Consider the following 115,343-nt stretch of genomic DNA (forward strand, 5'->3'; position numbering starts at 1 on the left):
ACATTAAAAGTGTTGTGCTCTACCAGCTGAGCTAAGGAATCGTGCTGATTTTATTTGTAAGACTTTTGCTTGTCTTAGAGTGATCCCTCTGGGGTTCGAACCCAGGACCCCAACATTAAAAGTGTTGTGCTCTACCAGCTGAGCTAAGGAATCAGTACTAGCCTTTGTTTTCAAAAGCGTTGCAAATATAGATTCTTTAAATTAAATACGCAAACACTAAATCGGAGAAATTTCCAGTTTTTGTAGGAGGAAGTGAGATGGTTTTGCTTTATTGTATTGGCTCGTAAATTGATAGTGAATTGAAAAAAAAATGAAAAAAAATGTAATTCTTTACTTTTGCCCGAAAATCCTTATGATAATGGGCATTTTTTTCAATAGATACTGGATTAAAATGAAACAAAAAATGAAAGAAAGTACCGCAAGTTTTCTTTAGAAAATTCCAATTTGAAGATCGAATTAATTATAAACGATGAAAATAATTCTATTTTTGTGGGCGATTAAATGATCAAAGCATCATTTTTATGTCACTTATTAGAAATAAATATCATTTTTCATGAACCAAAAAATTGTAGTAATAACGGGAGCTTCTTCAGGAATTGGAAAAGCATTGGCTTTTGACTTTGCGTCACGAGGATCAAAAATTGTTCTAGCAGCAAGAAATCTTGACAAATTAAAAGAAGTTGAAGAACAGATTTTGGCAATGGGGAATGAGGTATTGAGCGTTAAAACAGATGTAAGTGTCGAAAGTGATTGTCAAAATTTGATTTCAGAGGCTGTAGCAAAATTTGGTCGCATAGATATCTTAATAAACAATGCGGGTATTTCGATGCGTGCGATGTTTAAGGATTGTGAATTATCTGTTCTTAAAAATTTGATGGATGTGAATTTTTGGGGAACAGTTTACTGTACCAAATATGCGATGCCTTATATTACACAATCTAAGGGATCGGTTGTTGGTGTTATATCGATAGCTGGTTATGTAGGCTTACCTGGAAGAACGGGTTATTCTGCATCTAAATATGCCATTCGGGGATTTTTAGATACACTTCGGGTAGAGAACTTGAAAACTGGGGTGCATGTTTTAGTTGCTGCTCCTGGTTTTACAGCTTCTAATGTTAGAAATGTAGCTTTAACAGCTGATGGTAGTTCGCAGGGAGAAACGCCTCGTGACGAAGCTAAAATGATGACTGCCGAAGTTTGTGCGGCTCATATCGCAAAAGCTGTGGTGAAACGTAAGCGAGAGTTAATTTTAACTTTTGTGGAAGGAAAATTTACAGTTTGGTTGAAGAAATGGTTTCCAAGTTTGTTGGAAAAGCTGACTTACAATCATATGGCTAAAGAACCAGATTCTCCTCTAAAGCAATAAAGAATTAATAAATGGAGATTTTGAGTAAATCTCCATTTATACTGATGTATCGTAACTTTTACTGGCGGTATCAGTATACAATTCTTAATTGTACAAAAAGACCACTACACACACCTAATGGACAAAGCACACTTTAATACATTTATCTTTTCTAATGCAGATAAGATATACTACTATTTATATTGCATTCTGAGAAACTCTGACGACACGGTTGAAGTGTTAACCAATACTATTGAAGAATGCTGGTATGAGCGAAAGAATTATGAGCATACAGATCTTACCTATGTATTCAAAACAGCTAGGAAATTAGCCAAAGCACAAATCTTTAAATCTGATGATTTAAAAACAACTAATTCTATTGAGGGATGTCCTGTGAATTCTAATCCTGCAATGGTTCGTTTTTGTAATTTGACAGAAAAATTATCACCAATACAGGCTGAAATTATGTGCTTACGTTCAATGGTACGTTTGAAGTTGGACGAAATAGCTATAGTTGTGGAGTTAGGTATTAATAATGTTCAATCTATGCTTGCTAATGTTCGTAAAGAAATTAGAGCACAAATTGATCCTAATGATATTCTGAATGATTTAACTGCTCATGAAATAATTCCTAAATACTATTCAGGACTTACCACAATTGAGGAAGAGGAGCAATTACGCTTGTTTTTTTTACGTAGGGATCTTGCAGGTATACCTGATATGGATAGAGAACTCTTTCAAGTATTCTTAAAAATGGGTAATGAAGAGATGCCAAAAATATGCTCAGAGCAACTGCTTTTAAGAATTAAAGAAATTCAAAAGCCTAAAAAGACTTCTCTGTATTCAAGATTATTCAGAAAATAATTGATGCTAGATATGTGCTTATTCCACTTTATCTAAAGATTTAAACCCCTTTCCAAGTATTTCATTGGTTTCCATAACAGCAACAAAAGCAATAGGATCTATTGAGTGAATATAGTCTTGAAGCATAGATAGTTCTCGGCGGTTTACAACGATGAAGATGATCTTTTTTTCTTTGAGATCTAATGTTCTGTTCCCCTTTATTATCGTTCCATTTAGCTTGTAATCATTGGTAATTTTGTTTCTGATTTCTTCGTGTTTTTCAGAAATAATAAAAAGGGCTTTTTCGTAGGTCGATCCTTGTAATGTGATATCCGTAACTTTTCCAATAATGAAAAGAACAATCCAGGAATACAATGGAATTTGCCAATCCATTACAATGTATAAGCTACTCAATACGATTAGAGAGTCTACATAAATCACTAGCTGACCAAGAGGTAGTCCTGTGAATTTTGCTCCAATCATCGCAAGAATATCTGAACCAGCAGAGGTCGCTCTAGCCTTTAGTATTAAGCCTAAGCCAAAGCCAATAAAAATACCACCAAAAATACAGGAAAGTAAAACATCATCTACCAGTGGAATAAATCCCCACCAAGCACTTACAACATCAATAAATAAAGCACATAATATAAAAGATAGAAAGGTTTTAATTCCAAATCGAGGTCCCAAAACTTTAATTCCAATTAGACTCAAAGGTATATTAATAGCTAAACTTGCAATTCCAACAGGTATTCCACCGCCATATTTCCGAAACAAATCATTAGAGTAATCCATGAATTGATACAAAAGTCCGGAGAAAAAGCCATCGTAATCTGCAGGATTTAAAATTCCAAAAAGACCTTGAGGAAAGGTTCCTAAGGTTAATTTGTTGATAATAATTCCAATTCCATAGATACTACCAGGAACAATTCCATGGGGAATGATAAAAAAAACAAATCCTGCAGCCATAATTAAAGCCCCAGAAATAAGGATGGCATAGTTGTAAAACCATTTGCCAGAGAATATTGCGTCTTTTTGTATGAAAGCCAAGATGTTTATGATTTTAAGTCGTTGGTAGTAATTTCAATGCATTATTTAGATTTTTACAAAATAATAGTTTTTATTGAGAACTTTTACTCTAAATGCGATATTTTCCAATAAATATATCGGTTTGGTGTTGTTTTGTAAATAAAGAATTGATTGTTTTGCAGAACGATCAACAAAACAAGAGTATGAGAGCTAAAATTAGTAGGGTAATAATGAAGATGTGTGGGTGGAAGTATATTGGTGCTATTCCTGAAGTGAAAAAGGCGGTAGTTATAGCTGTTCCGCATACTTCTAATTGGGATTTTGTTTGGGGGAAATTAGCTTTTTTATCCCATAATATTCCAACAACAGTTTTGATGAAAAAGGAAATGTTTGTATTCCCATTTAATTATATTCTTAAATCTTGGGGCGTGATGCCAGTAGATCGAAGTAAAAAGGGAAATATGACTGATCAGTTAGCCAAGGAGTTCGCTAGTCGAGACTCTTTGTACTTATCTTTAGCTCCTGAAGCAAGTCGAAGCTTAAGACCAGAATGGAAGCGTGGGTTTTATTTTATCGCCTTAAAGGCTAATGTGCCCATTTATTTGGCAGAAATTGACTACGAAGAAAAAACATTATCTTGTGGTGAAGCTTTTTACCCAACAGGAAATGTTGACGAGGATATGCTTAAAATTAAAAGCAAATACCTTAATTGTAAGCCTAAATATCCTGAAAATTTTTCTACTGGATTATAAAACTGATTGCAATGTCTGATATGCTTAGAGTAAGTTTGGTTCAATTGGATTTGAAATGGGGCAATGTAGAGGAGAATCTGCAAAGCATAACACGTTTAATTTCCGGCTTAAAGAATGCAACTGATTTAATTGTGTTGCCCGAAATGTTTTCATCTGGTTTTATGATGGAAAATAAAGATCAGATTGCTCCAAAAGCAGAAATGACCATTAATTGGATGATGAATCAAGCCAAAGAGTTAAAATCAACAATTCTAGGGAGTATAATTGTTGAGGAGGATGGTGTTTATTATAATCGATTGTATTGTGTTGATGGTGAAAAGATCATTTGTTCTTACGATAAAAGGCATTTGTTTCGCATGGGAGAGGAGCAAGAGCATTTTAAAGGTGGAGATGAAAGAGTTATTTTCACGATTGGAAAGTGGAGAATTCGACCTTTGGTATGCTATGATCTTCGATTTCCGGTTTGGAGTAGAAATCAGAATAATTACGATCTTCTTTTGTACGTTGCCAATTGGCCTGAAGCTCGACAAGATGTATGGAGTATTTTATTAAAAGCAAGAGCGATTGAAAACCAGTCCTTTGTTTTGGGTGTAAATAGAATTGGACAAGATGGAATGGGACTGTCTTATGCTGGAGGTTCTGTTGTATACGACTCAAAAGGGAAAGAGCTTATTAAATGTGTTGATAATCAGGAAGCTATTTTAAATGCAAGCCTAAGCTTAGATGAATTAAATGGTTTTAGAGCTAAGTTTCCTGTTCATCTTGACGCAGATTCATTTCAAATAAACAAATAAGGTATTTAGTTTTGTGTTGAAATTCAGATAATTACTCTTTTGTTATTACTTGAGTTTTGTTAATTGTTGTAAAACTAAATTTATAGTTATATATTTAAGACAATAAACAATCCTAAAAAATAATAAATGAAAGAGCTAACTCGTGCAGAAGAGCAAGTCATGCAAATCCTTTGGGAGCTTGAAAATGCATTTGTAAAGGAGATTATAGAAAAAATTGATGAGCCAAAACCTGCTTATAATACAGTTTCTACAATTGTTCGTATTCTTGAAAAGAAAGGCTTTGTAAGTCATATTGCTTACGGTAAAAGCCACCAATACTTTCCTTTAATGGGGAAAAAAGAATATACTCGAAGATTTATGAAGGGCTTTGTTCGTAACTATTTCTCGAACTCTTATCGTGATATGGTTTCTTTTTTCGCAAAAGAAGAACAAGTAAGCCTATCAGAACTAGAAGAGGTAAAAAGAATGGTTGAAGAGCAAATTAAAAAGCAAAGTAGCTAATCTAAGAGATTGGAATGATTACAGGCATCATCTTATATTTTATGCAATCGGCGATATGCATGGCATTTTTTTATGCCTTGTATTGGTTATTTCTAAAAAAGGATACTTTTTTTAGAGTTAACCGCATTTTCTTGTTGCTTACAATTCTTGCCTCAATATTAATTCCAACATTAGAAATCCCTTTTCAGCCTGAACCAGAAAGTACAATTGAAACTCCATATCATGTTTTAGATGCGGTGGTAAAGACTTCACAAGAGTATTTGAGTGGAAATATGCTTGAAGAGGTTGTTGTAACTGCTTCTATAAAAAAAGTAATTAGCTGGTATCAATATGCAGGGCTAATTTATTTTATAGGCATTTTAATTTTTTCACTGCGGTTTTTAAAGAATCTATTTCAATTATCAAGCTGGAGTAGGAAAGGAGAGATTCGTAAGGAAAATGGAATTCGTTTGGTTATTTTAACTGATGATTACCCGCCATTTTCATTTTTAAACACCGTTTTTATTAGTCAGGAAGATTATCAGAAACCTAATTTTAAATCGATTATAGAGCACGAAAAAGTGCATGTAGATCAATTTCATACATTCGATTTAATACTGATAGAAATTCTTACCGTAGCATTCTGGCTCAATCCATTTGTTTGGTTCTACAAGTCATCAATTCAAGAAGTACATGAATATTTAGCAGATGATAAGGTTGTGAATGGCGCAGTTAATGCTCATGAGTATAAAATGCACATCGTAAATCAATTTGCAGGTGGTGATTTATTTCGACTAGCAAATAATTTTGGACAATCTACATTAAAGAAAAGAATATCGATGTTGGGTAAAATTAAATCTCCCAAAATCGCATTGGTGAAATTACTTTTGTTGATTCCAATTTTGACCGTATTGTTTTCGGCTTTTGCATTTACCATTGTAGAAAAAGAAAAATTGGATACTGATTTTTCGTTTCGAGAACTGTTACCATCAGAATTGAATCCGTTTAGTTCGTATGAGAATAATCAAGTCAATTTTTTCGGAAATGATGTGGATCACATTACTGGAAATTGGTCTACTAAAGGAATCAAAAATCTGGAATATAAAAAGGTTGATCATCCTAATGAGATAAAAGTTGTTATCGATGAAATGCCAGAGTATCCAGGTGGTGACAATGCGCTTCAAAAATACATAGCTAAACACGTTTCTTATCCTAAGGAGGCACAAGTTAATGGAATTGAAGGTCGCGTATTTGTTTCGTTTGTAGTTAATAAAAAGGGCAATGTGGTAAATGCTCGTTTGATTAAGAAGTTTGATCCTTTTCTAGATAAGGAAGCATTGAGAGTTGTTAGTTCCCTGCCCAAGTGGAAACCAGGTCGACAAAATGGTAAGTTAACGAACATTGCTTATACTGTGCCGGTAAATTTCTTATTGACTAATCAGGTTGAAGAACCAGTAAGTTCTCCTGACCCTCTTTACGCACGTATTAAGAATGCTTCAGATTATCATTTAGAGAATGAAATTAAGATAAAAGGAAGTAAAGAGTATACTATTGTTGAAAGAATGCCTCAATTTACAGGTGCTAATGGTGACTTAAGACGTTATGTTGCTAGACAAATTCAATATCCAGTATTAGCTGCTGAACAAGGCTATGAAGGAAAAGTTTTTGTCCAATTTGTAGTTGGTCGTGATGGCCGTGTGAAAAAAGCAAAAGTTATAAAAGGCGCTAATATTGAGCTGAATAAAGAAGCGCTTCGAGTGATTAATAATATGCCAAATTGGATACCAGGAGAGCAAGAAGGTGAAAAAGTTGAAGTGAATTATACAATTCCTATTCGTTTTTCTTTGAACTAATAAAATTTTTTACGTATATTAACTAAGAAATTAGTTACAAAACTAATTTCTTAGGAATACCAGAAACCAATTTTTAATGTTTAACCAAAACCCAATATTATGGAAGTTAAAAAAAACCCCAACTATGATTTGGAAAAAAAACGAGGTTTATTTTTGCAAATCGGATTTCTAGTAAGTTTACTTGTTGTGTTAATGGCTTTTGAGTATGAAACCCCAGTAGAGAAGATTGCCGATTTAGAGTTTGAAATACTGGATGAAATGGATGAGGTGATTCCAATTACTGTCCAAGACAAGCCAAAGCCTAAAGAGTTACCTAAATTTAAACCAATTGAGCTTACGACCATTATACTTGCAGATGATGAAGAAGATGTAGTTGATTTAGATTTAACTGATTCTGATGCTTTTGAGGATGATTCTTATGATATTGCAGATGTTACAGAGGAGATAGAAGAAGTAGAGGATGTTCCATTTGTAAGAGTAGAGCAGATGCCAATTTTTAATCCGAAAAAAAATAAGACTTATGACGAAGGTGTAAGAGACTTATTTGTAACCATGCAGAAAATGACAAAATACCCTGTTGTTGCAATGGAAAATGGCATTGAAGGAAAAGTATTTGTAAGATTTGTTGTTACGAAGACAGGTAAAGTTGACAATGTAGAAGTAATGCGAAAAGGAGATCCAGCTTTGGATAATGAAGCAATTCGTGTAGTTCGAAATTTACCGAACTTTAAGCCGGGAATGCAACGGAATAAACCCGTAAGTGTTTGGTTTAGTGGATACATTTCATTTGTTCTACAGTAAAATATTGACACTTTTTTTTTGACTCACTATAACTAAATAGTTAGTTTCAAATATTGTTTTTATTGATTTGATTGTTTAACGAAAATACAATCCTATGGAAGTTAAAAAGAACCCTAAATATAACTTAGAGAAAAAGAGAATCCTTTTTTTACAATTCGGATTTCTAATTAGTTTTTTATTTGTTTTGATGGCTTTTGAGTACAAGGTTCCTATTGAAGAGCCAGAAGTGATAAATTTTACAGATTTAGCAGATGTTGAAGATGTTATAATGGTCACTTTTACAGAACCTGAGAAGTTGGAAGCTCCAAAGGTTAAAAAAATAGAATTAATTGATTTGATTATTATTGATGATGACCCTGAGGTGGATGATTACGATCCAGTAGATTCTTTCGGAAATCTAGAAGATGAAGTAATCTACAATCCTGTAAATGTGGAGGATGAAGTCATTGATGAAACCACGCCATTTGTAATGGTTAAGGAAATGCCAATTTTTAATCCTAAGAAGAATACTTCTTATCAAGAAGGATGTAAGGATTTGTTTTTAACAATGCAAAGAATGGTACGATATCCAATTGTGGCACAGGAATCAAGTATTCAAGGACGAGTATATGTTCGATTTGTAGTTACAAAAACGGGTGAGATTTCTAATGTTGAAGTGACAAGAAAGGTTGATCCCTTATTGGATGAAGAGGTTGTTAGGGTCGTTAGAAACTTACCAAAATTTAAACCTGGTAGACAACAAAATAAAAATGTTGCAGTTTGGTTCTCCGGATACGTTAATTTTGTATTGCAATAGTGTTGAAGAGGTTAAAAATGAGGCTTTTATTTGCAACAATAGCCAATTAAAAAACGTATATATTATACACAAGTTCTTTGAACTCATCCTCTCACGAGGACTTAAGTTAAACATTATTAGTTGTTTTAGCAGTGTTTGGCTTTTGTCACTGCTTTCACATTGCATTTATTTTGTAAAATGTTTAGCTATGTTTCCTAAAAAGAACCCAAATGCTGATTTAGAAAAACGAAAAACCCTGTTTTTTGAAATTGGTTTGGTTGTTGCTTTAGCATTAACCTTGATTTCTTTTGAATGGCCATCAAAGGTAAGAGATGTCGTAGAAATTAGAGATTTTGTAGATTTGAGCCTGGATGAAGAAATGATACCAATTACAAGACAGGAAGACCTTATTGAGAAGCCTAAATTGCCACCAAAAATCCTCTTAACAGATGTAATTACTATTGTTGAGAACAATACCGAAATAGAGGTGGAATTAGATATTGTTGACGGAACCATAAGTGAAGAAACCGAAGTTGAAATTCAGCCTGTTGAAGTATTTGAAGAGGAGGAAGTTGATGATGAAGTGAAGGTTTTTGTAATTGTGGAAGAAATGCCAATCTTCAGACCAGATATTTGTAATAATAGGAAAGAAGGAGATTTAGAATTGTATAAATACATTAGTGCGAGTATCCGCTATCCGGTTATTGCTCAGGAAAATGGAATTACAGGAAGGGTATTTGTAAGCTTTGTTGTCGGACGAGATGGAGGAATTTCTAATATTAAATTGCTACGAGGAGTGGATCCTTCTTTAGATAAAGAGGCAATGCGGGTGATTGAAACATTACCGAAATTTAAGCCTGGTATGCAGAGAGGAAAGCCTGTAAAAGTTTCTTATTCGGCGGTAATTAATTTTGTACTGCAGTAATTTGTTGAATTGAAAAAAATAAAGCCTAAGATTTATTCTTAGGCTTTATTTTATTAAATAATTTTAGTTTCTATTTCTTGGGCATCCGCATGATATAGAAGTAATTCACTTGCCAGATCCATAGCTTCTGTTAATCCTTTTTCTTCCTGAAAACTGATGATGATCATTAAAAAATCCTCACAATTCGTATCGATTTGTGTTCGCAGAGAATCACTGGTTGGACTCCCGAAAGCTCCTTTTTCATCTCTAAATATAGGAAGTCCTTCAATGTTTAATTTACCTCTTCCAATTCCTTCGTACGCTTCTTCATTTTTTCCAATTCCAAAGCGAATTATTCCATCTACTTTAGCTGCATTATAACCGCCAATGGAAAATGCAGTTTTGATGGAAACCAAGTTGAGCAGATCCACAACATTGTTGATTTGATATAAACCTTTCCTATTTACAATTCGGCGTAAAAGAGAATCGGCAGATAAACGATACCTACTTGGATCTTTACCTGCAGCTTTATAGCCTTTTTTAGAACTATCAATAGCCGGAAGATCTTTGATGGCACTTATGGCCAGTTCCTCTTGCAATTTTTTAGTTGTTTCATTTATAATTCCCCAAAGTTCGGGACATTCTTCTTGCGTTTTTACTTTGCACTGAATAACTCCCAAACGTAGTTTCGGGCATGCTGATTTTAATTGTGGTTCAATTTCTATTCTGGTCATAGCTATGCAATGTTTTTTAGATTGTAAGATAGAATTAGAGGTAAAACAAAACACCTCTCAAGGTGCATTAAAACTAAATACAATCCCTAAAATTAATGAGAATTCTGAATCAAAAAATAATTTATTATAAACTTTTAATCAGTAAAGATATTGATTAACTTTAATGTAAAACATAGCTTACATGACAAATAGAAGACAAACAGTACTTATTACTGGAGCCGCAAAGCGAATTGGAAGAATGATGTCTCTGCATTTGGCTAAAAGAGGATGCGATATTGCGATCCACTATAACAAATCAAAAAAAGCAGCTATCGATCTGCAGAAAAGTTTACAAGAGCAGTTTGTTAGTCAGAATTTTAAAATATTTCAAGCAGATTTGAGCAATGCACAAGATTGTGATGAATTAATTGATAAGGTTTTGAAGCAATTCGAAAATCTGGATATTTTAATTAATAATGCTTCTGTTTTTGAACCAAGTGTTATTCGAGAGACTTCAATTAAATTGTTTCAAAATCAGATCAATGTAAATCTATTAGCTCCGTTTATTCTGTCAAGGAATTATGCAATGAACAGTCACCAAGGGGTAATAGTGAATTTTTTGGATACACGAATAACAACAAATTCGAATTCACATGCAGCCTACAGTATTTCAAAGGTAGCTTTTGCACACTTAACAAAAATGGCGGCCTTGGAATTTGCACCACAAATTAGAGTTAATGGAATTGCTCCAGGAGCAACTCTTCCACCTGAAAATCAAGGAGAAGAATATTTAGTAAACCTAGCTAGAAATACACCGATGAAAGAGCCGGGAGGCATTGTTCCTGTTTTGCAATCATTGGATTATATTATAGATAATAAGAATTTAACGGGGCAGATTTTGTACTGTGACGGAGGCGAACAACTTTTATAAAATTTAGCATATGGCAATAATTCGTGTAAAGAATTTACTCATTAGAACTTATATCGGGTTTAACCCTGAAGAATTACAAAACAAACAAGACGTTCTTATCAATATGACAATTAGAGCAAATGTGAATGAGGCGATTCGTAATGACGATGTTGAAAATTCTTATAATTATAAAACGATCACTAAAAAGGTGATAAAATTAGTTCAAGAGGGGCAATTTAAAATGTTGGAAAATCTAACCCAACAAATTTTAGATTTGATCTTATTGAATCCGCAGGTAGAATGGGCTAAAGTAGAGGTTGATAAACCACATGCATTACGCTTTGCGGAATCGGTCTCTATAGAATTAGAGGCTAATAGGGATAAATAGTTTTAGGTATGAATGAATGTATTTTAAGTATAGGATCAAACATCAATCCGGAAGAAAATATCCGTAAAATGCTTTGTTTTTTGGCAAAAGATCATTGGGTTGGGAAGCATTCATCTTGGCTTAAGACAGCTCCAATTGGAATAACTGATCAAGATGATTTTGTGAATGGGGCTGTTCATGTAAAAACTCAGCATGGCATTGAAGAATTTACGAAATACTTAAAAAAGTTAGAAGACAAAATGGGACGAGATAGAACTTTACCAAAGTTTGGTCCTCGTGTAATCGATTTGGATATTGTTGTGTGGAATGGGGATATTAAGGATGATGATTATTATTCGCGAGATTTTGTTCGAAATTCGGTTGATCAGTTACTTTAATTTATGATGTTTTACAAGTTGATTAACCAATTCAATATCAGCGGGAGCCCAATCTAAGGTTTTTAATTCTGTAATTTTTATCCAGCGAATGTTTTGGTGGACTCTAAGTTGATATACACCTTGAATGTGTTCCACAAAAAAGGCTTTTAACAAGATGATTTTATTATCGTAATCATATTTGCTTTCTCCTAAATATCCTACAACTTTAGTTTTGATTCCAAACTCTTCTTCCAATTCGCGAACGATGCATTCTTCGGCAGATTCATTCTGCTCAATTTTCCCTCCTGGAAATTCCCACTTGTAACCAAGTTCATCATCATGACTTCTCTGGGCGGCTAATACTTCATCCTGTTTTTGAATGATGGCAGCAGTCACTTCAATTATTTTCATTTATTCTCCTGCTTTGGTGCAATCTCCTCAAGTAAATTTACTGCAAGCTTAACAAGGTTTTTACAGGACATACTGTAATTAAAACGAATATCGAAGCAGCTTAAATATTCAGATTTTTCTTGAAAGCGTTTGCTAAATTCTTCAGACAGTTCGGGTTTGTCTTTGATTAATTCCAAAGCAGCATAATAAGCACCGCAATGGCCATCTTTTGCTTTGCCATTACCGTACTTGGAAAATTCAGTAATATCATCATTTGTGATTTGATATTCCTCTTGGAATGCTTTTAAAACTGCCTGCGCACAATTATAGTACCCAGGTGGTTTATGGAAATATTTTAAGGCAATATCAGCCTTTGTCTTTTTGAATATAAAGCTCATTTTAAAAATATTGCTTTGGTATCAAACAAATTTAAGTTATTCTCAAGATTTAGCATCAAAACAAATATGCTGTTGAACATGCTTGATGTTTATATCGTAAATCATGTCCTTAATTTAATCCTTTCCTATTGGGTGCAATTTTAGATATTAGAAGAACTTAAATTTCCCTACTCTTAATTTCAACCTTAATTACGATAGCCTTTTTAGAAAATAAATAAAGAATAGGAGATAAGATGAATGGAGCAATACTTAAGGAAAGCAATTCTGAATTGTTTATAATTAGGTAAATTCCTATGCAAACGAGCACCATCAATAATAGGCCAAATGATATGGACATTTCTTTAATCGTTTTTACCTCTTGTAGAATTTGCTCAGTACTTATTCCTTTTAGATCTTGATTTTAATGTTAAATCTCAGGTTTATTGTATTGATATTCTGATTTTCTCTTTTAATAAACTAATTTTTGATTGGTTGCTTAAAGAAAAGGAATTAGAATTTTGTTCTGTAAATTCTAATAGTATTAAAGACTTTTCGTAATAACTTAAACCATTCTCTTTATCGCCTTTTACAATGTTTAATTCACCTTCGGCAAAGAAAAGTTCCGATAATATTTTTAAATGATCATTCGTGTAGTTGTGTTCGGTCAGTAATTCTTTAGTTAATTTATCCTTGGATAGGCTTCTGAAAAAAGAAGCATCCTTTTTTAGAAATTCACGATAGGCATTGTCCAAAAGTTTAGTTGCTTGTGGTAAATTACCTTTTTTAATCAATCCTAAAATGAGAGCAATTAAATCAGCTATCATTTCGATCATTCGCATTATAAAATCTTTTTGGTACATAAAATTAAATTAGCGTGATTGGCTTACAATTGCAAAAATAATCATAAAAAAATGAGAAGTATATATGATTTTGTTTTTTTGTTAATTAGTAGTGTTTTTGTAAATTCGAATTTTGTAAGTTAAATCAAATGGATTAGGTTCAGTAGTCAAGAATAAGATCATTAAATTTTATTATTATGTCATATATAGATCGTTGTCAGAATTTGAAATTGGCTTTCGATAGTGGAGCTTCAGATATTGATAATATGGAATTTTTGGAGTATCAATTTCATTCTTTAGCTCATGATATTTTACCTGGTAAAACCAATTATTATTGTGAAAGTCATAAATTGGATCTTATTGAGAACATGCTATCGGATAATGAAATAGGTGAAATACAAAATGATGTTCATATTGAGGATGTTATTGTTGAAGAAAACCAGAATTTCACCTATAAGATACTAAAGCCGAAGGGGAATGATAGTGTGAAAAAAGTTACGTTTATACTTCATGGCTTTAATGAAAAGACATGGGATAAATATTTGCCTTGGGGACAAGCCATTTGTGAGAAAACACAATGTGCAGTTGTCTTTTTTCCCATTGCATTTCATATGCAACGTGCACCAAAGCATTGGAGTGATAAAAAGGCAATGTTTGAATTAAGTAAAAAGCGCAAAGATCAATTTCCAAATATCATAGGTTCATCCTTATCGAACGTAGCTATTAGCATGCGTCTCCATTCTAAGCCACAAAGATTTATTTGGTCGGGTTTGCAATCCTATTACGATATTATTCAATTTATTGAGGAGTGTAAAAGTGGTAAGCATGAGTTAATTGATAAGGATTTTAGCTTTGATATTTTTGCTTATTCTATTGGCGGTTTTTTAGCTGAAATTTTAAAGTTAACGAACTACAGAAATTATTTTAATGAAACCAAATTGTGTTTGTTTTGCAGTGGTGCAGTTTTTAATCGTTTATCTCCTGTTTCTAAATTTATTTTAGATAGTGAGGTTAACGTTGCTTTGTACTCTTATTTGGTTGAACATTTTAATAGCTTTTTAAAGAAAGATAATCTTTTGCATCATTACATTGAAGAGGATCATTTGGAAGGAAAAGTATTGCATACCATGTTAGAGTACAAAAATAGGAGGCATTTTAGAGAGGCTTTATTTAAAAAAGTAGAAAATCAGATTTACGCCATTGCATTAAAAGGAGATTCTGTTTTTCCGACTTATGAAATTGAAAATACCTTAAAAGGAGCTTCCAGAGATATTAATATTAAGGTTGAAGAGCTTGACTTTCCCTATTCGTATTCACATGAAAATCCATTCCCAATGAATAAGCAGGAGTCGCAAAATGTTGAGGAAAGCTTAAATATTGTTTTTAATAAAGTTTGTGATTTTTTTAAGCAATAGTTATTTCAACTATTTGCATTATGAAGTCTTTTTAATGTGTAATTAAATTTTCTTGTAAAACAGGTGTAGATAGCTGAAGTATATGTCATAATAGCTGATAAAACGATGAATCATCTAAAGGGCTTTCTTTTTAATAAGCGGATTGTTTTTTGATTAATAGAATAACAATTCTTAGCTTTATTATAAAATCTTAAATAAACTTTAACTCATGAGAATATTTTTAAGTCTATTCGTTTTTGTACTAATTTCAGTTAGTGTATTTGGACAAGAAAAATGTGACGATAATTATTTAAAGGAGTGGGAGGTTTTTAAAAAAGAAAATGCACCATTTAATTTTGTAAAACGAGAGAATTTTAATTTGTCGGCATCAAATGAAAGTACTGAACCAAGCTTAGGTGATTTGAGCTATAAAAGAGAGAGGTATACGACAGGTCAAGAGTTGATTGGAGTTGTTTTGCATGTGTCAGCAGCAATTAAGGATCATTTAGATGATAAGAATGAAATTTGGAAAGATCCGGCTAAATATTTTATTGAAGGATATTATTAGGTGAGGGGTCAAGAGTTGGTTAGATGATTTTTAATAGGTTAATTATTGAAGCTATGGATATTAAACAGAATTGTGCGTTGTTGTTAATTGATCTTCAAAAGGGATTCGAAGATATTAAATATTGGGGTGGTGGCAGAAACAATCTAAAGGCAGAAGAGTATGCTGCAAAGATTTTACATGTATGGCGTGAGAATAATTTGCCATTGTTTCATATTAAGCATTGTTCTACAAATTCAAAATCACCTTTGGCTGAGGGAAATACCGGAAATGATTTTCTCAAACTTGTAACGCCTCTAAAAGGAGAAGTTGTAATTAAAAAGTACGTAAATTCGGCTTTTATAGGCACCACTTTAAAAGAGCAATTAGCTGCAAAAGGAATAAGCAAGTTGGTGATTGTTGGCTTAACTACAGATCATTGTATTTCTACAACAACTCGAATGGCTGGTAATTATGGCTATGAAACATACTTAATTGAAGATGCTACGGCCACATTCGATAAAATTGGTGTCAAAGGTGAAAAATATAAAGCGCAAATAATTCATGATACTGCCTTGGCCAGTTTGCATGAAGAATTTGCGACAGTTATTAATACAGCCGATCTCTTAAAACTAGTTAGGTAAGAATAGTTCTTTATCTTAAACTAATGCCTCAAACAAAATTTCTACAGGATGTGAAGCTTCTCGCTCTGTTTCATCTTTAATTTGATGACGGCATGATGTTCCAGACGCTGCAATTAATACAGATTGTGGCGTTTTTCGTACTTCAGGAAGTAAAACCAGTTCTCCAACTTTTTTACTTAAATCGTAATGCTCTTTTTCGTATCCAAATGATCCTGCCATTCCACAACAACCCGATTTAATTTCAATTGCAGTATAATTTTCTGGGAAACTTAGAATTTTCTTTGTTGGAGCAGAAGAAGCCAATGCTTTCTGATAGCAATGTGCATGGAACTTGATTTCTTTTTTCTCTTTCGTAAATTGATCGATGGAAATGTTACCTTTTTGCATTTCTTGATACAGAAATTCTTCGATCATAAATGTATTTGATGCTAGTGTTTTAGCTTCAAGCTTCATTGTTTCTGGCACTAAATCAAGATACTCATCACGAAAAGTAAGAATAGCAGAAGGTTCAATACCTATTAACGGATTGTTTTCATCAACTATACCTTTCAATAGATTGATATTTTTGATTGCTAAAAACTTGGCTTTTTTAACCAATCCCTTTGACAAAAAGGTTCTTCCACTTTCTACATGTTTTGGAATAATAACTTGGTAGTCTAGCTTTTGTAACAATTGGATCGTTTTAATCCCAATTGGCGTATCGTTGTAATCGGTAAATTCATCAGCAAAAAGATAAACCCGCTTTTTTGTTGTTCCATTTGTAGTTGACGAATGCCATTTTTTAAGCGTGGTATTATGCAATTTCGGAATGCTTCTTTCTTTGGCAAAACCCAAATTGCTTTTTACAATATTCCCAATTGTAGGATGTTGATTTACGTAATTAAATAAGGAAGGAGCATAACTACCCAACTTATTTATTTTACTGATGTTTGCAATTAATTTACTCCGAAGCGGAATAGGATTGGAATCGTAATACTGTTGCAGAAATTCGGCTTTAAGCTTTGCCATATCCACATTCGATGGACATTCAGATTTACATGCTTTGCACGATAAGCAAAAGTCTAAAATATCATATAAGTCTTTTTGATCGAATGGATTTTTTTTATCAGAGTTGGTAAGAAATTCTCTGAATAGATTCGCTCTTGCTCGTGTGCTTAATTTTTCATCTAAACTTGCTTGATAACTAGGACACAATGCCTTTCCTGTTACATGAGTATTTCTGCAATCGCCAGAGCCATTGCATCGTTCTGTAGCTCTTACAATTCCCATATCACTAGAAAAATCAAAATAAGTTTCAATTTCTTTCGTTTGCTGATTTGGTTCATAACGCAAATGCGTATTCATTTTTGGCGTATCAACAATTTTACCTGGATTAAAAATATTTTTAGGATCCCAAGTTTGCTTAATCTGACGCAACAATTGATAGTTTTCTTCTCCTATCATGATCGGAATAAATTCCCCACGCAGTCTTCCATCTCCATGTTCACCGCTTAGCGAACCATTGTATTTTTTGACGAGTTTTGCAGAATCTAACCCAATTGCATGAAATTTTTCTTGGTCATCAGCATTTTTTAAGTCTAGAACAGGACGCATATGAATCTCTCCAGTACCAATATGAGCATGGAATACACATTGTATCTCATGTTTCTTCATTAATTCCTTAAATTCTGCAATGTAATCGTATAATACTTCAGGATTTACTGATGTATCTTCAATTAAGGAAACAGGTTTGGCGTCACCAATCATATTGGAAAGCACACCTAAGGCTGATTTTCGTAGATCCCAAACCTTCGTAATGTTTTCTGCTCCAGTAACAACAGGGAAGTGATATCCTAAATTATTTTCACGAAATTCAGCTTCCATTTTGCATGCAATTTGCTCAATTTCAGCTTTTGACTCTCTTGCAAATTCAATAATTAGCAGAGCACCTGGACTACCTTGTAAAAAAAATCGATTTTTGGCTTGTGTACGATTTCCTTCAGTCAATTTCAATATCTGATCGTCCATTAACTCAACTGCACCAGGTTGATATTTTAAGGCAATTAAGTTTCCTTTAATTGCATCTTCCAAACTTTTAAAATGGGCACAAACCAGAGCCTTTTCTTTTGGTGGGGACGGCACTAAATTTAATTTTATTTCAGTAGTAAAGGCTAGAGTCCCTTCTGAGCCTGCTAATAGATTACAGAAATTAAATTGAATATCATTTTTACTAAAAGGAGAGGAGTTGGATAGGATATCTATAGCATAACCAGTATTTCTTCTTTTAATTTTTAGATCAGGAAATTCCTTGTCTATTGAGGCTCGTATTTCTTCTGATGATAGAATTTGATTTATTTGCTGGTAAAGTTTAGATTCTAATCCGTTATTTGCTTCACATTTTTGTTTGAATTCATCGTCAGTTACATTTTTGAAGGTAGCTTTACTTCCATCGCTAAGGATACAATTTGTTTCAAGTGTATGATCTCTTGTACTACCATATATAATGGAATGCGATCCACAAGAGTTATTTCCTAGCATTCCACCAAGCATGCACCTGCTACTCGTTGAGGTTTCAGGACCAAAAAACAAACCATATGAATGAAGGTAAAGATTTAATTCATCGAGAATAACACCTGGTTGAACTCGAACCCATTTTTCTTCTTGATTAAGCTCCAGAATTTTAGTGAAGTGTTTTGAGATATCCACAACGAGACCGTCACCAACTACTTGTCCTGCTAGTGAAGTTCCAGCAGCTCTTGGTATCAATGATAAATCTTGATCAGATGCAAATTTGATTAAATGTTGTAAGTCACTTTCATTCTTAGGGTAAGCAACAGCTAATGGAAGTACCTTGTAGGCTGAGGCATCTGTAGCGTAAAGTAAACGAGTACTCATATCTCTATGGATTTCGCCCTCTAGTTTTTCTTGAAGTTCCTCAAATATAGTTGATTGAACAGTAGGTTTCATATTTGTTAGGTGCTTTTAATCTCATTAAATCTCTAGAAATGAAATTACGTTATTATTTTTTAATGCAAGCTTATTGAGAATGAATATTTATTAAAATTTTCAAATAAAAAGCATCAAAAATTATTGATTTAGGAATCTAAAGTTTACGTTTTATATCTAATTTCGCAATGTCGAGATTACAAAAATACATAAATTACTGATTCACAATGAACTTACTGCAAAAGATTAAGGAGAATGCAAAGCTGCATAACAAAAAAATTGTTCTTCCAGAGGGAACTGAAGAGAGAACATTGCAAGCTGCAGACATCCTTTTGAATGAAAAAATTGCACAAATTATTTTGATTGGAAATCCTGAGACAATCAAATCAGAAGCTAACAGGTTGAATTTAGAGCATATCTCTAAAGCAATTATCATCGATCCGGAAAATCATGATAAAATGGAAGCTTATGCAGAGATTTTGGTTGAACTTCGTAAGAAGAAAGGGATGACCATGGAGAAAGCTATGGGACTTGTTAAAGATCCTCTTTATTTGGCTACCTTAATGATTAAAGCGGGTGATGCTGATGGAGAAGTTGCCGGAGCATTGAATGCTACAGGAGACGTATTGCGTCCAGCTTTCCAGATTGTGAAAACAATGCCTGGTTGCTCAGTTGTTTCTGGTGCTTTTATCTTGATTTTGAAGGATAAAACATTTGGCGATAATGGTATGTTGGTTGTTGCTGACTGTGCTGTTCATCCAAACCCAACTGCTAGTGAGTTAGCTGAGATTGCAGTTGCTACTGCAAAAACAACAAAGGCTATTGCTAATATGGAACCACGTGTTGCTATGTTGAGTTTTTCTACTATGGGATCGGCTAAGCACGAAATGGTTGATAAGGTTGTTGAGGCTACTCGTTTGGCTAAAGAAGCGGCTCCGGAATTCCTAATTGACGGTGAGATGCAAGCTGATGCTGCTATTGTTGAAGCAATTGGTGCTAGCAAGGCTCCAAATTCAGAAGTTGCAGGTAGAGCAAACGTATTGGTATTCCCAACTCTTGAAGTAGGAAATATTGCTTACAAATTAGTACAGCGTTTAGCTGGTGCTGAAGCTGTAGGACCGGTATTACAGGGTATGGCTGCTCCAATCAACGACCTATCCAGAGGTTGTTCAGTTAGCGATATTGTGAACTTAGTAGCTATTACAGCAAATCAGACTGCAGGAATGTAAGCTGAGAAATCAGAAATAGAATCTTAATCAAACAAATAATAACAAAATCTAATGAACGTTTTAGTTTTAAATTGCGGAAGTTCTTCATTGAAGTATCAAATTTTGAACATGGGCGAAGAGGCGACTCTTTTAGCTTCTGGTCTTGTTGAGCGTATTGGTCTTGAAAATGGTGTTTTAACTCACAAACCTGAGGGAAAAGATAAGTTCAAAACGATTCAGGATATTCCTAATCATTCTGTAGGTATTAATTTAGTTCTTGCAGCATTGGTTAACGCTGATCATGGTGTAATCTCTGACATCAAAGAAATTAACGCAGCGGGTCATCGTGTGGCTCATGGTGGCGAATATTTCCAGGATAGTGCTTTTGTTACTGAAGAAGCGAAAGCGAATATCAAAGCATGTTGCGAATTGGCTCCACTTCACAACCCGGCTAACCTTGAAGGTATCTTAGCAATTGAGAAATTGTTACCAGGTTTACCTCAAGTTGCTGTGTTTGATACATCTTTCCACCAAACACTTCCAAAGGAAGCTTTCATGTATGGTTTACCTTACGATTGCTACGAAACTTTGAAAGTTCGTAAATATGGTTTCCACGGAACTTCTCACAAATTTGTTGCTAACAAAGCGTGTGAAATACTAGGATGGAATATCGAAGATAAGAAAATCGTTTCTTGTCATCTTGGTAATGGTGCTTCTGTATGTGCTATCGATGGTGGTAAGTCTATCGAAACTTCAATGGGATTTACGCCTAACGAAGGTCTTTTGATGGGTACTCGTACAGGTAACCTTGACCTGGGTGCTTTACTATATATTGCTGAAAAGAAAGATCTTTCTATTCAGGAAACTAATAACTTGATTAATAAAGAATCAGGATTAGCAGGTATTTCTGGTATCTCTTCTGATATGAGAGATCTTGAAGATGCTGCAGCTGAAGGAAACGAAAGAGCTCAATTGGCTTTAGATATGTTCGCATATCGTGTAAAACGTTTTGTTGGTTCATATACTGCTTCTATGGGTGGTGTTGATTTAGTAATATTCACTGGAGGAATTGGAGAGAACGATTCTGTTTCTCGTGAGAAAATTGCGAAAGATTTTGGATACCTTGGACTTGACTTTGATAAGGATGTGAACGCAGGTTTACGTGGAAAAGATATGGTTATTTCTAAAGAAGGATCTAAAGTGAAAGCAATGGTCGTAACGACTAATGAGGAGTTGGTTATTGCTTCTGATACACAGCGTATTGTTGGTGCTTTGTAACTATCAAACTTATGATATTAAAAAGCTCTGTTGTTAACAGGGCTTTTTTTTATGCCAAAATATAAGATGATAATTTATTTTTTATCCGTATTTTACTTTTTATAATTTTAATTTAATGGATATGTTAAGCCAATAGATTGTTAGTAAAGTGTTAAATTTTGAAACAAATTTGTTTGCTTAACGTTTAGACGTATAGTATTTACTGGAAATACATGATATTTCATAGCAAATTGCAATGACTTTATGTTCGTATCAAACACATATTCTATAAAAACATTTTTTATTTTATTGTTGATTTCGTTTTCGATTTCTACTCTTGGACAGAGAACGAATTTTCGTTTCTATCAATACAATAAGGACAATAAATTAAATGAAGAGCTGGTGAAATCTATTCATCAGGATTCTCTTGGTGTTTATTATTTTGCTACTGATAAAGGATTAATTTCTCTCGTAAAAGATCATTTTATTCCAGTAGAGGTTCAAGAGGGAAAAAATCAATTTTATAAATCGTTATTTAAAAGGAAAAATGGTGATTTACTTGCACTTTCAGATGATGGAATCTATAAGATAACTCAAACATCGATAGGAAATAAAGCCGATTTGTTGTTTTTATGCAATACCGATTCCTTATTGCCAAAGTATCCTAAAGAATTTTTCGAAGATCAAAATGATGAATTGTGGCTAACGGATTTTAATCATATCTACAGGTTAAAAGGAAGTGATTTCGAACAGTACCAAATGGATAAAAAAAATCAAACTACATCCTATGCTAGGTCATTTCAATTTTTGGAATGTGATAATGGAAAATTAATGGTGGTTTCACAGTCTGGGTGGTTTTATCAGTTTGATCGCAAGAATAATCAGTTTAAAGAATCTGGTTTTAATTTGGACTTGGTAGTGAATTCCTCTTTTAAAATAGGGTCCAATGAATTTCTCTTAGGAACTTCCTTAGGAATATACAGATTAATATTAGATTTCAATGGGCAAGTGGTACATCATGAATTGATTAATGAAAGTATTATGGCCTCATGTTTTCAGGAATTATCTGAAAATAAGTTGTTAGTTGGAACCTGGTTTCAAGGAATACTAGAGATTGATTTATCAGAAGATTTTAAAGTTTATCCGATTGGTGGCTTTCCTTGTTTCACTGTTAACAATATTTTCTTAGATGATTTCGGAAAGTTTTGGATTGCTACTAATTCAGGAACTGTGGTGATGGAAAAGAAATTCTTTTCTTATCAATTTCGTTCTACTAATTCAGAGTACATTTCTTCTATTAATTTAAATGAAGATGGGAATGTTAATTTTTCAGGAAGAAAGCATATTTATAAAATCTCGAATGATGAGCAAATACAAAATATAAATCTTGAATTTGAAGGATCTATAAACGTATTTAAGAAAAGGAATAATATATCGCTTTTAGGAACAGAACAAGGATACTTGTATGTTTATAAAAATGATGAATTACACTTGAAGTTAGCCATTGCAAATAAGCCTATTACAAGTATTGAAATTGTTTCAGAACGTGAAGCATGGCTTGTATCAGATAAGGAATTATTCCATATTAATTTAAATTCTGGCCTAATAAAGAGTTATTTGCAATCCTTTAGAGGTCAGCGTATTGTTCAGGATATTTTATTAGATAAAGAAACTAATTTATTCATTGGAGCTGAATACAAAAATTCTTATCTATTTAAGTTTGATGTAGTAAGCAAAAAGGTTGAGAACATTAGTACTTCAATCGATTTTGATATTAATGAAGATTTTTGGGTTATTGATTTGGAATTTGACGAGGATACCTTGTATATGGGAACCTCTTCTGGTTTGTTAAAATATTGGGGCGAAGGTATTGAAAGGGTTGATTTGAGAGATATGACAAATAGTGAAGTCAATTCTGTAGCAATCGATCGCCATCATTCTTTTTGGATGACAACTAGTAAAGGTGTAATTCGAAAGAGGGAAAAGGATTTGTCGTTGTTTACACCGGAGCAAGGTTTGCCATCCAAAACATTTACCAACCGAAATTTAAAATTTGATTCGAATGATCATTTATGGGTCGGAACTTCCAACGGTATTGCTTATGCTTCCATTTGTGATTCAATACCCAAAACGCCAAAACCTGAGGTTAGTCGAACAGATGGAGGTAGTCAATTTGACTTGAAAAATGGTAAGGTTAAAATTAATGCCAATTCAATGTTGCTTTTGGACGTAACGGCTACTATATATCCGCAAAAACAGAATCAATTTCAATATTGCACAGTAAAAGGAAATGAGAAAATTATTGATTGGAAAGAGCTTTCTGATAAAAATCAAATTGTTATTCCAGGTTTAAAAACAGGAAAATATAAAATTTGTATAAGAGGTAAACATGAAGGGAACTACCGTTGGAGTGAACATCGCATTGTTGAATTAAATGTTGCGCAAGTTTGGTATTTGAGATGGTATGTTCTATTGGTAGATTTTTTATTGATTTTGGTTCTCATATTTTTAACTAATAAATACAGTCAAAAAAGAGCTCAACAGAATTTAATTGAATTGGAAAAGCAAGTTTCAGAGCGAACTGTTCAGCTTCAAGATTTGAACAAACATTTGGTAAGTGCGAATGTTGCAAAAGATAAATTCTTATCCATTATTGCTCATGATTTGAGAAATCCGTTTAATGCGATTAGGGGATTTTCAAAAATATTATTGAAAGATTCGGATATTTTGTCCGAAGAGGACAGAACAGAGTTAATTGAAACAATTTACAGAAGTTCTGATGATACCTTTAAGCTTTTAGAAAGTTTACTTGAGTGGGCAAATGTGCAAAAGGGAAATTTCAAATTGAATTCTGAAAATTTTGATTTGAAGACTATTTTGGAGAAAAACCTAGGACTTCATAAGAGTTTGGGATCTCTGAAAGGTCTAACATTAATAGGTGATTTTAATCGAGCAATCGTAAAAGCAGATAAGGCTATGATTGATACCGTGATCAGAAATCTATTATCTAATGCGATAAAGTATTCTAAGCCAAATCAGATTATCAAGCTACAAAGCATAGAAGCAAACGGTTTTATCGTTGTCCAAGTTACCGACCAAGGTGTTGGGATGACAGAGAAACAGCTTAAAAATTTATTTAAAATAGATACCGTTACGACTAGCGAAGGAACAGCCAATGAAACTGGAACAGGTTTTGGGTTAATGCTTAGTAAAGAGTTTGTTGAGCTTAATGGTGGTAAAATTTGGGTCGAGAGCGAGAAAAATAAAGGAACAAGCTTCTTTTTCTCCATTCCTAGAAAGTAATTTTATTCTTCACAAAAAGGTGTTATTGGGTTTTTGCATTAATTGCGAATCGTAAGTTGGTGTGGTTAATAATAGTCAATTAGTTGTTTTTATTCTTAATTAAGATACAATTCATTAATATTTTCTATTTTTGCCTTACACTTGAGAAAAGTGATAAAACACAAATGCAAACACAACACTAAAAATAAACAGAAGATGATTACACGTTTAGATCAAGTCATTGAGACGCTTAAAAACAATGAAAAAAAGAGATTGGTAGCCGCATATGCTAACGATTCTCATACAATTGGAGCTGTAAACGATGCAGTTCAGCATGGAATCATTGATGCTACCTTAGTAGGAGACCAGAAAACGATTGAAAAAACTTGTGCTGATCACAATTTCGATATCAATAAATTTACCGTAGTACATGAAGCAGATGAGTTAAAAGCAGCACAAAAAGCTGTTGAGTTGATTAATAGTGGTGAAGGTGATATGATTATGAAAGGTCTTGTAAGTACAGATAAGTATATGAAGGCTATTCTTAATAAAGAAAAAGGTTTGATGCCTCCTAAAGCTGTTTTGAGTCACGTAACTGTGATGGAGAATCCAAATTATCACAAACTATTAGTTGTAAGCGATGTTGCTGTTATTCCTCAGCCTGATTTGAATCAGAAAATTGCTATTACAAACTATGTAGTTAAGGTTGCACAATCATTGGGAATTGAAAAGCCAAAAGTTGCTATGATCGCTGCTTCAGAACAAGTTCTTCCTAAGATGGATGCTTGTGTTGATGCTGCTATTATTTCTAAAATGGCTGATCGTGGTCAGATTAAGGGTGCTTATGTTGATGGACCTTTAGCGATTGATGTTGCTATTGACAAAGAATCTGCTGAGATAAAGAAATTGGATTCAATGGTTGCTGGTGATGCTGACTGTATGGTATTCCCAAATATCGAAAGTGGTAATGTTTTTTACAAAGTAAATACGAAATTGTCAAAAGCTGAACTAGGTGCAATGGTGATGGGAGCGAAGGTTCCTGCAATTCTTTCTTCACGCGGTGATAGTGTAAAGACTAAATTATACTCTATTGCGATGGCTGCTTTAGTGGCTTCTAAATAAGTTTTGATAGATTAAAAGACGCATGTGCATGCGTCTTTACTTAAAATATAATTTCTAAGAATTATGTCCCCAATACGTTCTCTAGACCAAATGGTCCAACATCTTCGCGAAAGCGGACGAAAGAAAAAAATTGCTGTTGCTTATGCACAAGATCCAAATACCATTGGCGCAATTGCTAAGGCTATTGATGAGGGATTTGTTGATGCGGTAATGATTGGCGATGAGCAAGAAATTCGTTCTAAAGCTCAATTAGAAGATATCAATCCTGATATTTTTACAATCGTTCATATTCCTAATGATGTTGCAGCAACTACAGAAGCGGTTCGAATGGCTCGAGCCGATGAGGTAGATGTTGTAATGAAGGGATTAGTTGGGACAGATAAATTTTTGAAAGCCGTTTTGAACAAACAAAAAGGTCTGTTGCCTCCAAAGGCTTGCATGACCTATGTTTGTGCACTCGATCTTCCAAAATACGATAAGCTTCTATTCGTTTCTGATACGGCAGTATTGCCTTTTCCTGATTTGAATCAGAAGATAGCTATGGTGAATTACGGTGTGGCGATGGCAAAGCGCTTTGGTGTTGAGAAACCAAAAGTTGCTTTAATCAGTGCAACTGAAAAACCAAACCCAGCATTTCCATCGTCTATCGATGATACGATTATCTGCAAGATGGCCGATCGTGGTCAAATTAAAGATTGTATTATTGATGGTCCTTTGGATGTTTTCTAGCTTGCGATCCTGCATCTGTTGAAATCAAAGGTATTCCAACTCCAATTAATGGAGAGGCAGATTGCTTGGTATTTCCATCTTTAGAATCGTGTAATTCTTTTTATAAAGGCTTAATGCTATTTGGTGGTGGCGAACTGGCTGGACTAATTCAAGGTACCATAAAACCTGTTGTTGTTATGTCACGAAGCGAGAGTCAGCAATCAAAATTCTATTGTATTGCATTATCCGTATTAATGGCAGATTAAATAATTGGTAGTTATCAATTTATAATGAATAATTGAAGAGGCGCGAACTATCGTGTCTCTTTTTTATTGCAGCTTAATAGTGGTTTGCGTTTTGGTGCCTTAAATTATAATTTCTGTGCACTTCGAATCTATTTAATTAATAATTCATCATTCAATTCTTATCTTTGCCAAATGACAAATCCAAAACCATATTGTTTGATGCCATGGATACACTACCATGTTGGAAATGCGGGTCGGGTAAAAGCATGCTGTGTAGCAAATATCCCATTTGGGGATAGCAATACACAAACATTTTCTGAAATATGGAATGGAGCAGCAATAGATGAGTTAAGAGTGAAATTTGCAAAAGGAGAAAAGGATTCTCGTTGCAAAGTTTGTCATCGATTAGAGGAAGCAGGAGGGAAGAGTATACGACAAGAAACCCATGAGAAATTTGGAGAGAATTTCGCTAAGCATAAAAGTAATCTTCCAATCTATTTTGACATCCGCTTTTCAAATGCCTGCAATTTTGCTTGTCGTACTTGTTGGCACGGTGCTAGTTCAGCTTGGTTTCCCGAGGCCAAACAAATGGGTCGTAACCTGGGTGAAAAAGCCTTATTGCAAAACATCAACGATTTTGATGCATTTATAGAACAGACGGGAGAAGCATTGTTAAACGCTAAAGAAATCTACTTTGCTGGCGGTGAGCCCTTAGCCACAAAAGAGCATTACCTCTTGTTAGACTGGCTAGTAAAGAACAAGGCGACACAAATTCATTTGCGTTACAATACGAACTTCTCACAATTGAAAATGGGAGGCTATAATGTGCTGGATTATTGGAAACATTTTTCAGCAGTGGAAATATTATCGAGTATTGATGCGCATGGAGAACTGGGAGAATATATCCGAAAAGGCTTTAATTGGGAGCAATTTAGGGCGAACAGAAAGCAAATTCAATCCCATAAACACATTCGCTTCTTAATAGCGCCAACAATTTCTGTTTTTTCTATTTTAAATTTGCCTAAGCTTTACAAAACTTGCTTGCAAGAAGGAATTATCGATCTTGATGGATTGTACATTAATATGCTCGACAGACCTTTGCATTACAATACAAAAGCATTGCCAGAGAAATACAAGCAAAAGGTGGTAGAGGAATACTTAAGTTTTTACAATTGGGCGGAGAAGGAGAAGATTCCACAGACAATACTTAATCAGTTTAAAGAGTGTGAGACTTACATGCTTAGCGAAGATCTTTCGAAGCAATGGAAAAACTTTCAAAAGGAAACCGCTCTTTTAGATGAGATGAGAAATGAAAGTGTAAATGAGGCTTTGAATTTTTAAATAACTTCAAGTAAATTTCATTTGCTGCGGATAAATAGAGAGCGCTTAGTTTTAGAAACGACTAGCTATTAACTCTAATAATTTGTTCTTGTTAATTGGTTTTGTAATGAAGTCATTGCAGCCAGCGGCTATACATTTTTCACGATCTCCTATTTGAGCAAAAGCAGTTTGCGCCAGGATATATACTTCTTTATTGAATTCACGAATTCTACGAGTAGCTTCATGTCCATCAATTTCCGGAATTCTTATGTCCATTAATATCAAATCGAGATTCGTATTGTTGCGGCATATATCAACAGCATCGGTTCCGTTAGTAGCAACTAAGATGTCTTTTTCATATTTTTTCAAAATAATTTTTAAATAGGCTATAACTGCTTCCTCATCTTCGACAATTAGAATCTGTAATTTCTTTTCGGATAATTCTACAATGCCAGAAGGTTCAATTGTTTTGCTTAATTTTTTAAACTTATTTTCTTTTATTGGTATTGTAAAAGAAAAATGAGAGCCAACACCAACTTCACTTTCTAATTGCATTTTACCTCCAAGTTTTTCAACATATGCACTCGCAATAGACAGACCTAATCCTGATCCTTCTTGGACCATTCGATCCTCGGTGTCTGCTTGTATAAATCTTTGGAATACAGTCTCTTGTTTTTCTTTCGGTATTCCTATGCCGGTATCCTTAATCGAAAAATGGAATAATGAGGGAGTCGATTTGGTGTCTAATTCATAGCTCAAATTTATACTGCCAGATTGAGTGTATTTAATTGCATTTTTAATAAGATTGGTTAAAATGGAATTCAACTTATCTTCATCCGTTTTTATCAGGACAGATTCATTAGGTAAATTCTTTTTTATTGAAAATTGAATGTTCTTTTTTTCAGCTTCAAGAGTGAAAAATTCATACAATTCATCTATTTGTTTGTTCAAATCTACATCTGTTAATGAAATTTGGATCTGCTCCGATTCAATAATAGATATGTCAATAATATTATGAATTGTTGTAAGCATTCGAGCGCCACTTTTTTCAATGATATCAATGTATTTCTGTTGTTTTTCTCCAGAAAGATCAGGCGACTTTAGCAGATCTGTAAAGCCAAGAATTCCATTCATTGGGGTGCGAATTTCATGACTCATATTTGCTAGAAATGCAGATTTTAATCGATCCGATTCTTCTGCTTTTTCTTTGGCTTTGATTAAAGCATTTTCTGCTTTTTTGATTTTAGTTATGTCTTGAAATGTACCCGTAAGTTTAGATGGAAGACCACCAATAAAACTGACCTCACATGTTGTTCGAACATCTATTTTTCTCCCCTTAGTAGTGTATGTTTCCAATACTAAATCATAGCCTTTTCCTTCTTCTATTGCTGATTTTAATGCCTCAGAGATCATACGACGCGATTCTGGAAGGAAATAATTAACACCTGCGTCCACGGTCGGATCAAATTCTTCAGGTGATGTTTCGTGAATGCGATAAGTTTCAGCAGTCCAGAATAAATTATTGGTAGCGATATCCAATTCCCATCCTCCAACTTTGGCGATAGACTGAGAAGCTTCTAATAATTTATAGCTCTGGCGTAACAGATGCTCCGTTTGTTTTATTTTTGTAATGTCTCTTCCAATAACACAAATCAATTGTTTCTCTTCTCCTCTGTTAATAAGGGAAAGGTTGTAGTCTATTGGAATATAGCCTTTGTTTTTTACAAAAGCATCTACCTGAACATTACTTTGTCCAGATTCAATACAATTATTAATTGCTTTTACAATTTTAGGAAGGTCTTCGGTTCTATGAAACGAAGCAGAACCTGCTAAACCTTCTTTTACTTCATTGTAACTAAGGTTCATGATATCCATGATAGCCTGATTCCAGTAAATCGCATTGTTTGTTTCAGGGTCGAATAAGTAAATGATGTCATTTGCAGCATTCATAACCGATTCACTAAAAGACTTTTCATTTTTCAATTCTTCTTCTGCCTGTTTCCGCTCTGATATATCTCTTCCAATTACACAAATGAATCGCTCGTTTACGCCTCTTTCCACTAAAGAAAGATTATATTCAAATGGGATATAAGAATTATCTTTTGCACGAGCATCTACTTGAATTTGACTTCTCCCATTAGCTAAACATTTTTTAATTGTTAATTCAAGACGGGTTAAGTCCTCCTGTTTATAGAAGGATTCTGAACCAGCCAATCTTGATTTCATTTCATCATTTGTGTAACCAAGGATATCCATATTTGCCTGATTCCAATAGATCGGCTTTCCTGTAGCAGGATCAAAGATGTATATTGTATCTGCAGCAGCATTCATTATGGCCTCACTAAATGCTTTTTCAATTTTCAGTGCTTCTTTGGCTTCAGTTCGATCTGTAACGTCCGAAGCCATGCTCATTACAATTCTGTTTCCTTCCGGAGAAATGCCAATGGGACTTGAGCTAAAATCCCAAATTCGTGTATTACCACACTTGGTTTTAACTTCCCATTCTCCATCGTGAACTCTTGATTTTATGGAGTAAAGGCTTTCAACGAACGCTTTACTGGGAACAGCATTTTCGCCATATGCTTTTTTCGACCATTCTTCGATTGTTGGAATATCTTTTAGGGTATAACCAGTTAATTCAGTCCATGCACTGGTCAATTGAAGTATTTTACCTTCACAGTGAATCATTGCAGGAAAAGGAGCGAAAGTAATGGCGTTATTAAGGTGCTGTTCACTTAATTTTAGTTCGTCTTCAGCTTTTTTACGAAGGGTAATATCAATAATTACAGCTAAAGTTCTTCTTATTTTCCCATCTTCACCATATTCAGCAATAGCTGAAAGTAAGGTGTTGATTATTTCACCTTGTTTTGTAATAAAATCGTATCGTACATCAGTAATTTTACCATTTTCTAAAAATTTCGGTAGTGCGATATTTTTTGCATATTCCTGCGATTCAGGAGTAAGAAACTCAATTGATTTTTTGCCAATAATTTCTTCTCGTTTGTAGCCCATGTTTTTGAGCCATAAATCGCTTGCACTTAAAAGACAACCATCCGGACCAATAGAATGTACCATTGCTGGCGTTTGGTTGTACAAATTTCGATATATATTTGCACTTTTCTGACATTGCTTTTCTGTTGCTTTTTGAACGGTAATGTCTTTACCAATAAAGTAGATGATTTTTTCTTTTGGCTTTGAATCTGATGACCATTGAATGTTTTTTAAGCATCCATTTTTACATATCAGTGTACTTTCAAAAAAGGATGGAAGTTTTCCATCCTGCAAATTGAAATTCTCCTTTTCGATTGTATTATTACCGTTTCCAAATATTAAATCGAGGAAGGTTTGTGATCGGATTTCTTCCTTTGAATAACCAAGCAATTTCTCCCAGCAAGGGTTTACGTACTGAATATTTCCATTGAAGGCTACGATGCACATTAAATCGGGAGATAAGTCGAGAAAATGATTTTGAACTTGGGTTGAGGCAGCGTTCTTCATATGGAAAGTTTGATGGCTTATTTTGTGATATGCAAAATTTTAAAGTTTATATCTATGTAGTATTAACGTGTATAAGACTAAAAAGTTTTCCTTATTTTTTGTAGGGAATAGAGAATGAAAATTTGGAGCCAGAATTAACTTCACTTTCCACCCATATTTTTCCGCCCAACATTTCCACGTAAGCCTTAGTAATAGCCAATCCTAAACCCGAACCTTCATAAACCTTTTCGTCTTCAATATCTGCTTGTATAAAGCGTTCAAATATTGCAGTTTGCCTTTTTTTAGGGATTCCAATTCCAGTATCTTTTATATGGAATTCAAGCTTTGTTTTTTTTGTGTCTTTTTTAATGGAGTAAGCAAATTCAATTTTACCAGAATGTGTGTATTTTATTGCATTTTTAATTAGGTTGGTGACGATTGAATTTAGTTTTTCAAGATCAGATTTTACCACACAATATTCATTAGGAAGCTTATTTGGAATGCTAAGTTGTATGCCTTTACGATTCGCTTCGGGTAAAAAGAATTCGAGAAAATCATCAGCATGTTGATTTAAATCAATAGACGATAGGCTTACATCTGCTTGTCCCGATTCAATTGTCGAAATATCAATAATATCATGTATGGTGGATAACATACGTGCACCACTATTTTCGATTATTTTGATGTATTTCTGTTGCTTTTCTCCAGTAAGTCCAGGGGTTTTTAAGAGATCGGTGAAGCCCAGAATTCCATTCATTGGCGTTCGTATTTCATGGCTCATATTTGCTAGAAAGGCAGATTTTAATCGATCCGATTCTTCTGCTTTTTCTTTGGCTTTTATGAGCTCATTTTCAGCTTCTTTACTTTTTGTAACATCTCTTCCAATAACACAAATGTATTTTTCCTTTTGGCCTCTGTCTATTCTTGAAAGATTAAAGTCGAATGGGATGTAAGAATTGTCTTTTGCTCGAGCTTCTACCTGAATCGAACTTCTCCCATATTCTAAACAGTCATTAGTACATTTTTCAAGTCGATCCAAATCCTCGTCTTTATGAAAAGATGCTGAACCTGCTAATCTTGATTTCATTTCTTCATTTGTGTAACCTAATATATCCAGATTGGCCTGGTTCCAATAAATGGGTTCGCCAGTTTCTGGATTGAATATGTATATCACATCTGTGGCTGCATTCATTACAGATTCACTAAAGGCTTTTTCACGTTTAACTTCTTCTGCTGCTAGTTTACGCTCTGTAATATCTCTAAAAGCAGTAACTCTAAGTTTTTGATTGTCTTTATCGAAATATGTTTTTCCTTCTATTTCAACGGGAAATTCTGTCCCGTCTTTTCTAAGCATAATAATTTCATAAGGGAGTGTACGCTCATTTTGAATATTGTTGTAAACAATTTGTTGGTGCTCTTTTCTTACAAGCATTTTTACTAAATCAGCACTGTCTATCTCATCTTGTGTGTAGCCAAATAGTTTAACAAAAGATTCATTCATACTAATTGGAACTCCTTTGTCATGAATTAAAATTCCTTCGAATGTTGCATTAGAAAGAATTTCAAATTTTGTTTTATGCTCTACTGCAATATTTTTAATCTGTTTTAATTCGTTTTCTTGTTCAATTCTTTTGGTTACATCAACAGAGGCACAGTCAAGAATACCACTTTTGCTAAGTTTAAACGATGCTTCATTCCAAATAAGAGTGCCATCCACTTTTTTAGTGTGCATTAACACATTGTCTATTCTTCCTTTGCTATTAATTTCAGATAAAATGTGGTCTCTATCTTCTATATTTGCATAATGATTTACGCTTTCAAACTTTTCTTTGAATTCGTCAATTGTAGTGTAACCGAATAGCTTTGCAGCAGCATAATTTGCATGGATTACTTTTCCTATATTCAAATCATGTTGGAATAATGCTACAAGTGCGCTCTTATATAGGTTTTTATAGTTCTTATCCTTTTCCTGAAGTTTTGTTTCCATTTCTTTTTTAGCAGAAATGTCAACAATGTCAGATACAGAATAATACTCTCCTTCAATTTCGATTAAAGTAACATTCACATCTGCTAAAATTGTTTTTCCAGATTTATGGAGTAATGAAAGTTCTTTAACTTCCAATTTACCTTCATTTAAAAGAACAGAAAGTAATCGTTCTCTATCTTCATCAATTTTCCAGAATTTTTCAGTGGTTTTTCCTAATATTTCATCTCGTGTGTATCCAAAAGTAGTTTCAAAGCTTGTATTGCACTCAATAATTTTTCTGGTTTCAATATTGTTGATTGCAATTGCATTTGGCGAGTTCTCAAATATTCGGCGAAATTTATCTTCTGTAATTCTCTTTTTAGTAATATCTTTCCCAATGCAGTAAATTACATTTTCTTCAAGAATTGGCCTGAATGTCCAGTGAATATATTTTATCTCACCATTTTTACAGACGTATCGGTTCTCAAAATCTTGAATGATATTGCCTTTCGATAAATTAAACATTTCCTCATCATTCTTGGGATGATCATGAGGATGTATAAAATCTAAAAATGGTTTTGAAAGTAATTCTTTTTCGGTATATCCAAGCAGTTTTTCCCATGTAGGATTTATATATTTTAAAAAACCATCAAAACCTGCAATGCAAATTAAATCTGGAGATAATTCAAGAAAATGAGATTGCAGTTTTGGTGAGATATTGTTCTTCATTTAATAGAATTAAGAGGGTTCTATCAAATATAACAAAAAAATGAGTTTTCGTTCAATAAAACGAAGTGATGATTAGGTAATAGAAACTGATTTTAATAAGGTTAAATCTCACTGGTTATGGTAATAAGTGCACTTTTGTATTTTGCTTGTACAATACAAGCTTGTGGATGGTGCTGGGTACTATAAAATATACAAATATGTTCCAATTACAATAAGAACGCATAACGTACTGATTGCATAGAATATACAATTGCACTTTAAATTTATTTTCAATATTTTACTGGCTCTCCAAACCATTAATAACAGGATCAGAACAACAAAAATAGCCACTGTATACTTTCCTATTTCAAGACTTGCAGATATTACAGCTTCATCTTGATTTTCAAAACCACCAAAAACCAATGAAAAGAACCTTGTGAAAAATGCAAAAAACACAAATGGATAAACATAAACTGTTTTGTACTTTTCTATGATCAAAAGAAATATAAACGATTGTAGAATCGTAAATAGAGGCCCTCCAATGCTAGAAAGCAATTTGTGATTTTCCCCTATATAATGCCCATTTTTTACATTAACATTGTTTAAACTATAACTCATGTCATTTCCTAATAACTCTCCAACAATCCAATGACCAAATTCATGAAAAAGATAAGTTAAATAAGCGATCGGAATGAATAGTAAAAAAAGCCTTATAAGTATTTTCTTATCCATCTTGATTTACATTTAAGATATAAATATACTAAAATTTAATCTTGCTGTTCTGTAAGTGTTTCATCCTTTATTCGTTTAGGCTCATTTGATATTGTAAAACTTGGGATCATTACATTGATGCCAATAATTATAGGCATATCACGCAGTTATAAAATAAAGAGTGTACGTTCATTTTTGTCTTTGTAAGCTAAAACGAACTTTTTGAGTTTCTTGTGCGAAATAATTTGCAGTTACAAGAGCCTAAGTTGGTTCCGCCACCAAACGATACAATCGTTCGGTAGCGGTATATTTTAAAAACTAATCTTGCACATTACTAAGGATGCACTGTCCACCTTCAAGTACAGCTTTCGCATATTTGTTTTTCTTTCCTTTTAAAATAATGTCCAAGTATTCACCATTTGTATCAGGATATCGGAAGGCTAGCATCTTATATTTAGCCAACTTGCTTAGCTCATCTTTGGTTAAGCAAAATATAAACGTATAAGCCGTAAATACCGATGCAGCATATTGACTGGCCCTAATTTGTGTTTCAGGATTAGCATCCACACAAGTAAGTAACTCCATGGTTTCGTTGTTGTCCAGTTTAAAAAATGCTTTTTGTCCTTTTTCCATAACTACATTTTTTTCACCATTGTAATTGCATCTAATTCCAAACTTGATTTCATCGCCTTTGTACTCGTAAAAAACGATGCCATGTTTCCAATTAAAGGATACTACTTTCTCATTGGTAAAAGGATCTTCTTTTACTTGGCATTTTTGTGCGTTTCCATCAAAAGAAAAAAGACTGAATAGAACCAAAAAAGTAAAAATGATTTTCATGTTTAAATAATTTATGAGTTAGTGAGAATTGTGTTGTTTATTGTTGTGTGTGGTCGTAAAGACATTCTTGATAGCAATTTGGGGGCAGCATTTTACATGCCATTACTTTTGCAAAATGTTATTCATCCTTATTTAACCTCAAATTTTACTGGGGCTAGTTTAATATTCTTTGGTAAATCTTTAAAAAAGCTTCTGTTAATTTCAAATATCCCTTTTCTCTTTAGCGTAAGGGTATATTCAATTTGGGTAGAATATTTTCCATTTGATACTTGTGTATTACTAGATTGACCATTGATTATAAATATTTCGTTTTCTTTAAATTGAGCTTTAAATGATCGATTTGATTTACCTGTTATTTTGACTTTAATCTTTTCGCCTAGGCTAGCTTCCTTGGGTATTTCAAGCTTAATTTGTTGTACAGGTGGCTTTACAACTTGTACACTTACGCTATTTGATATATACACCTTTCCTAGCATGTTAATTTGGTATGGACCAATAATGTTTTCACCCAATGTTTCAGGATTAGCATAAACAAGTGTGCTAAAATTATTGTTGCCTTCAGAACCTTCAAAAAAACCACCCAAAATACCTTTGTCTTGGTTCTTATCATTGAAAATATCACTCTGAATACCTTCTAATGATAAACGTATGCTAAGGCTTTCACCTGTATAAATGGTATCACGTAAGGCACTTGCTTTTAACTTTACTTCTTCTTGTGCGCAAGCCATAAAAGCAAGGCAAAATATGCTTAGTACTAATGGTTTGAATTTATTCATAGTTGTAAATCAGTCTTTTTTAGTTTGTAAATTAAGCACTACGCTACCACATGTATCCTGTGTGTGACTGTAGCAGCGGCATCGGGGGACTATATTTTTTCTTTGTTTCCCATATCATCTACCTTGAACCTATTGTCCAATTCAATTAATAACCCTTTTCCTCTGCTAGCATCTGTGTCTTTATGTGGAAAATGAACATCAACATTAATTAATGAGTTGTCATACTCTTGTTTGATATCCTTTCTGGTAGAGTGACCAATAACTAATAATGAAACATCAAAATATTGCTTTGCATTATTGATTTCGAGAGGTGTCTGTTCATTGCTATAGGTTGCAAATCCTCGATACCATAAAGGACCTGTTTTACTATGGATTTTCTTACTTATAGAATCTGTGAAAGTATTCGTGCCAATACTATTTCTTACAATCTGATTTATTTCTTTTATCGATAATTTTAGATTGAGTAAGTCCTGGCTTATACCTCCATGAACAAATAGAATATCTCCTATTTTTTCAATTGTGTTTTTAGTCCGAAGCCATCTTCCTATCTCACTATTTGGTCCATAAAAATCGGTTGAATAATCTAAATTTAGTTTGCTTGCTAAATTCGTATACTTAGACCTTACATGAGGATTACATCCATACAGATTATTTCGTTCGTGATTGCCTAAAATAAAATGCACACAACCACCATAATTAGAAGCTTGCTGTTCTAGTTTATAGATTAACCACAAGCATTGAGTCACATTAAGGCCTCTGTCTACAAAATCGCCTACAAGTACTAAATGCCCATTGCCAAAACTCCAATCGGAATTAGCATCTATTATTCCATTTGCTCTTAATAGTTTATGGAAAGCATACATGTTACCTTCTATATCGGATATTGTGAATATTTTGTCTGGTTTTGAGTATGTGGATTGGGGAATAGACAATGAATCCTTCAAATCAACTTTAAATGATATGGCGGTAGGATCGTCGTAGTTGTATACATTTACCGTAAATTCCTTACCAAATTCAAGTATAGAGAATCGCTCATCTTGAATCTCGAAATCACCCGATTTTTCTACTACGCTTATTAATCTTAAAGAGTCCTTTTCGTAAAGGATATAAGCACCATCGGTAGAAATGCTTTGTCGGTGTTCCAAATAAGTAATGTGCTTTAATTTCTGATGTTCGCTAACAAAAAAACGCAGCCATATTGCGAATGATCCAATAATTACGAACAAGGTAATTCCTGTAATTTTTAAAATTCGTTTAAACATTGGTCTTTGTTTTAATGAGCTAAAGGCCCATGATAAGTAAGTTTTTGTTAGTTGCTGGTTCTTATTCGTCCAAATTCCACCAGAGATACAAAATGTTTTCTTCGTTTTGATCTGAAATTGCAAAATCACCACTCCTTTTTGGAATTTCATTTATTGCGTTTTGAAATTCAATCAGTTTTGCTTTTCCAAACTGAATTTCAATACCCTTATTCAACTCTATAATCTTCCAATAATCTGTTGATTCAGATGTTTTGCAACTCAGAATTAAATTAGTTTTCGATTTCCAACTTTCAGTTCCATTTTTATTGTTTGGAACTCTGACTTGTGATTCAGTTGGCAATTTGATCGAAATAGTCTTTTTACTCGACCATTCACAGTTATTCATTAAATTCAATAATGCTGAAATACTTTCACATGCTTTTAAATCAACAGTAAAGTTCCAAGCAGGATAATTCCGCGGGTTGTTTTTATAAGTCCAAGTGTAAACTTTTCCTTCTATTTTATATTTCTGAATTTGGGCTTTCATTAGATTTTTTTAGATGGTTCCAATAAAAGATATAGAAGTCAAGCCAAGAGTTATTAATAATGAAATCAGGATCACTTTTGAAGAAAGCTGATCGATTGAATTAAGGTCATTAACCAGAGAGTCAATCTCACGTGTTTCTGTCTCAATAACTTCGGTCTTAGCAATAAAATCTCCGATTCTACGCTTCGGATTTATTAAAGCCATTAATACCTCTAAAGGCCAAAGCATCATTGTTACGTTTCGCAGCATGCATTGCAATTGCGATGCTTTCTGTTTTGTTTGACTGTCAACTATTTTAAAGCCAAAAGTTCTTTTTCCTGCACTCATTCCACATGCAATGTCTTTGTTTAGAATTATAAATAGAATTGCCATCCATATAATTGGGAATACTAATAGATTCAGAATGGAATAATTTAATTCTAATTTGATGAATGTTTGTGTAGTAAATAGTGCAATCATGCTAATCAGGATGAATGGCATAGCAACAGCTAAACAAAACCATAAATCAGCAATCATCGATCTTAATCTAAAATTGAAGATGGTCATTGGGAAGCTATCTGCTTGTTTCAGATAACTTTTTGTAAATAAGTTTACAAAGAGGATTTTCGGTAATTTCATTAAAAAGGTTTTTTCTTTTTGCAGTTAGGGGTAAGTTTTATGTAATGGCAGTGATGGGGCTAATTTAGCCTTCCGTAGTCACTGCCAATCTATTCCAGTCCTTTTTTATTTTCTCTAACCTAAATAGAAAAGGAAAAAGAAGAAGAAGTTCGAGTCGGAAGCTAACGTGAAAGCCAGGATTGCCATCTATAAATGGATAAATTAGGGTAACAAATACACATATGCCTATTCCAAATAATGCATCGGCATAGCCTAGAAAAATAGCCCAGTCTTTTTCGGTCCATAAGCCAAATGCAGTTACTCCTTTAAAGAAAAAGATGCCTGTTAATAGAAAGGCCAGATAAGAAGTTGGATCGTTAGTTTCAAGACCATAAAGATCTAATTGGAGCTGAAATCCAAACAAGCCAAGAATAAGGCAAATAGGAGCTAGAACGCCAAATACTAAAAATATCCACACAAATGTTTTAATCCACCAAGGAAGTAAATTTCTTCTTCTTTCCTGAATTGGTATCGGTTCTGTCTCTGTAATTTCAATTTGCTGATTTTCCATTTGGTTTATTTACTTGGGTAAGATTTTAGGAATACTATTTTCGCTGTACGTTTTTTTCGATTAGCCACACGATAGAATCGTGCGGGAGCGGGTCGGGAGTGGGGTGATATTTAATATTTATAGTGTCTTGAAAGTAATATTTCTATAGTAGGAAAAATTAAACCAATCAAAAATATGATAATCATTGATTTGTATACTTTATAGAAAAATGAATCGATTACCATTGTTAATATTTCTACTAATTCTCCATTTTCAAATAAATCATGAAAGCTTGTTTTATAAATAGCTTTTCCTGTTTTTTTATTAATCCCAACTAAGCTTGTTGCCTCTTTTATAACTCTTGATTCTAGTACTTTACTTAAATATGAAAATTCTATTTTCTTCTTAATTTTGTATAGAAATTTCCTCCCAAATCCTTTTGTTGATTGATTATCAATTGAATCCGAATAAACAGTTTTGTTTAGGTAGTTGGCTACCGTTTGTTGTACTGAAAGTTCTCCTTGCAAAACACTATCGGAAATCGCTGAGTTTAAAAAATCAAAAGCAAAATCTGTAACAGCTACTTTATTGTCTTCAATGACCTTATTTATCTGAGTGTGAGAATTCCTTATTGGCGCTAACTTTACGGCGAAAATTATAAAGTAAATAGGAATGAATATATAGTAAAGTTTAACCAAGATTCTTGATATTTTCTTCTGTCTTTTAAACAATCCCAATCGCGATGAAGAAATCAGAACGATTATACTAAGAACCAGAAAGAGTAAAATCCATTTAATAAAAGCTCCTATGTAAGATAAATAGTTAATTTCTGCTAAGATATCTATGTAATCCATTTAGCGTTTTTTGTGATAATTTTAGATTGCGAATATAATTTAACCCCTGCTAGCCAAACGATACAATTGTGCGGCAGTGGGGGAGTTATGCATGCTTAATTTCCTTATTCACCGTTAATAAAAACATCGTAACGCCAATCAATGAGAACAATACCGTCATTACTACAATTAAACTGTTTTTTATTTCCATTGTTTTTAAATCTTTTGAGACTAAAACCGCAGCAATAATATTTACAATCAGTTGAATGATCCATGCCGAAGAAGAGAGAATTTGAATTAGTTCAGAATCGCCTAAAGCAAATTTAGGAAGCACATGTTGTATGGCTATTGAGATTAGATATGTTAATGCATATCCTATAAAAATTAGAATAGCATATTTGTTAATTAAGGCTTTGTATTGGCTATTTGTCATTGCTATTGATTTGACTGTGGATGATGAATAGAAAAAATAGGACTCCTGCGAGGTGTGAAATTACTGTGAGCAGAACAATTGGGATTCCTTTGATCTTATTTATCGTTAAGTCTTTTAAAATGACCAAGGCTAAAACGATATTTATCAAGAAAGGAATTGCAGAAAGAATAGTGTTTGTTATACTGCTTAGTTTTTCAAATTCTACGCCCATATCTAATAGGATGATTTGTAGTTGGCTCAATACAAGCATTTGTAACAAGCTTTGAAATGCAATTAAAACAATTAAGAGTATTGAATATTTTTTAATGTATTTGTTCATGTTTTATGCTTGGCTGTGTGATGTTGATCATTATAAACCTTCGCTACCACACGATACAATCGTGCGGCAGCGAGCGTCGTTTTTTTTTTCTAGTTCAGTCTATTTATATGACCTACAAACTCAACTAGTTCGTCTTCTTTATCCCAATTGGTTTTTATTTCCCCGATATTTTCAATTGCAAATCCAGTAACAATAGCATCACTAATCTCATCACCTTTTTTCCTGTCTGTTAATGTAGAGATTAGTGCAATAGGTGTTCTAAAAAGGCCAAATGGAATTCCCCACCAACCAAGGAGAGCGGTTGAAATCATTGCATTTTTTCTTTTCTTGTCAGCACAAGATTTGCAAGTAATAACGGGCGTTTTTTTGTAGGACGTTATAACAATAAAACTTTTTACTGTTCTTATCACAGTACCTATTAATGGTGTGTTGCTTTGACCACATTGTGGACAATGCAAATTAATTATCTTATTTTTTAATTCACTTAGCTCTTCTTCTGTAATTACTTTTGTTTGTGCCTCAATTCCTGTTATTAAAGCTGGATCTAAGCCTCGCTTGTTTATTTCATCAATTAGAATTGGGATAACGCCAGGTTCTAAGCCACCTGCTTCATTTTTTGCAAGATCTTCAATTCTATAATCGTCAAATTCGATATAGTTCTGTTTAATCTGGTTTAAGTCAATTGTCATATTGTTAAGATTTTATCTGTCAGTTTTTCCACTAGTCACACGATACCATCGTGTAGGAGCGGTGTGCATTTTTTCTTTAGCTCTCCACCTCAACAGAAGTAGCAGGATTAAAATACCCTTCCAATTCACCTAGCGTATTACTAGAAGCTAAGAGGTCTTTAACTACTTGGCCTTTTTCTAAAACTACAATGCGCTGGCTTACTTCGGCAATGTGGTTTAAGTCATGGCTAGAGATTAGCATCGTTAGGTTGTTCTTTTTGTGTAATTCGTTTAGTATGGTCTTAAGTCGTATCTGAGAGGAAGGATCTAAGTTGGCAAAGGGCTCATCTAAGATTAAGACTTCAGGTTGGCTAATAATAGCGCCAAAGATGCCAATCTTCTTCTGATTGCCTTTCGAGAAATCGCGAATGTATTTGTTCTTGTTCAGAATTTCATCGCCAAAGAAATCGCTAAAATCATTATAATAGACTTTTAATTCTTCTTTGGTAACGCCGTTTATATCAGCAATAAACTTGAAGTATTCTTCGGGTTTTAAAAAGTCAATTAAAAAGCCTTCGTCTAAAAACGAGCCAGTGTATTTTTTCCATTGACTGTCTTTGTTTACAGCAATGTCCTTACTCAATACTTGGCCACGGTCTGCTTCAATCAAATCTAAAATAAGTCTGAATAGAGTGGTTTTTCCAGCGCCATTGTTTCCAACCAAACCAAACGATTGGCCTTGTGGAATCTCTAATTGCTCGATATCTAAAACTTTAACTGCGTTATATGATTTGCCTAAATTATCTATATTAATCATGATGTTATTTTCTTTTGTTATTACTTATTTCTAAAACCTTCCGACATGGTGTGTCGCTTACTAATAAAACGTTGGGTAATCAGATCCAGCATCTTTTCTCGGAACAATAAACCTAAAATACCCAGGCCGCCGATAAGAGCAAAGCCAGCATTTGTTTGATCCATTAAACTAAATGGTAGATAGATTAATATTGGAAGAACCAACAGAGGAATCATTAAAACAAAATGTCTTCCGCTTACACCTTGGTAATTGAATGCCGAACCTTTAGATAGATCCATGTGTTTGTTGTTGTTCGTTGCAAAGTAGAGTAACAATAGGCTATTAACGCCAATGTTAAACAAAAAGCAAACACTATTAATGATCAGAATCTCTATGCCAAAAAAGACGTAGAATGTAGATAAAAGGAAAATAATGGTGCTGGTTGATAGCATCAGGAAGTATTTGGCTTTTATGTAATCCTTATACGTGTTGTTTGCGGTTAGCATTAAATCGAAATGCCCCGATTCCCAAGCAAAGAAGTACAAGCCAAAACTCATCATAAAGCCTCCTGATATAAATAGTCCTATGAAAATTAGAAAACCATTCATTTCAAGATAAGTAGGGTTGGAGTAGAAGAACAAGCCATACAATAAGAATAGAGGTGTCATAAATAGCATGGTTCTGGTTCGCTTATTTCGAACACACATTTTTAGTTCGAGCAAGGCAAAGGTTCCAATTTTTCCGAAACGGTCTAAATAGTTAAGGTTTTCGAGGCTGCTCCTTTGATTAGAATCGCCCTTACCAAAGTCTTCTAAAGAAAAGTGTTTGTATAACAATAGGAAATTGAGGTAGTATGCTATAGCAAATAGTAAAATTCCTGCCAATAGCCACAGAGGATTCTGTATTACTTGCATAAATAGATCCGAAGAAATGGCTTGAAAATTAACGACATTAAACTGATCTAATAAAAGAAAACTTGCGAAAGAAGCTAAGAAGATGTAAAATACATATTCGTGCTTTATCTGTACTCGTTTAATGTAAATGGATAAATAATTAACAAATAAATCGCCAATAATTACACAAGAAAATATCATCCAAAAGGTATAAGCATCTAAGTGTTTGTGCAAGCCAAAAGTTATGGCTAATGCAAAACTAAGTGGGAGCACATTAAGGCTGTTAAACAAAGGCTTGGTAAGGATGAAGTTAACGAGCTTACTTTTCTTAATGGGTAAATTAAGATAGGGTGTTACCATAAAGGTTGGCAGCTTCTGTAACATGTATCGGCTCATAAGAATGGCCAAAAAGAAATACAATCCATAGCGCGTTAAATCGGCAATTGGGTTTTGTGAATTTTCGGCAAGTGTAGAGCCGAGGTAAAAGCCTCCTCCAAGCAACTCTAGGAACAAAATAAAAAAGATAAATCCCATTAGGATTTTAATCCCAACACTTTTGGAGGCCGCCGCCGATCGAGTAGCAGCTTTCCATTGATGGGACAGTAATGTGAAATTTTTCATAAATGTATAGTTAAGGTTTTTTTTCTATTTGATTTTTATTGCGTAGCGATTATTTATTGATCTCTATTTTTTCTGAATCAATAATTTTATCCATAATATAGGGCATAACAATTGAAATCACTCCAATTAATAGCATATAGCTTCTTATTTTTGGCGGAAAATGTAGATCGCTATTAACAAATTCTATCAATAGAATAAGTGCGAATGTTCCAAAGCCAACGGTTGCTCCAAGATCAGAATAACGGGTAAAATTCTTTTTCTTATTAGTTTTATACCAGTCAATAAAATTATCATTAGTTGGGTGTTTTTCTAATAATTTTGCAAATTCAATATTAGATTCTTTATACCTTTTTAGTCTACCTAAACATAAACCTCGCTGAAATATGCATGCTTCAACATAAAGCTTGTATAATTTTGAATGAGTTCTTATTTTTTCTAAATAGTTTTCGATTCCTTCTAGTTCTGTCAATGCTTCTGTGTAAAAACCTTCATTACTTAAAGGACTGATATAGTGAGATATTTTAATTTCGAGAACAAATTCAATATCTTCTCGCCTTCCATTTTGTAAAAGGTCATTAAAGAAAATCTTGTTCTTTTTATATTCTTCTATGTATTCAAAATCTTTTCTCTTAGAGTTAAAGAATGTCCTTATTTTGCTCCTACTTGTCATAGATTTGTATTTATGCAACTGCTACACAACTTCCTTATATGTGCTTCAATACACCAATTTTAATTTGATTACTGGTCCGATTCGTCGGGATTAATTAAATTATCCCAAATGCTTTAGGGATCAAGCCAAGCGCCACCGCCCATGAAATTTAGCTTTGTTACAAGTCGTTATTTTCCAATCTGAGTCCCTATATTAATTGAAAATGTATTTGTTTGTATGCTTTGTAATAGTCCAAATCCTCTTTTATATCTAAAATCTAAAAATAATTCTTTGTCTTTAAGATAAATACTTTTTAAGCCTGCCCCAATATTTATCCCATAATCAAACTTTGAAAAAGGATTATCATGTATCTGTTCTGTGAAATATGTATCTCCCCAAGAGTAAATTACTTCAAGATTACGAGAGTAATCTGACTTAAAGAAGTAATTGATAAATCCCCCAATTTGAAATGTTGGTCTAAATTTACCTTTTGGAAATTCGTACTTTAAAATACCCAAATTGTTAAATGAATTTTGAGTTAAGGCAATATCATCTATATAGTTCATTTCATAGACTGGCTCAATATATGAAGTGGTAGTTTTTAGGCTAATACGAGAGTATGTGCCTTCATATTGAAAATATAAATTTTCATTTACAAAGGGTATATTTACTTTGTAATAAAAACCAATGGAAGGGGAGATTTCAAAGCCAAATTGGCTATTCTTCATGAAATAAAGTTCATCTGAGAATTCGCCTGTTGGGATTATTGATTGCCCACTTAACCCAATTGTAAATCCAAATGAACTTTTTATTTTAGGGGATTTCTTTTGATAAATAATGCATTCTTCATCTGAGCAAATCTCGTTGTGATATTCATTTGCAATGTTTATTAGTGATTTATGGCTTAAATTTACGGTTCCAATTTTTTTTAAAATCGCAGGGCTTTCTCTAAAAGTATATGCTAATACACCTATATACTCCTTTTTCTGTTTTTGGTATTTAATATCGCCTTTTATTATTTCTTTTTCTTCATTTTTAAGTTCATGCAGGTTACCACTCTCATCATCTACGAAATAATGACCTCCATTAATGTCGCGATAATAGTAAATATCAACAATTCCGTCAATTAAATATTCTAGGAAAAATTTTTCCCTCCCTTTATTTGTGACAATAGGTTTTGATTCATAATATTTGCTATCAATGAATTTATAGGCTTTTATGTCTTCTGGAGTGTAAATTTGAGTCTTATCATAAGAATTAGTTTTGCAAATGCATTTCTTATGGCTGCTAACAAGTCCATTGTAATCAATTAATAGATTGATTGTATCATTATTATTGTTGATTATATAACCTTCTCTAAAGTCAGATTGGGCTTTTGATTCAAGAATACTGAAAATAATAAATGTTACTATAAAAAGATATTTCATTATGGATTTTTTATGCTGCATAAGGGTTGTACTAAGTTACATTGGCGATTAAAACTGTTGTCTTATCAAATCCTCTGCTATCATATGATTGTATTAAATTTATAATTACCACTCATCTTACAATTCTAATTTATCCTAGCTAATTTGTTTATCCAACCTGTTTTTTTCGACTAGCCACACGATATAATCGTGCGGGAGCGGGGGCATTAAAAAAGGATCACTCCTTTATTTTTTTTCTGTCAGATTTTGAATTTTATTATTGATAAAACTCAATATTCTTTCTCCACTTTTCATAAAGCTAATTATCTCAGGTTTAGAAATATTTGTTTCCATATTATGAATAATGATATTTCTAATTTTCCAGAATCTTCTAAAGGTTAACACAAAATCATTTTCGAAATATTTTTCGGCAACAAATTTATCGACAATTCTATAGGGAGGGATTTTTAAATTGGAATCATCAAGGAAGACATTTCCATATAAAAGATTCAATTTATTTTCTATATCATTAGACAATTTTATAACGTCTTCGATTGAGTTTCCGAATTTGATATTATTATTATTATTATTATTATTATCTGGAACTCTGAAACGAACTTCATTTTTATTAAAAGACTGTTTGTTGGTTAATAAATCTGCAATAGGTGGAATTTTCTTATTTACTGTTCTTAATTTATAGGTGTCATCATTTAGTTTTTTCAATTCTTTGTTAAGCTTTATTTTGACTCCAAAGGCACTCAATTCCGACAATTGAGAAATGTCGCTAATGGAAATAATAATAATAGATATAAATACAAATAATCCAATAGATGAAATATCAATTTCAACACCTAGCGCTCTTAAGGTAATTATTACTAATCCGAGTATAAAAATAAGATACTTCATATTGTTAAGTTAATTGTTGTCAATCATCTATTCAGGTAGTTGTGAGTTTAAATCCACTGTAATAAAGGGTTACCGCACGATTCCATCGTGTGGGATTGCAGTAAAAAGGATTACTTAATTCTGGTAATATTTATAATTGCCACTCATTTTAGTATTCTAATTTATCCTAGTTAATTTGTTTATCCAACCTGTTTTTTTCGGCTAGCCACACGATACAATCGTGCGGGAGCGGTGAGGGTAATCAGGTTTTATTCTTTCTAATTAATTGAATTCCAAAACTTGGAAAAGCAACAGCCATAAAAACTAAAAGACCTAATAAATAATGATGGTCAATTTCACATGAAAAGATGCCTTTTGCTAACAATAGTAACATTGATATGATCCCCAATACAATAAGTAAAATGCCTAATGGTTTATAAATTTTTTTCATAGTTAAATCGTTTAGTTTCTTCAAAAAATAGATGATAGTTTGCCTCCCCACCTTTGTATTCTGTTGTCTCTATTTAGTTCGTTTTTTATTGAAACGTTTTACAACAAAAAAAATAATAACAGGAATTGAAATTGCTAACAAAGCACCAAGTACAACCATTGTTCTGTTCGAGAAAATAATTTCTAATAATGTCATGTCTTTAAATTTTAAGTTAATCTTTTGCTCTTCTATTTGTATTTAATTGCCATCTAAATCGTTTCTTCTAGCCACACGATACAATCGTGCGGGAGCAGGGGTAACTTAAGAGAGCAGACCTTCGAACTTAAACTGATTCGGCTATTATTTTTATGCATTGTTGGGCACAGTTATTCTTCTGTTTCTAATAATTCATAATCTTCTAATTCAGAATAAACACTAGACAATTCCGTATTTAACTGTCTAATATATTCCTGACTGATATGAAAGTATAAATCTTGTTTTTCATCCTCTAACTCGAAGTTAAACTCCTCTTTCTTTAACTTCTGAATCAATTGATTAAACACGTTTTTAACTGCATTAGGATTGTCTTCTGTCAGAATAATTTCAAGGTTGCTCTCCCTGAAGTTTAAGACAAGTGAAGTTTTCTCTGCAGACCTTACAATAGTAGCTTTTTTAGTTTCCATAAATTTTACCTCTTTCTCCGAAGGCTTCTTTTCCACCTTCTAATGTTTTCATACTTATTTCTTTCCAGTCTAAATCATCTTTTGTATCATTTTTACAAACTAAATTATTTGAAAAAGGATTTCCAGAAAATGTATAGTAGCCATTAATATCATGCTCTCTGTACACAGAATTATATGGAAGTGTCCGAACTGCAATATTTGCATCGTGTGTTGCAATAATAATTCGACGCCCCATTAGAGCTTTTTCTTTAAGCATCGGAACAATTACATCGCTTATGTAATCATTACCTAAACTCTTTTCTGGCTCATCAATAATGTATATTTCTTTATCTTCTAATAATTCATTATGCAAAAGAACCATTGAAGATTCTCCACTTGAAGGAGTGTATGAATTATTGTCAACCGTAAAATGCCTATTGAATTGAAGTAAATCACTTATGTTTTTAATTGTTTCTGAACTTTCAATTTCTTTTAACTCTGTGATTTTCTCAAAAAGAGAATTGGAATATAAATGTCGGAATATTGATGTAAGTTTAGCAGCAACGTATTTCTGAGGATTCTTTGTTACATTTTTAACAGGAGTATAGGAACCATCTACGAAACTTCCATTTTGAATCACCAAGTTAGTTTTACAATAGAGTTTTCCTTTTTCTCCTAAATCCCCTACGTATTCACTTTGAAACGGTATTGGTTTGGAAATATTTTGTAATACTTTCTTTAAATCTCTCTCTATTTTAATTCTGTTACTCGCATATTCGGCAAATCCTGTATTAATAGGTTTCTGAGGTTGTCCTGTCTTTTTAGATATTTCTTCTACAAATACTTCTATGAATTGATTGAATAAAGTAATACTGCGATAATCAATAATTCTTTTTTCAGATTCCTTTTTTAATTTATCCAATATCTTGTCCAATACTGAAGTTAATTCCTCTAGTAATTCTTGACCTATAGTTTCTTTTAAAAGTTGGTCAGATTCTATTTGAGTAATAAAATCACTAACCTTTGTTAAGCTAGAAACGATTTCATTAAAGTTTCTTTCTGATGAAGATTCGTCTAAAGGAGTAAAATCTTTTATTTTAAGCTTTCTAGAAATCCTATTTGTTTGTTCATCTGAAAAATAACGCACGTATGAACTAACACTCGTGATGTTCTTTTCGTTTGAATTCCAAATCGATTCAATTTCTTCCGTACAATCATCAATGTCAAAATCTTCAACATCAGTATTAAAATGATGTCCTTTTAAGTCAAATATTTCTTTTAAGTTAAGAGTATTTGATTCGTAAACTGTGTTGCTAATTCCTTTATCGTTATAGTACCTAGATAATGCTTTTAGGATTTCAGTTTTTCCTGTACCTTTTGACCCAAAAATTATATTTATATCGTTGTAGATATCGATATCAATTAACTCAGCTGCATTAAAAGGGTTTAATTGAATAGATTCTTTAGTTTTTTTATTTAAAAGAGTATCTATCGTTGCTATATCTTTCTCTAGTAATAAACAAAATTGCTCGAAACTTTCAACAGGTAACCTAAGGTCTGGCAATGTTTTAGAGATTTCTTCATATTCATCCCAGTTCTGGATGTCAGAACCATAAATGGAACTATGACCATGACTTATATAAATACCTGTTGAAATTGAATTTGTTGCTTCTTTTAAAACTCTTTTAGGATTTTTTACTGAGCTCGAAATTTTGTCTATATCTGAGTCTAAAAGATTTGGAGTCTTTGCGTGGTAATGGGCAATATATATCGGTTCTAAGTTGTCAAAATATTTAACGGTATTTTCAATTGAAATGTTAAAATCATCTGCTGTTGTATCCTTTAACAAATCGACTAGAATGTCGTTCAATTCTTGCGATTTTTCAGGACTCACAATTACTATTAAATGACCTCTTCGACCTTCCTCTATAATATCTAACTCTACACCAGGCCATATTTGACAAATATCATTTACCTTTTCCGATATTTGTTGGTATTGCTCAATATCAAAGTGATTATGGTTAGTAATTGCTAGTATCCTAACTTCTGTCTCCCTTATAATTTCATTAAACCTTTCAGCATTAATATTCCTGTTCTCTGAGTCTCCTCTTTTTGTTTTTTTTGTATGAACGTGGATATCAATTTTCATCTATTTGGTTTTATATGGTATTAGGTTCTTTTTCTTAATTGTGCCTAACGTGTTAGTATGTGCACTGTTATTGCATATATATTTAATATCTCGTGATTAAAAGTGCACAATACACATAATATGCGTTAGTATTGCACAGCTTTTTAAGAATAGCCTCCCAAATTTATCAAAATAGAGCGAAAGTAAAGTGTATTCATAATAAAAATTTAACACTATAGGTAAAAACTTTCATCACTGGTTATTTGTGTATTGTTTAGAATGTAATTGTGTGAACATATCATTAGAATAAAAACGGCTATGAGCTATTTGAAAAGTATGAACGAGAGAGTAGGCATGAGGCGCAGGTCTGTTCGAGTGAAGTTCATAGCTGAATGGGGGCAGAACGCATGTGGGGAGTGGAAATCAGGTCTGATTTTGGAGCATTACAAGCATGCAAACTGCAAAACAAGGGTTGACTTTGCCTAAAACAGGCATGCGCTAGGTACACTCATGCTTGTATTTGTGTTTAACAGGTGTGCGGATGGGTCATTGAAGCTTAGTTGTCTTGAAATCAGTTGTGTTTTTAGATATGTAAGCGCTTGTTTTGTGAAAAAACACTTGTGGGATGGTCCGTTTACGTGTGAGTGATGGGTGCGCAGACCTGTTTTTCTACTTTACCACGGTGTTTGTGCTGCCTTCGCATTTGTTTTTGTTATCACCGAAAGGGAAAAGAGCGAGTTGAAGTGCGTTTTATTGATCAGTAATAAGAGAAATGGAGTGCGAAGCTTTGTTTTTGTTATGGTGCAAGCTGCAATGGGTTAAAATAATCTTGTTTTACATCACGCAAAAAGAAAAACCAATGAAGATATACATAAAAAATGAATAAAAGAATTGTCAAATGTGTCAAGTTGTTGTTTTAAAATAAATCATAAAAAGTTAAATAGAAGTTATTATTGTTTGATAGAGATTTTTTAACTTAGGTATGATAATGTTAAACAAGTAATTTGAAAATTAAGAAGTATGACAGAAAAAATCTATCATTACTGTACTACCAACGAGGTGAGTACCATTGTAACCAACCTTCTGATTGCCTTCGACAAGGAGGATTGGAGTAGCGATGCGGCATTAACCAGTTTACTGAATATCCTGCGAAAGGAAAACGAGGTGTTGACCAAAGGTTTGAAACTGGTTAAGGGGAGTGTGAGCTCGAAAGATTTGCAAGAAATGGATGAGTTTGCCGATAAGAGTTTTGTGTGTGTAAAGCAATTTTTATGGGCCAATACCTACGAGTTGGATGATAAAAAAGCTGAAGATGCTCGTGAGGTATGGAATGTGTTCGACAAGCACGATTTAAACATGCACCGCAAGAGTTACGAATATCAAATGGCCATGTCGAAGGCCCTAATTGAGAATTTAGCTGAGCCAGAGCTGAAGCGTAAAATGGGAAGCTTAACGGGTGTTGAAAATCGCTTTAACAAATTTGTTAGTGCTAGTGAAGCGCTTCGACTTAGCTTTTTAGAGGCGCAAAAGAATGCGGCAGAGGTAGAGAAGGTTGTTGCGCCATCGGTTCAGAAACGCATGGTGCGTAAAATTGTAAACGAACAATTGCTAACGTATTTAGATGGGGTGGTTATTGCATTGCCCGAGAAATATGCTCCTATTTTGGAGATTTGCGCAGAACATATCGAGGGGGCAAATACCAAAGCTCGTTCTCGTAAAACGCGAAATAAAAATGAGTTTGTTGAGCTGGAAACGGAATAAATCGTTCGCCATCGAATAAAAGAAAGGATAGCTGGGAGGCTATCCTTTTTTGTGTCTTGTAATGGCTATAAATGGTAAATTGGGCTAAGGTTTTGAGGTCTTTGTGCGTAAATTATTTGAGGTGTTGCTCCAAAAAATCAAGAGGATCGTAAAAATACTTTTCCAAGTCCTCTTTTGTGTAGCACACTAAAGTATAAGACGCATATAATCGCTCAGGCTTCGAACGATCTGGCTTTATTTTAAGGGGTTGTGCTTTTAAAATTTCAAAATGAAAATGATCGAATTGCCATCCGTACCTGTTGAGTTCAGTTTTATTCATGAATCGGGCAATTGGTGTTTTTGGATTTACATCGTCGTATAGGTTCACCGATATTCCTGCAATGTGCTCATAAACAGTCCAGAATTTCTGCTCGTTGCCATGTTCAATAATCAGCTGTGCATAGGGTCCATCTCTACGCTTGCTGATGACAACTCCTTCGAAGATTGGAAATATTGGTTCCGATTGGTAATTATTTGTTGGTCGTTTAATATCTATTCCAGTATGAAGATGTGCAGGAACTTTGGGTCTTTCCTTCCTGACTAACCCAAATTCGCCAATTTTAGACAGTTCCATTAGGCTAATCGAATTTCGATCGGAGGTATTAACCGGTAGACTATATTCCAATCCATAATCAGAGAAAATGAGCAATATAAATACTAAGAATCCTGTTTTAATCATTTGTGAAGGGGGTGTTTTCTATGATGGTTTAATTTGTTGTTGGGGATGTGAGCTTAGTGCTTTTGGATTTTCATCAATTCCATATTCAGAACTACATGATTTAATAAAGTAGTTCCTCCAATAAAATTTAGATAACCATTCTTGCTTATGCTCGAAATTGATCTCAAATCAAATTGTGTATTAAAAATAACCTGAGGTTTTGGAAATAGGTCTATAATGGTCATTAATCCTGGTTCGCTAGCATAGGAATATCCAAAGATTACCAATTGCTTTCCCGTCTTATTTTCAATTAATAAGGCAATTTCAGATTTGTCTAAGTTTACTGATTTTATGGTTTCCGGTAGGTCGTAATTTCCAATACATTTCATCCAACCGTCAAGATTATTTAATCTGAATGTCTCATTATTTTTAGAATCTACTATTTGTATATTTAAAAAGTCTCCCGGATCATTCCATCCTGTCATTGTATTAAAAATTATTTTACAAGAGTCTAAGTTTTCGCGAACATTAATTTCACCAATCTTTTTAACGCCGTTATTTACTAATAAACTATCAAGATATTTTACAGAATGAAATTCTTTAATCAAGTCAGGATTTAAAATTGGATCTACTGTTTTGTCGAATTTATTTTTTTCTGAATTGCACGACATGAATGCTGAGCTTAGTATAATAAAAGCGAAAAGTAATTTCATGGTTTATATATTTTGTATAATGATCTTCTTCATTTTTCTTTTAGAATTACACACTATAAGTCTTACCAAATATCTAGATTCATGATAACTATTAGGAGCTTTTTAACGACCATTAAAATTTGGGTGTTGTTAGCGTGTTTTTATAAAAAAAACAGGTTAAGACTATAAAAATAAACTATTGCGATAAGTATAATTCCAATAAAATTCAGCTTCAACCTTGTAGATTTTATATCTTTAATAATTAATTTAAATTTTTGTTTTTCAGTCTGAATAACCATGGTATTTGCAAAGAAATCTCCTATTCTTCTTTGTGGGCTAAATAAACTAATTATTACTTCTAAAGGCCAAGCGATACAAATAGTCAGGTTCCGAACAAAGCATTGAAACTCATTTGCGGAAACACATCTTTTTCGGTCAACTATTTGATATCCTAGTATTCTTTTTGCTATGCTCTTTCCTTGGAAAAAATCCTTATTTAGATAAATAAAGATGAATGAAAAGAATATATACTCCCCATATGGACTTACTAAACTTTCTGTCTTGCCTTCTCCAATTATTGCAATTGTTATCAATGGAGGTACAATTATCATGCACATTATAAAATGATCTAATAGCATACTAATAATTCTACGGATTCTTAAATTTTCAATCACTTGTCTTGATATTTAGTATTTATCAATTTGATATGTTTGCTAACTTATAAATACAATGGCGTTTATAATTAATAATAAAGAGTATTTATCACCCCATACCGGGCAGTAATCAACACCTATTATATTTCGTTCCTGAATCTACGAAACAATAATTTATTAACAAAAGATTAAATACTGAAAGCAATTGCTAAAACGCTTACAGGTCTTCGACTCTGTCAGGATTTAGTAGAAAAAAGCCCAAGTTGGAGGCTTGGGCTGTTGGGTTTTAAAGAGTTTATATGTGTCAAGTTGCGCAATGGAAACCGCAACTTAGTTGTTTTTTAATTCTCTTTGTTGGTAATCAATAATTCTGAAGGCTTGCTCTTTTTGGTTTGAATGCTTTCTTCAGGTGTTTTTTTATGCCAATAAGAGGCTAAAATAGAACCGGTAATGTTCATAAGTGGCCCAAATACAGCAGGAGCTAAACCCATGGTGGCAATTTTACCAAGAGAATTGGCAATGCCAGAAGCTAAGCCGCCATTTTGCATGCCTACTTCAATCGCTATGGTACGAGCATCTCTTTCACTTAATTTTAACAAGCGAGCATACCAGTAACCAAGCGTATAACCTGATAGATTATGAATAAAAACAAGCAGTAATAAAAAACCGCCAATATCTAAAAGGTTATCTCTACCTTTCGAAACGATAATGGCTATTATTACCCCTATACCTACCATAGAAACAACAGGCATTACTTTATTTAATAATTTCGTTTTACTGCCAAGTAACTGGTTGAAAAGTAAGCCAGCACCAATTGGTAAAATAATCATTTTAACAATGGTCCACATCATGCTTAATACATCAATCTCAATAAATTCTCCGGCCAATAAATCCATTAGCAATGGTGTTACAAAAGGAGAAATTAAGGTTGCTATGGAGGTAATCGTTATGGATAAAGCTACGTTAGCTCTTGCTAAATAGGCTATTACATTTGAGGCAACTCCACTTGGCGAAGCACCTATTAATACGATTCCAGCAGCAATTTCTGGGGTAAAACCACTCGTTTTGGCCAGTAAAAAACCGATAATCGGCATAACGCCTAATTGGGCAGATACACCTACGAATACAGCTTTTGGAGATTTAATAACAGTGGCAAAATCTTTTACACTCATAGATATTCCCATTCCAAACATGATTATTTGAATGAGTGGTACAATAAGGTTTGTTAATTTATATCCCTTCACTTCTATAAAGTATTGTGGGTAATAAAAAGCCAATACAATACCTGCAAACAGCAAAGCAGTAAATACATAACCATTTAAGCTTTCGTAACCTTTACAGCCTACAGCAAGAAAACAAAATAAGGCCAACATGGGCATTCCTGCATGTTCTATGTTTCCGATACTAATTAAAACGATGCTGATAATAAATAATAGCAATGCTATACTTAGAGATATGGAGTGAATATTAAATTTTTTCATGACGAACGATCTATTAATTGAAATGGGAAAATGTCAGGTTGTATTACTGCCTGTTTTTTTCATTTATCACCAAATATAATAATTTTTCACCATCATAATATGTTAAGATGTTTGGTTTAAAAACAACCAATTTTCTATGTAAAATACTGACTTGGTTTTTTTTATTTAAAAAGGGAGTTGCCGCTCTATGTATCGCTGTAATAGGTGTTTATTGTAAATCAAGATTTGTAATAAGCTATGCGCAAATTAATCAACAAAGAAGCAAATCAGCAATAAAAAAAGATGTTGTTAGCTGATGTAATACTTGCGTAGCGAATCAACTTGAAAATATCAATGGAAGAAGTCTGCTAGTGTAAGCAAAGTCGGATTTCGGTATTTAATGAGTATGATGAAAATAGGCCAAGCGAGGAGCTTGGCCTGTGGGTTTTTAAATGAGCCAACATCTTTTTATAGAAATCAAGATCTAATTAAAACAATTGCTGTACCCATTCAGAAATTCCAAAATCGGTGTCTAAAAATATCAGCGTTATTCCTATTGAATCATACAACCCATGAATCAAAACTAATAGCAGTAAATTATTTCTGTTTTTATTAAAGAGTAAGGAAATAGTGAAAGACCATAAAAACACTGACACTACTCCTGAAAGTCCCTGATAGATGTGAGATATCCCAAAGTAGAGTGACGTAATAATTGCAGAGAGCAACCAAGCCTTATTGTTATTTCCTAATAACTCCGCTAATGCTTTCATATAATAGCCACGAAATAAGAATTCTTCTCCAAATGCTGCAAATACCCACATAATGACCATTAAAATAATATATCCCACTAAATTCCCTTTGATATCTTCCACAGATGATAAATCATAGTCACCGAGCCAGTTTTGAAGAAAAGGATCTATAAGAGTCATAAATACAAGAAAAAGGGGCAGTGTTATTAGTAAACTCTTTAATACAGTTTTCCCAGTAAGTTTTTGCCCTATTCCGAACCTTGCCCAATCAAATTTGCTTTCTTTTAAAATTAGGAAGGTAACTCCAAGACCAAAGAAAAAGACAAAGTTTCGATCAATAAACCCAAATATTGGAGCAATGAGCATTACTAAAACCACTGCATAGGGTTTGTTTAAATAATTGTATAATTTAGTTTTCATTTCTGTTGATTTTATTAATGATTTAAGAAATAGTACCGAACTCATTTTTAGATTTCTTGTTTATCTCCATCTGCAAACACACGATAATATTTATCGTTTTTAATGAGTAAACCTTCAGATTTTCCTTTTGGCCAATATTTTTGGTAGTCTTTTGGGTGCTTAACATCTATACCAATTACTTTTCCATTGTATTGTCTGTTCACTTTTGATTGTAAGGTATGTCCTACTACAATTGACTTTGCATTAAATTTATTAAGTCCAGCATCTACTTGTTTTTGTGTTAAATCATCTTTAAAATAACCACGATACCAACAAATTCCTTTTTTATTTGAAATCAATAATTCTGCCATCGTTTTTTTCACTTTTGGATAATACGCTCTATAATAATTACTTCTTACCAATTGATTTATTTCATCTAAACTAACATTGGAATTAGCTACATCTGGATGGATCCCTCCATGTGCAAAAAGGTTCCCGTTTATCTTTTCTATTGAGTTTTTACTTGATAACCATTTTCCGATAAATGACTTTTTATCATACAATTCAGATTGGGTTTTCTCTAAAATTCTTGATACAGCTAAGTATTTATCAGCAGCTGAATCAAAATTCCCTTGCATGTTTTTCAATTCGTGATTTCCTATAATAAAATGGACAATGCCGCCATGTTTTTCTGCATCTTGTTCCAGTTTATAAATAAACCAAAGTACTTGTGTTACAGACCAACCACGATCTACAAAGTCGCCAACCAATACCAAATGTCCTTTTTCAAAGATCCAATTGAGCTTGTTATCAATGACTTGATTTTGAATTAGAAAATCTCTAAAAGTTTTATAGCCACCTTCAATATCTGAAATTGCAAGTATGGGATTTCCGTCATTATAGCTTGCTTTTGGAACCTTGATATCTGAGTTAATTTTGAAATTGAAACTTGAAGAATCAATTTGGAAATAACTAGTGCTTGTAATATTAGATGCAATAGAATACTCTTTTGAATTCACATAAAAACCTTCCGTTTTAGTTCCTTTTATATAATTAACATTGATAACGCTGTCATTTTTATAGAAAACGTAAGGGCCATCATTATCGATGTTATATAGTAAAGGATGATCTGAATAATGTAAACTTGCTCCGTGATATAATCCAAAAGGAACAAGTACTGCTCCTAAGACGAATAGGCTTACAAACTGATGTTTTAGATATCTAAATATTCTTTTCTTCATTTTAATTTGAGTTTAAAATTTGTTTTGAGTAAATCTAATTTCAAACTTTTGGCAATTAAAATAATTGGGATAAACAGATACAGACGTGGGACACAAAAAATGTTTCTGTGTTTAAAGTGATTTTGTTCCACTTTTAACTAATTTGAACACTCTTAGTCGGTTGTTTGTCAACTTTTTTTGATGTGAAGTTTTATCAACTTATTTTCACTAAATGATATACAATTTAAATAGAAAAAAATGGATTCCGATTGTTGCAATTGCTATTGTAACGGCACTCATTCCAATACTAATAACTGCTTTTGAATTAATCACCACAGAAAAAGAATCAGTTGTATTTTTAGAAGGGTTTCCAACTTCAATTGTTGTACTTGTTCTATTGTACTATTTATTTTTAATGATCCTCGGAGCTTCTTGGTTTACAAAACAAATCATTTCATTAGTGAGAGTTAAAAATGAAAGGACAAAATCAGAATTGCTGCATTTAAAAAGTCAAGTGAACCCACATTTCTTTTTTAATACCTTAAACAACTTATATGGTTTGGTTGGAACTGATCCCCAAAAAGCACAAAAACTGATATTAAAGCTCTCAGACATGATGCGTTACAGTATTTACGAAGGAGAACGAGATTTAGTAAGCCTAAATGAAGAGGTTGATTATATAAAGAATTATATTGAACTACATAAAATGCGTTATCACAAAGAAATTGATGTGCAGTTGGAGGTTCAAATGGAAGGAGAATACAAAGTAATGCCATTGCTTTTTATTATTCTTTTAGAAAATGCATTTAAACACGGAATAGAGAATTTACATGAAGGTGCTTATGTTCATCTTAGCATGAAGGCAAATAACAATGAGGTGGTTTTTGAAATAGAAAATAATTTCGATGTTTTACAAACAAAAGGAGAACATGGAATTGGCTTGGAAAATTTAAAAAGGAGATTGGAATTGGTGTATCCTAAAAAACATATCTTAAGTCTTACAAAAAGAGGAAACGTATACAAAGCACAACTAATATTGCAGTTATGATTAAATATTTGATTATTGATGACGAATATATAGCCCATGAGATTGTAAAAGGCTATTGTGATTTATTGCCAAATATGCAGTTAATGAAGAATTGCTATAATGCCTTAGAAGCTATCGAATATTTGAATGAAAATACCGTTGATTTAATTTTTTTGGATTTAAATATGCCCAAACTAAAAGGCTTTGAATTTTTAAAAACATTAGCTTTAACTCCAAAAGTAATCGTAACAACTGCGTATAAAGAATATGCGGTTGAAGGTTATGAGCTTAATATTTCTGATTATTTATTAAAACCATTTTCTTTTGAACGTTTTTTAAAAGCGATTAATAAAACCGTGAGTTCTACTAGTAACTCAACACATACCACTTTAGAAAAAAAAGAGTCAGTTTCTGATAGTATTTTTCTTAGAAGTAGTAAAAAGTATGTTCAAGTAACTATTGACAATATTCAATATATTGAAGCTGCAGGAAATTACACAAAAGTGACTACCATTGATGAAGTGATCACTATTAGAGAAAAATTTTCAGATGCATTTGAATTATTTAACGATTTAGATTTTTTTCAAGTCCACAAATCGTTTGCAGTTTCAAAAAAACACATCAATAGTATTGAAGGGAATCAAATTTTTATTTCTGAACATATTATACCTATTGGGAAAACTTACAAAGCAAATATTATTCAATTATTGAGATAGTTTGTTTAACTCTAATAGTTGCTAACTTATAAATAAACGATCTGATGTTTATTTCGTTTATCATTATTAAAAAGTATATTTTTCGCCCAATAAAGGGCAGTCAGAAATTGCTTGCAAAATCGTTTTATGGTGTGTAATAGAGAAGATGAAAATAGACCAAGCAGAGAGCTTGGCCTATGGGTTTTAATAGTGAGTATTTGAATCCTATTGATTTTTGAAAGCCTTACAGATCATTTGTTATTCCTGAATTTTATGAAGCAGTATTGCAGGATGTATGCTATTTAGTCTGTTTTATTTGATTTTGTACAATAGCTGGTACTAGTTTTTCACTGGCTCTTTGCTTTTTTACTTTGGCTTTTGGTTTTAGTCCAAACAGAAATCGAGTAAAGTTATTTGTCTTTATTAGTTGATACAAAATTACCGAAGCAGGAATGGCAGTCAAAGCGATCATTAAAAACTTAGTGTACGGACTTATTTCCAATCCTACGATGTAATATCCAAATACGATAATTAGTGTTTGGTGAAGAACATAGATAGGCAGAATGCTAATGTTAGCAGGAATTAGTACCGAGTGATTGAAATTCATTTTTCTTGCAAACAGAGCTAGGAAAAACATTATCCAACTGATCGCAATGATCATCGCATTTATGCTAGTTGTAACATGAAGCCATGAATAGCTAGGGTTTAAGTAGGCCTGAACAAATTGTTCGCCAGTTGAACCAAGATAAATAAACAGAGCCGAGCTAAGAATACCAACATTAAGGAAGAGTACCATTTTGCTTTTAATGATATCAAGAAATTCTTTGTCTGCCATAAAAATGAATCCATAAATAAATGGCCATATGTAGACAAAAAAGTCTGCCCAGTCGGTATATTCTTGAAATACTGGTTTTAGAATAAGTCTGCAAACAATCATGGGAAGCACAAGTATAAATACACCAAAATTGTTCGACATGATTTTCTTGAGACCTGTAAAGTTAATCTGTCCTTTTTGAATCTTCTTGAAAATGGGAAGCGAGATTAGTGTCATTACAAACAGAAAAGGTAAATACCACAAGTGTGTGCCTAAATGCCCGAACCAAAGAAGTACACTTGCACCCATATTACTACCAAGCTGTTGGGCAGGGTAGAGCAATAAGAAATCGAAATAGGCTCCTTGAAAATCTCGAAACATGATCCATTCGTAGAATCGTTGAGGGGGAATAATAAGTAAGATTCCAAAAAGAAAAGGTACGATCAATCGCTTAATTCGATCAATAACAAATTTTCCTTTACGAGATCTCATTGCAAGCCATGTGCCAGCTCCCGAAACAAGGAATATTAGAAACATTCGCCATCCGTGGGTAAACATGGTGAGCATATCAAAGAAGGCAATTTGTTCTTCGTTTTTAATGTGCCAAGGGAAATGATCAAAGGGTCTCCAAGAGTGAAATAGAAATAACAATCCGAATGCAAATACTCTTAGCCAGTCTAAATAATATAGTCGTTTGTTGCTGTGCATAACTGCCAATTTTTAGTTTGTAATAATTTATAGTACAAACCTATCGGATAATTATTTCTTACGCGACCTTCCCTATAAATGTGAACTCATCCGTAGGATATTGGACCTGTCCCTATGAATCTGCACTTCGGTGTTTTAAGCTAGGAGGATTGATTTTTAAGGTATTGTGATGGGGTAAGCCCAGTTGCTTTTTTAAAGCTACTGTTGAAGCTACTTTTTGAATTAAAACCGCTATCATAAGCGATACCCAACAAAGTCATGTTCTTATTGGAAGCATCCAGCATTTTTTCTTTGACCAATTCGATACGATAAGCATTTACAAAATCGAAGAAGTTTTTGTTGAGGTTTTCATTGATCACCTGAGACAAGTGATTGGGAGAAATATCCAGGTAATCGGCGACCTCTTTTAGCGATAACTTTCCATTGGAATAAGGTTGTTCTGTCTTCATGTAATTCTGTAATCGATGCAAGTGACTTAGCGAATCTTCTTTCGATAAGCCTGATTTTAGGTATTGTTTTTTTTCCTCCTTCGACTCTGTGCTGTTTTTGAATTGGTCTGGGGCTTGCCTACTTACAGTAGCTGGCGAAAAAATAATTTGTTGTTTGATGCCATAATAGCCATGCAGAAAAACAGTAATTGTAACTACAAGATGAATAATGTTGTCGCCTAAGCGGAAGTCAATAAACTGATTAAAATTTGACAGGATATTAATGATAATAACTGTGCTCCAAATCACAGTCATCATTATCACAATATATTTCAACCATTTTAGGTCAATGTTTTCAGTATACGAGAAATACTTGCCGATTTGTAAGGAATGTTTTTTCAGAACAAAAAGGCCTGCAATCATATAAATCATTCCCCAAAAAACTCTAAACAAACCCATGATAAAGAATATTGGCTTTTGAGAATCTTCAATGATATTCTTGTCTTCAATAATGGAACCTTCGCTGTTTACAGTAAATTGCAGAAAAACTGCAGCCGTAAAAAAGAGATAGGGAAGGGCATGAAGAAGATGAAGTGGATTAAATTTTTGTGAGCTATTGGTGTAGCTCAGTATGTATAAATAAACCAGAGGGCCGATGAGTATGCCAATGGCAGTGTATAAGCCAAGGAAAAAAGGATAATCAGTATCGATGCCCATAACCTCTAGGGAGTATCCAAGAAGAATAAACCCCATCAAGATCATCAACATCATTAGGACATAATCACCCCTTGATTTATTCTTTTTGTTGATGACCAAAAATGTTAAAAAGAAGGCTTGTACAGCTCCTACAATAAATACGAATTCCATAAAAAATGTTTTAGCAGTAAAGGCATCCCAAACAAATGCTCCTCTAATGGTTGGCATATGAAAGTAGCAAATTTATGTCTGATTTTTCAAGTTAAAACAAAAATAGCAGAAAAGAACACGGCTTGCTTATCTTCCCACTCATTAAAGAGGAGGGGTGGAGTGAGATGTTAATCTAGATCAAATGTACTTCTATTGATATTTAAACAAAACACTCAAACCTTCGATTATGATGCTGATAAAAAGGGCAGTACTTAATTTAAGTACTGCCCTTTTTGTGATTATTTTACTAGTATATCCAGTGATTATTGTAAGGTGAAATCTCCTGAAGCGATTTCTACTTTGTAAGTTCGTTCGCCTTTAACTCCATCTTTTTTAGTATAATTTATTTTGCAATTTATATATCCATCTTCTGTCTGATTAAATTTTGCGTCGTCTATTCTGGTATCTTCTGGTAAGTCAGCAAGTGGATTTTCACTTTCCCAAATTATTTCATCATTTTTAAGATTTCTACGGATGAATTTATTTTCAAATCGAATACTTTCCTGAATATTAATGGAAGTATAATAACCACTGTCAGCAAATTTATTTACTTCAAATTGCTCAAGTCCATCCATCGTATAACAATTCCATTTATGCTGATGGTTAAAATCGGAATTGGATAAAACTAAAAAGCTATTCTCAAACCAAGGAATGATTTTACTAAAGAAATAATCTGTTTTTGGCTGAGTAAAACTCTTTATTCTTTTGTTGGCTTGATCCGAAATAAAATATAAATCACACGATATACCTAGTTTCTCCCCTGGTGCAGTGTATCCCCATCCCCAAAGGAGAAATGCATAATCATTCTCAAATTCATGAATTTTTCGGATAGAAAAATCGGTGATATTATAGATTGAGCTTTCACCATAGCCTTCATTTATATTTACAATTGTGTCTAATGTAAATTCGTCGTTTGAAAAAATACTTGTCTTATTTGTTCTACTAAATCCCTTAATGATAAGCTTGTCTTTTATGCGCCCATTAAAATAAATTGTATTGGTATCACTTCCTATTTGAACCGATTCGTATTTTACATTTGTGTTAAATAAATTGTATTTCGCCAATATTTCTTCAAATTCATTACTAGGTTGTACATTTTCTTCAATCTCAGAGTCACCATCTGAACAAGAAATCATGGCAATAATAATTGCTAATCCTAAAAAGAGTTTGTTAATTTTCATGCTTTAGTATGTTTGTTTACAGTTTGATTATAATTTCGAAAAAATAATCAATAAGGAATATTTATTATGATTTCAAATTTATTTTTTTCGGAATGCTAAATGTACCAAAACAATAATTCATAATCTATATTAAATAGTAATTAAAAATCATTCTTTATTTTTTAATTAAAGCTTGATGATATGGCATATGATGATGTTACATAAAAACCTATTACTAATCGTTTCCTGATTTTGTAATTGTTTACTGGCTACTGTTTTATTTAACCACAAAGGACACAAAGTTTTTCGCAAAGTAGCGCGAAGGAAAAAGGATCTCTGTGTAACTCGGTGTACTCGGCGGTAGAATGTTATTGATTTTTCAATACACCCCTCTATCTGTCGATATCTCCCCTGAGCAGGGGAGAACATTTTTAATAGACAGATTTTGTAATTGTTTACTGTTCACTGTTCACTGAAAATTGTTCAAGCGCCTGATATACTTCTTCTGCATTACTCGTACTCATTAATTCATTTCGAAGTGCCGATGCACCTTTAAATTCGTTCGTGTAGATTTTGAAAAACCTTCGCAGAATCGCAAAATTCTTATCTCTTCCCCAAGTGGCCTCAAATACGCGAGTGTGCTCCTTTAAAAGAGCTAGCTTTTCTTCTGTGCTAATAGTTTCCTTATCGGGATTGAAAAACCAAGGGTTCTTGAAAATGCCTCGTCCGATCATTACGCCATCCAAACCATGTTGCGCAATTTTTTGCAATCCATCGGCATAGCTTTCTACATCGCCGTTGCCAATAATTTTGATTTGAGGTGCTAATTCGTTTCTTAGTTGTGCTCCTTTGGCAATCTCATTCCAATCAGCCAATCCATCAGACATTTGCTTTTGTATGCGACCGTGAATGGTTAAAGCATCAATGGGCATTCCCAACAGGTGTGAAATCCACGATTCGGTAACCACCTCTTTAAAACCAATGCGGGTTTTTACGCTTAGTGGTAAATTGGTCGCTTCTTTGGTTGCCAGTATAATTTCTTTGGCCAATTCGGGCTGTGCGATTAGGGCAGAGCAGCAACCGTTCTTTACCACATTTTTCACCGGGCATCCCATGTTGATATCGATACCATCAAAATCGGTTTCCTGGGCAATGTATTGGGCAGTTTTGTAATATTTCTCCGGATCTTTACCCCATATCTGGGCAATCAGCTTCACATTTTTTTGTTTCAGCAGTTCTTTTTCGGAATCATTTATTCTCAAGCGGTGCTTCACCTTTTCGTGACCAACTGGGTGCGTCATTCCTTCAACCGAAGTAAATTCGGAAAACAGGAGGTTCAGCTTGCCATCTTGCATTGTTTTCAATACGATTTCTCGGAAAGAGGTATCGGTTACATCTTCCATTGGAGCCAGCGAAAAGTTCGGGCCTTTTATGTTGTGCCAAAAATTCATTCTTTATCAGTTATCAGTTATCAGTTATCAGTATTCAGAGAACAGTGTTCGGAGCTGTCAGTGATTTTGTATTAACACCACTTTGTACTTACACTCCCGAAAGCTTTCGCAGATCTCTTCGAAAAGGAAAAATGTATTCTCAATTTAATCTTCTCTTTTTTAGGGAAAGGGGTGCTCTTTTTTTCAGTTGTTATTAATGATCTATTAGTATCTTTTAAGATAGGGGTGATTTATAATTCATCATTAATAATTATTCATTTTTTTAAAAGCTTTGGCCTAATTCTTTGTCGGTAAATCTGGCTTTTGCTGTATTTGTCGTGAAATTTCGATCGCAAAAGTACTCTTTCTTCCATTGGTAATTGAATAATATCGGTGCATTCATCGGTGCAACAGCCTTGGTAATGTTCTTTGCACTCATCGCACTGAATAAATAGCAAGTGGCAATCATCGTTAGCGCAATTGGTATGCGTATCGCAAGCTTTACCACATTGGTGACATTTGGAAATGATTTCGTTGTTGATGCTTTCGCCAAGGCGTTCGTCGAAAACGAAGTTTTTACCACGAAATTTAGATTCGATACCCAATTGTTTTATTTCCTGAGCATAAGCAATAATGCCACCATGCAATTGGTTCACATCTTCGAAACCATGATGCTTTAAATAGGCACTGGCTTTTTCACAACGAATACCACCAGTACAATACAATAGGAATTTTTTGTCTTTGTCTTCACCAAAATCATTCACTACCATTTCAATTTCTTCACGAAAAGTATCTACATCTGGGCAAATGGCATTTTCGAAATGGCCAACTTCACTTTCGTAATGATTGCGCATATCAATAACAATGGTATCTTCTTTACCAATTTCATTGTGAAACTCAATAGGAGAAAGGTGATTACCTACCTTGGTGGTATCAAAGGTATTGTCGTCTAAGCCATCTGCAACAATCTTTGGTCTTACCTTAATGATCAGTTTGAAAAAGGATTTTCCATCATCTTCTATGGCCCATTTTATTGGCATGTTGGCCAGTTCTTTGCGATTGTTTAAGTCGGTAAAAAAGGCATCTGTATTGTGTTCTGGAATGCTCATTTGTGCATTAATTCCTTCTTTGGCAATGTATATTCGACCTTTGCAATTCAACTGAAACCACTTCTCGAACAATTCGTCGCGATAGGTGTTTGGCTCGTCGAAATTCACATATCTGTAGAAAGAAAAAGTTTTTCTTTGAAAATCTTCACTTTCTAACTGTTTTATTAGCTCTTCCTTGCTATATTTATTACGAAGTTGCATTTTTGCTATTCTAATTTAGAATTAATAAACATTGCAAAAGTAATGGTTTTTTACGTTCAAACAAGTAACCACAAGTTACTTGTGGCGTAATTAAGACTAATTCATCTTTAATAGGTGAATTTGCACAATTTATAATCACACTTTATGGAAAAACAATTTCTGATTGTTGGACAAGGAATAGCGGGTTCTTTGCTTGCGTACGAGATGTACAAGGCTGGAATGAATTTCACGATAATCTCAAATCCTGAGATCAAAAAAGCTTCTGATGTAGCTGCAGGAATGTACAATCCTATGGTATTTAAGCGACTTACCAAGAGTTGGATGGTTGATCAGATTTTGCCGGTAATGACAAACTCGTACCAAAAGCTGGAAGAGGAATTAGGGGAGCAGTTTCTTTTCCCAATGGATATTATTAAGCCGCTTGTCGAAGATGAAGGTAAGATGTGGGAGAAACGTATTTTCGATGGTGATTTTTCGGAGTATATGGAAGAAAAGAATGAGAGAGGCTTATTTAGTGGTCTGAAAAATTTCAGCGTATTTGGTAAGGTGACCAAGTCGGGACACGTTAATTTGGCAAGACTACTGAGCAAATTAAGAGATTTTTTTAAGGATAAAGGCTTGTTGATTGAATCAAATTTTGAATACAAAGATTTGGGTTTTATCAATGGAAATATAACCTGGCAAGGAATTACAGCCCGAACGATTGTTTTTTGTGAAGGATATCATGCAGCTAAAAACCCATACTTTAAGAACATTGCTTTTAAGCCAACAAAAGGCGAGTTGTTAGAGATTGAATGTGAGGGCTTACCCGAAAATAACATCATCAATAAAAATTTATTTGTGTTGCCAGTTGGGAACCATCGCTTTAAAGTTGGTGCTACTTACGATTGGAAAGATCAAAACGAAGAGGTGACTGCAGAGGCTAAAACCGATTTGTTATCTCGTTTGGATAAAATAATTGACATTCCTTATACAGTTCATAATCATTGGGCAGGTGTTCGACCAACGATTAGTGATCGTCGTCCTGTGTTGGGTGTACATCCACAACATAGTGGTATTGCTATATTTAATGGATTGGGCACTAAAGGAGTGATGTTGGCACCTTATTTTGCAAGGGAAATGGTTCAGTTCTTATTGTTTAAGAGCTATCCATTAGACAAGGAGGTTGATATACGCAGATTTTATTAGAAAGAAAAAACCTCTATTAAGATGTAATAACACTTTAATAGAGGTTTTATTAGTATCAATTCTTTTTTATTATTCTACATCTTCTTCTTTTAATATGGCTTTTTCTACTTTTTCTTCGAAAGCTTTTACGCCTTTTTCTGCTTTTTTAATTCTTTCTAATTTTTCTTGATAAAGCGCATCAGTTGTTTTGCCTTCTTTCTTTTCTTTTTCTAATCTTTCCCTTGCGTTCTTTATTTTTTCTTTTGCCGCTTTTATTTTATCATCCGACCTGCTAACCGTTTCGTCTAATTCTTTACGGCGCTTTTCGCGGTACATTTTTGCTTGTTCGGCTCTTTTTTGCCCAAATTCTTTGCCTTTTAGCTCTTTGTCTTTTCCATAAGCATGCCCTTTTGCTTTCATGTCAGATTTCATGGAATCTCTTTTCTCCATCATTTCTGCTTTTTTGGATTCCATTGAATCCTTGGCATCTTTGTATTTTTCCTCATGTCTTTTTTTGTGGGCTTTCATGCTGTCTTGGTGCATTTTACCTCTTTCTTTTAGCTTATCCTTTTTGCCTTTTAGTTGCTTTTGGATCGAATCCTTTTGAGCTTTTTGCGCATTTTCAATTTTTTGTTTTCCCTTTTTATCCAGGCCTTTCTGGGCTAATAGGGTTTGTGTAGTGCAGAGCATGATGCACAGGGATAACAAACTTATCATTATTTTTTTCATAGCTGTTTTTTTTGATTATAATTCCTCTAACAATTGATCAACCTCTTTGCTTGCTTTTTCAAGTTCTTCTTTGGTTTTTTCCAATTCGGTTGCAAGTGAATCAACAACGTTTGTCTCAACTTCTTGAGCTTCCATTTCTGTCTTTACTTCTACTTTATCGGCTTTAGGCTTTTTATCGGCACATGCCACAAATAAGAAAGAGAAGAGTACGACAACTAAACTTAATTTTTTCATAATGTATAAGGAGTTAGTTACATAAAAAAAAATGTGTGCATAGAAGGGATAGAGCAAAAATAAAATGGTAAAATCCCTTTTGTTCATCAATGAGCACTATTTTTTAAATCATACTTAATTTAAGAATATTATTTGTGACGAGCACTATAAATTATGCTTGGGAGAAAATGGTGGTGTTTTGGTGCTTATTGTTTAGTGGAATCTTGTAAAATTGATATTTCAGGTATTTTTCAACTTTGCTTATGATGTCATTTTAAGTGCATCGATATTATTGATTGGAATTCATACTTTTCGTAAATTGAACTAAGCCTCTTATTCATAGAATACAATTGCATTCTTATTCGTCAAAATCTCAATGCTGAGCTTTTGAAAGATGATTTCACTTCTAAAAAATGCATACCATGAATTTCCTTTTAATTTTTAGTTTAGCTTTTTTGATGTTCCTTCTTAGCGGAATACGAATTATTTTTGAATACAAACGTGCACTAAAATTCCGATTTGGAAAATATATTTCAACACTTAAACCTGGATTTAGATGGGTTATTCCTTTGGTAGAGACTATTCAGATTGTTGATATTCGTGTGATTACTATTAATATCGATTCTCAGGAAGTGATGACAGAAGATAATGTTCCTTGTAGCATAGACGGCGTTGTCTTTTTTAAGATTGAAGATCCTGAAAAAGCCGTACTGGAAGTTGAAGAATACAAGTTTGCGATTATGCAACTGGCTCAGGCTGCCTTGAGAGATGTTTGTGGTAAGGTGGAGTTGGACACCATATTATCGAAGCGCGAAGAGATGGGTAAAAACATCAAACATATTGTTGAAAAAGAAACTCAGGAATGGGGTATCGTTATTATCGATGTGAAGATTAAGGACATTCAACTACCTGAGAACATGAGACGCATGATGGCCAATCAAGCTGAAGCCGAACGTTCTAGAAGAGCCCGAGTTATTCTCGCTCTTGCTGAGCAGGAAGCTGCAGAGAATCTTTTGAAAGCTGGTAAACTGATTGATGAATCTCCATCGGCCATTAAGTTGAGACTTTATCAAACATTAGCCAATATAGCGGCAGAAAAGAACTCTACTATTCTTTTCCCATTCCCCGAAGAAGTTTTGCCTAGACCAGAAAAGAAAGAGTAGGGAAAGATCTATAAACAAAAAAGGAAAACTCATACAAGAGCTTTCCTTTTTGTTTACTGTTCTGCTGAGTTATTTACTCTACGGTATAAGTCACTTTATCAACTTGAGTTAATCTAAAATATCCGAAGGCGTAATTGTCGGGATTAGCTTCGTTAATGCAATTCCCTTTTATTGCTACGGGAATAGTGCTGAATATATCTCCAGCTTGGGTTTGTTCAATCAAAATGCGAATGTAATTGTAGTAGGCTTCTGAAATTCCATAAAGATTAATATGGACCACATCTCCTGTTTCGAATTCTTCTTCGCCAGTGTCCTCATCATCTAATTTTTCGATGAAGAACTTCATTTCGTTACCATCCACAAACTCATCATCAACATCAAAAAGTTCGGGCAATAAATCGCCTTCTTCCTGAAATTTAATTAGGTAATAGTTTTCCTCATCGGCTGGATCTGGAACGTACATGTTTAGTTCAATTACCTCATCGTCAAAGCCATCTTCAGTTGACTGTTCAATGCGATCTATTTCGGTCACAGACATGAGGGTTTCAACTGCTGTATAGTTTTCTCCATTGTGTTCAATATTTAGCGTATAGCTGTGATTTAGTAAAGGAATAAAATCTGTACAAAGGTATTCTCCGTTTTGCTGATCCACGAAAGTGAATTCCTGATTGCTGTTATTGTCGGTAACACTTACGCTTGCATTGCTAACACCATTGCTTTTGTTTTCGGCGAAATAAGGTGTAGAAGAACTTAGTTTAATAATTTGTGTATTGCCATTGGTTCCTTTTTCCCAATCGATAGATGCCTCAACAACTAATCTTGCTTCGGCAACGGGCACGTCGACGTCGATTACTTCGGTGCAAGCAGCGAATAGTAATGCGATTCCGATAAATATATAGATAGAATATTTGTGCATGATCTTAAAATTTAAAGTTGTAAGTAACTGATGGTACAATTCCGAAAATAGCTGTTCGAGTAGCTTCGTTTGCACCTGATTCTAAGTTTTGACCGAATGAAATTGCTGCGGCATTTTGTCGGTTATACAAATTGTATATTCCAAAGACCCATTCGCCTTTTAATCTGTTGTTTGGCTTCCTGTTCGGCTTGTAACTTACCGCTACATCTAAGCGATGATAGGATGGTAAACGATCTGCATTTCGGTCGGAGTAACTTGCGATCGATAATCCTTCGTATTGATATTGACCATTAGGATAGGTAACAGGTCGCCCTGTCTGAAAAACCAGATTTGAACTCACCGTCCATTTTTCATTTAGTTTGTAAGATCCTGTTAAAGAAATGTCGTGCGTGCGATCGTGAGAAGATTTGTACCACTCACCATTGTTGATCCCTAATCCGCCAGCTTTACCACCAGGTGTTTTTTGTTCCGCTCTTGAAAGAGTGTATGCCAACCAACCTGTAAAACGGCCTTCATTTTTACGTAACATTAGCTCCAAACCATAAGCTCTTGCTTCTCCATTTAGAATTTCTGCTTCAATTTGCTCTGTTCCGATCAAATCCGATCCATCAATGTAATCGATGCGATTGTCGGTGGTTTTATAGTAAGCTTCCAATTCTAAAGAATAAATACTGTTTTTAAAGTCTTTAAAATAACCAAGAGAATATTGATCGGAAAGCTGTGGTTTAATGTACTGGCCACTTGGAGTCCAAACATCTAATGGCGTAACCGATGTGGTATTCGAAAGCAAATGGATGTACTGTGCAGCTCTTGTATAAGCAGCTTTTACCGATGAGGATTCATTCATTTGGTAGGATAGGGCCAAGCGTGGTTCTAAGTTATTAAAATCAGCTATGCGGTCGTTTTTCTTATATTCTGTTTCGCTAATTTCAGTTCCTCTTTCGTAAATGCCCAATGTTGAGTTGTAAACAACAGGTAGGTTATTTGCATAATTGGTCATGGATTGGCCGCCAAATCGCATGAAATTGCTGTATCTCACTCCGTATTGAAGACTAAGTTTGTCGCTTAATTTGTGTTCGGCATTTATGTACAAAGCACTTTCTAAAGCTCTCTTTTGTTCCAACTGCAAGTAGTTGATGGATGAGGTCTCGGAAGTTGGGCTAATTTCTCCCGGATTGAATTTATAGCCAATTGTACTCAGTCCAAAATCTAATTTTAGTTTGCTACTCGCATAATACTTAAAATCATATTTTAAATTGTAATTGTGAATTTCTGAAATCCAATCGAAATCCATAAAATCCAATACCAATTCATAGTCGTATTTGCTGTAAATTAAGGATAAGTTTGAGAATAACTTGTCGTTAAAGATGTGGTTCCATCTCAAGTTTCCCGATAAATTACCATAATTGCTTTCGAATGCACCATTAATGCTAAAATTGTCTCGTCCGAAATATCCCGAAAGGAAAATTTTGTTCTTTTTGTTGATTTCGTAATGACTTTTTAGGTTTAAATCATAAAAAGAGGCGCTGTTGTCATTGTCTGCAAGCTTTAAGAAAAGATGTGCATACGAGCTTCTTCCAGCCATAAGAAAAGAGCCCTTTTTATTGAACATTGGACCTTCGACAGCCAGTCGACTCGAGATGAGCCCAATTCCACCTGTCATGCTAAAGTTTTTACTGTTACCATCTTTCTGGCGAATGTCCAATACCGATGATACTCTTCCACCAAAGCGAGCTGGAATGCCTCCCTTGTATAATTTCACGTCTTTTATTGCATCAGCATTAAAAACTGAAAAGAATCCCAGTAGGTGAGAGGAGTTGTAAATAATTGCTTCGTCGAGCAAAACCAAATTCTGATCTACAGAACCTCCACGGACATGAAAACCACCTGAAGCTTCTCCATTGTTTGTAACGCCAGGAAGTATTTGTATTGCTTTTAGTACATCTGTTTCGCCTAGAACTACCGGCATCTGTTTTATTGTACTGGCCTTAAGTTTAGAAACACTCATTTGGGGTAAGCTAATGTTTGCCTTTTCACTTTCTTCGCCAGTAACAATAATTTCACTCAATTGAGTTGTACTTTCGTTGATTTCAAAATCTACCTTCTGATCTTTTTCAAGTATGATTTCTTTTGAGGATTCTTGATATCCAAGATACGATACACTAAGTGTGTAATTTCCTTTTGGAACTGTTAGAGAGTAAAATCCATATTCGTTACTCATTACACCAATACTTGTTCCTTTAAAATAAACAGATGCTCCTAGTAGGGTTTCTCCATTTTTTACATCTTTTACGGTTCCGCTAACAGTATAATTCTCTTGAGCATAAACCGAAGAGACAAATAGTGTTAGTGCTAGAACTACGCTAGTAATAATCTTTCTCATTTTCTTGTACATCATTTACCAATTTCTACTTAATTTGTTTTTATTGGTCTTCTTTTGTTGATCATCACTATTTGGTAGATAGTGGGTTTTGTGTAAAACTTATAGTATGACAATTGTAAATCCTTTTACACGTATCGTGTTTTTAATTTTTTCGTCATAATTATTCTTTTTACTTTTTCCTGATCTTTTAATTGTTGTAAATCGTTTACTCTTTTTGCCTTATAATACAACTGATATTTTTTGAAAAGTGGTAAGTTCAAATTTCAAATTTCAAATTTCAAATTGAGCTTTTTATAAATCATTTTGAATAAAGTTTGACAAACATCTGGAAATTAATATTTGGAAAAGACTCTCCTTATAAGTACGTACAAATTTAAGGTGCGTGCTTATAGGCAAGCCTAGTTAATTAACTATACTGCAGTCTTTTGTTCTCTAAAGAATTCTGATGGTGTTTTTTGTGTATAGGCCTTGAAATGTTTGTTGAAAGTCGACTTTGAGTTGAATCCGCAGTCTTGCGCCAAAGACATTAAGGTGAATTTTTCATTTTTTTGTTGAGAAGCCAATCGAATAAATTCTTTAATTCGAAGCGAATTGATGTAATTATAAAAGTTCTTTTCTTCTTTTTCGTTAATGACTTGAGATAGGTGATTGGGGTGAACGTTTAGTTGTTTTGCCAATTCACTTAAGGTGAGATTCTCTTGTTTGTAAAGATTTTTATTTGGCATTAGTTCGTTTAGTTTACTATAGATTTCTTCTGCCATTTCTTTATTCACACCAGATTTAGCATATCTTTTTTTCTCTGGTGAATTTAATTCTGTCTTTTGCTCTTTTTCAATCGGATTTTTGTTTTCATTATCTGAATTTGATGAAGGGGAAGTGGTGAAAATATTCATTTGATTGATTCCAAAAAAACCGATAAACAGCACAAAGACAACTATACAGGAGAAAATAATTTGCTCATCGAAAAACAATGCGACAACCCATATCAAACCTAAGCCGATAGAAAGGTAACGGAGCCATTGCAATTCTTTCTTATCGGTATTTGAAAATGTAGTTTGTATGTTTTTTTGGTGCTTTCTAATTAAAAGAAGTGTCCAAACGGTATAAGCAATTCCACTAATAATCATCGATACTTGATGAATTAATAAATACCATTCATAACCAATTCCTTCATTTCTAAATATGTAGATTTTTTCTTCTCCTGTAAGAGAGAAAAATGGAATTAGAAGTAAAATTAGTATGCAGAACGGTATTAGGTGCGGCAAGCTAATTTTTGAGGTGATTTTTTTTCCAGTCGCTTCTAAGACATAAAAATAAAGCAAAACACCATGTAAAATTGGGAGAGGCATTAAAATGCCCAACATATGTGGAATCTCAAAGGTTTTGCCTGTGATGTGATGATAAAATAGAGCTTGGTGTATAGCCATTAACAAGAGCCAGATTGCTAAAACTTTATCTGCTTTTGATTTGTTCTTTTTTATCAATAAAAGGAACTCAAGAAAAAAAGCAATACAAATACCAATTATAAAAAACATGTAGGATGGATTAGAGTCGGTTAAATTTGACTCGAATTTAAGCTTTTATTACTTTATTATAATGGTTTAAATGTCATTTAAAAGTGAATAATTCATAAAGAATGTGAAATTATTTAGGGCAATAATCGTCTGGTAAAGTATTCGCAGGAGAATTGTTTCCCATCGCTCCTTTTACTTCAAAAACTAAATGTGGAGATGTTCCATTAGAACGAACTTCAAATTCTTGACCAAGTGAAATGAATTGTGATGTATGATAACGATAACCATTAAATTCATAGTTTAAATTAATTGGCATGTCATCGAAGTCTTCGTAATATACAACTGATATTTTATCAGCGTTAAACTTAAATTTTTTGGAATCTTTTTGCGCCAATGTTAAAACGAACGGATATCGAATTGAATCTTCCTTTACTTTAATTGAAAAGCCATTTTCTTTTAATTTACCATTATATAAAGAAGTAAGGAAATGTCTTAGCGAACCATGATAATGTTCGCGCCTATTATCTTCTATTTTTGTAAGGGTTTCAGAGTTAAATTGTCCAGTTTTTGTGTAATAATGATAAGCTTTAAGTTTAAAAACACCATGTCCATTTGAGTTTAATTCAAGTTTCTTTCCTGATCTAAATTCTTTTTTACATACATGAAAGTCTTGAATAAGTATTTTCACATTGTAGCCTAATTGATTGTTTCTTACAATAAGAGGGGAATTGCAATAAGCGTGAAAATCATGTTCATCACGCTTAAACTTTAATACTGAATCATTTAATATTTGAATTTGTCGTTTGGTGGTATTCCAGAGAAAATATTCATTAAACATTCGTAGATTTCTCTTTCTCATATCTTTTCCTTTTACCCTAACTTCATCAATGCCATGATTTACTTTACTTAGTTTGATTGGGAAAGTGCAAGATTTTGTAACAGGTATAACTACAGATTTGTAACTAACATGCATTACTACTAAATGACAAGGTAGAAAAGGAGTTTTAAGAGAAAATTCTCCATTCTCATTTGTAGTTGTTCCAACTGTAGCGCCAGAGATAAATAGTTCTACATTTTTAATTGGTTCATTGTTTTCAATATCAACAACTCGACCTGTTAGTAATTGTTTGTCATTATTAGCAAAAACCGATTGTAGAGATGCATATAAAATGATTAGGCTTAATAGTTTGATTTTATTCATTGACCTAAAATTAAATCATTAGTGAATATTATGTACTAATCTACAAAACAATAAGATGGAAGCAAAACATTCATTTTATATTTTTTGTGCTAGATTATTCTTTATCAAAATTAAGAAATGAATTTGCAATGTTTTATGACGAAAATGTATGGAAAATGATTCTCGATAGAGTTAAGTTATCATGTTAGTTTTTTACTACAAGGATAATTATTGGCTTGCCTAAAAATTCGAATTCATAGAAATAAAGCTTATTTTCACAAGCTGTAAGACAATTTACGATCAAAATCAATTAAGAGTAAAGAATATGATGGACCCGAGAATAGAGAATTTAAATGTGAGTGTGGAGCAGTCGATTATAACCCCTTCGCAATTAAAAGATTTATATCCCCTTTCTGAAAAGCACATAGAAACTGTATATAATGGACAGGCTACAATAAAAAACATATTAAATGGTAGCGACAAGCGAATACTTGCAGTGGTTGGGCCTTGTTCAATTCATGATGTGAAGTCGGCTAAAGAGTATGCGCAGAAATTGAAAGTATTAGCTGATGAATTAAAGGATGATTTGTTTATTGTTATGCGTGTCTATTTCGAAAAGCCAAGGACAACTGTAGGTTGGAAAGGAATGATTAATGATCCATACATGGATAACTCTTGCAAAATTCAAGATGGTTTAAAACAAGCTCGTGAACTTTTGGTATACATTGCTGAATTGGGTTTGCCAGCAGCGGGAGAGGCCTTAGATATTGTAACACCTCAGTACATACAAGATTTGTTTTCTTGGACAGCTATTGGAGCTCGTACTACTGAATCGCAAAGTCATCGTAACATGTCAAGTGGATTGTCATCGGTAGTTGGCTTTAAAAATGGTACCGATGGTAATATCGATATTGCCTTAAATGCAATGCAAGCAGTAGCAGCTCCACATAATTTTGTAAGTATTAATCCTGAAGGTAAGGTCGCTGTTGTGCGCACTTTAGGGAATCCAAATACACATGTAATACTTCGAGGTGGTAAAGAACCTAATTTTGATAGAAAGCATGTTGCAGAGGTAGAAGAGAAGTTAGCGAAGCAGGGAATAGAACATGGAATAATGGTTGATTGCAGTCATGCCAATTGTGGAAAAGAAGCAGCGAAACAAGAAATTGTATTGAAAAGCTTGGCGGAACAAATTAGCAATGGCAACAAATCGATTATCGGATTTATGATCGAGAGTCATTTAAATTTTGGAAAGCAAAGTATTCCAGAAGACAAATCGGAACTGAAATATGGTGTTTCGGTAACCGATGAATGCCTTGATATTGAGTCAACAGAACGAATCTTGCGAGAGTTTTGCGAGAAAGTTGGAAAGTAAAACTTAACTATAGCGTACAATATTTGTGTGACAAAAGAATCCCGATCTACGTAAGTAAATCGGGATTTATATTTTACTAGAATATTCTTGTGTTCCTTTGGTTATCTATGAAATATTGGGTTGTTATTATCTAATTGAAAGTTGCTAATAATTTTCTCTTTCACTTTTTCAATATTATCAAGCTCCTCATTTTTGATACGAATAACCTGAATTCTTTGGCTTCTTAGGATCTCATCACGTTTGCCATCTTTATTTTTTGTGAAATCATGAATTTTACCATCCAATTCAAGAGCTAGTTTTTCCGCATCGCAATAAAAATCAGGAATGAAAAAGAAATATTCATCATTGTATGATTCATAAACAATAACATGTTGTCGAATAAATTTTCGGCCAAGTAATTGTCTCTTACGGATATGTTTCCATAACAACTCTTCCGATTTCGTGGTGTTTGCTCTTAGTTTATTCTTGATTTCTTTTAGTTCTTGGTACTTCATTTTTTTTGACATTTCACCCTTTTGTCTGTAGACATTTTCCCTTGTAAGGGAAAAAACAATATGTAGCTTTCTCCCTTTTTTGAGGGGAGATGTCCAAAGGACAGAGGGGTGCTTTATTATTTGCTAATCAAATGTCCACCATTTTTCAAAAATTGAATTTTAGGAATTGTTTTATTCTTATTAAACAGATCGTAAGCCAGTTTTAATTCTTTCCAGAGATCTGTTTTGTCTTTATCACTCTTATATTTTTCAAGTAAAAAATCGTAATTCTTCTTAATCAAAACAGTAGGGAAAATAGTTACAGGAATTGTATTCTGACCATTGTTTTTGGCCTCAACGCAAAACAGGTAAAGTTCCTTGATTTGATCATCGGTTATAGGCATACAGCCAATAGTAACGCATGAACCATGAATAAAAATATCACCGCCTAATTTACCTTTTACACCAAGTATTTTATCTGATGTATTGGGATAATTAATGCCTAGAGAAAGGTGGAAGTTGCTGTAGGGATTAAATCTGTCGATATGGTAAAACCCTTCTGGAACTTGAAAATCTCCTTGTTTTCGTTTTGGTCCTAGTCTTCCAGAGCTTCTGCAAATTTTGTACTCCTTAATTAGCTTAAACTTTTGATCGCATTTATTCTTTCCCCACAATTGAATTTTCTTATCATTCTTGAAAGCACGTAAATACACTTCTAAATTTTCTATTTTGATGTTCTTGCTCTTCAACAGATCTTTTATTCCTTGTTCTTTTTCAGCATATGCCTCACGAACTCTCGGATATCTTTTTTGTTCTGACTTGAAAGACTTACTATTCATTAATGTGAGTAGTGTTGTTAGAAGGAGAATTGTTATTTTCATTTAAGGAAATTAGGCTGGTAAATTATATAATTCCTCTATTTTTATTTTTAAAGATTCAATTTCAAGTAAAGGAATTTGCACAATTGTATCAATAAATTGATCTTCATCTTTAAGTAGTAATGTACCAAATATTTCATTTGAAACATTGTGCTGCTTTATTTCAACTGCTAAAGTTTTAGTGTCAATTTCAGTTTTATTGTCTTTGAAAAATTTGTAATCGGCTTCATATATTATTTTTTCTTTTTCTAAATAGATCAATTCTTTTCCATGTTTATTCCATAGAAATAAGCGTAGGAAATAGTATCCTGATAATCCAAACATGATATAAAAGATAACGAATCCAAAAGATAATTCACCAATTAATAGCATTGCGCCAACAGTTGACAGGATTGGCAAAACAAAGAAAAAAACAGTGAAGAATTGAAGTATGATTCTGCAAAATATTGATGCTTGCGGCGATGTCAAGATGATTTTAGATAAGGGATTTTCTATTAGTTCAATATTGGATTTCATATTCGATTTTTAGTGTAATATTTTGTTCAATTTAATTTAAACTAAATTTAAGAATTAATCAGCAAAAAACAATTGTGCACAAAAAATCCCGATCTACAGAAGTAAATCGGGATTTATATTTAATTAGATTATTCTCTTAGTTCTTTGGCTTTTCATTTTGCATTTCAATGAAATCTGCTCCATGTCTAAAGTCTCCAAGTAAATGCTTGCAGAAATACTCACTTCTAATCCAAAATGAATACTCACTCATATTTCCAAATCCATGACGCTGCCCAGGATATAGGAAGAAATCGAAGCGCTTATTAGCTTTTATCAAAGCATTTGCCATTCTGATACTGTTACCAGGATGAACATTATCATCGATATCACCTGTTACAATCATTAGTTTTCCTTTTAAGTTTTTAGCTAAACTAGGATTGGTGTCAATCTTATACTTGAAAGTTGTATCTCCCTTTTCGCTAACCACTTCTTTTACACCATGGTGAGTTTCACTCCACCAACGGTTATAAATATTATTATCATGATTTCCGGCTGCCGATACAGCAACTTTAAAGAAATCAGGATAAACCAACATGGCAGCAGTTGACATAAATCCGCCACCAGAGTGTCCGTAGATACCAACTTTGTTGATGTCAATAAAATCGTGACGATTAGCGAGACGTTCTAAGGCAACTTTCTTATCCAATAGAGGGTAGTCTCTCATGTTTTGATATCCGTAGTTGTGATACCACTTAGAACGGGCAGGATGACCACCTCTATTTCCCATAGTTACAACAATAAAACCAAGTTGAGCCATTCGATCAGCTCTATCCATACGAGTTGAGAAACTCTTGTAAACAGCCTCGGTCTGAGGACCTGGATAAACGTATGTTAGAATCGGATATTTCTTGTTTGGATCAAAATCGAAAGGCTTATACATTACACCGTAGATGTCTGTAACACCATCACCAGCTTTTACGGTGAAGATTTCAGGAAATTTGTATCCTGATTCAAAAAGAATTGACAAATCAGCAGTTTCCAAATCCATAATTTTGGTTCCTTTAGAATCGTAAAGTTTCGATTCTGGAGCCGAATCAACTCTTGAAGCGTTGTTCACAAAGTAATGGGTTTGATCGTTAAGGTTTACTTTGTGATCGAAATTACCTTTGTTTAGAAGTTTTAAGCCCGTTCCATCAAAATTTACACGATATAGGTGTGAATAGTATGGATCTTCACCTTCTTCGTGGCCATTCGCTGTGAAATAAAGAACTCTGTTTTTTTCATCTACACCTTGAATTTTATCACAATGCCACGCTCCTGAAGTGATTTGATTCTTAAGCTTACCAGCTTTGTCATAAAGATAGAAATGAGCCCATCCATCACGTTCTGACCATTGAATGAACTCTTTGCCCTTGTTAATAGATACTAAAGGACGAGTTTCGATGTAAGTATTCAATCTTTCTTCGATGATTACTTTAACTTCTCCGGTACTTGTGTTAGCTGTACAATAATCCACACGTTTCATATCACGGCTAGTACGCTTGAAATAAAGCATATCGCTACCTTTATTAATCCATTTAGAGAATTTTACATCATCAGCTTCATTACGCTTTTGCCTAGGGGCTCTTAAAATAGAAATGGTTTGATCTTTAAAAGCATCAGCCTTAACTTTAAGTGTTTCTTTAGTATCCCAATCGATAACAATAAGCTCTGTTTGTGGTGCTTCTTTCTCACCAGCCATGTGGTATTTATAGCTCTCTAATGTAGGACGACCTTTTGCAACCGAATTGATTACCCATAGATCTTTTACTTTACGTTCGTCTTCGCGAACTGTAGCGAATTTTTTAGAATCAGATGAAAAAGTTACGTAAGCTTCTTTTCTCTTATCTTTTTCTTCTTCTTTCTCTCTGTTGGTTTTACCGTATGAATTGGTTCCATAACAATAGTGCTCAACACCGTCTTTTGTTAATTGATGTTCAACAATAGTAGAATCCTTCTCATTTTTCTGAGCTTTCTTGTAGTTTTCAGCATCCATCCACCAAAGGTTGTGCTGTTTAGCAAAAATCACATACTCTTGGTTTGGTGCAACCGATGCCCATTTCTTTTGCTCAAGTGGTTTTTTGAAATCATCAACAAGGATTAACTTTTTAGAAGCTATTGTGTACTGGAAATGCCACACTTTAGCTACCATTTTCTTTTTAGCTTTTTCCTTCTTTTCGTCATCTTTCTTCTCCTCTTGCTTGTTTCCATCTTCATCCTTTTCTTCCTCTTCAACCAATTTACTTTTTACCTGGAATTGAAGAGCTTTTTCATTTTTGATGAATTTAAGCTTGCTAATGTACATGTGTTGAGCATCGAATGGATCACCAGTAAGACGACTCATATCTGCAGCCATTTTTACGCCATTAAACAGTTCCTTTTTCGTATTCTTTACAGGATCAACTATATAGTATTTTTGTCCTTCGGATGTGCGATAAGTGTACCAAAATTTTTCTCCATTCTTTAACCAATGCGGGTTTACCGATGTAGAGAATACCATACCACGCAATTTTGTAGGCGAAAAGCGTGCTGCTAATTCATAATTTGCCTTTGTCACAGGTGTTTCCTGTGCAAACAAGCCCAATCCTATAATTACTAGTAGGAGTGTGAGTAAGTTTCTTTTCATGATTGAGTAATTATACTTTGTTGTTTTAAGTTGTTTCTATTAAAGACACCAAAAATAAGATTAAGAGTGACAATTAAGGAGGATTAAATTGATAAATAAGTGGAATAAATGGATTTTTCGATAAGTATAGGTATTTTCTAGATGTACATATGTTGTAATTTTTGAATATTGCTATCGAATTCCTTTTTTCTACAATTTTTTAATCATTTCAAATTGTTTGCCAATTGGGTCTATAAAATTTGCTTTTAAAAAATTGGTTATAGAGGTACAGCTTACGTCTGTATTGATAATTTTAATGGAATTGTGTTTATTATTTTTTAGAATTTGGGAAAGTAAATGGTTTCCAACTCCTTTTCTTCTATGTCTTCTATCGACAGCAATTTGGCTTATATCTCCAGAATTTGGCTCAAAAATACAATAGCCGATTAAACTTTCTGAGTCGGTAATACCTATGGCTTTAAAATCTAATGGATTTCGGGATATTGCTTCAAAGCTATTTTGCCAAGAAGGATTGAAATCGCAAAATTCTAGCATTAAATTGGTGTTATTTAGATCAATGTCAATTACTTGATATCCCTGGTTTAATTGCTTGGCGCCAAATTGCAACTCAGAATTGTCCTTCACAAAGTAGTTAAATTCTCGACTCACTTCGAATCCCAATTTTTTATATATAGAAACGGCTTTTTCATTGTGTTGCAATACTTCCAGTAAGTATTGTTCAATTTCTGAACTTTTTAGATATGGGATGGAATACTTAAATATTTCAGATGCAAGACCTTTTCCACGATACTCTTTTATTGTCCCAGTTCCTGTATCGTAGGCAGTTTTAATGCCCTTAAATTCTCCAATTCCGTTTAAGGTGAAAGCTACAATTTTATCATTTTCATAGGCGGCAAAAGAAAGTGATGGATCAAAGCCTCTTCTGCTCATCATGCGAAAGAATTCTTCTTTGCTTAGCTGAATTTCGTAATCGTTAAAGGCTTGTGCAAATGCTTCGTATATAGCATCTGGGTTTTCATTTTTAAGAGATGTAATACTCGCCATAATTTTGGACTATTTTCAGATGATTATTCGGATAATTCTAAAAGTTTTAAAACTGTTTTCCAATTACGCGTAGTTGTACGAACTTCTAGCTTCGATTCAAAGAACTGATTGCTTAATTTGGTTTTGTGATAAGGACCTGGACAAAAAATAAACACATTTTGATTTTTAATTTGAAATTCATCAGGAGAGAAATTCAAATTGCTGATTTTATTAATCAAGTCTGCTTCTGGTTTTTTGTTTAGAAAGGTGAGGCAAATGCTTTCAATACCCTTCGTTTCGGTATATGGATTAATCTGAATTGCTTCTTGAAGTTCATTTGTTGTTATTACAATTACGGGAACATCAAAACCATATTCTTTTTTTACAGCTTCTTCTATTTTATTCGCTAATTCAGATGCAGGCTGTTCTTTGTATTCGAAAATTACATTACCACTTTGTATATAACTGGTGCAATTGGTAAAGCCTAACTTGGTATACAGATTTTTTAAATCAGCCATTAGAATCTTGCGTTTTCCACCAACATTAATTCCTCTTAGGAGGGATATGTATTTAATCTTTTTATTCATAAACAATAAAGTTGAAAATAAATATACAATTAATAGTTCGAACTTTATAAAGGGAAAGGATGTCTATGAAATAAGGAACTAATGCTTTCTTAAGGTGAATTAATTTCAAAAAGAAAACCACAAAAATATCATTTTGTGGTTTTCCGTTTGTAGGTTTTATTCTACCAAACTATATTCTTTGGCTTTTTCGTAAGCCTCTAATAATCTTTCTGGAACAAGAGATGGCCTTTTCTTTTCAAGGTTATAAAAGCAACCAACTTGCTTTCCTTTACAATGAAGTACGTCATCAGATTTAATCTCAAATTCCATTTCCCATTTACTCGATCCTAAGTTTTTAATGGTACAATAGCCTTTGGGTTTATCATGTATTGTAAGCGGTACTTTGTAGTTAACTTCAGTTTTGACTAGAATAGGGGAGATCCCTGTTGCAATCATCTCTTCGTAAGAATAACGCTTGTCAAGGAATAGATGACGTAAATCTTCGAACCAGCGGATGTAAGTTATATTACTCACAATTCCCATCGCATCAATGTCATAAGCTTTTATGCTTATGTCCATTTCAACTGTCATTGAATAATCTATCATTATTAGTAGTCGGTTTATTGTTTGTTTTTGCCCTATAAATATACAATTAATGGCTTGAATAGCTGATTTTATGCTTTGTATTTAATGGAATTTAACACTATTTATTGCTGAATTATGAATGGACGATGGAAGAACCTATTTTAGGCGAACAAAATTACCCTTCGCAAATCCAGAACCTTGAACAATTGAACATTTAGAAGCTTTACCATTTCCAATACTAGCATCGGTAATTTTAATCTCTCCAATCTTGGAATCAACACTTCCTAATGATATTCCTGTGTCAGGATCAATAAGGTCCTCTCCTTTGCTATATACCGAGAACACATCACCAACTTGTAGACCATCTGCTTTGCCCGAATTGATAAAAACGACTCCTGATTTTTCGGTGATTACTTTTGCCTGCCATGGAATGTTGTTGGCACTGTTATCTATCATCGAAACGATGTCTTCAATTGCTTCCCTTGCGGCCTTACCAACAAGGGATTCATCGAAGTCTTTCCGATCCTTGAAATTGAGCTTATTGGTTCTTAGCTTTAGTCCTTTAGCCGATTTTTTCTTTCGCACATTTTCAGCTGTGATGATTTCTCCTGTTGATGTATTTACCATGCGAACATCTACTCCTACAGTAGCTGCTTGATTGGAAACACCAATGCCCAAGCCTTTTATAGAACCGCCAGTTTCTCCTTTTTTATAGCCAAATTCGGATACGGAACCAATTACGGCAATTTCTACACCCAATACACTTCCAATTTTAGCAGCACTTTGTTGGGTTACACGACCACTTTGACCAAAGTCTTGTTCGTTTAAAATACGATCAATTTCAGCTCTTTCAATTACCCGGTAGTTTCCAGATTTTACCAACGCAGTTGTTAGCATATCGCTGACTCCATCGCCAACACCCTTGTTGTTCCACCAACGCCAGCTTTTATCTGTTTTGTCTTCGAAAACGAAAACTGCAATTCTTTTTTTTATTTGAGGTTCCTGAGCAGATATTTTTGTTGCTAAAAAACAAAACAGGAAGAAATATCCACAAATCCGCAGCAAATTTCCATTATTTTTCATGTTCGGTTTAATTTTAGTTAATATTCTGAAAATCAATTGGAAGTAATAAGTTACGGAAAAATGAGGAGTCTGTAAAGAGTTAATCTTAATTTGGAATTGGAGAAATTTGTAGTGCAAAAAAGAGATGCTGCGAACAACATCTCTTTTTTAATTGATTGAAATATATTATTGTAGCGAACTACGATAATTTATGCTTTTCGTGCTTTGTCTAATAGTTTTAAATCTGCTAAGGCAATGGCTGTTACAGCTTCTACAATAACAGGAACCCGAAGAGCAATACATGCATCGTGACGTCCTTCAATCAATAGATCTTCCATTTCAGAAGTTGAGATATTCATAGTTTTCTGACTCACACCAATCGAAGAAGTTGGTTTAATAGCTACTCTAAACACAATCTCGTTTCCATTAGTAATACCACCATTGATTCCTGCTGCGTGATTGGTTTCTGTTTTTCCATCAGCCGATAGAATGTTATCGTTATGCTCCGATCCGGTCATTTTAGCTGCATCAAAGCCTGAACCGAACTCAATTCCTTTGGTTGCAGGAATTGCAAACACAAGATGAGAGATCATAGACTCAACCGAATCGAAAAATGGTTCTCCTAATCCAATAGGAAGATTGTTAGCTTTACATTCTACAATACCACCAATAGAATCGTGTTCAAGAAGTGCTTCTTCAATGGCTGCATCAAAATCAGTTTTACCTCCAATTTCGGTTAGTTTGGCATCGATGTTCACATCGCCTAATATTTTTTTAGCAACCGTTCCAGCAGCAACAATTCCCAATGTTATTCTACCAGAAAAATGACCACCACCTGTATAATCATTGTTTTTGCCAAACTTGTGCTGAGCAACAAAATCGGCATGACCAGGGCGAGGTGTATCTAGCAAATTGCTATAATCCTTGGATTGCGTATTGGTATTATGAAATAGAATAATAATAGGTGCACCTGTGGTTTTACCTTTAAAAGTTCCGCTTAGAATGTTTGGTAAATCTTTCTCGATACGCGGCGTTGTTCCTTTAGCGCCCGATTTACGGCGACTCAAATCAGGTAATAAATCTTCTTCAGTAAGAGAAATTCCGGAAGGGCAACCATCAATTGTGATGCCAACACCTTTACCGTGAGATTCTCCGAATATGCTGATTTTGAAAATTCTTCCGAAATTATTCATTTGTATAGAGGTATGAGATAAGGGAAAGCTTTACAGCTAATCTCCACAATCTGTTATTCGTACTAAAATTAATTATTTTAAATCGCTTTGCAATTTACTTCCTTATTTGATAATCGTATGGAAATTTGTTTCGTTGAAAATTTCAATGTCCATCTCTAATAGTCTTTCGGCAGTAAAACCATTTCCTTTTGTTAGTGTTCTTGTATAGCTACCATCGTAAATGTTTCCATATCCACAGGATGGACTATTGGCTTTTAAAATCACCATTTTAGCATTCAAAGCTTTGGCTACATTCGAAAATATTTTTGCACCTTTCGAAAATTCTTGGGTATAATCATTTTGATCCTGACCAATTACTTTTCGCTCATTGTTTTTCAATACAATCTCACACGGAATTCGTGGTGTAGATAATCCTCCTAATTCTTCAGGACAAAGGGCAATTGCTTTGTTTTCAAGTACCATCTGTTTTATTTCTGGCACTTCATTGCTTTTGCCATCGTATCTGCACTCACATCCTGCCAAGCAGGAACTAACTATTATCATTTTATATTTTCTTTAAACAAATTGACTCTTGAAATAGAATTGAGCCACACCACCACCAATTTTTCGTAAATCAGTAAAGAAATCAGGGTATGATTTTGCTACACATTCGTGCTGTCCAATTTCAACAGGATTAAGTGATGATAATCCAGCTACAGCCAATGCCATTGCAATGCGATGATCGTTATTGCTATTGGCTAAGCCGCCACGTAATCTTCCGCCTGGGATTATCATTTCGTCTTCTTCGATTCGAATTGGAACACCCAATTTCGCAAATTCTTTTTGCAATACAATGCCACGATTACTCTCTTTGTGCTCCAATCTGTGAACTCCTTTTATTCTTGTTTCGCCATTGCAATTTGCCGCAAGAGCTACCAATGGAGGAAACAAATCAGGACAATGAGTTGCATCAAAATCAAAAGCATTTAAGCCTTTTTTCTCTACACTTAAGGTGTTGCCTTCCCATTTAATAGAAGCACCACATTTTTTTAGCGCTGTCAGAATTTCTTTATCTGCTTGATAAGAATTTTGATTCATGTGCTCTAAACTCACACTTCCTTTTATTGCTCCAGCAACAAGAAGGGGAGCAGCAGAGCTCCAATCGGCCTCAATAGTATATTCTGTAGGTTTGTATTTTTGATTTCCTTTAATTGCAAAGGTCTTGTAATCTTCATGTGTTATCTCAATGCCAAAATCTTTTAACAAATCGATGGTCATGTTGATGTAAGGAATACTCTTCAAGTTGTTCACCTTTAGTGTGGTATCCTCTGCGCGGCAAGGTAAAGCCATTAACAATCCGGTTAGGAATTGAGATCCCAGTGATCCGTCAATTTTAGCGAAATTGCTTTTGTAACCACTTTGTAGCTGAATTGGTAAAAATCCTTTTCCTGTGTTTTCACATTCTATTCCTAGATTTTCCAACCCTTCTAAAATGTTGTGGATTGGTCTTTTTAGAATGCTTCCTCGGCCATTAATCTCTGTCTTTGCAGGATTTAAGGCAACAATTGGAGAGAACATCCTTAGAGATAAACCAGATTCTCCTACATTGATAATTTCTGGAGCTACTCCTTCAGAGGAAATGACTTGAAGTGCTGTATCTTGCTTATTCACCTCTGATCCCATTCGCTGAATGATATCAGTAGCGGCTTCAGCGTCTTCACATTTACATGGATTGTGAATAATGGATGTGCCTTTGGCTAACATTGCTGCTGCCAAAGCTCTTTGCATCATACTTTTTGAAGAAGGAGGGGTTAGTTTTCCTTTAATTGTTGAGGCTTGGATTCGAACTCTCATAATTTGTGGTTTTATTGGGCTGTTTTGGGTTTGGCACAAAGACCAATTACTTTGGTTTTTAGTTCATCAATTGGAATCGTAACAATGCTAGCTTCTCCAATTTTTTTGAGTAGAATAAAGTCAATTGTTGACCTGTTTTTCTTTTTGTCCTTGATTAAATATTGGTTAATGGTTTCCGCAGAAACATTGTGGTTTAAAGGCAGTTCAAAATCAGTTAATAAACTGCTAATTTTTTCTGAATCAGCACTGTTCAAATTGCACATTTCAACAGATAATTCGGCAGCTAATATCATACCAACCGAAATGGCTTCTCCATGTGTTAAATCAGAATTGTTTTCAATGGCATGACCTATGGTGTGACCAAAATTTAGTTTCTTTCGCTCACCTTTTTCAAATGGATCGCCTTCAACAACTTCTGTTTTAATTGAAACGGCTCTAAACACCAAATCTTCCATTAATTCAGAGTCAAGATTTAGCAATGCATCTTTATTCTCCTTTAGAAAGTGATAAAGTTGCTCATCCTTAATAAATGCATGTTTGATTACTTCACCAAATCCACTTCGTACTTCACGTTTAGGTAAGGTTTGAAGCAATACAGGATCACAAATCACAAATTTAGGAGGATTGAAAATGCCAATCATGTTTTTTAGCTTGCCAAAATTGACGCCATTTTTACCCCCTACACTTGCATCTACTTGAGATAGAAGAGATGTGCTGATAAAGCCAAACTCAAGACCTCGCATGAAAATGGATGCAACAAAACCAGTTACATCAGAAACCAAACCACCACCCATTCCTAGTAAGAATGTATTTCTATCGGCACCTTTTTCAAGCAATTGATCGATTATCTTTTCGATCGTTTGCCAGTTTTTATTTCCTTCTCCACAACCCATTATGATGTAATCGAATTGGTTGATGAATTCAGAATAATGTTGATAGATGTTCTCATCACAAATCAAAATGCACTTTTTCTCTGGCAAATGGTTTTTTACGTTCAAATAAGATTCGCCTACAAAAATGCTGCTGTTTTGTTTCTTGATGTGTATGGTTTTCATTTTTCTATAGAGATTTGAGAGAAGAGATATTAGATGAGAGAAAGAAATTCTCATTTCTCACGTCTAATATCTCAATTCTAATATTATGAGTTCATGATATCTTCCTGCTGGTTGATTGATTCCTGGTGAATGGCTTTGAATAAGCTGTTAATGAATTGCTCACTGAAGCCTTTCTTTTTACCATTTACCATACTCTTTTCAAGAATAGAACCCCATCTTTTGTTCTGTAAAACGGTGATGTTGTTCTCTTTCTTATAATGACCAATTGTTTTGGCTACTTGCATACGATTTTCCAAAAGCTCAAGCAATTTCTGATCGAAATCATCAATAAGGTGTCTTAATTCTCCAAGTGTATTGTCAACCAATTCGTTTCCTGCTTCAGGATCACGAAGAACTAAGTTAGCTAAAAGTTCTTTAAGCGCTACTGGTGTTAATTGTTGTTTAGCATCACTCCAAGCTTCTTCAGGCTTGCAATGCGATTCAATAATTAAACCTTCGTAGTTTAGGTCCATTGATTTTTGAGTCACTTCCTCTAATAAATCGCGATCACCAGTAATGTGGCTAGGATCACAAAAGATAGGAAGTTGTGGCATTCTTCTTTTCAATTCAATTGGAATTTGCCATTGAGGATCATTTCTGTATTTCAACTTCTGGTAAGTTGAGAATCCACGGTGAATAGCAGCTAATCTTGTTAATCCAACCGCGTGAAGTCTTTCAATTGCTCCCATCCATAACTCAAGGTCAGGATTAATTGGGTTTTTCACCAAGACAGGAATATCATGTCCGCGTAAAGCGTCTGCAATTTCTTGTACAGCAAATGGATTAACTGTGGTTCTTGCGCCAATCCAAAGAATATCAACACCAGCTCCTAAGGCTAATTCAACGTGACGTGCGTTCGCTACTTCAGTTGCGGTGATCAATCCGGTTTCTTCTTTTACTTTTTGTAGCCAGATTAAACCTTTTGCTCCAATTCCTTCGAAACTATTCGGGCGAGTACGTGGTTTCCAAATTCCAGCGCGAAATATAGGAATTCCTGCAGCTTTAATTCCTCTTGCTGCGTCTAATACTTGTTCCTCTGTTTCTGCACTACACGGTCCACCGATTACAAGAGGGCGGGTAGTAAGCTCAACTGGCCAGCTGCTTAAATCCTTAATTTCCAAATTCTTCATTGTATACTGTTTTTTTTACTCTTTTCTGAGTGATTAAAAATATGGTTATTTCTTAGATGATATTTTGTATCGTTTTTCGTCGTATTCCTGTTAAAGTGAATTCCTTTTTTCTTTATCCTTTTTCACTTGTCCCTTTCTACTTGAAATTTTATGCTCTGTTTCTGATTTTATCAGAATTTTCGATGGTTTCTTGTTCATTTCTTTCTTTCTGATCAAGAACTCTTCGAATATCATTGGCTTCATAAATCAAATCATTCATTCCATCCAAATCATCTTCTTCAATTAGGTCTTTAAATTGTTGAAGTGTATCGATGTATTTTTGAAGTACTTTTCCAACATGCTTTTTGTTTTGCTTAAAAATTGGTGTCCACATTTCAGCAGAACTCTTTGCCAAACGTACGGTAGAATCAAATCCACCACTAGCCAATTCAAAAATGTGCTTGTCTTTTTTCTCTTTATGCAATACCGTTAACGAAAGGGCAAATGCACTAATGTGAGATAGATGTGAAACGTAAGCCGTTTGTCTGTCATGAACTTCAGCGTCCATATAAACACATCTCATTTTAAGTGCGTGAAACATCTCAGTTACGATATTCACGGCTTTTTTATCTGAATCTTCAGGATTACAGATGATAGAACATTTTCCATCAAATAATCCAGAATGTGCTGCCTGTGGACCAGAAAATTCCGTTCCCGCCATTGGGTGAGCTGGCACAAATTGTTTTCTTTTCGGATGATTTATTAAAGAATCAATCAATTGCTCTTTTGTAGATCCTAAATCAGTTACAATTTGCTGATCAACTAAATCCATAACCTGTGGCAATAATGTTAAACAAGCATCAACAGGTATCGCTAAAACAACCAAATCAGAAGCTTTTACTGCTGAGTCCAGATTCATTAGCTCATCTACTAAGCCAAGTTTTTTAGCGGCATGGGCATTTAGGGTATTGTTATCAACACCAATCACCTTGCTAACGAATCCTCTTTTTTTCAAATCAAGAGCTATCGACCCTCCAATTAATCCTAATCCTATTACTGATAGTATCATTGTTTCGAAATTTTCTGTTCTAGTTCTCTTTAATTCTATCTATTGCTTCCTGAATTACTGCTTCGCTGCTGCACAATGAAATTCGGATGTATTTATTTCCCTGATCTCCAAATATTCCTCCTGGTGTAATAAACACTTTCGATTCGTTTAGAATTTTGTCACTCAGTTCGTAGCAATCTTTATATTTGCTTGGAATTGCGGCCCATACAAACATTCCTCCTTGATCTTCTCTTGGCGTACATTCAATCAAATTCATCAGTTTAAATACCAATTCTCTTCTGATCTTGTATACTTCGTTAATAGAGTCGTACCAGCTTTTGTCATGTGATAGTGCTTTGATTGCCGCTTGCTGAACTGGATAAAACATTCCAGAATCCATATTGGTTTTTACTTTCAATACAGGTTCTAACAATTCAGGCTTTCCACAAATCATTCCAACTCTCCAACCTGGCATGTTGTGCGATTTGCTAAGAGAATTCAACTCAATGCAACAATCTTTTGCTCCATCAATACTCATAATGCTCATAGGAGTATCGTTAAGGATAAAGCTATATGGATTGTCATTTACAATCAAGATTTGATGTTTTCTACCAAAAGCAACCACTTTTTCCAGTAATTCTTTACTTGCTCTTGCTCCGGTAGGCATGTGTGGGTAATTGATCCACATGATTTTCACCTTGCTTAAATCTCTTTTTTCAAGAGCTTCGAAATCAGGATGATAATTGTTTTCTTCAACCAATGGATAAGAAACGATTTTTCCACCAAGCAAATTTGTTACAGATGTGTAAGTAGGATAGGATGGATTTGGAATTAAAACCTCATCACCCTCGTTCAAATAAGCCAATGAAGTAATCATGATTCCTTCTTTAGATCCCATTAAGGGTAAAATCTCGTTGGCCGGATTTAAATCTACATCGAAGAAAGTCTTGTACCATTTCGAGAATCCTTCACGCAATGCAGGAATTCCTTGGTATGATTGGTATCCATGACTCTTTGGATGAGCACAAGCTTCTTTAAGCATATTCCATGTGTCTTCCGAAGGAGACATATCCGGATCACCTATTCCTAGGTTTAGAACTTTTACTTCCCCCTCGTTCAAACGTGCTATCTCCTTCAGTTTAACTGAGAAGTAGTACTCCTTAACTCCTTGGGTTCTGTTTGCTGGTTTAATCATTATTCTTGTGGTTAAAATCTTGGTTATATCTAAAAAAAAATCCCGCTCGTTAGGAGCAGGATATTTTTATACTTTTTATTTAAAATTAGGTATAAGGCATCCTGCCCGGTCGTTGTTGTACCAGAAATAAAAATAATAATATCGAAATGCCAATCCTGTATTGTTCATCTTGTAATGTTGTATAAAAAAAGGTCTTACCTGTTGGGCAAGACCTTTAAATGTATCTGTTCGATTTATACATATCAATTCTTGCTCTTATCGTTGTGGATAATAGAAATACCAGAAATAATAAAAGTAAGTGCTGAATGTTTTCATCGTTAATATCAATTGTTTCATTGTTATCTGATTCAAATGTATGAATAATTTCTTAGCATGCAAATCTCTTTTTTATTCTTAACGAAATGGTAACGTTTGAGTAATGTGTTGAAATAAGGCTGTAAGTGTTGAAAATACTGGTGTTTTAGAGATAAAGTAATTTTATTTGAAAATAGTTAATTTTTGGTGGGTGGATAAAAATAGGGGTGGAATGAAATAAAATAGATCTTTTTAGGAATCACCCCTTGAATTTTAAGGTGCTTGTGTTTTTAAATGGGTTTGTAAGGCTGTTTTAAAATAATTCAAAAAAAATAAAAGTGTTTAGAATGCTTACAAATAGAGGGCTTTAGGCTTGTTTGGTAGATGCTATTTGTCCTGTTTTTTGAAATGCGATTTGGTAATTGGCAAAAATATTATTTAGATTTGTAGGAAGCAAAAAGCAAAATTATGCAAGGAATGAAATGCAAATATTGGTGGTGGCAGTTCTGTAATCTCTCAAACAACATGAGTGGAAGTGTCCTCCGTATGTGCAAATTTTAGTTCCAAAAAATATAAAACTAAAAAGCAAGCGGCCTACTGATCTCAGTAGGCCGCTTTTTTTTTGAATCGAATCTAACTATTAGCCAAATGATAAAATTTAAGTACCTGAAAAAAGAAATGCTTGCCGATGTGATCACACCGGTTAGTATGTATATCAAATTGCGTGACCGATTTTCGGGTGCAATTTTATTGGAAAGTTCGGATTACCACAGTCCGGAAAATGCAAGCTCATTTATCGCTCTAGACCCTATTGCTAGTATCACCTTGAAAGATGGTGAATTGATTGAAGAGGTAGAAGGCAAAAAGGAAATCTGCAATGCTAGAGGAAAAGGAAAACGTTTCGTTTCTGGTAAGCTGAAGGATTTTGTAAATCAGTTTGATTTGGAAGAAAAGGAAAATGTTCCGAAGGCAAATGCTTTATTTGGATATACGACGTTTGATGCGGTTCCCTATTTTGAGGATCTTGATTTTAACTTGGAAAAGAAGCAATCGGGAATTCCACAAATGTGTTATTCGCTTTATCGCTTTATCATCGAGGTAAATCATTTTAACAATACTTTGAAGATTATTGAACTGGTAAAGAATGGTGAAGAGTCAAGAATTAGAGAAGTTTCTGATTTGTTGAGAAATAGAAACTTACCTGCTTTTACTTTTTCCTTAGAAGGTGAGGAGCAATCCAATATGGATGATGAAACTTACAAGAATTTGGTGACAAAAGGAAAGCAGCACTGTAAAAGAGGCGATGTATTTCAGATCGTTCTTTCGCGTCAGTTTTCTCAAAAATACAAGGGTGATGATTTTAATTTGTATCGTGCTTTACGATCGGTTAATCCGTCACCTTATTTGTTTTATTTTGATTACGGATCGTACCGAATTATGGGTTCTTCACCTGAAGCGCAAATAGAAATCAAGAACGACAAGGCTTACATTCATCCAATTGCGGGTACGTTCAAAAGAACTGGCGATGCAGTTAAAGATGCTGAATTGGCAAAGGAGTTGCTGAAGGATGAAAAAGAACAGGCAGAACATGTGATGTTGGTTGATTTGGCTAGAAATGACTTGAGTCGGGATGCAACAAATATCAAAGTAGAGACATTCTGTGAAGTGCAATATTTCTCTCATGTAATTCACTTGGTTTCGAAGGTATCTGGAGAGTTGCCAAAAGATTACAATCCATTCCAATTAATGGGCGATACCTTTCCTGCAGGAACCTTATCAGGGGCACCAAAATATCGTGCAATGGAACTGATTGATAAATACGAACCAACTGCCAGAGGATTTTATGGTGGTTGCATTGGTGCATTGGGTTTCAATGGAGAAGTAAACCAAGCCATCATGATTCGAAGCTTTATGAGTAAAGACAACCATTTGTATTTTCAGGCAGGAGCAGGAGTGGTCGAAAAATCTAGCGAAGAGAGTGAATTAAACGAAGTGAGTAACAAATTAGCAGCCTTGCGTAAAGCACTGGCTATCGCTGTAAACATATAGGATATGAAGATATTGGTATTAGATAATTACGATTCCTTCACCTATAATTTGGTGGAATACTTGCGTAAGTTGGGAGCCAAGGATGTTGAAGTGCATCGTAATCGAGAAATCGAATTGAAGGATGTAGCGAAGTATGATAAGATCTTATTATCACCTGGCCCAGGGATTCCTGACGAGGCTGGAATTTTAAAAGATGTGATTAAGGAATATGCTGCAACAAAGTCGATATTAGGTGTTTGTTTGGGAGAACAGGCAATTGCCGAAGTCTTTGGTGGTAGCATCGAAAATTTAGATAAAGTTTATCACGGAGTTGCGACTTCGGTTTTTAGAACGGATGATGATCAAGGCGTTTTGCAAGGATTGGAGAAAGAGTTTCAAGCAGGAAGATACCATTCTTGGAATGTGGTGAAGGAAGATTTACCAGAATGTTTGACAATTACTTGTGAAGATTCAGAAGGACAGATTATGGGAATTCGCCATAAGGAATATGATGTGCAGGGAGTTCAATTTCATCCGGAATCGGTTTTAACTCCTGAAGGAATGAAAATGATTGAAAATTGGCTGAAAGGATAAGTTCCAAGCTAAAAGTAACAAGTCTCAAGTAAAAAAAAGCTGTCTGCCAAGAGCTGAAAGCTGATTGCTAATAAGAAATAAAAAAAAACAGAATGCGCAATATATTACATCATTTATTTGAACACAAAACCTTAAAAAAGGACGAAGCCAAAGAGGTTTTGATTCAAATTACAAAGGGAAATTTTAACGAGTTTCAGATTACTTCTTTTCTTACTGTATTTATGATGCGAAGCATTACCGTTGAGGAGTTGACTGGCTTTAGAGAAGCACTTTTAGAGCTTTGTATTCCTGTAGATCTATCGGAATACAATGGCGTTGATTTATGCGGTACTGGTGGCGATGGGAAAAATACCTTCAACATCTCAACTTTAGCCTCTTTTGTGGTGGCTGGAGCAGGAGAAAAAGTTACCAAACATGGAAATTATGGCGTATCTTCTTTTTGTGGATCATCCAATGTAATTGAGCATTTGGGATATCAGTTTAAAAATAAGGAAGAAGACCTGAAAAGAGATTTGGATGAGGCAGGAATTTGCTTTTTACATGCTCCCTTGTTTAATCCAGCAATGAAGAATATTGCACCGATCCGTAGAGATTTGGGTGTAAGAACCTTCTTTAATATGTTGGGGCCATTGGTAAATCCATCGCGACCAAAGAATCAGATTGTGGGCGTGTTTGATTTGGAATTGGCTCGCTTGTATCAATACCTATTGCAAGAAACGGATTCTAATTTTACGGTAATTCATGGCATTGATGGTTACGATGAGGTTTCCTTAACGGGTAAGGTGAAGCTGATTGGTAATCAGATGGAAGAATTATTAGAACCTGAGGCATTTGGGAAAAGAAAGTTGAGCCCTGAAGAATTGTATGGTGGCGAAACGGTGGAAGAAGCAGCGAAAATATTTGTAGATATTTTGAACGGTAAGGGAACTGAAGCTCAAAATGCTGTAGTTACGATTAATGCAGGCTTGGCAATTCATTGTTTGCATCCAGAAATAAGTAGAGCAGATGCCATTGGAAGAGCAGAAGAAGCATTGCTTTCGGGTAAATCTTACCAAGTATTACAAAAACTGACAAAGAGAAACTAAGCATGAGTGCAAAGCAAAATATATTAGACAAGATTGTTCAGCAAAAGTTGGCTGAGGTTGCCGTTCAGAAAGAGCAAACGCCAATTTTCCAATTGATGGAGTGTGAGAATTTCAAGCGCAAATGCTATTCGGCAAAGGAATCAATTAGCAAACAAGGTGCATCGGGTGTGATCGCTGAATTTAAACGTCAATCGCCTTCTAAAGGAGTGATTAACGGAACAGCTAAGCCAGCAGATGTTGTAAAAGATTACGAAGAGGCGGGAGCTTCTATGGTTTCTGTGTTGACCGACGAGAAATTTTTTGGTGCAAAGGCAAGTGATTTTGCAAGTGCCAGAGAAACATTAAACATTCCCTTGTTGAGAAAAGAGTTTATTGTAGATTCTTATCAGATTTATCAATCGAAAGCAATGGGAGCAGATGTAATTCTACTGATTGCAGCCATTTTAACACCGCAACGATGCAAAGATTTTGCTTTTATAGCAAAAGATTTGGGAATGGAAGTTTTATTGGAACTTCATGATGATGCGGAGTTGAAGCATGTAAACAAGTTTGTGGATTTGGTTGGAATCAACAATCGAAACCTAAAGGATTTCTCCGTAGACACAGAACGATCAATTCGTTTGGCAAAGAGATTACCTGAAGATATGATTCGAGTGGCAGAGAGTGGTTTGGATAGCCCAGAGGTTGTGAAAGACATGAGAGAGAATGGATTTCAGGCATTTTTAATGGGAGAGCATTTTATGAAGATGGATTCTCCTGGAGATACATGCAAGTCTTTTATTAAAGAAATTGTTGCAGCAATATAATTGAGAAATGATGACGGAGCATTTGAAAATTAAAGTTTGCGGTCTGCGCGATAAAGATAATCTTAAAGAGCTGATGGAATTACCATTGGACTACATGGGCTTTATCTATTATTCAAAATCAGCACGCTTTGTTGGGGACGATTTCGATGCAGATATTCTAAAATCGATTCCTTCTGATATCCGAAAAGTTGGTGTTTTTGTGAATGAATCGGTGGAAAAGATTCTACTATTAGCAGAGAAATATAGACTGGATGTAATTCAGTTGCATGGTGACGAAACACCAAATGTGTGTAAAACAATTAAAGATTCAGGCTTAGAGGTGTTTAAGGCATTTCAATTGAATGAGTCATTTCAATTTGAGCAATTGGAATCCTATCATAAAAAATGTGATTATTTTCTATTTGATACCAAATCAGAATCTTATGGAGGAAGTGGTAAAAAGTTCAATTGGCAAATCTTAGAAAAGTACAAAGGAGAAACCGCTTTCTTTTTAAGTGGCGGAATTGGAATTGACGATGTAGAGGCAGTAAAAGAATTTCAGCATCCCAAGTTAATTGGTGTTGATGTTAATTCAGGATTTGAGGAAAGCCCGGCAGTAAAGAAAGTTGGCTTGGTAAAAGAGTTTGTAAAATCAGTAAGAGAAAAGAAGATGAGTGATAATAAATACGCAGTAAATGATCGTGGGTACTATGGACAGTTTGGTGGTGCTTATATTCCAGAATTAATGCGTGCAAATGTAGATGAATTGCGAGAAAATTATCTGAAGATATTAAGCTCGGAGCAATTTCAGAAGGATTATGCACGTTTGTTGGATAATTATGTGGGAAGACCTACGCCACTTACGAAAGTAGAGAATTTATCGAAACGATTTGGTACCAATATCTATTTAAAGCGTGAAGATCTGAACCACACTGGCGCTCACAAAATTAACAATACTATTGGGCAAATTCTTTTGGCAAAACACCTAGGTAAAAAAAGGATAATTGCTGAAACTGGAGCAGGACAACATGGGGTAGCAACTGCAACTGTATGTGCTCTTTTCGGGCTCGAATGTGTCGTTCATATGGGTGCACTCGATGTGGAAAGACAAGCACCCAATGTGGCTCGTATGCAAATGCTAGGTGCTACCGTCATTCCTGCTACATCGGGAAATCAAACTCTTAAAGATGCAACCAACGAGGCCATTCGTGATTGGATTGCGAATCCTCACTCCTTTTACCTAATTGGCTCGGTAGTTGGTCCACATCCTTATCCGGATATGGTTAGTCGATTACAATCGATAATTTCTGAAGAAATAAAAGAACAACTCGTAAAAGAACAGGATAAACAAAATCCTGATTGCGTGATTGCTTGCGTAGGTGGTGGTAGCAATGCAGCAGGTGCTTTCTATCATTTTCTGGATGAAAAGGAAGTGAATCTGGTAGCAGTTGAAGCTTCTGGTATGGGTGTTGATAGTGGCGAAACGGCTGCAACAATAACCATTGGCGATGTTGGTTTTATTCATGGTAGCAAAACCTTGCTTATGCAAGATGATGATGGTCAAATCATTGAACCATACTCAATTTCAGCAGGTTTAGATTATCCTGGTGTTGGTCCGCTGCATGCACATTTAGCAGAATCGGGTAGAGCACAGTTTTTATCGGTTACTGATCAGGAAGCACTGGATGCTGCAATGGTGTTGGCAAAAACAGAGGGAATTATTCCTGCTTTGGAATCGGCACACGCATTGGCTGCTTTGGAAAAGATGAAATTTACCAAGGATGATGTGGTTGTCCTGAATTTATCGGGAAGAGGCGATAAGGATATGGAAACTTATATGAATAATCTGTAAAGACGCACTGCTGTACGTCTCTAACAAACGTAACAATGAATAGAATAGATCAATTATTTCAAAATAAAGGAAAGGATATCTTATCGATCTACTTTCCGGCCGGATACCCAAACCTGGAAGATACCATTCCAACCTTACAGCTTTTGCAAGACAAAGGCGTTGATTTGGTGGAAATAGGAATTCCTTTTTCTGATCCTTTGGCAGATGGGCCTGTAATTCAATTAGCGGCAAAACAAGCGCTCGACAATGGAATGAGCTTAAAGAAGTTGTTTAGTCAGCTAAAAGATGCACGCAAAACCATTACAATGCCTTTAATTTTAATGGGTTATTGGAATGTGGTATTTAAATATGGTGTTGATGCATTTTTGGCTGATTGCCAAGCTTGCGGTATCGATGGGGTGATATTGCCAGATTTGCCATTGGAAGAATACGAAGAGGAATACAAAGCAAAGTTTGAGGCGCACGGTGTGTATCATGTTTTGTTGGTTACACCAGAAACAACCGACGAACGAATGGTGAAAATTGAAAAGGCTGCCAAAGGTTTCCTATACATGGTTTCTACATCGGCTACCACGGGTGGTGCAGTAGAGCAAAGCAAGGAGCGAGAAGATTACTTTAAAAAGGTAGCCAGTTTGGATATTCCTTCCTTAATTGGTTTTGGAATTAGAGACAAGCAAAGTTTTCAGCACGCATCAAGTTTTTCTGATGGTGCCATTATTGGAACGGCTTTTATTAAAGCATTGGAAAAGGGTAATGCTGCCGAGTTTATTGATGCTCTACTCTAAAAGTACTTTTAAAATTTACTAAGATGAAGAAAGCCACCGTGAGGTGGCTTTTTGTTTGTGGAGCACGAGCTACAAGCTCTTGCTAGCAGGGGGAAGCGTGGCTATTGCTTTTGCACTGTATACAATTCTACTGTGTATTGGACATTTTATTAACTTCCCATTTATCAACAATATAGTTGTTCCAGATACCTTCTCTTAATGTTAAATTGATATCTAGGAGTTTAGGATCTGTATCAAAGTATTTTCCATATGTTTTGTGATTAATTTTTATGCTTGTTTCATGTTTCTGGAAATAGAAATGAACACTTGGTGAAGTTCGACTATGACCAGGAACAAGCTTTGTTATTTGACAATTAACTATTTCAGTAGGTTTTTTTTTGATTCTGCTCTTATTTAATTTGACCCAAATAATATTAGCTACTAATCCAAAGCTTAAGCAGGATATGAAAAACCCTTTTAAGATGAGAATACAAGCTAAGGTTATTTTTATAAAAAAATGATTTGCTTCGGAAAGTGTCTTTTCTATTTTTTTAAATCTTGATATCCCTAAAATGATCATTCCAACTATTATTGGCAGAATAAAAACGTATAAGAAGTGCCTATTGTCGTTTCCTATTGTGATGATATCATAGAATGTGTAAATGAGAATTGATAAAACCATAAGAACTATAACAATTTTATAGTCATTTGATATTGTTTTCGATTTACTATTCCTACCAATACTCTTGTTCTTAATTCGTTTTTTCTTTCTTGGCATAATTGAATTGGTGTATGTTGTTTTTTTATTCTTGCCTTGCAGAGCAAGAGCTATAAGCTCGTGCTAGCAGGGGAATGTCAAATTCTGACTTGATTATTTAGGCTTCGAATCCAAGGCTGCCGCACGAATCCTTTCGTGTGATTTTAAATTATCCAAAGGAACGCTATAGAATAGCGTTCTATCAATTTTTTCTGCTTTGCAGAGCACGAGCTACAAGCTCGCGCTAGCAGGGGCATAACTTAAAGCCTCCTCTGCTGAATTTATTGGAGCAAAGTATGTCTTTAAATCTTCTTGATTGTTTAAAATATGATATTTGGAACATTCTTTTATGATTACACAAACACTTTCTGAAAATAGGCAGCCAAAGTAAACTAGACAATTATCATTAACTATTTCTTTAATACCAAGAGTTATCGGATGTTTAGGTTTTAATGAGCTGATAAAGAGGTTGTTGTTGTTGTTGTTGTTGTTGTCAATTTCAGCTAAGTTAAATGTATCTTTTAGAAAATTGAATTTAGCAGAGTCGATTTGAATTGCTTTTTCAATCAATCGGGTTTCATTATCATGCGTAATAGTAATTTGAGTGCATGAAAAAGCTAAAAGTGAAAATATGATTAGTATTGAATTCTTCATTTAAGTATTGACTATTTAAATTAACTGTCTGAATGAGATAATAAATTTATTATCATATTCTTTTGTTTTATTCACGGAGCCGTCTTCATTGTAAAATGTCCAGACACCATCTCTTCTAAGACCAACATATTTTCCACATATTTTTAGTTTTCCACTTTTATAGTAAAGCTTATATGGTCCATATCCTTCGAAAAAGACATTGTTATATTCACTCTTAATATTTCCATTTTTATAATATTCGATGACGTGAAATACTCTATCATTTTTACCATTTTGGATAGTTGAAATTATCTTAGATCGTTTAAAATAAAGAATACATTTCCCATGTTCCACTCCCTTAGCGTATTCTGTCTCTGAACTAAGCTTTCCTTTCTTATTGTATGTTCTAAAAAGCCCATGTACCTTACTGTTTATAAATGGAATTTCGCTCTTTGTTAGACCATTTTTATAATAATGTATTGCTTGTAAAATCTCTCCTTTTTTACTAATTATCTCTTTACACGAAACTTTTCCATTTCTGTGATAACGACAAATTCTTTCTGTATTTTGAGAGAAGCAAAAACTGAAATTAAGTAAGAGAACTATCAATACTATTATTCTATTCATTGCCTTATGATTTTTGGATAAATATCTTTATTACAGAGTAGCTCATTAAAATTATGGATAACTGGTCTTGTCGAGTTTCTTAAGCTTTCGATAGCTATTGGGAGCCAATGCCCATGACAATTTAGTTTTTTTGGCACAGTTGTTATTCTTCAATTAGTCCCATTTGCTCAAGAATGAGTATTCCAAGATGAGTAATACTTTTTCTAGTTACTTTTGGTTTACCTGTTTGTCTGTTAAATTCAGCAATTCCAGATTTCTTGTCAATTTGAATATGATACTTAATTAATTGTAGTCTTTCTAAATGTTCTTTATAACTTGATTGAATAGAAGCTTTATTATGAGATTCTTTACCTGAAACTTTTGAAACACTTACTGGGCTTAGAATATTTCTATGTTCATTGTAAAAGTTGTTTTCATTCATTCTTGTTGAATCATAATAATATCTCAGCCAAATTATTTCGGCGTCATTTAATTCTTCTAAAATTTTAAGTAAATACTTGGATTCGATTAACTGTATTGACTTTTCAGAGATTCCATTAGTTATAATTGAAGCAATATATTTTCTTCTATTGTCACTTTTTGCTCTTGATGCTTGTACAAAACCTTCTTCAATTAAGTCAATAAAATCAGGATTATTCTTTAATGCAATAATTGTTTCTTTTGGAATTTTTGAGATGTTTTTGTCTAGGATTTTGATGTACTCAGTTAATCTATCAATTCTTTGATTTGGAATAATATTTCCAACAATTTCTGAAAGTAAAGGTCCTGCAAATGGAATAATACCAACTGTTGATTTAATTATTGATACAATATGGTCTGTTTCATTGTTTTGAAATTCACTTTTATCAAGCATGTTTTCTTTTAAATTTTAATTTGAGATAAATTAATATTCTTCAAGTTCGCATAGGGGAATTGTGCCCAACTAGTTTATATAGACATTTTTCTTTAATGCTGGATGTGAAATTAAAGATTATTTATGATCATTCAAATTGCGAATCAGAATATTCCAAGGAATCAATATAATTATCTCTTGGTAAGCTGTTTTATAAAGTAAAACCGGTTCAGAGTTCATTTCAAATTCTGTAAAGCGCTTTATTTTTGTGCTTATAGCTGAGGTAGAGTCATGCGTATCGTTCAAAATCGTTTTTGTAAGTTATAAAAGCTATTCCGTAACATGAGTAGGGTAATCCGTTACATGAATTACTTCTTCCGTACGCAATTTTAGTTCTTCCGTAACATTGCGTTGTGTATCCGCACACAGTTTTGATACTTCCGTAACATCAACCTGCTCATCCGTACACTATTTTGGTTCTTCCGTAACAAGGAGGAATGCTTCCTTGTTGTAACGGAAGCACTTTCCCATGATACGTAAGGGTAAATCAATGATACGGACAGGTACTCTGATGATACGGAAGGGTGGTATGTTGTTACGGATTAGTGTTTCTAGGGATTTTTTCTCTGTCTTACTCGATGCCCCCGTGGTGGTGTTTTTGGTATTTAAACGCTGTCAGGACTTTCAGACTCTGACAGGTTTTTCTTTATTGCGACTTAGCTTTGTGTTCTTCGTGATATCCTTCGTTTACCTTGGTGGTTAAATTTTTTCTCTGTGGAACTCGGTGCCTCTGTGGTGATTGTTTTTAATGGATTGTGTGATTAATTCCTTTTGTGTTTTTTGTAATAATCCCAGAGGGATTTCATGTTTATAGCATGTGATGGAAATAGGTTATATGACCCCAGCGGGGTCATATGTTCATTCTCCATTATTGTTTCTATAAACATTTGAATCCTATGGATTCTGATTTTTTTCTTTGTTTTAATCAGTGTTCTGCGCGGTAATTATTTTTAATTAATCATACAATTATTCCCTTTGTGTTCTTCGGGATTTCCTTCGTTAACCTTTTCTCTGTGTTGCTCGGTGCTCTCTGTGGTAAATATTTTTAATTAATCATACAATTATTCCCTTTGTGTTCTTCGGGATTTCCTTCGTTAACCTTTTCTCTGTGTTGCTCGGTGCTCTCTGTGGTAAATATTTTTAAATAATCATGCAATTATTCCTTTTGTGTTCTTCGAGATATCCTTCGTTAACCTTTGTGGTTAAACTTTTCTCTGTGGAACTCGGTGCCTCTGTGGTGATTGTTTTTAATGGATTGTGTGATTAATTCCTTTTGTGTTTTCTGTGATAATCCCAAAGGGATTTCATGTTTATAGCATGTGATGGAAATAGGTTATATGACCCCAGCGGGGTCATATGTTCATTCTCCATTATTGTTTCTATAAACATTGGAATCCTATGGATTCTGATTTTTTTCTTTGTTTTAATCAGTGTTCTGCGCGGTAAATATTATTAATTAATCATGCAATTATTCCCTTTGTGTTCTTCGGGATTTCCTTCGTTTACTATGTGGTTAAATTTTTTCTTTGTGTAAATCGGTGCCTCTGTGGTAAATGTTTTTAATGGCTTTTGGATTTAATTTCTCTTGCTTAACGTAAGATTCCATCACCTAAAAAGGTTTTGAACTTTTCAGGATTCCCATTTTCATCACCGGTGAATAACCAAAACAACATGCCTGCATCCGAAATATCTGCTTTCCCGGTTGCGTGCGCTTGGGCTCTTTTGTACAAAAAGCGAATCCCCTCGTCTTTATGATCGCGCATCCAATACCAAGGCGAGAAATCCTTTCCCGAACACCATAATACATCTGGATTACCACAAGCATTTTGGTCTATAATTTTATGATATTGAATTCTGTTGCCACAAAGTTCCAGAATATCACTCCATGTGTGATGCCAGTCTCTGCGGGTTTCGTTTTCATTAAAACCACTGTGCGAAACAAGTTTAACATGCTTAAGTGCTTCCAATCCGCCCATATCAATTGCTTTTTCAACTGCTTGATAAACAAACTCAGATAGGCCTGCATGAATAAAATAAAGAGGATTTTCTGCAGTAGATAAAATCATTTCAGAGGCTAAATTAGTTTTAGCCTCCTCTAATTGTTTGGTCACATCATAAAAAATGGCAGCATTAAAATTCCACCTGCTGATAGCGCCATCGCAACTTATTTTATTTTGATTTTCGCTATCTGGTCCGGCAGGTGCGTCAATAAAATTATTGTACGAGCAATGCACCAATTTATCCTGAAGCTCAAGCTTCGCAAGAATTGCCAAACTTGCAGCCGCTGCACCCCAATCATCAGGGTCACCTATTGGCCATTTGTACTGATGATCAGGAGCGCTGTTACCATCAAAGCTGATGGCAATTCGGTTGTTGTTATAGTTCCAGTTCTGGGCATTCAAAATGCTTAAATTGTAGCAAACAAATAGGAGAGTGATAATAATTTTTACTGTTTTCATAAGTTTATATTTTTCTCGTTATACCGATTTCGCAATACTAAAAGGCTTTTTATCCCCTGAAGAGATTATTTTAATGGATTGCAAGTTTACCTCACCATGAAAGGTTTTTAATAAGCGTTAAACAACATCTCAATAAACACAAACTGCCCACCAAATAACGATGAGCAGTTTGTATTTTTACTATTTACAAGGATAAACTGTATGTTCTTTCAAACCACCCGGAGGGTAGATTGTAATTGATTTTAACTCAACTTCTCCTTCTAATATTTGTGCATTTATATTTTGTTCTACACCATATTCGGGAGGAATAGGGATCTTAATTTTCAACTTGCCTTTAGTTTTTACATCTGATTTATTCAGTTTATAAGTATCAATATTGTTACCCAGTATGGATAACTTAAAGATGGCTTCCCTGCTTTTTACCTCATAATTAACAACTGCATCCCATGTATTCACATAGAAACCGGGATCTGTGAAGGTGGTTTTAAATATTAGCCCTTCTGCTTTTTTCTCCTCTGTTTTTTCTGCTTTCAGAAAAGACTTATCTGCATAGATAGCATCCCATTTTTTAGTACGTAACGGGTTGTTTGCATCAAACCAAGCACTTTTGTTTTTAATATTTACAGGGGCTAAAGCACCACTTCCTACTTTAATTGTTTTGCTTAGGCTGATATTATCAGATGAGTTACCCACTAAAATATCAAATTTGCCTTTGTATACTTCAAACTGCGCATTGATGGTGTCGTAGTAAGCAAAAGCTTCATAGGGCACATCAAGCACTACCTTTTTTGTTTCACCAGCTTTTACATTCACACGTTTAAAGGCTTTTAGTGCTTTAATTGGCACTTTCGTTTTCGAACTTAAGTCTTTGATGTAAAGCTGAACCACCTCGTCACCATCATGTGCTCCAGTGTTATTTACATCAACGCTTACTTTCATTCGTTGGCCTGAATTTAATGCCGTTTTATCCAGCTGAAGGTTTGCCATTTCGAAATTCGTATAGCTCAATCCATAACCAAACGGGTAAAGAGGTTTACCTTCAAAATACATATAGGTGCGGTTGTTCTTGATATTGTAATCGTGCATATCGGGTAAGTCCTCGTGTGAGGTATACCAAGTAGAATTCAACTTACCACCAGGGTTTACCTTTCCAAACAAAACATTGGCAAGAGCAGTTCCTTGTTCCTGACCATTAGGCCACATACACACAATGCCCGGAATGTGCTCTTGTGCCCATGGGATAGCGGTAGGACCACTTGGCACCAATACAACAACTACGTTTTTGTTCACGCGGTAAATCTCCTCAATCAATCGCTGTTGAATGCCTGGGAGAGCAAGGGAGTGACGGTCTACATTCTCGGTAGAAGTACCTTCGTTGTTGCCCACTACTACGATAGCTAATTCTGCTTCTTTTGCTGCTATCACGGCTTCACGAAATCTCGACCTGTCATCATTAGCATCTGCTATAGTGCAGCCTTCTTTGTACACAATTTTTGCATTAGTGGCTGCTTTAATACCGTCTAGCGGACTTACTTTACTTTGCGGATGTCCGGAGTAAATACCCAACCAACAATGGTCGGCAAATGGTCCCACTACAGCAATTGATTTATAGTCTTTTTTCAATGGCAAAACACCATCGTTTTTCAGCAAAACCATGGATTGTTCTGCTGCCTTACGAGCCAGCTTTTTATGTGCATCACATTCTAGTACTGATTCTGGAATATTTGCCCAAGGGCTTAACTTTTTATCATCAAAATCGCCTGTCATAAATCGCAATCGCAATAAACGAGCTACGGCAATATCCAGTTCTTTTTCGGTTATCAAACCTTGTTCAATAGCGCCTTTCAAACCTTTTACCATTTTTGAAGCATTCGGGCGAAAACATTCTTGGTCGCAAGAGGCTTTGATAGCCATTGATGCAGCTATTTCGTAACTGTCTACTAACTTCTTGTAGTCTTTGTGGCCACCTATGTCACCCCAGTCGGCTATCACATAACCTTTGAAACCCCATTCATCACGTAGTACATCTTGTAGCAACCATTTATTGGTAGAACAAGGCACACCGTTTAGTCCGTTTAGTGCGGTCATAATTCCAGCTGCTTCTTCATCGGTAACCATTGACTTGTAAGCTGGAAAATAATATTCGCGTAGGTCTTTCTCGGATATATTTGAGTAGATATTTTCGCGACGAAACTCTACGTTATTGGCCACAAAGTGCTTTACTGTTGTTACTGTTTTTAGGTATTTATCATCGTTGCCCTGCATGCCACGCACATACATACGTACCATTTCGGTCATCAAAAATGGGTCTTCGCTATAGCACTCCCCATTCCGCCCCCAGCGCGGATCGCGTGCCATGTTTACGGTTGGTGAAAACATCATCACCTCTTTTTTGCCCATATTCTTTAAGGCACGAGCTTCGTTAGAAATCGCAGTAGCCACTTCGTGCATTAGCTCAGGATTCCATGTAGCTCCCATTGCAATGTTTTGCGGAAAAGAAGTCGCTCCCCAGCCAATAATACCGTGCAAAGCTTCTCCATACCACATATAAGAAGGGATACCCAAACGTTCAATAGCCGGGATATCGGAGCTACATTGGCTCATTTTTTCTTCTAAGGTCATCTTCGACAATAAATCTTTTACCCGCTCATCAACAGGTGCGTTGGGGTCTTTCCAAACCTGAGCATTTAACATCAAAATACTTGCTAGAAGAACTAATAAACTACTTATAATCTTTTTGTTTGCCATCTCATTTAATTTCTGATAAACCTACTGTGTTTGCTTTCTTATTGATAAGATTTTTACTGTGTTGGTAGTGTTTACTACAATAGTACAGACAATGTCAATCGAAAATGGAATAATTTACTCCGTTTTGTGTTCCGAAACGGCAACTGCAACGGTGATTTAACGGTTAAATGTGGTCGTATAAGGATATCAAAATCAGCAATGTGATTGATTTTAAAATAGAATGTGTGGATTAGAGAAAAAACGTGTTATTTTTGTGTGGTATGATAAATAAAAACGAAGAAAAATCCATTGAAGAGGCATTGAATCGCATCTGTTCGCACAAGCTGTTTGTAAACTCACCAACTAATAGTAGCCTGCTAAAATACCTTGTTGAAAAGGCAATAGCAAAAGAGGAAATAAACGAGATTACAATTGGCAGTGAACTTTATGGAATTGACTATTCGGAAAACAAAAGTAACAGTACTGTTCGCTCGTATATGTACAAGCTTCGCAATAAGCTCGCAGATTACTACGCGGATGCAGGGGCGAAAGAGTCTTTGCTATTCGAAATTAGCAAGGGGCAGTGCAATCTAAGTTTTTTATCACCCACGGAATATCATAAATCAAGAGGAGAAAAGGGCAACACAGTTACTATCCCGATAAAATATATTAAAGTTGTATCAGGTGTTTTGTTGCTGACTATTCTGAGCTTTTTTCTTGTGAAAACAATTGCTGACAAACCCAATTTTGTTTGGGCGTCTTATTTTGAAGCGAATTCGGATAATCTTCTTGTTGTATCTGATCAATTTGTAGTAGGAGAGACCTTTCCCGATGGCAAGGAGCGTGCAGTTTTGTATCATGAAGTAAACAACAACAACGATTTTATTAAATACAGCCAGCAACATCCTGAGAAAAGCATACAACTTACCGATTACACTTTGATGTCGAAAATGGCACCTTATACAGTTAATGCATTAAGTAAGTGGTTTACGGAAAATGATAGCAGTTTCGATCTTAAGTTGGAGAGCAAGCTTAGCTACGATGATGCGCGAAATCATAACATTCTGTTTGTTGGGCAATATAAAACCATGAACTTATCGAAATCCTTATTCTTAAAGGACAGTAAAGTGTTTGCAACTTTTAATGATGGTTTTAAATACAATAATGGAAGTGTCGCAAAAGTGTACAACACTCGCTTTGGTGAAAATCAGAAAGTGGAATATGCAATGGTTTCTTTCAATCCGCTAAGCAATGGCAAAAATGCCTTGTATTTTGTATCGAACAATGATATTGGTGTTATGGCAACGGTTAGGAAGTTTACGGATGAAAAATGGTTGAAAGAATTTGCCAAACAACTTCCAGATGAGTCGATACATTTTAATGCTTTGTTTGAGGTGAGTGGATTGCAACGAACTGATGTTAGCTGTGAATTGGTAGAGTTAGAGGTGTTGAAGTAAGGTTTGTCTTTTGCGCAACTCAGTGTTCTTTGCGATTATCCCAGAGGGATTTCATGTTTATAGCAGGTGAAGGTGATAGAAGATTTACCCCCGCTGGTTTCTTATTTTTTTCTCTGTGTAACTCGGTGTTCTCTATGGAAAAAACTTTTGCGGTTATATTTTGTATTTTGTCCTCAAGTTGGACAGGCTTTTACTTTTCCATTGATGAAAAGTAAACAAAAATCTACCGCGGCAGAAAAAATCACTAAAAATCAGATCATTTCGCTAAAACCTGGAACTCGTCCTTTTAGCCACCCAGCTTCGCTGATCCCGAAAAATCGGGATTCGAGTCTAACGTTCCTCAAACATGCCAGTTTTCTTAACGCTCCTTTATTCTGATTTTCTTAACGCAATTTTTTCTAATGCGGACCTTAGTGCAACTTTGTTTATTCTCTGTGTACTTTGTGTTCTTCGTGCTATACTTCGATTGCCTTAGTGGTTAAACTTTTCTCTGTGTAGCTCGGTGCCTCTGTGGTAAAAATCTTTGTCAGGTTCTGACTATAAGTAAGCTGTGTATGTCAGATTCTGACTCTACTCTACAGGTTTCGAATAATAGATTCTTATTGAGATTTGTCTTGTGTTTTTTACTTTGTCCTCAAGTCGGACGGACTTTTACTTTTTATTCATTCATAATTTTAACGGGCATTCATGATCTCACTTCGATCGGTACATTGATTAAAAGTAAACAAAAATCTAGGAGAGAGCCCTCGGTGACCCATTACGGCTCAATGATGAAAAGAAATAATAGTGTAGTTCGTTCCTCACTCCACAGGATTTCTTTTTTGTCATCATTTTCACCTATGGGTTCCCCACCTGCGTTACTTATTCCATCCTAGCTTGAAAGGATCGTGCATCTTATTAATTTGTGTTCTTCGGGATATCCTTCGTTTATCTTGGTGGTTAAACTTTTCTCTGTGTTACTCAGTGCTCTCTGTGGTGGTATTTTTGGTATTAAAACACTGTCAGGACTTTCAGACTCTGACAGGTTTTTCTTTATTGCGACTTAGCTTTGTGTTCTTCGGGATATCCTTTGTTTACCTTTGTGGTTAAATTTTTTCTCTGTGTAGCTCAGTGTACTCTGTGGTGATTGTTTTTAATGGATCGCGCGATTAATATCTTTTGATTGCCTGAGTGGATAAGTTTTTTTTTTATTTGATGATGTATTGTGTAATCAAAGTATACAATTCTTCCTTTTTTATTGGTTTTGCAATAAAAGCATCGCACCCACTTTCTAAAGCCAATCTTTTTTCAGATTCGGTAGAATATGCCGTTTGAGCAATAATTGGTAGTTTGGGTATTTTCGACTTGATCTTTTTGGAAGCTTCGTGCCCATTCATTATTGGCATTTTAATGTCCATTAGTATTAGGTCGATATTTTTATTGTTTAGGCAAATGTCGATGGCTTCTTGTCCATTTTTTGCATGAATTACAGTATAGTTATTTATCTCATTTTCTTCTAATAAGGCTTCTAAATAGAGGAAATTCACTTCTTCATCTTCTGCAATAAGTATATTGTAATTGTGTTCTGATTGATTTGCCACTGTATTCTCTTTTGAATCACCTTCTTTTATTGAATTGGCAGGTTTGTAAGGAATGTTAATATAAAATGTAGAGCCTTTATTTTTGTCTGAGTCTAAGTCTATGTGACCACCTAAAAGGGAGGTGTTTTCTTCTGCAATAGCAAGCCCAAGCCCTAATCCTCCAATTTTTTTGGATAGTTCTTTGTTTTCCTGAGAGAAACGCTCAAAAATCAATTGATGATTTTCAGGAGAAATACCAATTCCAGTATCTTTTACATATATTACCAGCATTGCCTTGTCGATATAATAACCGAATTCAATAAATCCCTCGAGTGTATATTTTAAAGAATTTTCCAGTAAATTGCTTATCACTTTATTCAGTTTTGTTTTATCTGTGGTAATGTAACTTTTGTTATCGCGCAATTCTTTCTTAATGTATAAAGGAATATTTCGTTCGTTCAATTTTAAGCTAAATATGGAGAATAATTCCATTAAGAAATCGTTAAGGCAAAATTCTGTTTCATCAATACCTACTTGTTCAGTTTCTAAGGTTGATATTTCCAATATGTCATCAATTGTCCTGAGAAGTTGATGACTACAGTTTTGAACTATTCTAGAGTAGTAATTTCGTTTTTCAGGAGTTAAGTCCTGGTTTGTTAGCATGTCGGAGAATCCCATAATTCCATTCATGGGAGTACGAATTTCGTGCGACATATTGTGTAAAAATTCAGTTTTTAAGCGATTCGAATCTTCCGCTCTATTTTTGGCTACAAGCAATTCCTTTTCGTAGTTTTTTAAAGGAGTAATATCTGTAATAAAACCTTCTAAATGTGAAGGTTTGTTATTGCTCATTTCCATAAAACCTTTTTCCCAAACCCACTTTTCCTCTCCTTTTTTACACGTAATTTTATATTCTAGGGTAAAAGGCATTTTGTTTACAATAGCTTCACTTACAATCTTATCTACATGTTCTCTATAATCTTCATGGATAATTTGATTCCAGCTTATTACATTGTTATTTTTTATATCGTTTACCTCATAGCCAGTTAACTCCTTAACTCCCTTGCTTATAAATAGCATTGTCCAATTTTTATCATTTTTGCATTGGTATGCTACTCCTTTCAGGTTGCCCAATAAATTTTTTAATTTTCTCTCTTTCTCTTCCGAATCTTTTTTAGCAACAGATAATTCTTGTTTCGTTTTTCTTTTTTGGGTAATGTCTTTAGCTGTAACAATAAACATTGAAATATCACCATTTTGATCTCTTCTAACCGCAATTGATGCATCAACCCATATGTAATTGCCATCCTTTTTACGAAGCCTTTTTTCAATATTGTAATTGCTAATTTCTCCATTTTGAATTTTATTGAAGAAAGGTAATTCTATTTCTAAATCATCAGGGTGGGAAATGTCCGTAAAATTTAAGGACTGGTATTCCTTGCGCGAGTAACCAAGCATTGTAAGAAATTCCTTATTTACATCCAATTGATGTCCGGTACTATTGGCAAGAGCTATGCCAATTTTTGCAGAGTTAAATACACCCTTAAACTTTTCTTCGCTTTCGTTAATTGCAATTTTGGCTTCCTTTTCTTCAGTAATATCAATAGAGGTTGTAGGGTAAATCTCATTGCCATTTTCATCATAGTCAAGACGGGCATACATATTAATATCGTACAGGCTTCCATCCTTTCTTTTTGCTTTAAATTCTCCTATGAAGAACCCATTTTTTTTGAGTTCGTTGATCACTATGTTAGGCATGTTTGGATCGTGACAATGGTCAACAGGCGAGGTGCCAATTATTTCTGAAATGCTATCATAACCAGACATTTCTACGTAAGCTTGATTTACGTATATAAATTTACCTTCGTGGTTTATAATGTCAAAAGCATTCAATGAATGATCAATAGCTCGATTGAACATTTTTAATTTATTTTGAGCTTCTCTATCCTTCGTAATGTCTTTAATTGTGCAATAAGCATGAGTAAATTTACCTTTTTCATTAAAACCTAAGAATCCTTCAAATGAAACATATATAAAATTGCCGTCTTTTTTCTTAATTCTATATTGTTCATTTTCTAAAAACCCTTGCTTCTTAAGTGCTAACAGATTTTTTTTGAAAAGTTCAATACTGTCAGGATGTAAAAAATCTCCAAAGTAGTTGCCAATGACTTGTTTTTTGTTGTAGCCTGTAGTTTTTAACCATTCAGGATTAACATCAGTGATATAGCCATTATTGTCGAGTACTTGAAATGAAAGTGGGGCATTCAGCACCATACTCTTGTATTTTTTTTGAACTTGTATGGCTTTGTTTTTCTCTTTTTTTAAATTATTCTCGCTTACTTTTAATGCAGTAATATCTTGGTGGGCACCAAGCATACGAGTAGGGATATTGTTGTTGTCTCTAATAGCTATACCACGACAGCGTATCCAAATTGTCGATTTATTTTTATGCTTGTATCGTACTATTTGGTCGTATGGATTCTCTGGATCTTTTAAGTGTTTGTGGAAATTATCGGTTGCACGTTTTAGATCGTCCTGATTTATTATATCCTGCCAAGCACTTGATTGATGTGGCATTTTTTCAGGATTATATCCTAATACCTGCCAAAATTTTGGACTCATCCATTCATTTTCAGGATGCTCTAAATCCCAATACCAGATTCCATCTAATGAACCCTCTTGTATAAAATCAAAAATGCGTTCATCCTTTTTGATTAATTCATAAAGCTCATTTTTTAAATAATGCACCATATTAATTGCTTTTACACAATTTACAAAAAAAAACAGGATAGGGAGGATTTTTTTAAATATATATATGTATATAATTCATTTATTGATGAAGGTGTTTCATTATGAAAGGATTACATGTCTGAACCCATAGATTGACTCTTATTAATTTGTTACGCTTTCGAAAAAATTCTTATTTTCATGTATTGTTGAATTTAATTGATAAAATATGATTTTAGGTGTATCAGGTTGGCTTGGTAACAAACTGGGTTGGAGCGTAACGATTATTAGAATTGCATTTGTTGTAGGTGTGTTGTTTTTTGGAGTAGGATTAGGATTGTATTTAATCTTGTGGTTGGTAAAAATGTTCTCAAAATAAAAACCATATAATTTCTTGAATGTGGTTATCAAAATTTAAATAATCAAAAAAAAGACATTATTTAATAGTGTCTTTTTTTGTAGTATTTATTAATAGTAATCTTTAAGTACTTAATTTCTTTCTCTTTGTTACTCAGTGCCTCTGTGGTGATTGTTTTTAAGGTATTGTGTAGTCATTTCCTTGTGTTCTTGGTGATATCTTTCGTTTACCTTTGTGGTTAAATTTTTTCTCTGTGTTGCTCGATGCCCCCGTGGTGATTGTTTTTAATGGATCATGCAATTATTTCCTTTGAGTTTTTTGTGATAGTCCTAGAGGGATTTCATGTTTATAGCAGGTGAAGGTGATAGAAGATTTGACCCCGCTGGATTCTTATTTTTTTTCTCTGTGCCACTCCATGCCTCTGTGGCAAAAACTTTTGTTAGATTCTGACTATAAGTAAGCTGTGTATGTCAGATTCTGACTCGACTCTAGGCTTTGAATTTTAGATTTATATTGAGAATTGTCTTGTGTTTTTTGCTTTGTCCTCAAGTCGGACGGACTTTTACTTTTCCATTGATGAAAAGTAAACAAAAATCTAGGAGAGAGTCCTCGGTGACCCATTACGGATTAATGATGAAAAGAAATAATAGTATAGCTCGTTCCTCACTCTACAGAATTTCTTTTTTATCATCATTTTCACCTATGGGTTCCCCACCTGCGTTGCTCATTCCATAGTAGCTTGAATGGATAGTACAATTAATTTCCTTTTTTTCTCAGTGTTACTTTGTGCTCTCAGTGGTGATGATTTTTATCGTTTATAATTCTTGTGGTAGGTTATCGCTCTTTAATTGAGTTTTTTTCTTTGTGTTAGTTCGTGATATCTTTCGTTTACCTTGGTGGTTAAATTTTTTTATTATTAGTTGTTCAGCACTTTCTTTCGGAGTTCGTTGGGTGATTTTCCGGTAAGTTGCTTGAATTTTTGGTTGAAGTAAACAATAGAGGTGTAGCCACATTCGTAGCCAATTTCTTTGATGGACATCTGTGTGTTGCAAATTAATTTCTGTGCCAAATTAATGCGCATGTAATTAAGGTAAACCGAGAAGGTAACATTGGTTTGTTTCTTAAAAAATCTGCAAAAAGAGGAGGGAGTCATGTTCAAGCGTTCCGCACAGGCCTTAATATCAATTTCCGATTTAAAATTCTGCATAATGTAATGGTGCACTTCTCTCATTTTATCAGATTTGAAGCTAAATTCTCTGTTGGCATAATTGGTAGAGGCCAATTCTTCGAAATTGCTTAGCTGAATTTTATCCAAAACCCGTATGAGTGTCAACAGCTGCTCTATTGGTTTCTGATTTACCATTGCTAGAAGATCTGCTGCAATCTCTTCTTTTTGTGTGCCTCTTATTTTAATGCCTCTTTCGGCTTTTTGTAGAATTGTTCTTA

The 115,343-nt window shown here is 34.2% G+C and carries 103 protein-coding genes, 1 tRNA gene and 1 pseudogene (1 of these 105 running past the window's edge); 36 read left to right on the top strand and 69 right to left on the bottom strand.

What is annotated here, in order from left to right; translation table 11 throughout:
- Positions 1–80: 80 nt before the first annotated feature.
- Positions 81–153: transfer RNA gene (locus L3049_RS18285), tRNA-Lys, on the bottom strand.
- A gap of 400 nt (positions 154–553) precedes the next feature.
- On the opposite strand from L3049_RS18285, the gene L3049_RS18290 reads away from it, so the two are divergent.
- On the top strand, positions 554–1,366 hold the full coding sequence (locus tag L3049_RS18290) for an SDR family oxidoreductase (protein WP_275111270.1): 813 nt from the start codon (positions 554–556) through the stop codon (positions 1,364–1,366).
- Positions 1,367–1,483: 117 nt separating this feature from the next.
- A complete protein-coding gene (locus L3049_RS18295; RefSeq protein ID WP_275111271.1) occupies positions 1,484–2,209 on the top strand; it encodes an RNA polymerase sigma factor in 726 nt (241 codons plus the stop codon).
- An 18-nt stretch (positions 2,210–2,227) separates the two neighbouring features.
- On the opposite strand, the gene L3049_RS18300 is transcribed toward L3049_RS18295, so the two are convergent.
- Positions 2,228–3,235 (bottom strand): YitT family protein, encoded by a 1,008-nt coding sequence (locus L3049_RS18300; RefSeq protein ID WP_275111272.1) that lies wholly within the window; start codon positions 3,233–3,235, stop codon positions 2,228–2,230.
- 182 nt (positions 3,236–3,417) lie between these two features.
- Between L3049_RS18300 and L3049_RS18305 the strand changes: the two genes are divergently transcribed.
- The 7 genes from L3049_RS18305 (at position 3,418) to L3049_RS18335 (ending at position 9,594) form a co-directional block, all read left to right on the top strand.
- Entirely contained in the window at positions 3,418–3,966 is a 549-nt protein-coding gene (locus tag L3049_RS18305; protein ID WP_275111273.1) for a 1-acyl-sn-glycerol-3-phosphate acyltransferase, read from the top strand.
- Positions 3,967–3,977: 11 nt separating this feature from the next.
- Complete coding sequence (locus tag L3049_RS18310; protein WP_275111274.1) at positions 3,978–4,760, top strand: amidohydrolase; 783 nt, start codon at positions 3,978–3,980, stop codon at positions 4,758–4,760.
- A gap of 126 nt (positions 4,761–4,886) precedes the next feature.
- Positions 4,887–5,261 (top strand): BlaI/MecI/CopY family transcriptional regulator, encoded by a 375-nt coding sequence (locus L3049_RS18315; RefSeq protein WP_275111275.1) that lies wholly within the window; start codon positions 4,887–4,889, stop codon positions 5,259–5,261.
- A 59-nt stretch (positions 5,262–5,320) separates the two neighbouring features.
- Entirely contained in the window at positions 5,321–7,093 is a 1,773-nt protein-coding gene (locus L3049_RS18320; RefSeq protein WP_275111276.1) for a M56 family metallopeptidase, read from the top strand.
- 99 nt (positions 7,094–7,192) lie between these two features.
- Entirely contained in the window at positions 7,193–7,894 is a 702-nt protein-coding gene (locus L3049_RS18325; RefSeq protein ID WP_275111277.1) for an energy transducer TonB, read from the top strand.
- Positions 7,895–7,988: 94 nt separating this feature from the next.
- On the top strand, positions 7,989–8,690 hold the full coding sequence (locus L3049_RS18330; protein ID WP_275111278.1) for an energy transducer TonB: 702 nt from the start codon (positions 7,989–7,991) through the stop codon (positions 8,688–8,690).
- 187 nt (positions 8,691–8,877) lie between these two features.
- Positions 8,878–9,594: an energy transducer TonB gene (locus tag L3049_RS18335; protein WP_275111279.1), complete on the top strand. Its 717-nt coding sequence runs from the start codon at positions 8,878–8,880 to the stop codon at positions 9,592–9,594.
- Positions 9,595–9,647: 53 nt separating this feature from the next.
- Here L3049_RS18335 and L3049_RS18340 read toward each other — a convergent pair whose 3' ends face one another.
- Complete coding sequence (locus L3049_RS18340; RefSeq protein WP_275111280.1) at positions 9,648–10,307, bottom strand: B3/B4 domain-containing protein; 660 nt, start codon at positions 10,305–10,307, stop codon at positions 9,648–9,650.
- A 181-nt stretch (positions 10,308–10,488) separates the two neighbouring features.
- Between L3049_RS18340 and L3049_RS18345 the strand changes: the two genes are divergently transcribed.
- From L3049_RS18345 to folK, 3 genes are read left to right on the top strand one after another with little or no spacing between them, the layout of a single operon-like run.
- Positions 10,489–11,217: an SDR family NAD(P)-dependent oxidoreductase gene (locus L3049_RS18345; protein ID WP_275111281.1), complete on the top strand. Its 729-nt coding sequence runs from the start codon at positions 10,489–10,491 to the stop codon at positions 11,215–11,217.
- 10 nt (positions 11,218–11,227) lie between these two features.
- Positions 11,228–11,584: a dihydroneopterin triphosphate 2'-epimerase gene (gene folX / locus L3049_RS18350; RefSeq protein WP_275111282.1), complete on the top strand. Its 357-nt coding sequence runs from the start codon at positions 11,228–11,230 to the stop codon at positions 11,582–11,584.
- Between the two features lie 8 nt (positions 11,585–11,592).
- Entirely contained in the window at positions 11,593–11,961 is a 369-nt protein-coding gene (folK, locus tag L3049_RS18355; protein ID WP_275111283.1) for a 2-amino-4-hydroxy-6-hydroxymethyldihydropteridine diphosphokinase, read from the top strand.
- Here the strand turns inward: folK and mutT are convergent.
- The 3 genes from mutT to L3049_RS18370 form a co-directional block, all read right to left on the bottom strand.
- Positions 11,953–12,351 (bottom strand): 8-oxo-dGTP diphosphatase MutT, encoded by a 399-nt coding sequence (gene mutT, locus L3049_RS18360; protein WP_275111284.1) that lies wholly within the window; start codon positions 12,349–12,351, stop codon positions 11,953–11,955. The two genes, folK and mutT, sit on opposite strands and share 9 nt — an antisense overlap.
- Positions 12,348–12,728, bottom strand: a complete 381-nt coding sequence (locus L3049_RS18365; protein ID WP_275111285.1) for a C-GCAxxG-C-C family (seleno)protein — start codon at positions 12,726–12,728, stop codon at positions 12,348–12,350. The genes mutT and L3049_RS18365 overlap by 4 nt, the downstream gene beginning before the upstream one ends.
- A gap of 419 nt (positions 12,729–13,147) precedes the next feature.
- Positions 13,148–13,546, bottom strand: a complete 399-nt coding sequence (locus L3049_RS18370; protein WP_275111286.1) for a hypothetical protein — start codon at positions 13,544–13,546, stop codon at positions 13,148–13,150.
- A 197-nt stretch (positions 13,547–13,743) separates the two neighbouring features.
- On the opposite strand from L3049_RS18370, the gene L3049_RS18375 reads away from it, so the two are divergent.
- From L3049_RS18375 to L3049_RS18385, 3 genes are all read left to right on the top strand, one after another.
- A complete protein-coding gene (locus L3049_RS18375) occupies positions 13,744–14,961 on the top strand; it encodes a DUF6051 family protein (RefSeq protein ID WP_275111287.1) in 1,218 nt (405 codons plus the stop codon).
- Positions 14,962–15,169: 208 nt separating this feature from the next.
- Positions 15,170–15,508, top strand: a complete 339-nt coding sequence (locus L3049_RS18380; RefSeq protein ID WP_275111288.1) for a hypothetical protein — start codon at positions 15,170–15,172, stop codon at positions 15,506–15,508.
- A 23-nt stretch (positions 15,509–15,531) separates the two neighbouring features.
- Positions 15,532–16,128, top strand: coding sequence for a cysteine hydrolase family protein (locus L3049_RS18385; RefSeq protein ID WP_275111289.1), 597 nt, complete (start codon positions 15,532–15,534; stop codon positions 16,126–16,128).
- A gap of 15 nt (positions 16,129–16,143) precedes the next feature.
- On the opposite strand, the gene L3049_RS18390 is transcribed toward L3049_RS18385, so the two are convergent.
- Complete coding sequence (locus L3049_RS18390) at positions 16,144–19,074, bottom strand: FAD-binding and (Fe-S)-binding domain-containing protein (protein WP_275111290.1); 2,931 nt, start codon at positions 19,072–19,074, stop codon at positions 16,144–16,146.
- 206 nt (positions 19,075–19,280) lie between these two features.
- Between L3049_RS18390 and pta the strand changes: the two genes are divergently transcribed.
- The 7 genes and pseudogenes from pta to L3049_RS18420 all read left to right on the top strand — a co-directional run bounded on the left by pta (position 19,281) and on the right by L3049_RS18420 (position 28,216).
- Positions 19,281–20,282, top strand: coding sequence for a phosphate acetyltransferase (gene pta / locus L3049_RS18395; RefSeq protein WP_275111291.1), 1,002 nt, complete (start codon positions 19,281–19,283; stop codon positions 20,280–20,282).
- 51 nt (positions 20,283–20,333) lie between these two features.
- Positions 20,334–21,539, top strand: coding sequence for an acetate/propionate family kinase (locus L3049_RS18400; protein ID WP_275111292.1), 1,206 nt, complete (start codon positions 20,334–20,336; stop codon positions 21,537–21,539).
- Positions 21,540–21,920: 381 nt separating this feature from the next.
- Positions 21,921–24,821, top strand: coding sequence for a sensor histidine kinase (locus L3049_RS18405; protein WP_275111293.1), 2,901 nt, complete (start codon positions 21,921–21,923; stop codon positions 24,819–24,821).
- 150 nt (positions 24,822–24,971) lie between these two features.
- The gene (locus L3049_RS18410; RefSeq protein WP_275111294.1) at positions 24,972–25,922 is read left to right on the top strand and encodes a bifunctional enoyl-CoA hydratase/phosphate acetyltransferase; all 951 of its coding nucleotides are present in this window, start codon (positions 24,972–24,974) and stop codon (positions 25,920–25,922) included.
- A gap of 63 nt (positions 25,923–25,985) precedes the next feature.
- Positions 25,986–26,651 (top strand): phosphate acyltransferase, encoded by a 666-nt coding sequence (locus L3049_RS18415; RefSeq protein ID WP_275111295.1) that lies wholly within the window; start codon positions 25,986–25,988, stop codon positions 26,649–26,651.
- A gap of 11 nt (positions 26,652–26,662) precedes the next feature.
- Positions 26,663–26,896: pseudogene (locus L3049_RS21695) on the top strand (phosphate acyltransferase); the annotation flags it as partial.
- Between the two features lie 171 nt (positions 26,897–27,067).
- Positions 27,068–28,216 (top strand): twitch domain-containing radical SAM protein, encoded by a 1,149-nt coding sequence (locus L3049_RS18420; RefSeq protein WP_275111296.1) that lies wholly within the window; start codon positions 27,068–27,070, stop codon positions 28,214–28,216.
- 51 nt (positions 28,217–28,267) lie between these two features.
- Here L3049_RS18420 and L3049_RS18425 read toward each other — a convergent pair whose 3' ends face one another.
- The 22 genes from L3049_RS18425 to L3049_RS18530 all read right to left on the bottom strand — a co-directional run bounded on the left by L3049_RS18425 (position 28,268) and on the right by L3049_RS18530 (position 50,352).
- Complete coding sequence (locus L3049_RS18425) at positions 28,268–31,693, bottom strand: PAS domain-containing hybrid sensor histidine kinase/response regulator (RefSeq protein WP_275111297.1); 3,426 nt, start codon at positions 31,691–31,693, stop codon at positions 28,268–28,270.
- 91 nt (positions 31,694–31,784) lie between these two features.
- Entirely contained in the window at positions 31,785–34,367 is a 2,583-nt protein-coding gene (locus L3049_RS18430; RefSeq protein ID WP_275111298.1) for a PAS domain-containing sensor histidine kinase, read from the bottom strand.
- A gap of 180 nt (positions 34,368–34,547) precedes the next feature.
- Complete coding sequence (locus tag L3049_RS18435) at positions 34,548–35,078, bottom strand: hypothetical protein (RefSeq protein WP_275111299.1); 531 nt, start codon at positions 35,076–35,078, stop codon at positions 34,548–34,550.
- A 297-nt stretch (positions 35,079–35,375) separates the two neighbouring features.
- Positions 35,376–35,897, bottom strand: coding sequence for a hypothetical protein (locus L3049_RS18440; protein WP_275111300.1), 522 nt, complete (start codon positions 35,895–35,897; stop codon positions 35,376–35,378).
- A 128-nt stretch (positions 35,898–36,025) separates the two neighbouring features.
- A complete protein-coding gene (locus L3049_RS18445) occupies positions 36,026–36,673 on the bottom strand; it encodes a BatD family protein (RefSeq protein ID WP_275111301.1) in 648 nt (215 codons plus the stop codon).
- Between the two features lie 89 nt (positions 36,674–36,762).
- Positions 36,763–38,085: a metallophosphoesterase gene (locus L3049_RS18450; protein ID WP_275111302.1), complete on the bottom strand. Its 1,323-nt coding sequence runs from the start codon at positions 38,083–38,085 to the stop codon at positions 36,763–36,765.
- Positions 37,997–38,461 carry a hypothetical protein gene (locus L3049_RS18455; RefSeq protein ID WP_275111303.1) on the bottom strand — a complete coding sequence of 155 codons (465 nt, stop codon included), beginning with the start codon at positions 38,459–38,461 and terminating at the stop codon, positions 37,997–37,999. Before L3049_RS18455 ends, L3049_RS18450 begins: the two co-directional genes overlap by 89 nt.
- A gap of 9 nt (positions 38,462–38,470) precedes the next feature.
- On the bottom strand, positions 38,471–39,079 hold the full coding sequence (locus L3049_RS18460; RefSeq protein WP_275111304.1) for an RDD family protein: 609 nt from the start codon (positions 39,077–39,079) through the stop codon (positions 38,471–38,473).
- Between the two features lie 64 nt (positions 39,080–39,143).
- Positions 39,144–39,629, bottom strand: a complete 486-nt coding sequence (locus L3049_RS18465) for a hypothetical protein (protein ID WP_275111305.1) — start codon at positions 39,627–39,629, stop codon at positions 39,144–39,146.
- A gap of 110 nt (positions 39,630–39,739) precedes the next feature.
- Positions 39,740–40,462 carry a hypothetical protein gene (locus L3049_RS18470; RefSeq protein WP_275111306.1) on the bottom strand — a complete coding sequence of 241 codons (723 nt, stop codon included), beginning with the start codon at positions 40,460–40,462 and terminating at the stop codon, positions 39,740–39,742.
- An 85-nt stretch (positions 40,463–40,547) separates the two neighbouring features.
- Positions 40,548–40,874, bottom strand: a complete 327-nt coding sequence (locus L3049_RS18475; RefSeq protein ID WP_275111307.1) for a hypothetical protein — start codon at positions 40,872–40,874, stop codon at positions 40,548–40,550.
- The gene (locus L3049_RS18480; RefSeq protein WP_275111308.1) at positions 40,864–41,193 is read right to left on the bottom strand and encodes a hypothetical protein; all 330 of its coding nucleotides are present in this window, start codon (positions 41,191–41,193) and stop codon (positions 40,864–40,866) included. The genes L3049_RS18475 and L3049_RS18480 overlap by 11 nt, the downstream gene beginning before the upstream one ends.
- An 89-nt stretch (positions 41,194–41,282) precedes the next feature.
- Complete coding sequence (locus L3049_RS18485; RefSeq protein ID WP_275111309.1) at positions 41,283–41,882, bottom strand: hypothetical protein; 600 nt, start codon at positions 41,880–41,882, stop codon at positions 41,283–41,285.
- A gap of 76 nt (positions 41,883–41,958) precedes the next feature.
- The gene (locus L3049_RS18490; RefSeq protein ID WP_275111310.1) at positions 41,959–42,678 is read right to left on the bottom strand and encodes an ABC transporter ATP-binding protein; all 720 of its coding nucleotides are present in this window, start codon (positions 42,676–42,678) and stop codon (positions 41,959–41,961) included.
- A gap of 20 nt (positions 42,679–42,698) precedes the next feature.
- Positions 42,699–44,171, bottom strand: a complete 1,473-nt coding sequence (locus tag L3049_RS18495; protein WP_275111311.1) for a DUF5687 family protein — start codon at positions 44,169–44,171, stop codon at positions 42,699–42,701.
- A gap of 49 nt (positions 44,172–44,220) precedes the next feature.
- Entirely contained in the window at positions 44,221–44,859 is a 639-nt protein-coding gene (locus tag L3049_RS18500; protein ID WP_275111312.1) for a hypothetical protein, read from the bottom strand.
- Positions 44,860–45,008: 149 nt separating this feature from the next.
- Positions 45,009–46,247 (bottom strand): porin family protein, encoded by a 1,239-nt coding sequence (locus L3049_RS18505; protein WP_275111313.1) that lies wholly within the window; start codon positions 46,245–46,247, stop codon positions 45,009–45,011.
- A gap of 225 nt (positions 46,248–46,472) precedes the next feature.
- Positions 46,473–47,132 (bottom strand): hypothetical protein, encoded by a 660-nt coding sequence (locus L3049_RS18510; RefSeq protein ID WP_275111314.1) that lies wholly within the window; start codon positions 47,130–47,132, stop codon positions 46,473–46,475.
- A 241-nt stretch (positions 47,133–47,373) separates the two neighbouring features.
- Complete coding sequence (locus L3049_RS18515; RefSeq protein WP_275111315.1) at positions 47,374–47,562, bottom strand: hypothetical protein; 189 nt, start codon at positions 47,560–47,562, stop codon at positions 47,374–47,376.
- Between the two features lie 69 nt (positions 47,563–47,631).
- Entirely contained in the window at positions 47,632–47,757 is a 126-nt protein-coding gene (locus L3049_RS18520; protein ID WP_275111316.1) for a hypothetical protein, read from the bottom strand.
- A 170-nt stretch (positions 47,758–47,927) separates the two neighbouring features.
- Positions 47,928–48,260 (bottom strand): hypothetical protein, encoded by a 333-nt coding sequence (locus L3049_RS18525; RefSeq protein ID WP_275111317.1) that lies wholly within the window; start codon positions 48,258–48,260, stop codon positions 47,928–47,930.
- Complete coding sequence (locus L3049_RS18530) at positions 48,214–50,352, bottom strand: hypothetical protein (protein ID WP_275111318.1); 2,139 nt, start codon at positions 50,350–50,352, stop codon at positions 48,214–48,216. The genes L3049_RS18525 and L3049_RS18530 overlap by 47 nt, the downstream gene beginning before the upstream one ends.
- A gap of 999 nt (positions 50,353–51,351) precedes the next feature.
- Between L3049_RS18530 and L3049_RS18535 the strand changes: the two genes are divergently transcribed.
- On the top strand, positions 51,352–52,092 hold the full coding sequence (locus L3049_RS18535; RefSeq protein WP_275111319.1) for a DUF6261 family protein: 741 nt from the start codon (positions 51,352–51,354) through the stop codon (positions 52,090–52,092).
- 112 nt (positions 52,093–52,204) lie between these two features.
- Here L3049_RS18535 and L3049_RS18540 read toward each other — a convergent pair whose 3' ends face one another.
- The 6 genes from L3049_RS18540 to L3049_RS18565 all read right to left on the bottom strand — a co-directional run bounded on the left by L3049_RS18540 (position 52,205) and on the right by L3049_RS18565 (position 57,983).
- Positions 52,205–52,810, bottom strand: a complete 606-nt coding sequence (locus tag L3049_RS18540; RefSeq protein ID WP_275111320.1) for a M23 family metallopeptidase — start codon at positions 52,808–52,810, stop codon at positions 52,205–52,207.
- A gap of 53 nt (positions 52,811–52,863) precedes the next feature.
- A complete protein-coding gene (locus tag L3049_RS18545) occupies positions 52,864–53,502 on the bottom strand; it encodes a hypothetical protein (RefSeq protein ID WP_275111321.1) in 639 nt (212 codons plus the stop codon).
- A gap of 140 nt (positions 53,503–53,642) precedes the next feature.
- Positions 53,643–54,155, bottom strand: a complete 513-nt coding sequence (locus tag L3049_RS18550) for an RDD family protein (RefSeq protein ID WP_275111322.1) — start codon at positions 54,153–54,155, stop codon at positions 53,643–53,645.
- 320 nt (positions 54,156–54,475) lie between these two features.
- Positions 54,476–55,615: a bile acid:sodium symporter family protein gene (locus L3049_RS18555; RefSeq protein WP_275111323.1), complete on the bottom strand. Its 1,140-nt coding sequence runs from the start codon at positions 55,613–55,615 to the stop codon at positions 54,476–54,478.
- Between the two features lie 467 nt (positions 55,616–56,082).
- The gene (locus L3049_RS18560; RefSeq protein ID WP_275111324.1) at positions 56,083–56,763 is read right to left on the bottom strand and encodes a CPBP family intramembrane glutamic endopeptidase; all 681 of its coding nucleotides are present in this window, start codon (positions 56,761–56,763) and stop codon (positions 56,083–56,085) included.
- 47 nt (positions 56,764–56,810) lie between these two features.
- Positions 56,811–57,983: a metallophosphoesterase gene (locus tag L3049_RS18565; protein WP_275111325.1), complete on the bottom strand. Its 1,173-nt coding sequence runs from the start codon at positions 57,981–57,983 to the stop codon at positions 56,811–56,813.
- Positions 57,984–58,194: 211 nt separating this feature from the next.
- On the opposite strand from L3049_RS18565, the gene L3049_RS18570 reads away from it, so the two are divergent.
- Together L3049_RS18570 and L3049_RS18575 are read left to right on the top strand one after the other, a co-directional pair.
- The gene (locus tag L3049_RS18570; protein ID WP_275111326.1) at positions 58,195–59,010 is read left to right on the top strand and encodes a sensor histidine kinase; all 816 of its coding nucleotides are present in this window, start codon (positions 58,195–58,197) and stop codon (positions 59,008–59,010) included.
- Entirely contained in the window at positions 59,007–59,705 is a 699-nt protein-coding gene (locus tag L3049_RS18575; protein WP_275111327.1) for a LytR/AlgR family response regulator transcription factor, read from the top strand. Before L3049_RS18570 ends, L3049_RS18575 begins: the two co-directional genes overlap by 4 nt.
- A 277-nt stretch (positions 59,706–59,982) precedes the next feature.
- Here the strand turns inward: L3049_RS18575 and L3049_RS18580 are convergent, their stop codons facing one another.
- The 5 genes from L3049_RS18580 to trhO form a co-directional block, all read right to left on the bottom strand.
- On the bottom strand, positions 59,983–61,206 hold the full coding sequence (locus L3049_RS18580; protein WP_275111328.1) for an acyltransferase family protein: 1,224 nt from the start codon (positions 61,204–61,206) through the stop codon (positions 59,983–59,985).
- A 140-nt stretch (positions 61,207–61,346) separates the two neighbouring features.
- Positions 61,347–62,558: a helix-turn-helix domain-containing protein gene (locus L3049_RS18585; RefSeq protein WP_275111329.1), complete on the bottom strand. Its 1,212-nt coding sequence runs from the start codon at positions 62,556–62,558 to the stop codon at positions 61,347–61,349.
- A gap of 245 nt (positions 62,559–62,803) precedes the next feature.
- On the bottom strand, positions 62,804–63,721 hold the full coding sequence (locus L3049_RS18590; protein WP_275111330.1) for a hypothetical protein: 918 nt from the start codon (positions 63,719–63,721) through the stop codon (positions 62,804–62,806).
- Between the two features lie 434 nt (positions 63,722–64,155).
- Complete coding sequence (locus L3049_RS18595) at positions 64,156–65,151, bottom strand: tRNA dihydrouridine synthase (protein ID WP_275111331.1); 996 nt, start codon at positions 65,149–65,151, stop codon at positions 64,156–64,158.
- A gap of 254 nt (positions 65,152–65,405) precedes the next feature.
- On the bottom strand, positions 65,406–66,440 hold the full coding sequence (gene trhO, locus L3049_RS18600; protein WP_275111332.1) for an oxygen-dependent tRNA uridine(34) hydroxylase TrhO: 1,035 nt from the start codon (positions 66,438–66,440) through the stop codon (positions 65,406–65,408).
- Positions 66,441–66,584: 144 nt separating this feature from the next.
- Between trhO and L3049_RS18605 the strand changes: the two genes are divergently transcribed.
- On the top strand, positions 66,585–67,628 hold the full coding sequence (locus tag L3049_RS18605) for an NAD(P)/FAD-dependent oxidoreductase (RefSeq protein WP_275111333.1): 1,044 nt from the start codon (positions 66,585–66,587) through the stop codon (positions 67,626–67,628).
- Positions 67,629–67,697: 69 nt separating this feature from the next.
- Here the strand turns inward: L3049_RS18605 and L3049_RS18610 are convergent, their stop codons facing one another.
- Together L3049_RS18610 and L3049_RS18615 are read right to left on the bottom strand one after the other, a co-directional pair.
- Entirely contained in the window at positions 67,698–68,336 is a 639-nt protein-coding gene (locus L3049_RS18610; protein WP_275111334.1) for a hypothetical protein, read from the bottom strand.
- Positions 68,337–68,351: 15 nt separating this feature from the next.
- Positions 68,352–68,570, bottom strand: coding sequence for a hypothetical protein (locus L3049_RS18615; RefSeq protein ID WP_275111335.1), 219 nt, complete (start codon positions 68,568–68,570; stop codon positions 68,352–68,354).
- 401 nt (positions 68,571–68,971) lie between these two features.
- Between L3049_RS18615 and L3049_RS18620 the strand changes: the two genes are divergently transcribed.
- On the top strand, positions 68,972–69,712 hold the full coding sequence (locus L3049_RS18620) for a slipin family protein (RefSeq protein WP_275111336.1): 741 nt from the start codon (positions 68,972–68,974) through the stop codon (positions 69,710–69,712).
- 73 nt (positions 69,713–69,785) lie between these two features.
- On the opposite strand, the gene L3049_RS18625 is transcribed toward L3049_RS18620, so the two are convergent.
- The 4 genes from L3049_RS18625 to L3049_RS18640 all read right to left on the bottom strand — a co-directional run bounded on the left by L3049_RS18625 (position 69,786) and on the right by L3049_RS18640 (position 75,726).
- A complete protein-coding gene (locus L3049_RS18625) occupies positions 69,786–70,628 on the bottom strand; it encodes a DUF4249 domain-containing protein (RefSeq protein ID WP_275111337.1) in 843 nt (280 codons plus the stop codon).
- A 4-nt stretch (positions 70,629–70,632) separates the two neighbouring features.
- The gene (locus L3049_RS18630; RefSeq protein ID WP_275111338.1) at positions 70,633–73,011 is read right to left on the bottom strand and encodes a TonB-dependent receptor; all 2,379 of its coding nucleotides are present in this window, start codon (positions 73,009–73,011) and stop codon (positions 70,633–70,635) included.
- Positions 73,012–73,421: 410 nt separating this feature from the next.
- On the bottom strand, positions 73,422–74,546 hold the full coding sequence (locus L3049_RS18635; RefSeq protein WP_275111339.1) for a helix-turn-helix domain-containing protein: 1,125 nt from the start codon (positions 74,544–74,546) through the stop codon (positions 73,422–73,424).
- A gap of 109 nt (positions 74,547–74,655) precedes the next feature.
- The gene (locus tag L3049_RS18640; protein WP_275111340.1) at positions 74,656–75,726 is read right to left on the bottom strand and encodes a carboxypeptidase-like regulatory domain-containing protein; all 1,071 of its coding nucleotides are present in this window, start codon (positions 75,724–75,726) and stop codon (positions 74,656–74,658) included.
- A 304-nt stretch (positions 75,727–76,030) separates the two neighbouring features.
- On the opposite strand from L3049_RS18640, the gene L3049_RS18645 reads away from it, so the two are divergent.
- Positions 76,031–77,080, top strand: a complete 1,050-nt coding sequence (locus L3049_RS18645; protein WP_275111341.1) for a 3-deoxy-7-phosphoheptulonate synthase — start codon at positions 76,031–76,033, stop codon at positions 77,078–77,080.
- Positions 77,081–77,181: 101 nt separating this feature from the next.
- Here L3049_RS18645 and L3049_RS18650 read toward each other — a convergent pair whose 3' ends face one another.
- The 15 genes from L3049_RS18650 to L3049_RS18720 form a co-directional block, all read right to left on the bottom strand.
- Entirely contained in the window at positions 77,182–77,574 is a 393-nt protein-coding gene (locus L3049_RS18650) for an endonuclease domain-containing protein (RefSeq protein WP_275111342.1), read from the bottom strand.
- A gap of 116 nt (positions 77,575–77,690) precedes the next feature.
- Positions 77,691–78,434, bottom strand: coding sequence for a L,D-transpeptidase family protein (locus L3049_RS18655; RefSeq protein ID WP_275111343.1), 744 nt, complete (start codon positions 78,432–78,434; stop codon positions 77,691–77,693).
- Positions 78,435–78,443: 9 nt separating this feature from the next.
- Positions 78,444–78,947, bottom strand: coding sequence for a hypothetical protein (locus tag L3049_RS18660; RefSeq protein ID WP_275111344.1), 504 nt, complete (start codon positions 78,945–78,947; stop codon positions 78,444–78,446).
- A 136-nt stretch (positions 78,948–79,083) separates the two neighbouring features.
- Positions 79,084–81,591, bottom strand: a complete 2,508-nt coding sequence (locus L3049_RS18665; RefSeq protein WP_275111345.1) for a S9 family peptidase — start codon at positions 81,589–81,591, stop codon at positions 79,084–79,086.
- Between the two features lie 189 nt (positions 81,592–81,780).
- Complete coding sequence (locus tag L3049_RS18670; protein WP_275111346.1) at positions 81,781–82,635, bottom strand: GNAT family N-acetyltransferase; 855 nt, start codon at positions 82,633–82,635, stop codon at positions 81,781–81,783.
- 23 nt (positions 82,636–82,658) lie between these two features.
- On the bottom strand, positions 82,659–83,201 hold the full coding sequence (locus tag L3049_RS18675) for a DUF1697 domain-containing protein (RefSeq protein ID WP_275111347.1): 543 nt from the start codon (positions 83,199–83,201) through the stop codon (positions 82,659–82,661).
- A 156-nt stretch (positions 83,202–83,357) separates the two neighbouring features.
- Positions 83,358–83,786: an acyl-CoA thioesterase gene (locus L3049_RS18680; RefSeq protein ID WP_275111348.1), complete on the bottom strand. Its 429-nt coding sequence runs from the start codon at positions 83,784–83,786 to the stop codon at positions 83,358–83,360.
- A 135-nt stretch (positions 83,787–83,921) separates the two neighbouring features.
- Complete coding sequence (locus tag L3049_RS18685) at positions 83,922–84,848, bottom strand: CsgG/HfaB family protein (protein ID WP_275111349.1); 927 nt, start codon at positions 84,846–84,848, stop codon at positions 83,922–83,924.
- Positions 84,849–85,036: 188 nt separating this feature from the next.
- Complete coding sequence (locus L3049_RS18690; RefSeq protein ID WP_275111350.1) at positions 85,037–86,020, bottom strand: chorismate synthase; 984 nt, start codon at positions 86,018–86,020, stop codon at positions 85,037–85,039.
- Between the two features lie 102 nt (positions 86,021–86,122).
- The gene (locus L3049_RS18695; protein WP_275111351.1) at positions 86,123–86,563 is read right to left on the bottom strand and encodes a 2-thiouracil desulfurase family protein; all 441 of its coding nucleotides are present in this window, start codon (positions 86,561–86,563) and stop codon (positions 86,123–86,125) included.
- 12 nt (positions 86,564–86,575) lie between these two features.
- Positions 86,576–87,853 (bottom strand): 3-phosphoshikimate 1-carboxyvinyltransferase, encoded by a 1,278-nt coding sequence (gene aroA / locus L3049_RS18700; RefSeq protein ID WP_275111352.1) that lies wholly within the window; start codon positions 87,851–87,853, stop codon positions 86,576–86,578.
- Between the two features lie 11 nt (positions 87,854–87,864).
- On the bottom strand, positions 87,865–88,908 hold the full coding sequence (gene aroB, locus L3049_RS18705) for a 3-dehydroquinate synthase (protein ID WP_275111353.1): 1,044 nt from the start codon (positions 88,906–88,908) through the stop codon (positions 87,865–87,867).
- 83 nt (positions 88,909–88,991) lie between these two features.
- On the bottom strand, positions 88,992–90,077 hold the full coding sequence (locus tag L3049_RS18710) for a bifunctional 3-deoxy-7-phosphoheptulonate synthase/chorismate mutase type II (RefSeq protein WP_275111354.1): 1,086 nt from the start codon (positions 90,075–90,077) through the stop codon (positions 88,992–88,994).
- A 148-nt stretch (positions 90,078–90,225) separates the two neighbouring features.
- Complete coding sequence (locus L3049_RS18715) at positions 90,226–91,164, bottom strand: prephenate dehydrogenase (protein ID WP_275111411.1); 939 nt, start codon at positions 91,162–91,164, stop codon at positions 90,226–90,228.
- Complete coding sequence (locus L3049_RS18720) at positions 91,145–92,299, bottom strand: pyridoxal phosphate-dependent aminotransferase (protein WP_275111355.1); 1,155 nt, start codon at positions 92,297–92,299, stop codon at positions 91,145–91,147. Before L3049_RS18720 ends, L3049_RS18715 begins: the two co-directional genes overlap by 20 nt.
- A 942-nt stretch (positions 92,300–93,241) precedes the next feature.
- Here L3049_RS18720 and L3049_RS18725 point away from each other — a divergent pair.
- From L3049_RS18725 to trpA, 6 genes are all read left to right on the top strand, one after another.
- Complete coding sequence (locus tag L3049_RS18725) at positions 93,242–94,642, top strand: anthranilate synthase component I family protein (protein WP_275111356.1); 1,401 nt, start codon at positions 93,242–93,244, stop codon at positions 94,640–94,642.
- Between the two features lie 3 nt (positions 94,643–94,645).
- Positions 94,646–95,215, top strand: a complete 570-nt coding sequence (locus tag L3049_RS18730; RefSeq protein ID WP_275111357.1) for an anthranilate synthase component II — start codon at positions 94,646–94,648, stop codon at positions 95,213–95,215.
- A gap of 92 nt (positions 95,216–95,307) precedes the next feature.
- Complete coding sequence (gene trpD / locus L3049_RS18735) at positions 95,308–96,300, top strand: anthranilate phosphoribosyltransferase (RefSeq protein WP_275111358.1); 993 nt, start codon at positions 95,308–95,310, stop codon at positions 96,298–96,300.
- Between the two features lie 2 nt (positions 96,301–96,302).
- Positions 96,303–97,106 (top strand): indole-3-glycerol phosphate synthase TrpC, encoded by an 804-nt coding sequence (trpC, locus tag L3049_RS18740; RefSeq protein WP_275111359.1) that lies wholly within the window; start codon positions 96,303–96,305, stop codon positions 97,104–97,106.
- 10 nt (positions 97,107–97,116) lie between these two features.
- Positions 97,117–98,937 (top strand): bifunctional phosphoribosylanthranilate isomerase/tryptophan synthase subunit beta, encoded by a 1,821-nt coding sequence (locus L3049_RS18745; protein WP_275111360.1) that lies wholly within the window; start codon positions 97,117–97,119, stop codon positions 98,935–98,937.
- A gap of 35 nt (positions 98,938–98,972) precedes the next feature.
- Positions 98,973–99,722 (top strand): tryptophan synthase subunit alpha, encoded by a 750-nt coding sequence (trpA, locus tag L3049_RS18750; protein WP_275111361.1) that lies wholly within the window; start codon positions 98,973–98,975, stop codon positions 99,720–99,722.
- Between the two features lie 127 nt (positions 99,723–99,849).
- Here trpA and L3049_RS18755 read toward each other — a convergent pair whose 3' ends face one another.
- The 6 genes from L3049_RS18755 to L3049_RS18780 all read right to left on the bottom strand — a co-directional run bounded on the left by L3049_RS18755 (position 99,850) and on the right by L3049_RS18780 (position 107,817).
- Positions 99,850–100,479, bottom strand: a complete 630-nt coding sequence (locus L3049_RS18755) for a hypothetical protein (RefSeq protein WP_275111362.1) — start codon at positions 100,477–100,479, stop codon at positions 99,850–99,852.
- Positions 100,480–100,689: 210 nt separating this feature from the next.
- Positions 100,690–101,112 carry a hypothetical protein gene (locus L3049_RS18760; RefSeq protein ID WP_275111363.1) on the bottom strand — a complete coding sequence of 141 codons (423 nt, stop codon included), beginning with the start codon at positions 101,110–101,112 and terminating at the stop codon, positions 100,690–100,692.
- Positions 101,113–101,127: 15 nt separating this feature from the next.
- Positions 101,128–101,718 (bottom strand): toxin-antitoxin system YwqK family antitoxin, encoded by a 591-nt coding sequence (locus L3049_RS18765; protein ID WP_275111364.1) that lies wholly within the window; start codon positions 101,716–101,718, stop codon positions 101,128–101,130.
- A gap of 142 nt (positions 101,719–101,860) precedes the next feature.
- A complete protein-coding gene (locus tag L3049_RS18770) occupies positions 101,861–102,571 on the bottom strand; it encodes a hypothetical protein (protein ID WP_275111365.1) in 711 nt (236 codons plus the stop codon).
- A gap of 1,628 nt (positions 102,572–104,199) precedes the next feature.
- The gene (locus L3049_RS18775; RefSeq protein ID WP_275111366.1) at positions 104,200–105,069 is read right to left on the bottom strand and encodes a hypothetical protein; all 870 of its coding nucleotides are present in this window, start codon (positions 105,067–105,069) and stop codon (positions 104,200–104,202) included.
- A gap of 180 nt (positions 105,070–105,249) precedes the next feature.
- A complete protein-coding gene (locus L3049_RS18780; protein WP_275111367.1) occupies positions 105,250–107,817 on the bottom strand; it encodes a glycoside hydrolase family 3 C-terminal domain-containing protein in 2,568 nt (855 codons plus the stop codon).
- Between the two features lie 260 nt (positions 107,818–108,077).
- Here L3049_RS18780 and L3049_RS18785 point away from each other — a divergent pair, with 260 nt between their 5' ends.
- Positions 108,078–109,253 carry a helix-turn-helix domain-containing protein gene (locus L3049_RS18785; protein ID WP_275111368.1) on the top strand — a complete coding sequence of 392 codons (1,176 nt, stop codon included), beginning with the start codon at positions 108,078–108,080 and terminating at the stop codon, positions 109,251–109,253.
- 1,187 nt (positions 109,254–110,440) lie between these two features.
- Here L3049_RS18785 and L3049_RS18790 read toward each other — a convergent pair.
- Positions 110,441–113,563, bottom strand: coding sequence for a PAS domain S-box protein (locus L3049_RS18790; protein ID WP_275111369.1), 3,123 nt, complete (start codon positions 113,561–113,563; stop codon positions 110,441–110,443).
- 205 nt (positions 113,564–113,768) lie between these two features.
- On the opposite strand from L3049_RS18790, the gene L3049_RS18795 reads away from it, so the two are divergent.
- Entirely contained in the window at positions 113,769–113,918 is a 150-nt protein-coding gene (locus tag L3049_RS18795; protein ID WP_275111370.1) for a PspC domain-containing protein, read from the top strand.
- 895 nt (positions 113,919–114,813) lie between these two features.
- Here the strand turns inward: L3049_RS18795 and L3049_RS18800 are convergent.
- On the bottom strand, positions 114,814–115,343 hold the 3' portion of the coding sequence (locus L3049_RS18800) for an AraC family transcriptional regulator (RefSeq protein WP_275111371.1). Its footprint extends 364 nt past the window's final position; the window shows 530 of its 894 coding nt (coding positions 365–894); its start codon lies beyond the right edge, outside the window — the gene reads right to left on this strand; the stop codon is at positions 114,814–114,816.

Origin of the sequence: Labilibaculum sp. DW002 (genome assembly GCF_029029525.1) — a bacterium.
Classification (GTDB): domain Bacteria; phylum Bacteroidota; class Bacteroidia; order Bacteroidales; family Marinifilaceae; genus Paralabilibaculum; species Paralabilibaculum antarcticum.

Excerpts from the sequence above, each read along its gene's own strand:
- aroA (WP_275111352.1), bottom strand. The coding sequence starts at position 87,853 with ATGAGAGTTCGAATCCAAGCCTCAACAATTAAAGGAAAACTAACCCCT.
- L3049_RS18555 (WP_275111323.1), bottom strand. The coding sequence starts at position 55,615 with ATGAAAAAATTTAATATTCACTCCATATCTCTAAGTATAGCATTGCTA.
- L3049_RS18795 (WP_275111370.1), top strand. The coding sequence starts at position 113,769 with ATGATTTTAGGTGTATCAGGTTGGCTTGGTAACAAACTGGGTTGGAGC.
- L3049_RS18515 (WP_275111315.1), bottom strand. The coding sequence starts at position 47,562 with ATGAAAAAAATTTATAAACCATTAGGCATTTTACTTATTGTATTGGGG.
- L3049_RS18680 (WP_275111348.1), bottom strand. The coding sequence starts at position 83,786 with ATGATAGATTATTCAATGACAGTTGAAATGGACATAAGCATAAAAGCT.
- L3049_RS18685 (WP_275111349.1), bottom strand. The coding sequence starts at position 84,848 with ATGAAAAATAATGGAAATTTGCTGCGGATTTGTGGATATTTCTTCCTG.
- L3049_RS18615 (WP_275111335.1), bottom strand. The coding sequence starts at position 68,570 with ATGAAAAAATTAAGTTTAGTTGTCGTACTCTTCTCTTTCTTATTTGTG.
- L3049_RS18785 (WP_275111368.1), top strand. The coding sequence starts at position 108,078 with ATGATAAATAAAAACGAAGAAAAATCCATTGAAGAGGCATTGAATCGC.
- L3049_RS18295 (WP_275111271.1), top strand. The coding sequence starts at position 1,484 with ATGGACAAAGCACACTTTAATACATTTATCTTTTCTAATGCAGATAAG.
- L3049_RS18450 (WP_275111302.1), bottom strand. The coding sequence starts at position 38,085 with ATGAAATTCCAAAAAGGAGTGGTGATTTTGCAATTTCAGATCAAAACG.
- L3049_RS18325 (WP_275111277.1), top strand. The coding sequence starts at position 7,193 with ATGGAAGTTAAAAAAAACCCCAACTATGATTTGGAAAAAAAACGAGGT.
- trpA (WP_275111361.1), top strand. The coding sequence starts at position 98,973 with ATGAATAGAATAGATCAATTATTTCAAAATAAAGGAAAGGATATCTTA.
- pta (WP_275111291.1), top strand. The coding sequence starts at position 19,281 with ATGAACTTACTGCAAAAGATTAAGGAGAATGCAAAGCTGCATAACAAA.
- L3049_RS18320 (WP_275111276.1), top strand. The coding sequence starts at position 5,321 with ATGGCATTTTTTTATGCCTTGTATTGGTTATTTCTAAAAAAGGATACT.
- L3049_RS18510 (WP_275111314.1), bottom strand. The coding sequence starts at position 47,132 with ATGAAGTATCTTATTTTTATACTCGGATTAGTAATAATTACCTTAAGA.
- folX (WP_275111282.1), top strand. The coding sequence starts at position 11,228 with ATGGCAATAATTCGTGTAAAGAATTTACTCATTAGAACTTATATCGGG.
- L3049_RS18770 (WP_275111365.1), bottom strand. The coding sequence starts at position 102,571 with ATGCTTGATAAAAGTGAATTTCAAAACAATGAAACAGACCATATTGTA.
- L3049_RS18660 (WP_275111344.1), bottom strand. The coding sequence starts at position 78,947 with ATGAAATCCAATATTGAACTAATAGAAAATCCCTTATCTAAAATCATC.
- L3049_RS18675 (WP_275111347.1), bottom strand. The coding sequence starts at position 83,201 with ATGAATAAAAAGATTAAATACATATCCCTCCTAAGAGGAATTAATGTT.
- L3049_RS18560 (WP_275111324.1), bottom strand. The coding sequence starts at position 56,763 with ATGAAAACTAAATTATACAATTATTTAAACAAACCCTATGCAGTGGTT.
- L3049_RS18460 (WP_275111304.1), bottom strand. The coding sequence starts at position 39,079 with ATGAAATTACCGAAAATCCTCTTTGTAAACTTATTTACAAAAAGTTAT.
- L3049_RS18470 (WP_275111306.1), bottom strand. The coding sequence starts at position 40,462 with ATGGATTACATAGATATCTTAGCAGAAATTAACTATTTATCTTACATA.
- L3049_RS18790 (WP_275111369.1), bottom strand. The coding sequence starts at position 113,563 with ATGGTGCATTATTTAAAAAATGAGCTTTATGAATTAATCAAAAAGGAT.
- L3049_RS18435 (WP_275111299.1), bottom strand. The coding sequence starts at position 35,078 with ATGGATAAGAAAATACTTATAAGGCTTTTTTTACTATTCATTCCGATC.
- L3049_RS18365 (WP_275111285.1), bottom strand. The coding sequence starts at position 12,728 with ATGAGCTTTATATTCAAAAAGACAAAGGCTGATATTGCCTTAAAATAT.
- L3049_RS18730 (WP_275111357.1), top strand. The coding sequence starts at position 94,646 with ATGAAGATATTGGTATTAGATAATTACGATTCCTTCACCTATAATTTG.
- L3049_RS18370 (WP_275111286.1), bottom strand. The coding sequence starts at position 13,546 with ATGCGAATGATCGAAATGATAGCTGATTTAATTGCTCTCATTTTAGGA.
- L3049_RS18475 (WP_275111307.1), bottom strand. The coding sequence starts at position 40,874 with ATGACAAATAGCCAATACAAAGCCTTAATTAACAAATATGCTATTCTA.
- folK (WP_275111283.1), top strand. The coding sequence starts at position 11,593 with ATGAATGAATGTATTTTAAGTATAGGATCAAACATCAATCCGGAAGAA.
- L3049_RS18440 (WP_275111300.1), bottom strand. The coding sequence starts at position 35,897 with ATGAAAATCATTTTTACTTTTTTGGTTCTATTCAGTCTTTTTTCTTTT.
- L3049_RS18585 (WP_275111329.1), bottom strand. The coding sequence starts at position 62,558 with ATGCCAACCATTAGAGGAGCATTTGTTTGGGATGCCTTTACTGCTAAA.
- trpD (WP_275111358.1), top strand. The coding sequence starts at position 95,308 with ATGCGCAATATATTACATCATTTATTTGAACACAAAACCTTAAAAAAG.
- L3049_RS18390 (WP_275111290.1), bottom strand. The coding sequence starts at position 19,074 with ATGAAACCTACTGTTCAATCAACTATATTTGAGGAACTTCAAGAAAAA.
- L3049_RS18420 (WP_275111296.1), top strand. The coding sequence starts at position 27,068 with ATGACAAATCCAAAACCATATTGTTTGATGCCATGGATACACTACCAT.
- L3049_RS18775 (WP_275111366.1), bottom strand. The coding sequence starts at position 105,069 with ATGAAAACAGTAAAAATTATTATCACTCTCCTATTTGTTTGCTACAAT.
- L3049_RS18625 (WP_275111337.1), bottom strand. The coding sequence starts at position 70,628 with ATGCACAAATATTCTATCTATATATTTATCGGAATCGCATTACTATTC.
- L3049_RS18780 (WP_275111367.1), bottom strand. The coding sequence starts at position 107,817 with ATGGCAAACAAAAAGATTATAAGTAGTTTATTAGTTCTTCTAGCAAGT.
- L3049_RS18315 (WP_275111275.1), top strand. The coding sequence starts at position 4,887 with ATGAAAGAGCTAACTCGTGCAGAAGAGCAAGTCATGCAAATCCTTTGG.
- L3049_RS18415 (WP_275111295.1), top strand. The coding sequence starts at position 25,986 with ATGTCCCCAATACGTTCTCTAGACCAAATGGTCCAACATCTTCGCGAA.
- L3049_RS18755 (WP_275111362.1), bottom strand. The coding sequence starts at position 100,479 with ATGCCAAGAAAGAAAAAACGAATTAAGAACAAGAGTATTGGTAGGAAT.
- L3049_RS18330 (WP_275111278.1), top strand. The coding sequence starts at position 7,989 with ATGGAAGTTAAAAAGAACCCTAAATATAACTTAGAGAAAAAGAGAATC.
- L3049_RS18375 (WP_275111287.1), top strand. The coding sequence starts at position 13,744 with ATGTCATATATAGATCGTTGTCAGAATTTGAAATTGGCTTTCGATAGT.
- L3049_RS18520 (WP_275111316.1), bottom strand. The coding sequence starts at position 47,757 with ATGACATTATTAGAAATTATTTTCTCGAACAGAACAATGGTTGTACTT.
- L3049_RS18530 (WP_275111318.1), bottom strand. The coding sequence starts at position 50,352 with ATGAAAATTGATATCCACGTTCATACAAAAAAAACAAAAAGAGGAGAC.
- L3049_RS18535 (WP_275111319.1), top strand. The coding sequence starts at position 51,352 with ATGACAGAAAAAATCTATCATTACTGTACTACCAACGAGGTGAGTACC.
- trpC (WP_275111359.1), top strand. The coding sequence starts at position 96,303 with ATGAGTGCAAAGCAAAATATATTAGACAAGATTGTTCAGCAAAAGTTG.
- L3049_RS18765 (WP_275111364.1), bottom strand. The coding sequence starts at position 101,718 with ATGAATAGAATAATAGTATTGATAGTTCTCTTACTTAATTTCAGTTTT.
- L3049_RS18445 (WP_275111301.1), bottom strand. The coding sequence starts at position 36,673 with ATGAATAAATTCAAACCATTAGTACTAAGCATATTTTGCCTTGCTTTT.
- L3049_RS18565 (WP_275111325.1), bottom strand. The coding sequence starts at position 57,983 with ATGAAGAAAAGAATATTTAGATATCTAAAACATCAGTTTGTAAGCCTA.
- mutT (WP_275111284.1), bottom strand. The coding sequence starts at position 12,351 with ATGAAAATAATTGAAGTGACTGCTGCCATCATTCAAAAACAGGATGAA.
- L3049_RS18595 (WP_275111331.1), bottom strand. The coding sequence starts at position 65,151 with ATGAATTTTTGGCACAACATAAAAGGCCCGAACTTTTCGCTGGCTCCA.
- L3049_RS18495 (WP_275111311.1), bottom strand. The coding sequence starts at position 44,171 with ATGAAAAATTTCACATTACTGTCCCATCAATGGAAAGCTGCTACTCGA.
- aroB (WP_275111353.1), bottom strand. The coding sequence starts at position 88,908 with ATGAAAACCATACACATCAAGAAACAAAACAGCAGCATTTTTGTAGGC.
- L3049_RS18455 (WP_275111303.1), bottom strand. The coding sequence starts at position 38,461 with ATGAAAGCCCAAATTCAGAAATATAAAATAGAAGGAAAAGTTTACACT.
- trhO (WP_275111332.1), bottom strand. The coding sequence starts at position 66,440 with ATGCAACTTCGTAATAAATATAGCAAGGAAGAGCTAATAAAACAGTTA.
- L3049_RS18720 (WP_275111355.1), bottom strand. The coding sequence starts at position 92,299 with ATGATTAAACCAGCAAACAGAACCCAAGGAGTTAAGGAGTACTACTTC.
- L3049_RS18480 (WP_275111308.1), bottom strand. The coding sequence starts at position 41,193 with ATGAACAAATACATTAAAAAATATTCAATACTCTTAATTGTTTTAATT.
- L3049_RS18465 (WP_275111305.1), bottom strand. The coding sequence starts at position 39,629 with ATGGAAAATCAGCAAATTGAAATTACAGAGACAGAACCGATACCAATT.
- L3049_RS18590 (WP_275111330.1), bottom strand. The coding sequence starts at position 63,721 with ATGAAAATTAACAAACTCTTTTTAGGATTAGCAATTATTATTGCCATG.
- L3049_RS18305 (WP_275111273.1), top strand. The coding sequence starts at position 3,418 with ATGAGAGCTAAAATTAGTAGGGTAATAATGAAGATGTGTGGGTGGAAG.
- L3049_RS18650 (WP_275111342.1), bottom strand. The coding sequence starts at position 77,574 with ATGAAGTACCAAGAACTAAAAGAAATCAAGAATAAACTAAGAGCAAAC.
- L3049_RS18760 (WP_275111363.1), bottom strand. The coding sequence starts at position 101,112 with ATGAAGAATTCAATACTAATCATATTTTCACTTTTAGCTTTTTCATGC.
- L3049_RS18490 (WP_275111310.1), bottom strand. The coding sequence starts at position 42,678 with ATGATTAATATAGATAATTTAGGCAAATCATATAACGCAGTTAAAGTT.
- L3049_RS18665 (WP_275111345.1), bottom strand. The coding sequence starts at position 81,591 with ATGAAAAGAAACTTACTCACACTCCTACTAGTAATTATAGGATTGGGC.
- L3049_RS18635 (WP_275111339.1), bottom strand. The coding sequence starts at position 74,546 with ATGTTTTTTATAATTGGTATTTGTATTGCTTTTTTTCTTGAGTTCCTT.
- L3049_RS18385 (WP_275111289.1), top strand. The coding sequence starts at position 15,532 with ATGATTTTTAATAGGTTAATTATTGAAGCTATGGATATTAAACAGAAT.
- L3049_RS18505 (WP_275111313.1), bottom strand. The coding sequence starts at position 46,247 with ATGAAATATCTTTTTATAGTAACATTTATTATTTTCAGTATTCTTGAA.
- L3049_RS18430 (WP_275111298.1), bottom strand. The coding sequence starts at position 34,367 with ATGAAGAACAATATCTCACCAAAACTGCAATCTCATTTTCTTGAATTA.
- L3049_RS18670 (WP_275111346.1), bottom strand. The coding sequence starts at position 82,635 with ATGGCGAGTATTACATCTCTTAAAAATGAAAACCCAGATGCTATATAC.
- L3049_RS18710 (WP_275111354.1), bottom strand. The coding sequence starts at position 90,077 with ATGAAGAATTTGGAAATTAAGGATTTAAGCAGCTGGCCAGTTGAGCTT.
- L3049_RS18380 (WP_275111288.1), top strand. The coding sequence starts at position 15,170 with ATGAGAATATTTTTAAGTCTATTCGTTTTTGTACTAATTTCAGTTAGT.
- L3049_RS18640 (WP_275111340.1), bottom strand. The coding sequence starts at position 75,726 with ATGAATAAAATCAAACTATTAAGCCTAATCATTTTATATGCATCTCTA.
- L3049_RS18645 (WP_275111341.1), top strand. The coding sequence starts at position 76,031 with ATGATGGACCCGAGAATAGAGAATTTAAATGTGAGTGTGGAGCAGTCG.
- L3049_RS18725 (WP_275111356.1), top strand. The coding sequence starts at position 93,242 with ATGATAAAATTTAAGTACCTGAAAAAAGAAATGCTTGCCGATGTGATC.
- L3049_RS18655 (WP_275111343.1), bottom strand. The coding sequence starts at position 78,434 with ATGAAAATAACAATTCTCCTTCTAACAACACTACTCACATTAATGAAT.
- L3049_RS18630 (WP_275111338.1), bottom strand. The coding sequence starts at position 73,011 with ATGAGAAAGATTATTACTAGCGTAGTTCTAGCACTAACACTATTTGTC.
- L3049_RS18580 (WP_275111328.1), bottom strand. The coding sequence starts at position 61,206 with ATGCACAGCAACAAACGACTATATTATTTAGACTGGCTAAGAGTATTT.
- L3049_RS18570 (WP_275111326.1), top strand. The coding sequence starts at position 58,195 with ATGATATACAATTTAAATAGAAAAAAATGGATTCCGATTGTTGCAATT.
- L3049_RS18605 (WP_275111333.1), top strand. The coding sequence starts at position 66,585 with ATGGAAAAACAATTTCTGATTGTTGGACAAGGAATAGCGGGTTCTTTG.
- L3049_RS18345 (WP_275111281.1), top strand. The coding sequence starts at position 10,489 with ATGACAAATAGAAGACAAACAGTACTTATTACTGGAGCCGCAAAGCGA.
- L3049_RS18745 (WP_275111360.1), top strand. The coding sequence starts at position 97,117 with ATGACGGAGCATTTGAAAATTAAAGTTTGCGGTCTGCGCGATAAAGAT.
- L3049_RS18690 (WP_275111350.1), bottom strand. The coding sequence starts at position 86,020 with ATGAATAATTTCGGAAGAATTTTCAAAATCAGCATATTCGGAGAATCT.
- L3049_RS18620 (WP_275111336.1), top strand. The coding sequence starts at position 68,972 with ATGAATTTCCTTTTAATTTTTAGTTTAGCTTTTTTGATGTTCCTTCTT.
- L3049_RS18290 (WP_275111270.1), top strand. The coding sequence starts at position 554 with ATGAACCAAAAAATTGTAGTAATAACGGGAGCTTCTTCAGGAATTGGA.
- L3049_RS18340 (WP_275111280.1), bottom strand. The coding sequence starts at position 10,307 with ATGACCAGAATAGAAATTGAACCACAATTAAAATCAGCATGCCCGAAA.
- L3049_RS18545 (WP_275111321.1), bottom strand. The coding sequence starts at position 53,502 with ATGAAATTACTTTTCGCTTTTATTATACTAAGCTCAGCATTCATGTCG.
- L3049_RS18485 (WP_275111309.1), bottom strand. The coding sequence starts at position 41,882 with ATGACAATTGACTTAAACCAGATTAAACAGAACTATATCGAATTTGAC.
- L3049_RS18575 (WP_275111327.1), top strand. The coding sequence starts at position 59,007 with ATGATTAAATATTTGATTATTGATGACGAATATATAGCCCATGAGATT.
- L3049_RS18400 (WP_275111292.1), top strand. The coding sequence starts at position 20,334 with ATGAACGTTTTAGTTTTAAATTGCGGAAGTTCTTCATTGAAGTATCAA.
- L3049_RS18540 (WP_275111320.1), bottom strand. The coding sequence starts at position 52,810 with ATGATTAAAACAGGATTCTTAGTATTTATATTGCTCATTTTCTCTGAT.
- L3049_RS18310 (WP_275111274.1), top strand. The coding sequence starts at position 3,978 with ATGTCTGATATGCTTAGAGTAAGTTTGGTTCAATTGGATTTGAAATGG.
- L3049_RS18610 (WP_275111334.1), bottom strand. The coding sequence starts at position 68,336 with ATGAAAAAAATAATGATAAGTTTGTTATCCCTGTGCATCATGCTCTGC.
- L3049_RS18425 (WP_275111297.1), bottom strand. The coding sequence starts at position 31,693 with ATGAAGAACGCTGCCTCAACCCAAGTTCAAAATCATTTTCTCGACTTA.
- L3049_RS18695 (WP_275111351.1), bottom strand. The coding sequence starts at position 86,563 with ATGATAATAGTTAGTTCCTGCTTGGCAGGATGTGAGTGCAGATACGAT.
- L3049_RS18335 (WP_275111279.1), top strand. The coding sequence starts at position 8,878 with ATGTTTCCTAAAAAGAACCCAAATGCTGATTTAGAAAAACGAAAAACC.